This is a genomic window from Nocardiopsis sp. NPDC058789, assembly GCF_042745575.1.
GTDB lineage: Bacteria > Actinomycetota > Actinomycetes > Streptosporangiales > Streptosporangiaceae > Nocardiopsis > Nocardiopsis eucommiae.
The window spans coordinates 284371-399713 of the sequence record NZ_JBHYOW010000006.1 but is presented as its reverse complement, the minus strand read 5'-3'; the positions used below and the strand labels follow the sequence as shown (position 1 = coordinate 399713).

At 71.9% G+C, this 115343-nt stretch carries 101 protein-coding genes, 1 tRNA gene and 1 riboswitch (2 of these 103 only partly in view); of the genes, 55 read left to right on the top strand and 47 right to left on the bottom strand.

Translation table 11 applies throughout. The features are described 5' to 3' along the window. Positions 1–196, top strand: partial view of an AAA family ATPase gene (locus ACFW3L_RS11510; RefSeq protein WP_378739032.1) — the final stretch only. Its footprint begins 347 nt before the window's first position; only the last 196 of its 543 coding nucleotides appear in the window; the start codon falls outside the window, past its left edge; its stop codon occupies positions 194–196. Positions 197–372: 176 nt separating this feature from the next. Here ACFW3L_RS11510 and ACFW3L_RS11505 read toward each other — a convergent pair whose 3' ends face one another. Next, positions 373–570 (bottom strand): hypothetical protein, encoded by a 198-nt coding sequence (locus ACFW3L_RS11505; RefSeq protein ID WP_378739030.1) that lies wholly within the window; start codon positions 568–570, stop codon positions 373–375. A gap of 210 nt (positions 571–780) precedes the next feature. On the opposite strand from ACFW3L_RS11505, the gene ACFW3L_RS11500 reads away from it, so the two are divergent. The 8 genes from ACFW3L_RS11500 (at position 781) to ACFW3L_RS11465 (ending at position 10775) form a co-directional block, all read left to right on the top strand. Beyond that, complete coding sequence (locus ACFW3L_RS11500; RefSeq protein WP_378739028.1) at positions 781–2034, top strand: hypothetical protein; 1254 nt, start codon at positions 781–783, stop codon at positions 2032–2034. After that, positions 2035–4512 carry a tetratricopeptide repeat protein gene (locus ACFW3L_RS11495; protein WP_378739026.1) on the top strand — a complete coding sequence of 826 codons (2478 nt, stop codon included), beginning with the start codon at positions 2035–2037 and terminating at the stop codon, positions 4510–4512. 17 nt (positions 4513–4529) lie between these two features. After that, positions 4530–5843 (top strand): PP2C family protein-serine/threonine phosphatase, encoded by a 1314-nt coding sequence (locus ACFW3L_RS11490; protein ID WP_378739024.1) that lies wholly within the window; start codon positions 4530–4532, stop codon positions 5841–5843. Beyond that, a complete protein-coding gene (locus ACFW3L_RS11485) occupies positions 5827–7179 on the top strand; it encodes a VWA domain-containing protein (RefSeq protein ID WP_378739022.1) in 1353 nt (450 codons plus the stop codon). The genes ACFW3L_RS11490 and ACFW3L_RS11485 overlap by 17 nt, the downstream gene beginning before the upstream one ends. An 8-nt stretch (positions 7180–7187) precedes the next feature. Continuing rightward, on the top strand, positions 7188–7877 hold the full coding sequence (locus ACFW3L_RS11480; RefSeq protein ID WP_378739020.1) for an FHA domain-containing protein: 690 nt from the start codon (positions 7188–7190) through the stop codon (positions 7875–7877). A gap of 9 nt (positions 7878–7886) precedes the next feature. Beyond that, positions 7887–9449, top strand: coding sequence for a hypothetical protein (locus ACFW3L_RS11475; RefSeq protein WP_378739019.1), 1563 nt, complete (start codon positions 7887–7889; stop codon positions 9447–9449). A gap of 59 nt (positions 9450–9508) precedes the next feature. Next, entirely contained in the window at positions 9509–10378 is an 870-nt protein-coding gene (locus ACFW3L_RS11470) for a glutamate ABC transporter substrate-binding protein (RefSeq protein WP_378739016.1), read from the top strand. Between the two features lie 97 nt (positions 10379–10475). Further along, a complete protein-coding gene (locus tag ACFW3L_RS11465; protein ID WP_378739013.1) occupies positions 10476–10775 on the top strand; it encodes a DUF6221 family protein in 300 nt (99 codons plus the stop codon). A gap of 4 nt (positions 10776–10779) precedes the next feature. Here ACFW3L_RS11465 and ACFW3L_RS11460 read toward each other — a convergent pair whose 3' ends face one another. From ACFW3L_RS11460 to idi, 3 genes are all read right to left on the bottom strand, one after another. Then, entirely contained in the window at positions 10780–11469 is a 690-nt protein-coding gene (locus ACFW3L_RS11460; RefSeq protein WP_378739011.1) for an HAD family hydrolase, read from the bottom strand. Between the two features lie 56 nt (positions 11470–11525). After that, positions 11526–12365: a type II secretion system protein GspK gene (locus ACFW3L_RS11455; RefSeq protein ID WP_378739009.1), complete on the bottom strand. Its 840-nt coding sequence runs from the start codon at positions 12363–12365 to the stop codon at positions 11526–11528. Positions 12366–12444: 79 nt separating this feature from the next. Continuing rightward, the gene (gene idi / locus ACFW3L_RS11450; protein ID WP_352388374.1) at positions 12445–12996 is read right to left on the bottom strand and encodes an isopentenyl-diphosphate Delta-isomerase; all 552 of its coding nucleotides are present in this window, start codon (positions 12994–12996) and stop codon (positions 12445–12447) included. A 176-nt stretch (positions 12997–13172) separates the two neighbouring features. Here idi and ACFW3L_RS11445 point away from each other — a divergent pair, with 176 nt between their 5' ends. After that, entirely contained in the window at positions 13173–14672 is a 1500-nt protein-coding gene (locus ACFW3L_RS11445) for an SDR family NAD(P)-dependent oxidoreductase (protein WP_378739006.1), read from the top strand. 18 nt (positions 14673–14690) lie between these two features. On the opposite strand, the gene ACFW3L_RS11440 is transcribed toward ACFW3L_RS11445, so the two are convergent. The 3 genes from ACFW3L_RS11440 to ACFW3L_RS11430 all read right to left on the bottom strand — a co-directional run bounded on the left by ACFW3L_RS11440 (position 14691) and on the right by ACFW3L_RS11430 (position 17735). Then, positions 14691–15704 (bottom strand): zinc-binding dehydrogenase, encoded by a 1014-nt coding sequence (locus tag ACFW3L_RS11440; RefSeq protein WP_378739004.1) that lies wholly within the window; start codon positions 15702–15704, stop codon positions 14691–14693. A 136-nt stretch (positions 15705–15840) separates the two neighbouring features. Continuing rightward, positions 15841–16515, bottom strand: a complete 675-nt coding sequence (locus tag ACFW3L_RS11435) for a response regulator (protein ID WP_378739001.1) — start codon at positions 16513–16515, stop codon at positions 15841–15843. Continuing rightward, positions 16512–17735: a sensor histidine kinase gene (locus ACFW3L_RS11430; RefSeq protein WP_378738998.1), complete on the bottom strand. Its 1224-nt coding sequence runs from the start codon at positions 17733–17735 to the stop codon at positions 16512–16514. Before ACFW3L_RS11430 ends, ACFW3L_RS11435 begins: the two co-directional genes overlap by 4 nt. A gap of 182 nt (positions 17736–17917) precedes the next feature. Between ACFW3L_RS11430 and ACFW3L_RS11425 the strand changes: the two genes are divergently transcribed. Next, positions 17918–19315, top strand: a complete 1398-nt coding sequence (locus ACFW3L_RS11425) for a DUF418 domain-containing protein (protein ID WP_378738996.1) — start codon at positions 17918–17920, stop codon at positions 19313–19315. A 106-nt stretch (positions 19316–19421) separates the two neighbouring features. Here the strand turns inward: ACFW3L_RS11425 and ACFW3L_RS11420 are convergent, their stop codons facing one another. Continuing rightward, positions 19422–19706 carry a MoaD/ThiS family protein gene (locus tag ACFW3L_RS11420; RefSeq protein WP_378738994.1) on the bottom strand — a complete coding sequence of 95 codons (285 nt, stop codon included), beginning with the start codon at positions 19704–19706 and terminating at the stop codon, positions 19422–19424. 1 nt (position 19707) lies between these two features. After that, positions 19708–20811 carry a WD40/YVTN/BNR-like repeat-containing protein gene (locus tag ACFW3L_RS11415; RefSeq protein ID WP_378738992.1) on the bottom strand — a complete coding sequence of 368 codons (1104 nt, stop codon included), beginning with the start codon at positions 20809–20811 and terminating at the stop codon, positions 19708–19710. Positions 20812–21289: 478 nt separating this feature from the next. On the opposite strand from ACFW3L_RS11415, the gene ACFW3L_RS11410 reads away from it, so the two are divergent. Then, a complete protein-coding gene (locus ACFW3L_RS11410) occupies positions 21290–21889 on the top strand; it encodes a TetR family transcriptional regulator (RefSeq protein WP_378738989.1) in 600 nt (199 codons plus the stop codon). Between the two features lie 38 nt (positions 21890–21927). Here the strand turns inward: ACFW3L_RS11410 and ACFW3L_RS11405 are convergent, their stop codons facing one another. After that, positions 21928–23208 carry an MFS transporter gene (locus ACFW3L_RS11405; RefSeq protein WP_378738987.1) on the bottom strand — a complete coding sequence of 427 codons (1281 nt, stop codon included), beginning with the start codon at positions 23206–23208 and terminating at the stop codon, positions 21928–21930. Between the two features lie 175 nt (positions 23209–23383). Further along, a riboswitch (adenosylcobalamin (AdoCbl) riboswitch) is annotated at positions 23384–23529 on the top strand. On the opposite strand from ACFW3L_RS11405, the gene ACFW3L_RS11400 reads away from it, so the two are divergent. The 5 genes from ACFW3L_RS11400 to ACFW3L_RS11380 all read left to right on the top strand — a co-directional run bounded on the left by ACFW3L_RS11400 (position 23528) and on the right by ACFW3L_RS11380 (position 28778). Continuing rightward, positions 23528–25027 (top strand): CoA-acylating methylmalonate-semialdehyde dehydrogenase, encoded by a 1500-nt coding sequence (locus ACFW3L_RS11400; RefSeq protein WP_378738984.1) that lies wholly within the window; start codon positions 23528–23530, stop codon positions 25025–25027. (Overlaps the previous riboswitch by 2 nt.) Next, positions 25024–26166 carry an acyl-CoA dehydrogenase family protein gene (locus ACFW3L_RS11395; RefSeq protein WP_378738982.1) on the top strand — a complete coding sequence of 381 codons (1143 nt, stop codon included), beginning with the start codon at positions 25024–25026 and terminating at the stop codon, positions 26164–26166. The genes ACFW3L_RS11400 and ACFW3L_RS11395 overlap by 4 nt, the downstream gene beginning before the upstream one ends. Next, the gene (locus ACFW3L_RS11390; RefSeq protein WP_378738980.1) at positions 26166–27272 is read left to right on the top strand and encodes an enoyl-CoA hydratase/isomerase family protein; all 1107 of its coding nucleotides are present in this window, start codon (positions 26166–26168) and stop codon (positions 27270–27272) included. Before ACFW3L_RS11395 ends, ACFW3L_RS11390 begins: the two co-directional genes overlap by 1 nt. After that, entirely contained in the window at positions 27269–28195 is a 927-nt protein-coding gene (gene mmsB, locus ACFW3L_RS11385; protein WP_378738978.1) for a 3-hydroxyisobutyrate dehydrogenase, read from the top strand. The genes ACFW3L_RS11390 and mmsB overlap by 4 nt, the downstream gene beginning before the upstream one ends. Positions 28196–28367: 172 nt before the next feature. Further along, positions 28368–28778 carry a hypothetical protein gene (locus ACFW3L_RS11380; RefSeq protein ID WP_378738976.1) on the top strand — a complete coding sequence of 137 codons (411 nt, stop codon included), beginning with the start codon at positions 28368–28370 and terminating at the stop codon, positions 28776–28778. A gap of 165 nt (positions 28779–28943) precedes the next feature. Here ACFW3L_RS11380 and ACFW3L_RS11375 read toward each other — a convergent pair whose 3' ends face one another. The 4 genes from ACFW3L_RS11375 to ACFW3L_RS11360 all read right to left on the bottom strand — a co-directional run bounded on the left by ACFW3L_RS11375 (position 28944) and on the right by ACFW3L_RS11360 (position 34228). Further along, positions 28944–30119, bottom strand: coding sequence for a beta-1,3-glucanase family protein (locus tag ACFW3L_RS11375; RefSeq protein ID WP_378738974.1), 1176 nt, complete (start codon positions 30117–30119; stop codon positions 28944–28946). Positions 30120–30257: 138 nt separating this feature from the next. After that, positions 30258–31292 carry a methyltransferase gene (locus tag ACFW3L_RS11370; protein WP_378738971.1) on the bottom strand — a complete coding sequence of 345 codons (1035 nt, stop codon included), beginning with the start codon at positions 31290–31292 and terminating at the stop codon, positions 30258–30260. 217 nt (positions 31293–31509) lie between these two features. After that, positions 31510–32646: a bifunctional 2-methylcitrate synthase/citrate synthase gene (locus tag ACFW3L_RS11365; RefSeq protein ID WP_378738969.1), complete on the bottom strand. Its 1137-nt coding sequence runs from the start codon at positions 32644–32646 to the stop codon at positions 31510–31512. Between the two features lie 73 nt (positions 32647–32719). Further along, positions 32720–34228, bottom strand: coding sequence for an MmgE/PrpD family protein (locus tag ACFW3L_RS11360; protein ID WP_378738967.1), 1509 nt, complete (start codon positions 34226–34228; stop codon positions 32720–32722). A gap of 172 nt (positions 34229–34400) precedes the next feature. Between ACFW3L_RS11360 and ACFW3L_RS11355 the strand changes: the two genes are divergently transcribed. Beyond that, entirely contained in the window at positions 34401–35822 is a 1422-nt protein-coding gene (locus ACFW3L_RS11355; RefSeq protein ID WP_378738965.1) for a short-chain fatty acyl-CoA regulator family protein, read from the top strand. A 78-nt stretch (positions 35823–35900) separates the two neighbouring features. On the opposite strand, the gene ACFW3L_RS11350 is transcribed toward ACFW3L_RS11355, so the two are convergent. Beyond that, positions 35901–37016 (bottom strand): hypothetical protein, encoded by a 1116-nt coding sequence (locus ACFW3L_RS11350; RefSeq protein ID WP_378738963.1) that lies wholly within the window; start codon positions 37014–37016, stop codon positions 35901–35903. Between the two features lie 496 nt (positions 37017–37512). Between ACFW3L_RS11350 and ACFW3L_RS11345 the strand changes: the two genes are divergently transcribed. The 3 genes from ACFW3L_RS11345 to ACFW3L_RS11335 all read left to right on the top strand — a co-directional run bounded on the left by ACFW3L_RS11345 (position 37513) and on the right by ACFW3L_RS11335 (position 40812). Further along, a complete protein-coding gene (locus ACFW3L_RS11345) occupies positions 37513–38778 on the top strand; it encodes a GAF domain-containing protein (RefSeq protein WP_378738961.1) in 1266 nt (421 codons plus the stop codon). A 109-nt stretch (positions 38779–38887) separates the two neighbouring features. Continuing rightward, complete coding sequence (locus tag ACFW3L_RS11340; RefSeq protein ID WP_378738959.1) at positions 38888–40411, top strand: aldehyde dehydrogenase family protein; 1524 nt, start codon at positions 38888–38890, stop codon at positions 40409–40411. Further along, positions 40411–40812 carry a DUF779 domain-containing protein gene (locus ACFW3L_RS11335; protein ID WP_378738957.1) on the top strand — a complete coding sequence of 134 codons (402 nt, stop codon included), beginning with the start codon at positions 40411–40413 and terminating at the stop codon, positions 40810–40812. Before ACFW3L_RS11340 ends, ACFW3L_RS11335 begins: the two co-directional genes overlap by 1 nt. A 78-nt stretch (positions 40813–40890) precedes the next feature. Here ACFW3L_RS11335 and mnhG read toward each other — a convergent pair whose 3' ends face one another. The 6 genes from mnhG to ACFW3L_RS11305 are packed head-to-tail and all read right to left on the bottom strand — an operon-like array spanning position 40891 to position 47682. Next, positions 40891–41301: a monovalent cation/H(+) antiporter subunit G gene (gene mnhG / locus ACFW3L_RS11330; protein WP_378738955.1), complete on the bottom strand. Its 411-nt coding sequence runs from the start codon at positions 41299–41301 to the stop codon at positions 40891–40893. Next, the gene (locus ACFW3L_RS11325; RefSeq protein ID WP_378738953.1) at positions 41294–41617 is read right to left on the bottom strand and encodes a monovalent cation/H+ antiporter complex subunit F; all 324 of its coding nucleotides are present in this window, start codon (positions 41615–41617) and stop codon (positions 41294–41296) included. The genes mnhG and ACFW3L_RS11325 overlap by 8 nt, the downstream gene beginning before the upstream one ends. Beyond that, the gene (locus ACFW3L_RS11320; RefSeq protein WP_378738951.1) at positions 41614–42225 is read right to left on the bottom strand and encodes a Na+/H+ antiporter subunit E; all 612 of its coding nucleotides are present in this window, start codon (positions 42223–42225) and stop codon (positions 41614–41616) included. The genes ACFW3L_RS11325 and ACFW3L_RS11320 overlap by 4 nt, the downstream gene beginning before the upstream one ends. Next, positions 42222–43889, bottom strand: coding sequence for a Na+/H+ antiporter subunit D (locus ACFW3L_RS11315; protein WP_378738949.1), 1668 nt, complete (start codon positions 43887–43889; stop codon positions 42222–42224). The genes ACFW3L_RS11320 and ACFW3L_RS11315 overlap by 4 nt, the downstream gene beginning before the upstream one ends. A gap of 2 nt (positions 43890–43891) precedes the next feature. Then, positions 43892–44725 carry a Na(+)/H(+) antiporter subunit C gene (locus ACFW3L_RS11310; protein WP_378738946.1) on the bottom strand — a complete coding sequence of 278 codons (834 nt, stop codon included), beginning with the start codon at positions 44723–44725 and terminating at the stop codon, positions 43892–43894. Beyond that, entirely contained in the window at positions 44722–47682 is a 2961-nt protein-coding gene (locus ACFW3L_RS11305) for a Na+/H+ antiporter subunit A (protein WP_378739066.1), read from the bottom strand. Before ACFW3L_RS11305 ends, ACFW3L_RS11310 begins: the two co-directional genes overlap by 4 nt. Before the next feature lie 245 nt (positions 47683–47927). Here ACFW3L_RS11305 and ACFW3L_RS11300 point away from each other — a divergent pair, with 245 nt between their 5' ends. The 3 genes from ACFW3L_RS11300 (at position 47928) to ACFW3L_RS11290 (ending at position 49827) form a co-directional block, all read left to right on the top strand. Continuing rightward, the gene (locus tag ACFW3L_RS11300) at positions 47928–48422 is read left to right on the top strand and encodes a MarR family winged helix-turn-helix transcriptional regulator (protein WP_378738943.1); all 495 of its coding nucleotides are present in this window, start codon (positions 47928–47930) and stop codon (positions 48420–48422) included. A gap of 140 nt (positions 48423–48562) precedes the next feature. After that, positions 48563–49219: a ClpP family protease gene (locus ACFW3L_RS11295; RefSeq protein ID WP_378738941.1), complete on the top strand. Its 657-nt coding sequence runs from the start codon at positions 48563–48565 to the stop codon at positions 49217–49219. Next, on the top strand, positions 49216–49827 hold the full coding sequence (locus ACFW3L_RS11290; protein ID WP_378738939.1) for an ATP-dependent Clp protease proteolytic subunit: 612 nt from the start codon (positions 49216–49218) through the stop codon (positions 49825–49827). Before ACFW3L_RS11295 ends, ACFW3L_RS11290 begins: the two co-directional genes overlap by 4 nt. Before the next feature lie 39 nt (positions 49828–49866). Here ACFW3L_RS11290 and ACFW3L_RS11285 read toward each other — a convergent pair whose 3' ends face one another. Then, positions 49867–50313: a helix-turn-helix domain-containing protein gene (locus ACFW3L_RS11285; protein ID WP_378738937.1), complete on the bottom strand. Its 447-nt coding sequence runs from the start codon at positions 50311–50313 to the stop codon at positions 49867–49869. A 342-nt stretch (positions 50314–50655) separates the two neighbouring features. Here ACFW3L_RS11285 and ACFW3L_RS11280 point away from each other — a divergent pair, with 342 nt between their 5' ends. Next, entirely contained in the window at positions 50656–50919 is a 264-nt protein-coding gene (locus ACFW3L_RS11280; protein WP_378738935.1) for a GlsB/YeaQ/YmgE family stress response membrane protein, read from the top strand. 16 nt (positions 50920–50935) lie between these two features. Here the strand turns inward: ACFW3L_RS11280 and ACFW3L_RS11275 are convergent, their stop codons facing one another. Continuing rightward, positions 50936–51871: a Gfo/Idh/MocA family protein gene (locus ACFW3L_RS11275; protein WP_378738933.1), complete on the bottom strand. Its 936-nt coding sequence runs from the start codon at positions 51869–51871 to the stop codon at positions 50936–50938. A gap of 358 nt (positions 51872–52229) precedes the next feature. Between ACFW3L_RS11275 and ACFW3L_RS11270 the strand changes: the two genes are divergently transcribed. Next, entirely contained in the window at positions 52230–53063 is an 834-nt protein-coding gene (locus tag ACFW3L_RS11270; RefSeq protein WP_378738931.1) for a hypothetical protein, read from the top strand. Here ACFW3L_RS11270 and galK read toward each other — a convergent pair. From galK to ACFW3L_RS11245, 5 genes are all read right to left on the bottom strand, one after another. Beyond that, a complete protein-coding gene (gene galK / locus ACFW3L_RS11265) occupies positions 53060–54199 on the bottom strand; it encodes a galactokinase (protein WP_378738929.1) in 1140 nt (379 codons plus the stop codon). The two genes, ACFW3L_RS11270 and galK, sit on opposite strands and share 4 nt — an antisense overlap. Further along, positions 54196–55158, bottom strand: coding sequence for a UDP-glucose 4-epimerase GalE (gene galE / locus ACFW3L_RS11260; RefSeq protein WP_378738927.1), 963 nt, complete (start codon positions 55156–55158; stop codon positions 54196–54198). Before galE ends, galK begins: the two co-directional genes overlap by 4 nt. A gap of 3 nt (positions 55159–55161) precedes the next feature. Beyond that, complete coding sequence (gene galT / locus ACFW3L_RS11255; RefSeq protein WP_378738924.1) at positions 55162–56187, bottom strand: galactose-1-phosphate uridylyltransferase; 1026 nt, start codon at positions 56185–56187, stop codon at positions 55162–55164. Continuing rightward, complete coding sequence (locus ACFW3L_RS11250) at positions 56184–56972, bottom strand: DeoR/GlpR family DNA-binding transcription regulator (protein ID WP_378738922.1); 789 nt, start codon at positions 56970–56972, stop codon at positions 56184–56186. The genes galT and ACFW3L_RS11250 overlap by 4 nt, the downstream gene beginning before the upstream one ends. 240 nt (positions 56973–57212) lie before the next feature. Then, entirely contained in the window at positions 57213–58175 is a 963-nt protein-coding gene (locus ACFW3L_RS11245; protein WP_378738920.1) for an EamA family transporter, read from the bottom strand. A gap of 90 nt (positions 58176–58265) precedes the next feature. Between ACFW3L_RS11245 and ACFW3L_RS11240 the strand changes: the two genes are divergently transcribed. Next, complete coding sequence (locus tag ACFW3L_RS11240; protein ID WP_378738917.1) at positions 58266–58772, top strand: MarR family winged helix-turn-helix transcriptional regulator; 507 nt, start codon at positions 58266–58268, stop codon at positions 58770–58772. A gap of 72 nt (positions 58773–58844) precedes the next feature. On the opposite strand, the gene ACFW3L_RS11235 is transcribed toward ACFW3L_RS11240, so the two are convergent. The 3 genes from ACFW3L_RS11235 to ACFW3L_RS11225 form a co-directional block, all read right to left on the bottom strand. Continuing rightward, positions 58845–59039, bottom strand: a complete 195-nt coding sequence (locus tag ACFW3L_RS11235) for a CsbD family protein (RefSeq protein ID WP_378738915.1) — start codon at positions 59037–59039, stop codon at positions 58845–58847. A gap of 109 nt (positions 59040–59148) precedes the next feature. Then, positions 59149–59952 (bottom strand): bifunctional hydroxymethylpyrimidine kinase/phosphomethylpyrimidine kinase, encoded by an 804-nt coding sequence (gene thiD / locus ACFW3L_RS11230; protein ID WP_378738913.1) that lies wholly within the window; start codon positions 59950–59952, stop codon positions 59149–59151. Between the two features lie 155 nt (positions 59953–60107). Further along, the gene (locus ACFW3L_RS11225; protein WP_378738910.1) at positions 60108–61361 is read right to left on the bottom strand and encodes a flavin monoamine oxidase family protein; all 1254 of its coding nucleotides are present in this window, start codon (positions 61359–61361) and stop codon (positions 60108–60110) included. Between the two features lie 204 nt (positions 61362–61565). On the opposite strand from ACFW3L_RS11225, the gene ACFW3L_RS11220 reads away from it, so the two are divergent. Beyond that, on the top strand, positions 61566–62174 hold the full coding sequence (locus ACFW3L_RS11220) for a TetR/AcrR family transcriptional regulator (RefSeq protein WP_378738908.1): 609 nt from the start codon (positions 61566–61568) through the stop codon (positions 62172–62174). 1 nt (position 62175) lies between these two features. Next, the gene (locus tag ACFW3L_RS11215; protein ID WP_378738906.1) at positions 62176–63378 is read left to right on the top strand and encodes a DUF418 domain-containing protein; all 1203 of its coding nucleotides are present in this window, start codon (positions 62176–62178) and stop codon (positions 63376–63378) included. Between the two features lie 280 nt (positions 63379–63658). Here ACFW3L_RS11215 and ACFW3L_RS11210 read toward each other — a convergent pair whose 3' ends face one another. Then, a complete protein-coding gene (locus tag ACFW3L_RS11210) occupies positions 63659–64456 on the bottom strand; it encodes a TIGR03084 family metal-binding protein (RefSeq protein ID WP_378738904.1) in 798 nt (265 codons plus the stop codon). A gap of 144 nt (positions 64457–64600) precedes the next feature. On the opposite strand from ACFW3L_RS11210, the gene ACFW3L_RS11205 reads away from it, so the two are divergent. Genes ACFW3L_RS11205 through ACFW3L_RS11195 form a run of 3 tightly spaced genes read left to right on the top strand, consistent with a single transcriptional unit; the run spans position 64601 to position 66907 of the window. Next, positions 64601–65764, top strand: coding sequence for an acyl-CoA dehydrogenase family protein (locus ACFW3L_RS11205; protein WP_378738902.1), 1164 nt, complete (start codon positions 64601–64603; stop codon positions 65762–65764). Positions 65765–65793: 29 nt separating this feature from the next. Beyond that, entirely contained in the window at positions 65794–66429 is a 636-nt protein-coding gene (locus ACFW3L_RS11200; RefSeq protein WP_378738899.1) for a TetR/AcrR family transcriptional regulator, read from the top strand. 46 nt (positions 66430–66475) lie between these two features. After that, positions 66476–66907 (top strand): DUF2000 family protein, encoded by a 432-nt coding sequence (locus ACFW3L_RS11195; protein ID WP_378738897.1) that lies wholly within the window; start codon positions 66476–66478, stop codon positions 66905–66907. Here the strand turns inward: ACFW3L_RS11195 and ACFW3L_RS11190 are convergent. After that, positions 66882–67721: a helix-turn-helix domain-containing protein gene (locus ACFW3L_RS11190; RefSeq protein WP_378738895.1), complete on the bottom strand. Its 840-nt coding sequence runs from the start codon at positions 67719–67721 to the stop codon at positions 66882–66884. The two genes, ACFW3L_RS11195 and ACFW3L_RS11190, sit on opposite strands and share 26 nt — an antisense overlap. A 157-nt stretch (positions 67722–67878) precedes the next feature. Here ACFW3L_RS11190 and ACFW3L_RS11185 point away from each other — a divergent pair, with 157 nt between their 5' ends. Further along, positions 67879–69279 (top strand): CoA transferase, encoded by a 1401-nt coding sequence (locus ACFW3L_RS11185; RefSeq protein WP_378738893.1) that lies wholly within the window; start codon positions 67879–67881, stop codon positions 69277–69279. A gap of 307 nt (positions 69280–69586) precedes the next feature. Here the strand turns inward: ACFW3L_RS11185 and ACFW3L_RS11180 are convergent, their stop codons facing one another. Continuing rightward, the gene (locus ACFW3L_RS11180; RefSeq protein WP_378738891.1) at positions 69587–70585 is read right to left on the bottom strand and encodes a small ribosomal subunit Rsm22 family protein; all 999 of its coding nucleotides are present in this window, start codon (positions 70583–70585) and stop codon (positions 69587–69589) included. A gap of 95 nt (positions 70586–70680) precedes the next feature. After that, positions 70681–71487: a hypothetical protein gene (locus tag ACFW3L_RS11175; protein WP_378738889.1), complete on the bottom strand. Its 807-nt coding sequence runs from the start codon at positions 71485–71487 to the stop codon at positions 70681–70683. A gap of 151 nt (positions 71488–71638) precedes the next feature. Here ACFW3L_RS11175 and ACFW3L_RS11170 point away from each other — a divergent pair, with 151 nt between their 5' ends. The 8 genes from ACFW3L_RS11170 (at position 71639) to ACFW3L_RS11135 (ending at position 80993) form a co-directional block, all read left to right on the top strand. Further along, complete coding sequence (locus tag ACFW3L_RS11170; RefSeq protein ID WP_378738887.1) at positions 71639–73402, top strand: carbon starvation protein A; 1764 nt, start codon at positions 71639–71641, stop codon at positions 73400–73402. Positions 73403–73406: 4 nt separating this feature from the next. After that, positions 73407–73679 (top strand): cory-CC-star protein, encoded by a 273-nt coding sequence (locus ACFW3L_RS11165; protein ID WP_378738885.1) that lies wholly within the window; start codon positions 73407–73409, stop codon positions 73677–73679. Then, complete coding sequence (locus tag ACFW3L_RS11160) at positions 73670–74620, top strand: ArsA family ATPase (RefSeq protein WP_378738883.1); 951 nt, start codon at positions 73670–73672, stop codon at positions 74618–74620. Before ACFW3L_RS11165 ends, ACFW3L_RS11160 begins: the two co-directional genes overlap by 10 nt. 241 nt (positions 74621–74861) lie before the next feature. Then, a complete protein-coding gene (locus tag ACFW3L_RS11155) occupies positions 74862–75935 on the top strand; it encodes a substrate-binding domain-containing protein (RefSeq protein WP_378738881.1) in 1074 nt (357 codons plus the stop codon). A 59-nt stretch (positions 75936–75994) separates the two neighbouring features. Beyond that, positions 75995–77644 (top strand): sugar ABC transporter ATP-binding protein, encoded by a 1650-nt coding sequence (locus tag ACFW3L_RS11150; protein ID WP_378738879.1) that lies wholly within the window; start codon positions 75995–75997, stop codon positions 77642–77644. After that, positions 77641–78657, top strand: coding sequence for an ABC transporter permease (locus ACFW3L_RS11145; RefSeq protein ID WP_378738877.1), 1017 nt, complete (start codon positions 77641–77643; stop codon positions 78655–78657). Before ACFW3L_RS11150 ends, ACFW3L_RS11145 begins: the two co-directional genes overlap by 4 nt. After that, entirely contained in the window at positions 78654–79634 is a 981-nt protein-coding gene (locus tag ACFW3L_RS11140) for an ABC transporter permease (protein WP_378738875.1), read from the top strand. Before ACFW3L_RS11145 ends, ACFW3L_RS11140 begins: the two co-directional genes overlap by 4 nt. Before the next feature lie 87 nt (positions 79635–79721). Continuing rightward, on the top strand, positions 79722–80993 hold the full coding sequence (locus tag ACFW3L_RS11135; protein ID WP_378738872.1) for a Gfo/Idh/MocA family protein: 1272 nt from the start codon (positions 79722–79724) through the stop codon (positions 80991–80993). Between the two features lie 77 nt (positions 80994–81070). On the opposite strand, the gene ACFW3L_RS11130 is transcribed toward ACFW3L_RS11135, so the two are convergent. The 4 genes from ACFW3L_RS11130 to ACFW3L_RS11115 are packed head-to-tail and all read right to left on the bottom strand — an operon-like array spanning position 81071 to position 84318. Then, on the bottom strand, positions 81071–81541 hold the full coding sequence (locus tag ACFW3L_RS11130) for an SRPBCC family protein (RefSeq protein WP_378738869.1): 471 nt from the start codon (positions 81539–81541) through the stop codon (positions 81071–81073). A 5-nt stretch (positions 81542–81546) separates the two neighbouring features. Continuing rightward, on the bottom strand, positions 81547–81807 hold the full coding sequence (locus ACFW3L_RS11125) for an acyl carrier protein (protein ID WP_378738867.1): 261 nt from the start codon (positions 81805–81807) through the stop codon (positions 81547–81549). 34 nt (positions 81808–81841) lie between these two features. Then, a complete protein-coding gene (locus tag ACFW3L_RS11120) occupies positions 81842–83053 on the bottom strand; it encodes a beta-ketoacyl synthase N-terminal-like domain-containing protein (protein ID WP_378738865.1) in 1212 nt (403 codons plus the stop codon). Continuing rightward, positions 83050–84318, bottom strand: coding sequence for a beta-ketoacyl-[acyl-carrier-protein] synthase family protein (locus ACFW3L_RS11115; protein WP_378738863.1), 1269 nt, complete (start codon positions 84316–84318; stop codon positions 83050–83052). The genes ACFW3L_RS11120 and ACFW3L_RS11115 overlap by 4 nt, the downstream gene beginning before the upstream one ends. Before the next feature lie 671 nt (positions 84319–84989). Between ACFW3L_RS11115 and ACFW3L_RS11110 the strand changes: the two genes are divergently transcribed. From ACFW3L_RS11110 to ACFW3L_RS11100, 3 genes are read left to right on the top strand one after another with little or no spacing between them, the layout of a single operon-like run. Then, positions 84990–85655, top strand: coding sequence for a LysE family translocator (locus ACFW3L_RS11110; RefSeq protein ID WP_378738860.1), 666 nt, complete (start codon positions 84990–84992; stop codon positions 85653–85655). Positions 85656–85706: 51 nt separating this feature from the next. After that, positions 85707–86756, top strand: coding sequence for a 2-ketoarginine methyltransferase (locus ACFW3L_RS11105; RefSeq protein WP_378738856.1), 1050 nt, complete (start codon positions 85707–85709; stop codon positions 86754–86756). After that, positions 86753–87799, top strand: coding sequence for a pyridoxal phosphate-dependent aminotransferase (locus tag ACFW3L_RS11100; RefSeq protein WP_378738854.1), 1047 nt, complete (start codon positions 86753–86755; stop codon positions 87797–87799). The genes ACFW3L_RS11105 and ACFW3L_RS11100 overlap by 4 nt, the downstream gene beginning before the upstream one ends. A 66-nt stretch (positions 87800–87865) precedes the next feature. Here the strand turns inward: ACFW3L_RS11100 and gltS are convergent, their stop codons facing one another. From gltS to ACFW3L_RS11080, 4 genes are all read right to left on the bottom strand, one after another. After that, on the bottom strand, positions 87866–89065 hold the full coding sequence (gltS, locus tag ACFW3L_RS11095; RefSeq protein ID WP_378738852.1) for a sodium/glutamate symporter: 1200 nt from the start codon (positions 89063–89065) through the stop codon (positions 87866–87868). Further along, entirely contained in the window at positions 89062–90009 is a 948-nt protein-coding gene (gene hutG / locus ACFW3L_RS11090; RefSeq protein WP_378738850.1) for a formimidoylglutamase, read from the bottom strand. Before hutG ends, gltS begins: the two co-directional genes overlap by 4 nt. Beyond that, positions 90006–90746: an IclR family transcriptional regulator gene (locus tag ACFW3L_RS11085; protein WP_378738848.1), complete on the bottom strand. Its 741-nt coding sequence runs from the start codon at positions 90744–90746 to the stop codon at positions 90006–90008. The genes hutG and ACFW3L_RS11085 overlap by 4 nt, the downstream gene beginning before the upstream one ends. 253 nt (positions 90747–90999) lie before the next feature. Then, positions 91000–91737, bottom strand: coding sequence for a hypothetical protein (locus ACFW3L_RS11080; protein WP_378738846.1), 738 nt, complete (start codon positions 91735–91737; stop codon positions 91000–91002). A gap of 565 nt (positions 91738–92302) precedes the next feature. Here ACFW3L_RS11080 and ACFW3L_RS11075 point away from each other — a divergent pair. The 3 genes from ACFW3L_RS11075 (at position 92303) to ACFW3L_RS11065 (ending at position 96494) form a co-directional block, all read left to right on the top strand. Next, positions 92303–94567, top strand: a complete 2265-nt coding sequence (locus tag ACFW3L_RS11075) for an APC family permease (RefSeq protein WP_378738844.1) — start codon at positions 92303–92305, stop codon at positions 94565–94567. A gap of 167 nt (positions 94568–94734) precedes the next feature. After that, positions 94735–96105 (top strand): VTT domain-containing protein, encoded by a 1371-nt coding sequence (locus tag ACFW3L_RS11070; RefSeq protein WP_378738842.1) that lies wholly within the window; start codon positions 94735–94737, stop codon positions 96103–96105. A 149-nt stretch (positions 96106–96254) separates the two neighbouring features. Next, entirely contained in the window at positions 96255–96494 is a 240-nt protein-coding gene (locus ACFW3L_RS11065) for a DUF2637 domain-containing protein (protein ID WP_378738840.1), read from the top strand. Between the two features lie 320 nt (positions 96495–96814). On the opposite strand, the gene ACFW3L_RS11060 is transcribed toward ACFW3L_RS11065, so the two are convergent. The 3 genes from ACFW3L_RS11060 to ACFW3L_RS11050 all read right to left on the bottom strand — a co-directional run bounded on the left by ACFW3L_RS11060 (position 96815) and on the right by ACFW3L_RS11050 (position 99548). Next, positions 96815–97492 carry a CPBP family intramembrane glutamic endopeptidase gene (locus ACFW3L_RS11060; RefSeq protein WP_378738838.1) on the bottom strand — a complete coding sequence of 226 codons (678 nt, stop codon included), beginning with the start codon at positions 97490–97492 and terminating at the stop codon, positions 96815–96817. Positions 97493–97815: 323 nt separating this feature from the next. Then, positions 97816–98790, bottom strand: coding sequence for a CPBP family intramembrane glutamic endopeptidase (locus tag ACFW3L_RS11055; protein ID WP_378738836.1), 975 nt, complete (start codon positions 98788–98790; stop codon positions 97816–97818). Between the two features lie 83 nt (positions 98791–98873). Continuing rightward, the gene (locus tag ACFW3L_RS11050) at positions 98874–99548 is read right to left on the bottom strand and encodes a hemerythrin domain-containing protein (RefSeq protein ID WP_378738834.1); all 675 of its coding nucleotides are present in this window, start codon (positions 99546–99548) and stop codon (positions 98874–98876) included. A gap of 188 nt (positions 99549–99736) precedes the next feature. On the opposite strand from ACFW3L_RS11050, the gene ACFW3L_RS11045 reads away from it, so the two are divergent. Continuing rightward, positions 99737–102337: a BTAD domain-containing putative transcriptional regulator gene (locus ACFW3L_RS11045; RefSeq protein WP_378738832.1), complete on the top strand. Its 2601-nt coding sequence runs from the start codon at positions 99737–99739 to the stop codon at positions 102335–102337. 102 nt (positions 102338–102439) lie between these two features. After that, positions 102440–103291, top strand: a complete 852-nt coding sequence (locus tag ACFW3L_RS11040; protein WP_378738830.1) for an LLM class flavin-dependent oxidoreductase — start codon at positions 102440–102442, stop codon at positions 103289–103291. A gap of 917 nt (positions 103292–104208) precedes the next feature. On the opposite strand, the gene ACFW3L_RS11035 is transcribed toward ACFW3L_RS11040, so the two are convergent. Then, positions 104209–104293: transfer RNA gene (locus ACFW3L_RS11035), tRNA-Leu, on the bottom strand. 136 nt (positions 104294–104429) lie between these two features. On the opposite strand from ACFW3L_RS11035, the gene ACFW3L_RS11030 reads away from it, so the two are divergent. The 6 genes from ACFW3L_RS11030 to tmk form a co-directional block, all read left to right on the top strand. Then, on the top strand, positions 104430–105752 hold the full coding sequence (locus ACFW3L_RS11030; protein WP_378738828.1) for a M20/M25/M40 family metallo-hydrolase: 1323 nt from the start codon (positions 104430–104432) through the stop codon (positions 105750–105752). A 207-nt stretch (positions 105753–105959) separates the two neighbouring features. Then, positions 105960–106970, top strand: a complete 1011-nt coding sequence (locus ACFW3L_RS11025) for a hypothetical protein (protein ID WP_378738826.1) — start codon at positions 105960–105962, stop codon at positions 106968–106970. Between the two features lie 160 nt (positions 106971–107130). After that, positions 107131–107808, top strand: coding sequence for a chaplin family protein (locus tag ACFW3L_RS11020; protein ID WP_378738824.1), 678 nt, complete (start codon positions 107131–107133; stop codon positions 107806–107808). 320 nt (positions 107809–108128) lie between these two features. After that, entirely contained in the window at positions 108129–109466 is a 1338-nt protein-coding gene (locus ACFW3L_RS11015; protein WP_378738821.1) for a hypothetical protein, read from the top strand. 712 nt (positions 109467–110178) lie between these two features. Continuing rightward, positions 110179–113019, top strand: coding sequence for a type I DNA topoisomerase (topA, locus tag ACFW3L_RS11010; RefSeq protein WP_378738819.1), 2841 nt, complete (start codon positions 110179–110181; stop codon positions 113017–113019). Positions 113020–113295: 276 nt separating this feature from the next. Beyond that, positions 113296–115343, top strand: partial view of a dTMP kinase gene (tmk, locus tag ACFW3L_RS11005; RefSeq protein WP_378738816.1) — the 5' portion only. The gene runs 61 nt beyond the window's last position; only the first 2048 of its 2109 coding nucleotides appear in the window; the start codon lies at positions 113296–113298; its stop codon lies off the right edge, out of view.

Genomic DNA, 115343 nt, shown 5'->3' with positions numbered 1-115343 from the left:
GTTCGTCGCGCCGCCCTGGCCGGAGATCTTCTCCGGTGACGCCGAGCGGCACCAGTCCTCCGAGGAGGCCGAACGGACCTTCGAGGCGATGTGCGCCGCCTACCCGGACTGCGGATACGAACTGGTCACCCTCCCCCGCGTCCCCGTCGTCGACCGGGCCCGGTTCCTCCTCGACCACCTGGATCCACACGCCTAGGCCGTGTTTTGTGGATGCTTTCGCCGGTGGCGGCGGAGCCGCCATCGATGCGAGCGGCCGCCAGGCCATCTCTCGCAAGACGAGGAGCGAAGGCCAGCCCGGGGTTGGCTGTCCGAGCTTCATCGGCGCGGCGAGAGGCAGCCTGGCAACGCGAGCGCGGATCCACAAAACTCGGCCTAGGGCTCCAGGGACATGCCCCGGGCGTTCAGGAGATCGCTCAGGATGTCGGTCCCGGTGGGGCCCATGCCGTGCAGCCGCAGCAGGTCGGTCTCGCTCACGCCGTCCAACTGCTCCAGACGCGTGTACCCGGCCCGGTTCAGGGCCCTGCGGGCCGGGGCACCGATACCGGGGAACTCTTCCTCTGTTCTGTCCATGCCCCTGTCGTACCCACGGCACGGGATGCCTGAGATGACATGTCTGTTGCTTTTGTGGCCGCTCGTGGCCGTAAACCCCGGAGTCCCTTGTGGTTCCGGGTGGGCGCGGCCACACTCTTGTCCTAGACCAGAGGAGAAGACGGGGCGGCTCACGGACCGCTGGAGGTGAATCGACGGGTGGGGTGGGACGCGGAGCCGGGTGCGACGCCGATGAGTTGGGAGGTGCTCGACCACGCTCTCAACGGCGTGCGGGGTGACGCGGACCGCATCAGGATCCGTCTCGCCGACCTGGAGCAGCACGTGGGGTACCAGCTGCTCAGGGACGCCGACCTCGTGGGTGGGACCCGTGAGCGGTGGGAGCGCGCCGACGTCCGCCTCCGTCGGCTGTGGACGGTGCACGACGCGTTCGCGCTCGTGGTGGAGCGCGCGATCCACGTCCGCGAGCGCGGTGGCGAGGATCCGCAGAACGAGCTGGCCTTCCTGCTCCGGGGCGCGTCCGTCACCCTGCCGCTGGAGGCGGGCTCCCCGGGCGACCGCGGTCTGCTCGACCCCGACGTCGAACGGTTCACCACGGCCGACGCCGTCGCGCGGATGGCCTCCGACTACGAGGCCGCCACGGAGGTCGTCTCGGCGGTGGAGACCGCCTGGGACGTCCTGCACCCCCGGCTCGCGGAGCTCGAGACCATGTGGCAGGAGGTCTGTACCCTCTCCGACCAGGTGGAGCTGGACGAGGACGAGCACGAGGAGCTGCGCGAACAGCTCGTCCGGGTGGGGGAGACCGTCCGCCGGGACCCGCTGTCCCTGGTCGTCGGCACGCGCGTGGACACCTCGTCGCTGGGCCGCCTGCGGGGTCTCCTGGTCCGCACCCGGGGCGAGCTCCGCGACGCGCTGAGGATGCGCGACTCCTACACCCAGAGCGTCGCCCACCTGGTCTCGGCCATCGACGACGTCGAACAGGTCCTGCGCCACGCCCGTGGACTGCGCGCGAGGGTCGTCGCCAAGATCTCCGCTCCCGCGGCCCCCGACGTCCCCGACCCGGTCCCGGGGCTGCGCGCCGACCTCACGGAGATGGACGTCCTGCGTTCCCTGGGCGACTGGCGGGAACTCGGCACCCGGCTGGGGCGGGTCCAGCACGCGGTGCACCAGGCCAGCGACGCCGCCCACGCGTGCGAGGAGGACCTGTCGGAGCTCTTCGCGCGCCGGGCCGAGCTCCGCGGCCTCCTGGACTCGTACCGCGCCCGCGCGGTCCGCCTCGGCCTGGCCGAGCACGAACGTCTCGCCGGGCTCCACGGCCGCGCGCACGAAGAGCTGTGGAAGGCCCCCTGTGACCTGGGGGAGGCCGCCAGGGCCCTCAACGCCTACCAGCGGTCGCTCGGCGAACTCGCGGGAAGCGAACCCCCGGAGGGCGGAACCACACCCGGCGTCGGAGCGTCTGACGCCGAGACCGATGGTGGTGTGACCTAGATGACGATGTGCACTTCCCCCGACTGCGAGGGCCGGATCGAGGACGGCTTCTGCGTGGTGTGCGGCCTGGCTCCCGTGGACGTACGTGCGTCCTCCTCGCCCGACCCGTCGGCGCCGCGCCAGCCGGTGGGCGTCGCGCGGGGCCCCGCCGTCCGGACCCCGGACCCCCGGGACGAGCGGACCCAGCCCTCCTTCGGGGCGCCCCACCGCGCGCCCGGCCCGCGGCGGCGCTCGGGTGGCTCCCGCGCGTCGTCCGGTCCCACCTCCGGACCCACGTCCGGGGCCTCCTCCTCAGGAGGTTCCTCACGGGGCTCCGGCAGCGACACCGTGCACTCCCACCCGATCGGCTCGGGTGACATCCGCCTGTCCGGGCGGTCCGGGCCGTCCGGCTCCGGAACCCTCGGCACGTCCGCCGCCGAGGCCGACGGCTCCGGCCGTGGTGCCCGGCGCGGCATGCTCGGCGCCGGTCTGATCCGGGTCCCCCTGGTCCCGACGCACGACCCCTCCGAGGCGATCATGACCAACCCGGTCGTGTCGGAGAAGAACCGGTTCTGCGGCAACTGCTCCGAGAGGGTCGGCCGGTCGCGCGGCGAGCAGCCGGGCCGCACCGAGGGGTTCTGCCGCCAGTGCGGCACCCACTTCTCCTTCACTCCCAAGCTGGTCGCGGGTGACGTGGTGGGCGGCCAGTACCGGGTGGTCGGCTGTCTGGCCCACGGCGGCCTCGGCTGGATCTACCTGGCCCGGGACCTCAACGTCAACAACCGCTGGGTGGTCCTCAAGGGCCTGCTCAACGCCGGTGACGCCGAGGCGCACAAGGCGGCCGCGGCGGAGCGCGCGTTCCTCTCCGAGGTCGAGCACCCCAACATCGTCAAGATCATCAACTTCTCGCAGCATCCGGACCCGCGCACCGGCATCCCCGGCGGCCACATCGTCATGGAGTACGTGGGCGGCAAGTCCCTGCGGCAGCTGCTCGTCGAACGCCGGGAGAACGGATCCGCCGACGAGGTCCTCCCCCTGGGGCAGGTGATCGCCTACGGCCTGGAGTGTCTGCGCGCCCTCGGCTACCTGCACTCCAGAGGCCTGCTCTACTGCGACTTCAAGCCGGACAACGTCATCCAGAGCGAGGAGCTGATCAAGCTCATCGACCTCGGCGGCGTCCGGCGCATGGACGACACACTCAGCCCCGTCTACACGACCCCCGGCTACCGGGTGCCCGAGGACGAGCTGCGCGGACCGGGCCCCACGGTGAGCGCCGACCTCTACTCGGTCGGCCGGGCCCTGGCCGTGCTCAGCTTCCAGTTCGGATTCATGCGGCAGCACCCGCACAGCATCCCGGCGCGGCACGAGGTGCCCCTCCTCCAGCGGTACGAGTCCTACGACCGCTTCCTGCGCCGGGCCACCAGCATCGACCCGGAGGCACGCTTCCACGACGCCGGGGACATGGCCGAACAGCTCACCGGTGTGCTCCGCGAGGTCCTGTCCGACGTCGAGGGCGCCCCGCACCCGGCGGCCTCGGTGCTCTTCGGCGGCGAGAGCTTCACCCTCGTCTCGGGTGTGGGGAGGCACGACGCCGACCGCATGCTGAGCCCGCCGCCGCCCGGCGAGTCCGCCAGGCTGCTGCCCGCTCCGCTCATCGACCAGGCCGACCCGGCCGCACAGCTCCTGGGCAGCCTCGAGGGCATGTCCCCGGCCGAACTCATCCCGACCCTGCGGGCCGCCCGAGCCCCGAGCCCCGAGACACTGCTGAGGCTGGTCCGGGCCCTGATCACGGTCGGCCAGTACCACGAGGCCCTGGACACGCTCCAGCAGTTCGGCACGGCGGCCCCCGGCGACTGGCGGACCATGTGGTACCTCGCCGTCACCGAGCTGAGCATGGGCGGTTTCGAGGGGGCCCGTGGCCACTTCGACGAGCTCTACGACCACCTCCCCGGGGAGGTGGCGCCCAAACTCGGCCTGGCGCTGGCCTGTGAGCAGACCGGGGACCTGGAGACCGCCGCCCGTCAGTACTCCACGGTGTGGTCCACCGACCACTCGTACGTGAGCGCCGCCTTCGGGCTGGCCAGGGTCAGGCTGGCCCAGGGCGACCGGGCCGCCGCCATCCGGGTCCTGGACGCCGTGCCCGAGCTGTCCAGTCTGTACGTGCACGCGCAGACCGCGCTGATCGCCACCCTCGCGACCGGGGCCACCGACGGCGCCGACCACGTGCGCGCCGGGGAACGGCTCGACCGGATCGGGCTGGACAGCGAGTCCGCCGACCGGCTCGCCGCCCGGGTCCTCGAAGCCGCGCTGGGCTGGCTGCGCGCGGGCGGCGGGGACACGGGCGACCGACGGCTCCTCGGCGGGGACTTCACCGAGGAGGGCGTCCGCGCCAACCTGGAGCGGCGGTACCGGGCCCTGGCCCACCGCTCCGGTCGGCTGGCGGAACGCTACGAGCTGATCGACAGGGCGAACTCCCTCCGCCCCGTGACACTGCTGTGAGAAGTGAAGGAACGGCGATGACCGAGGTACGGACCTGCCCTGCCTGCGCCGAGACGGTGTCGGAGGGCGACCTCTACTGCGAGGGCTGCGGGCGTACCCTCCCGGCCGACGTGCGCTCCGGAGCGGGGGCGGGCCGCACACCCGACCGCGTCCCCACGGCGCCCCAGGCGAGCATGTCCGGGACCTTTCGTAGGGAGGTCTCCCCGGAGGACGAGACGGTGACGCTCGAGCGCCCCGGGCTGGTCCCGTCGGAGGGCGCGCCGACGGCACCCCAGGTGAGCCTGCACGGCTCCGTCCCCGAACCCCCCGACTCCCGGACCACCCAGCCGGTGGTGCGGGCCTCGGTGCCCGCCGCACCGACGCCACCGCCGAGCGCGGTCCCCGCCTGGCCGCCGCCCACGGAGGGGACCCGACCGGTCGCCGTGGACGACCCCGGCCTGTGCGTGTGGTGCCCCGGACACGTGGTGGACGGGTACTGCGGGAGGTGCGGCTTCCTCCAGCCCACCGGCCGGGACCACGTCGAGGTGCGTGCCCGGCGGGCCTTCGGGGTCAGTGACCGGGGCCTGCGGCACAGACGCAACGAGGACGCGATGGCGATCCGGGTCGTCGAGGACGACGCTCCGCACGCCGCGGGGACCGTCGTGGCCGTGGTCTGTGACGGGGTCTCCAGCTCACCCCGCTCCGACGAGGCCTCCCGGGTCACCGCGGAGACGGGCGCGACCGTGCTCGTCGAACGCGTACGCCGGGGAGCCGACCCGCGCGAGGCCACCGCCACGGCGATGACCCGCGCCGCCGAGGCGGTGGCCGCGATCGCCGAATCGCCCAGCTCCGCGCCGGCCTGCACCTTCGTGTCGGCCGTGCTGGACCCGCGCACCGGAGCGGTCACGCTCGGCTGGGTCGGTGACAGCCGCGCCTACTGGATCTCCGGCGGGCCCGCCTCCAGTGCCTCCGCCCTGCTCACCCGGGACGACTCGTGGAGCGAGGCGATGGTGCAGATGGGTGCCCTCTCCCGCGAGGAGGCGATGCGCTCGGCCAACGCCCACGCGCTCATCGCCTGGATGGGAGCGGACTCCGGGGAGATCGACGCGCACGTCTCGACGGTCACCCCGACCGGCCCCGGCGCGATCCTGCTGTGCAGCGACGGCCTGTGGAACTACTACCCGGAGGCCCGGGACCTGGCCGAGGCGGTGCCGGGGGCGTCGAGCGCGCCCGGGGAGGCGGCCCGCTCCTACGTCGGCCTCGCGCTGGAGGCCGGAGGCAAGGACAACATCACCGTCGTCGTCATCCCCGTGCCCGCCGACCAGGGGGGTCCCCGTGCCGAACGCGTCTGAACGCTCCGCCGGGCCCGGGTTCCGCGTCGAGGTCGACCAGAACCCGTACCTGCCGCTGGGCGGCACCGAGGTGCACGCCGTCGTGAGCGTGACTTCGGACGGCCCGGTGGGGGCGGGGTCGTCCGTGCCGGCCTCGGAGGTGATCATCGTCGACACCTCCGGCTCGATGTACGGCGAGAAGATCCACGCGGCCAAGCGGGCGGCGCGCGCGGCCGTCGAGACCCTGCGCGACGGGGTCCGCTTCGCCGTGGTCGCCGGGCACCGCGAGGCCGAGATGATCTACCCCGACGGCGTCCACCTGGCGGAGGCGGACGCCTCGACCAGGGCGGAGGCCCTGGCGGCCGTGGGACGGCTGCGCGCGGACGGCGGAACGCGGATGGGCGCGTGGCTGCTCAGGGCCGCGGAGCTCTTCGACACCGCGGGCGGGGGCATCAGGCACGCCATCCTGCTCACCGACGGCCAGAACAACGAGGTGCCCGACGTCTTCGACCGGGTCCTCCAGCGGGTCGCGGGCAGCTTCGTCTGCGACTGCCGTGGTGTCGGCACCGACTGGAAGGTGGAGGAGCTGCGCCGCATCGACGCCGCCCTCCTAGGTGGCGGCCCCGGCATCGTGGCCGACCCCGCCGACCTGGAGGCCGACTTCCGGGCGATGGCCCAGGCCTCCATGGGCAAGGCGGTGGCCGACGTGGCGCTGCGCCTGTGGACCCCGCCGAACGCCGTGGTGCGCTACGTGAAACAGGTCGCGCCCACCGTCCAGGACCTCACACACCGCGCGGTGGAGCGGGTCACCCGTGCCGGGGGGGACTACCCCACCGGCTCCTGGGGGACGGAGAGCCGCGACTACCACGTGTGCGTGGAGGTGCCGCCTGGCGACCCCGGCCGCCAGCTGCGCGCGGGCTGGGTCCGGGTGGTGCTGCCCGGTGAGGGCGGCGCCCAGGAGCAGGTCCTCGCCTCCGGGAACATCCTCGCCGAGTGGACGTCGGACGAGGCCAGGGTCACCGGGATCAACCCCCGGGTGGCCCACTACACCGGCCAGGTCGAACTGGCCCAGGCGATCCAGGACGGGCTGGACGCCCGTCGCGAGGGGGACGACGCGACCGCCACCACCAGGCTGGGCCGTGCTGTCGCTCTCGCACACGAGTCGGGGAACGAGGAGACCGCGAGGCTCCTCGACCGCGTGGTCGACGTCGTCGACGCGGCCACCGGGACGGTCCGGCTCAGGACCAGTGTCGACAAGGTCGACGAGATGACCCTCGACACCAACTCGACCCGGACCGTTCGGACCCGACCCGACCCGGGCGGACCGGGACCCGGCGGCGCCCCCGGACCCGGGTAGGAGGGACCATGCCGCGTTGCCCATCGGGGCACCACACCACGGCCGACGACTTCTGCGACACCTGCGGACTACGCTTCCGGACACCGTCCGTACCGACCCCCGCCCACCCCCCGACCCCGCCCGTACCCCTCCGGACACCCCCCAGGCCCCGACCGGCGACCAGGGGAGGCCCCTGCCCGCAGTGCGGTACCTCCCGGGCGGGCCGCTTCTGTGAGGAGTGCGGCTACGACTTCGCCTCCCAGTCCGGGAGCCACCACCGGCGCGGCTCCACACGCGACGGCGCGGCCCCGGGCTCGCGCTGGCGTGCCGTGGTCGCGGCCGATCCCGCCTACTACCAGTACATGGTCAACCAGGGCCTGCTCGACCCGAACCGGATCGTCTTCCCCGCGGGGGGAAGACCGCGCCGGGTGAGTCTCCAGGGCGACCGCGTGCACGTCGGACGGCACAGCAGGTCGAGGGGGTTCACCCCGGAGATCGACCTCGGCGGGCCCGGGGGAGACCCCGCGATCTCGCACATCCACGCGATCCTGCTGGCCCGCCCCGGTGACACCTGGTCGCTCCTCGACCCCGGGTCGACCAACGGGACCACCATCAACGGGACGGCCAACCCCATCCCCCACCACGTGGAGGTCCCCCTGAATGACAGCGACCGGATCTACGTCGGCGCATGGACCGTCATCATCATCCAGAAGGGGTGAACCCCGTTGATGCCCCCCGAATCCGAGCACGACCCCAAGCCCGCACCGGCCCCCGGACGACGGACCCGGGCCTGGTGGCCGCGCGTGCGCGTGTCGGCGCGGACCACCCCAGCCCGGGTGTGGGCCCTGACGTTGCTGTGCGTGGTCACCGTCGCCGGTCTGTTCGGCTCCGCGTCGGTGACCCTCAACCAGGCCCGTGAGGGCCTGGCCGTCCTGGGCGACGGTGCCGGACAACAGGCCCTGAACACCACGGGCCTCTACCTGAACCTGGCCGCCATGGACGCCAGCGTGGCGGACATGCTGCTCATGGGCACGGACCGCGACCTCGGTTCCGGGCGCGAGGCCGCACAGCGTCGTTACGACCTCAACCGGGAGAGGGCCGACGAGGTCCTCCTGGAGGTGGTCTCCCTGACAGGGGGCGAGGACCCGCGTGAGGGGGCCGTCGAGGAGCACACGGGCGACGACGCGGGCGAGGGAGCCGCTGACAACGGGCAGAGGAACGTCCACGCGCTCCTCAGCAACCTCGGCGCCTACCACCAGGAGGCCGAGCGGGCGCTCCAGGCCAACGACGCCGCGGGGGCCCCGCCGGGCGAGGTGGATCCCGAAGCGCTCGCGGCGTACCGGGACGCCACCCGGCTGATGCACACCGAACTGTTGCCCAAGGCCTTCAACCTGGGGCTGGAGTCGTCGGCGATCGTGCGCGAGAGCCACGAGGAGGGTCGGCTGACGGTGACGTCCGGGCGCGCGTGGGTCGGCGCCGCCGGTGCGGTGACGGTGGGGTCGCTCCTGGCCCTCCAGCTCTACCTGCGGGTGCGCTTCCGTCGCCGGTTCAACGTCGCCCTGCTGGTGGCGACGGCCGGTGCGGCGATGCTGACCACCGGGGTCGTTCTGGCACTGGGGGGCAGCGAGGGGCATGAGGTGGCCGCCAAGGAGGACGGGTTGGACCCGGCCATGGCGCTCTCCCGGGCCGGGGCGATCGCCACCGACATGCAGGCCGACCAGAGCCGGTACCTGATCGACGACGAGAGGGCCGACACCTACCAACAGGTGTACCTGGAACGGGCCCAGCAGGTGCTGTTCCGCAACGTCCGCACGTTGCCGAACTACTACGAGGCGGTCGGGGAGATCCCGGGCGCCTATCCGGCGCTGCCCGGGCCTCGCGGGTCCGACAAGGACGATCCGGAGGGAGACCCCGGCACCCTCGGTTATCTGGGGAGGAACGCCCAGGAGGCGCTGTTGGAGGGCGAGGAGGACTCCCTCGGGAGGGTGCTCACCACCTTCGTCGCGGTCCAGGAGGCGGACGAGCGCATGCGCGCCGCCGCGGCCGAAGGCGACGCGGCGGGGGCCATCGGTATCCGCATGGAGGTGGCGGACACCGAGGACGGCCTGTTCCGCCAGCACGAGGACGCCCTGGACACCCTGGCCGAGACGCACAGGAACGAGTACGAGGAGGGCATTCGCAAGGGCCAGGCGCTCCTGTCCCCGTGGACCTGGGGGCTGCCCCTCGGCACTCTGGCGCTGTTCGCCCTGGTCGTGGCGGGGGTCCGACCCCGATTGGCGGAGTACCGGTGACCCCGGCGGGCGCGGGACCGTCCGTGCGCGAGGAAGCCCCCCGAGAGAGGAACGGGACCATGTGGTTGCGAGGAGGCCGGGGCAGGGCCGTGGCGGCTCTGTCCGGCGTGGCGATCCTGGCGCTGACCGCCTGCTCGGCGGCGGGGGGAGGGGAGCCGACCGTGGAGTCCCTGCTCGACAAGGAGTCGGTCACGATCGGGGTCAAGGCCGACCAGCCCGGGGTGGGGTTGGAGGGCGAGAGCGGGGAGTTCCAGGGGTTCGACGTGGACGTGGCGAACCACATCGCCGAGGAACTGGGGATCAGCGACGTCGACTTCGTGCCCATCACCTCCGACGTGCGTGAGAAGAGACTGAGGGAGGGGCAGGTGGACATGGTCGTGGCGACCTACTCCATCACCCCGGCGCGCGGTACCCAGGTGACCTTCGCGGGCCCCTACTACGTGGCCAAACAGGACATCCTTGTGCGGAAGGGGGACCAGAGCGTGCGGGGGGTGGCCGATCTGGAGGGAAAGGTGATCTGTCAGGGAGACGGTTCCAACTCCGCGATCCGGGTCCAGGAGGAGTTCGACGTCGCTGTGGAGAAGGTCAAGAAGCCGAGGACCTACAGCGACTGCGTCGACCAGCTCAGGGACGGCGAGATCGACGCGGTGTCCACGGACGACCTGATCCTCGCCGGGTTCCTGGACGAGGACCCCGACGCGTTCCAGTTCGTGAACAGCCCGTTCACCGAGGAGAGGTACGGGGTGGGCCTGCCCAAGGGGGACGTGGCGGGCTGCGAGGCCGTGAACAGGGCGATCGACGGGATGTTCCAGAGCGGAGCGGCCGAGGCGAGCCTGGACAAGTGGTTCGGCGACACCGACCTGGACCTGGTCATGTCCGTGCCCCAGTTCGAGGGCTGCGACAAGGAGGGCGGCCGCCCGGAGGAGTGACGGGTGGGGAGGATCGTGCCGAGTGGCCCGAAGGGGGACGTTTGCCGGATACTGAACCCCGTACGGGACTTTGGGGGCAGAGAAGAGGAGTGGTCCGTTGACCATCGTCGAGTTCCTGAACGCGCGCCTGGACGAGGACGAACGCGCGTCCAGGGCCGTTCCCGTGGGCTCACGCGGCCGCGAACGGGCGCTGGCCGAGGTCGCGGCCAAACGCGGGATCGTCCGGGGCTACACCGAGGCGCACGACGCGAGCATGCGCATCGTCGACCCCTCCGCCCCGGTGCCGAACGTCGGCGGTGACCCCTGGTCCGAGCTGCTGGCCTGGCGGCTCGCGGTGAAGTACCTGGCCTCCGTGTACCGGGGCCACCCCGCGTACGACCGGAGCTGGGAGGAGTGACCGCCTAGGCGGGCTCGGGGAGGTCGAGGAGCCGTTCCACGGTCTGGAGCAGGTCCCGTCCCTCGACGTCGGGGCGGGGGAAGACGGACGGGAAGCGTCCCTCCAGGTGGGCCGACCACCCCGTCACGAGTCCGGCCCGGCGGCCCCCCGCCGCGTCCCAGCCGTGCGCCGTGACCAGTCCCAGCCGCTCCGGGGGCACCTCCAGTTCCCGGGCGGCCGCGAGGTAGGGCTCGCGGGCCGGTTTCCACGCCGACGTGCCCCCGACCCCGGCGAGTGGTTCCAGCGCGAGCCCGGAGCGTTCGAGCAGCGGGCGGAGCCGTCCGTCGTCGCCGTGGCCGAGCACCGCCGTCCGGACGCCCCGTTCGTGGGCGGCCGAGAGCGCCGTCGCCGCCTCGGGCCGGGGGTCGAGGCGGCCGAGCCCGTCGATGATCACGTCCTCGGCGGCCGGGGCGATCTGGTGTCCGGTGATGTCCCTCAGGGAGCCCCGCGCCACGTCCTCGAAGGTCCGCTCGCCACCCAGCAGGGACAGCGCGAACGCGTCCCTCAGAAGGTGGTCGCACCAGCGGGTCATGAGCACCCGGGGGATGCCCGCCTCGCGGAAGCGCCACTCCAGCGGTCCGAGGGGGAAGAGGGTGTCGAGGGCGTCGAGGACGAGGGCGGCGGGGCGGACGGGGGCGTGCGCGTGAGGGGGCATGCGGTGCGCTCCATCTCGGAGGGGGCTGGCGATGCGTACCTACCCCGCCGCCGGGCTCAGAAGACGGCGTAACCGGAGATCTCGTCCTCCAGGTGGGGTGGCAGCTGGGCGCGGATCAGCGCGTCCGGCAACGAGACGAACGGGGCGGATTCCCGCGCGGCCACCAGGGCGTCGGCGTGCTCGGAAGTGAGGCCCGGCAGTCCGGCGATCGCCTCGGCGGGCGCGCGGTTGAGGTCGACGAGCCCCCCGTCGTCGTAGCCGGTGCGCAGGTCGGGTCGGCCGATCCCCAGTTCACGCGCCAGGGCGGGGTCGTCCACGAGCAGGGCGCGGGCCTCCTCGCGGCGCAGCGCGCGGTCGGCGGCCATCGCCCGGAGTTCCGCGTTGCCCTGGTGCGCGCGGCTCCCGGACGCGGAGGCGGGGGCCGGGCCGTTGGACGCGGGCCCGTCCGGTTCGCCGCGCAGTCTCCGGTTGCGCTTGGAGTTCAGGTTGTAGACGTCGTGGAACAGGTAGGCCGTGGCGGAGAGGGTGTAGACGACGAGGACGCCCAGGCTGACGTTCTCCAGGAGGCTGTCCTCCGCGCTGCCGCCGAAGACGAACAGGAGGGGCAGGCAGACCACCGCGAGGATTCCCGCCACGGCGGACCTGTGGCGGATCGCGACGTAGCCGAAGGCGAACACGCTGAGTCCGCCGCAGGAGAGCAGGTTCGTGAGGAGGAAGCCGATCCCGCCGGGCCTGATGTCGCTCGCGGGCTTCGCGGGCGGCTGCGGCGGAGGCGGTCCGGGCGGTGCGTGGTGCGGCGGATACGGAGGCAGGCGTCGCTCTCCGTGATCGCCGTGGTTCTGTCGGGGGTCGTAGCCACCAGGGGACCACCCGGGGCCAGGGGATGTGTTCGACATCGTCCCAGCTTATGTCGTTCCTCCCCCGCCGCGATGTGCAGGGGTTTCGTGAAGGAACGCGGAGTACCTCCGCCGAGGGTCAGTGGGCGGCGTTGAGCTGCGGAATCTGCTCCGCCGCCCACGGGCTGATCACCCAGGGTGTGCGGTCGGCCAGCGTGACCACGTCCGGCCAGGCCGCCCAGGTGAACTCCGCGACCTCGTTCGCGTCGGGGGCGGGAGTGTCCTCGGTCCGGGCCCAGAAGACCGGACAGAACTCGTTCTCCACGATCCCCTCGGCCGACACCGCGCGGTACCGGAAGTCCGGGAGCGCCTCGGTGACCTCCGTCAGCTCGATCCCCAGTTCCTGGCGGACCCTGCGGCGCACCGCCTCCTCCATGGACTCCCCGGGGGCGGGATGGCCGCAGCACGCGTTGGTCCACACGCCGGGCCAGGTGGTCTTGCCGAGGGCGCGGCGAGTGAGCAGCACCCGACCCTCCGGGTCCCGTACGTAGCAGGAGAAGGCCAGGTGGAGCGGGGTGTCCTCGGTGTGGACGACGGCCTTGTCGGCCACACCCACCGGCTCGTGGGCCTCGTCCAGCAGGACCACGAACTCGCGCTCCGCGCCGTCCTCGGCGGGCGTCTGCTGGCTCACGGATCTCCCCCTGCCCGTGGAGCCGCCGGCTCCACGCGTCGATTCCCAGTGCTGACTCACCTCCCATGGTCGCCGCTCCCCGGACCCCTTCGCACCCGACCGTCCGGTCCCGGAGTGCGCATAGGGTTCCTGATGGCCCGGCAGGAGGCCACCAGGATCAGCGGCGGGATGCAGTGGTGACGGAAACGGTGACGCGGACCACGGTCGACGGGATCGACCCGGACAGGCTTCGGGTGTGCCTGGAGGTGTTGGCGGAGGCGGAGGGCCTGCCCGCCGACCACGACGACTCCATGGCCCTCCAACGGGGCACCGCACGACTGTTCAAGGCGCTGAAGGAGCGGCGGCGCAGGGAGCGCAACGCCGCCCGCAGGGCCCACGACGAGGCCGTCTTCGCCGCCACCGCCACGGCCGCCCCCGACCGGATCGACGACGAGACCAACGGGCGCGCGCTGACCAGCCGCGCCCTGGCCGCCGGTGAGGACGGCGCGGCGGAGCCCGGGCGACAGCTCGCCGGGGTGCTGCGCAAGGCCCGCCCCTGTTACGTGTGCAAGCAGAAGTACGAGGAGGTCGACGCCTTCTACCACCAGCTCTGTCCGGAGTGCGCCGTCTTCAACAGGCAGCGCCGCGAGGCCCGCACCGACCTGACCGGGCGGCGGGCCCTGCTCACCGGGGGCCGCGCCAAGATCGGCATGTACATCGCGCTGCGGCTCCTGCGCGACGGCGCCCACACCACCGTCACCACGCGCTTCCCCAACGACGCCGTGCGCCGCTTCGCCGCGATGCCCGACAGCGACCAGTGGCTGCACCGGCTGCGGGTGGTCGGCATCGACCTGCGCGACCCCGGCCAGGTGGTGCGGCTGGCCGACTCGGTGGCCGAACAGGGGCCGCTGGACATCCTCATCAACAACGCCGCGCAGACCGTGCGCCGCTCACCGGGCTCCTACGCCCCGCTGATCGCCGCCGAGGCCCAGCCGCTGACCGGGGAGGGCCTGCCGGAACCCCTGGTGCTCGGCGGGGTCCGCCCCCGTGAGCTGGAGGGCGCCACCGAGTCCGAGGTGGCCGAGGTTCCGCCGCACACGCTGACCCCGGAGATGCTCACGTCCCTGGCGCTGACCACCGGAGCGGCGCACCCGGACCGGGCGCACCAGGCCGGGGCGATCGACGCGGGCGGCCTCGTGCCGGACCTGGCACCGGTCAACAGCTGGACCCAGCGGATCGGCGGGGTCGACCCCGTGGAGATGCTGGAGGTGCAGCTGTGCAACGTGAGCGCGCCCTTCCTGCTGGTGGACCGGCTGCGCCCGGCGATGGCCGCCTCCTCCGCGCGGCGCGCGTACATCGTCAACGTGTCCGCGATGGAGGGCGTGTTCGGTCGCGGGTACAAGGGCCCCGGCCACCCGCACACCAACATGGCCAAGGCCTCGCTGAACATGCTCACCCGGACCAGCGCCAAGGAGATGCTGGAGACCGACGGCATCCTCATGACCAGTGTGGACACCGGGTGGATCACCGACGAGCGGCCGCACCCGGACCGCGTGCGGATCGCCGCCGAAGGGTTCCACGCGCCCCTCGACCTGGAGGACGGCGCGGCCCGCGTGTACGACCCCATCGTGCGGGGGGAGCTCGGGGAGGACCTGCACGGCTGCTTCCTCAAGGACTACCGGCCCTCGAACTGGTAGCCGCCCGCCCCGGGGGCCTCAGGGTGTGAGGACCAGGCGGACCGGTGCGCCGGTCCGCCTCTCCAACCGGTCGACCGCCTGGGGCGCCTCCTCCAGGGGGAACGTCCCGCTGACGGAGCGGCTGAACTCCAGGCGGCCCGCCCGGACCAGGTCCACCAACTGCACCACGTGTTCCGGTTCCGACCCGTAGTGGCCGAGGACCTGCTGACGCAGGTAGCTGAACCGGGTGCCGTCGCGCACCTCCAACGGCTTGTCGGTCAGCCCGACCAGCACCAGGCGCCCGTGCTCACCGAGGACCTGGACGGCCTGCTCGCGCACGATCGGCACGCCCGCGAAGTCGAAGGCGACGTCCAGTCCCCGACCGTGGGTGAGCTGGCCGATCCGGGTGAGGAAGTCCGGCGTCGTGGAGTCCAGGGCCACGTCCGCCCCGTAGTCCAGCGCGCGGGCACGCGCCCGCTCGTCGGGGTCGGCGGCGATGATCGGGGCGGCGCCCACCATGCGCAGGAGCTGGACGGCGTGCGCGCCCAGCCCGCCCACCCCCCACACGGCCACGGCCTCCGCCGGGCGCACGTCGCCGGTGGCGGTCACGGCGGCCCAGGGCGTGGAGACGGCGTCGGGGATGATCGCGGCCTGCTCGAAGGGCAGTCCGTCCGGGATGGGCACCAGGGTGGACTCGCTGGCCAGCGCGTACTCGGCCCACCCACCGTCGTAGTCCACGCCCCGGGTGAGCAACCGGCCGTGCCGGTCGTGCTCTCCGGCCTGGAGCGCCACCCGGTCCCCGACCCCGACGTCGAACACCTCCGGGCCCAGCTCCTCGACCACCCCGGCCACCTCGTGTCCCAGGGTGACGGTGTCGCCCCGAAGGTGGAGGGGGGTCAGGGAGCCGTCGACGAGGTGGGCGTCGGACAGGCACACACCCGCCGCCCGGACCCGGACGAGGACCTGGCCGGGGCCCGGGGCGGGGCGGGGGACGTCGGTGACCGTGAGGGTCCGGTCGGTGATGTTCAGCCGGGCCGCGCGCATGGTGGCCATAGGTCGTTCCTCGCAGTCGTGTCGCAGGTGCCCATTTCCTCACCGATCATCACGGTTGGTGTGGGTGTGCCCGCGGGGGCGACACGGACCTCACGGGTCAGAACCCGCTCACTTTTTCGTCAAGCGGGCGGGGCCCTCAGTCCATCAGCCCGCTGCGGTACGCCCAGGCGGCGACCTCCACCCGGTTGCGGGCGCCGAGCTTCTCCTGGACGCGGGCCAGGTGCGTCTTGACCGTGCTCACCGTGACGTGCAGCTCCGCCGCGACCTCGGTGTTGGTGAGGCCCCGCGCGACGGTGCGCACGATGTCCAGCTCGCGCGCGGTCAACCCGCCCTCGGTGTGGTCCCTCCGGGGCGCCCGGGCCGTCGAGAAGTGCTGGAGCAGGCGCACGGTGATCTGCGGTGAGACCATGGCGTCGCCCCGCGCAGCGGCCCGCACGGCCTCGATCAGGAGCGCCGGGCCCGCGTCCTTGAGCAGGAACCCCACCGCGCCTCCGGTCAGCGCGGCGTGCACGTACTCGTCGAGGTCGAAGGTGGTCACCACGACCACCCGGAGCGGGTCGGCCACGCCCGGACCGGCCAGCCGACGGGTGGCCTCCAGCCCGTCGATCCCCGGCATCCGGATGTCCATGAGCACCACGTCCGGGCGCAGCTCCTCAGCGAGCCGGACCGCCGTCAGCCCGTCACCGGCCTCCCCGACCACCGTGATCCCGTCCTCGGCGTCGAGCATGTAGCGGAAACCCGTCCGGACCATCTGCTGGTCGTCGGCGAGCAGCACCCGAATCGTCGTCCCCGTCGTCGTCCCTGTCGTCAACCCCGGTCTTCCCCTCCGCGCTGGGCGGGGATGGTTCCCCGCACCGTCCAACCCTGCCCCACGCCGTCGGGTCCCGCGGTCAGGTCACCGCCGAGGAGGCGGGCGCGCTCGGCCATGCCCACCAGCCCGTGCCCGCCGCCCACGGGGATGCCCGCGCCCCGGCCGTCGTCCTGGACGCGCAGCTCCACCTCGCGCTCCTGGGCCGTCACGACCACGCTCACCCGGGTGGCGCCCCGGGCGTAGCGCAGCGCGTTGGTCACCGACTCCTGGGCGATCCGCAGCACCGCCGTGCCCACCTCCGGAGGCAGCTCCGCGACCGGCCCCGACACGTGCACGGCCACCTCGGGCCGCCCGGGCGCGGCCGGGGCGGCGAGCGCGTCCAGGCCCTCGGCGGGGCCGGGAGCCAGCGGGGCCTCGCCCGGGTCCCGCAGGCGGGTGACCATCCCCCGCATCGACTCCAGGGCCCGGGTGCCCGCCGCCTCGATCTCCGGCAGGGCCGCCCGCACCGCCCCCGGGTCGCGTTCCGCGATGTGCCGCAGGGCCTGGGTCTGCACCACGATCCCGGTGACCTCGTGGGCCACCACGTCGTGCAGGTCGCGGGCGATGGCCAGCCGCTCCGCCGCGCGGACCCGCTCCACGTCGGCGGTGCGCTCGGCCCGGCGCCAGCGCAGGTACAGGCCGGGGGCCAGCCCGGCCACGACCGCGAGCAGCGGGGTGGACGGACCGAGGTCGAAGGGCTCACGCAGGTAGTCGGAGTAGGTGGCGCCGAAGGTCATGAGCACGGCCACGGCGATCTGCCAGCCCCGGCAGCGGTACGCGGCCAGGCCCAGGAGCACGAGCATCCCCACGCCCTCGGACATGGTGATCGGGTAGCCGAAGATTCCCTTGGGCAGCGGCCAGAGCAGCACCGACACGACCGTCACGGCCGTGGGCCCGGCCACTGCGGCGGCCAGGGTCGCGAGGGGGCCGGCCGAGGGCCGCGCGACCAGGGCGACGAGGAGCACGCACAGCGCCCCGGAGACGCAGCCCGCGAAGTCCATCGCGGAGGAGGGCGGGCCGGGCCAGTCCGGGTGGGTGGAGATATCCGCCGCCATCCGCACGTCGATGGCCCACAGCAGGAGCGTCCCCGCCGTCAGGGCGAACGCCACAAGATGGGGAAGCGCCCGCGACCGACCGTCAACGGTGGCGACGAGCCTGGTCAGAGCCGAGATGTGGAGCATGCCGACCAGGTTAGGCCGTGGTCCGGCGGCCGTGCATCGGTCAAAGGAACGACGCTCGGCGGGGGTGGGAGAGGGGAGGGGCCGAAAGGCTGACCCCGGGCCCGTCGGGGTTCGGCTCTTCGGTCGATGTGCGGCGACGGACCGCCGGGCGACGCTGGTTCCGTGACCCAGAGGAGGAACCAGTGACCATCGCATCGACCCCGGCCGGAGTCCCGGCCACCGCACCGCCGCCAGGGGGGACGCCCACGGGCGTTCCCGGACGCCGGATGCCGCTCCTGGACGTGACCCGCGCGCTGGCGATGATCGGCGTGGTGGCGATGAACGTGACCGTCGTCGTCTTCCCCGCCGAGCGCGCCGGGGTGATCGAGCAGAGCACGCTCGCCTCGGTCGTCGACGGGGCGTTGGGCCTGTTGATGTCCGGCAAGGCCCGCGCGCTGCTCATGGTGCTGCTGGGCGTCGGCGCCGTCCTGGCGTGGCGGGCTGCGACCCGGCGCGGGGGACGCCCGATGAGCGTCATGGTGCGGCGCTACGTGTTCCTGGGACTGCTCTTCGGGGTGCCCCACCTGCTGGTGTTCTCCGGCGACATCCTCGTCCACTACTCGCTGGCCGCGCTGTTGCTCGCTCCGCTGATGCCGTTCCTGCTGGCGGGGCGGGGGACTCGGCCGCTGTGGTTCGCGGTGGCGCTGTTCGTCACCGCCCCGGTCATCGAGTACGCCCTCGGCACGGTGATCCCGGGCCACGAGATGAGCATCCTGGTCACCCTCGTCCCGCAGACCCTCGGGTTCTTCTGCGTGGGCGTGTGGCTGGCCCGCAGGCCCGAGCTGGCCCCGGAGCACGAGGGCCAGCCCACCCGGCTCCCGGTGCGCATGGTGGGGGCGGGGCTGGTGGGGGAGCTGCTCGGTCTGCTGTTCCTGTTCGGCTCGGACCTGTTCTTCCCCATGGAGTTCGACGCCGACGGCGTCCCCGTGATGAACGCGGACGGCATGCCGGTGATCCACCCCGGCTCCGACATGATGACCTCCTTCGGGGCGGCCCTCAGTGGCCTGGGCGGCGCCCTGATCTACCTGGGCCTGGTGTGGTGGCTGGTCGCGCGTGGTCGGACGGCGGGGCGCGCCCTGGGCGCCCTGGCCCCGCTGGGGCGGATGACGCTCACCGTCTACCTGGGCAGCACCACTGTGTTCCTGCTGACCATGAAGCCGTTCGAGGGCGAGATCCCGCTCCTGGCGCAGTACGGGGTCGCCGCCGTCTACTTCGTGGTGATGGCCCTGTTCGCCCGCTGGTGGCTGGGGCGCTTCAGGCTGGGGCCGGTGGAGTGGATCTGGCGCAGCCTGACCTACCTGCGTCCCATGCCGATGCGCCGTGCTCCGGAGGCGGTCACCGCCTCCTCCCCGGTCGCCGACCCGCAGGACGCGCGCCACGGCGGGACCGTGCCCGAGTCACCCGGCCCCACGGAGACCGTTCCGGGCGCCACCCGGCCCACGGACTCCCGCTCCGGAGCCCCTGACGCCACCGGAGTCCGCGACGCCGCCGGAATCGGAGCCCGCGACGCCACGGACCCGGGCGGGGCCTCCTCCCCCTGACCGGGAGCCGGGAGGCGGCCCGGGGCGGGGCGTCCGTTCGCGGGGGCGGTGCCCTCACTTCGACGGGCCCGGGCCGGAGCAGGTGCTCCGGCCCGGGCCCGGCCGTTCAGCCCCCGGCGACGGAGGGCAGCAGTCGGACGTCCGCTCCGTCGCGGACCGGGGCGTCCAGGCCGCCCACGGTGCGGCACTCGTCCTGGTCCACGAACACGTTCACGAAGCGGCGCAGAGCGCCCTGCTCGTCCCTGATCCGACGGTCCAGGCCGGGGTGGAGGGCGGCCAGCGCGTCCAGCACCCCGCGCAGCGCGGTTCCGTCCTCGACCTCGACCCGAACGTGGGTGGCGCCCTCGGCGTCGGCACGCAGCACGCTGGTCAGGTGCACGGTCACCCGCATCTCACACCTCCGTGGCCCGCACGCTCAGGACGTCGGGCAGATGGGCGGCGACGAGGCGCCAGCGGTCGTCGTCGTCCGTCGTCGCGTACACGTCCCCCGAACGGGTGCCGAAGTAGAAGCCGGGCACCTCCGCCCCGTCCGTGCAGGCGGCGTCGCGCAGGACGATCCCGAAGTACGGCTCCTCGGGCAGGCCCTCGTTGATCGCCCGCCACGTCCGGCCGCCGTCGTCGGTCCGGTAGGCGCCCAGGCGGTGCTTCGCCGGGAGGTGGACCTCCTGGCTGATCACCGGGAAGTTCAGCGCGGTGTCCGGGGTGTGCGGGTGCGCGACCATGGCGAAGCCGAAGTCGGTGGGCAGACCCTCCTCGATCCGGCTCCACCCGTCCGCCGCCGGGTCCGCGCTGCGGTAGACGCCGTGGTGGTTCTGCGCGTAGAACGAGCCGTCCGGGGCGGCGGCGACCTTGTGCACGCACTGGCCGTACTCGGGCTCCTCGTCGGGGAGGAACCCCGCGGAGATGCCCCGGTTGGTCGGATTCCAGCTCGCCCCGTCGTCCGCGGTCTGGTAGACACCCCCCGTGGACATGGCCACGGTGATCGCCTCGGGCGACCGGTGGCCCACACCGAGAGTGCCGGGCAGGATCGTGTGGATGGCGGCCCCTCCGGCACCGGGCATCCAGTTGACCCGGTGCGGGTGGTCCCACAGCGCGCGGACCAGCTCGAAGCTGTCGCCTCCGTCGGAGGACCTGAACAGGGCGTGCGGCTCCACCCCGGCGAACACGGTGTCGGGGTCGGCGCCGAAGGCGAACTGCCAGGCACGGGTCAGTGAGCCGTCCGTGTCCTGGGGGAAGGCGATCGGCGGGGCCGGGGGCTCGGTCCACGTGGCGCCGAGGTCGTCGCTGTGCCAGACGCTCGGGCCGAAGTGCCAGCTCTCCGTGCCGACGAGCAGACGCCCGGTGTGCGGGTTGATCCCGACCGCGTAGACGGGACTCACCCCGGCGTCGTTGGCCTCGTCGAGCCGGTGCGGGCCGGTCACGTCCCATGTGCGCCGATCCTCGCTCCGGGCCGTGAAGAGCCCCTTGCGCGTGCCGATGACCAGGAGATATGCCATGACGAACTCCAAGATGTGAGCCAGGTCTCCACTCTGGCACAGGGGTGCGACGAACGTCGGGAGCCACGAGGACGAGCGCGCGGGGAGGGTCGAGGAGGCGCCGGGAGCGGGTTCCGGACGTCTCGGCAAGTGAATAGTTAGGAACCCGAACGATTTACCGTGGGTGGCGAATTCGGCCCTCGGGGAAATGGTGGCCCTGTTGAGGGATAACTTCCGTGTGGAGGGAACCCTTTCCGGGCAAGGGTTCTGCGGCGAGTGGAAGGCGGTTGTCGGTACCAGATCACTTTGCAATAAACTCCCGGGCTACCGGTGTTCGCTCCGAGGCTGCCCCCAGGCCCCGGAACGCCGGTCACATCCCGTCATCCAGCCCGGAAGACATCCCGCTCCTTCGGTCTCTCGGTCCGTTTCGGGACCACCGTCCCAATGGCCGGTCCCGCGTACCATCGAGAACCGAGTTCCCACTCGATAGGGTCGCCTCATGCAACACCCCCCGGACACGCTCCACGCTCGCAAACGTCGTAAGGCGAGGGCCACGATCGTGTCAGCAGCCTTCCAACTCTTCGCCGAACACGGATTCGACAACGTGACGGTCGCGGCCATCGCGGAACGCGCCGAGGTCGGCCGCACGACCTTCTTCCGGTACTTCGGTGACAAACAGCAGGTGCTGTTCGCCGACGACAGCGCCGAGGTGGACCGCATGTGCTCCTACGTGCGCGAACGTGCGGACCTGAAGCCGGGGACCGACCTCGGGGACGCGCTCGCCCTGCTCCGTGAGGCCGCGACCGCCAGCGGACCCACCGCCCTCTCCCCGGCGCACTCGGCCGTGCTCGTGCGGCTCCTCAGGGAGAGCATCGACCTCAGATCCCGCTACCTGCTCACCCGCCAACAGAGGGCGCTCCGCCTGGCCGGTGCCCTGACCGAGGCCGGGACGGCGGAGAACGTCGCCGTCCTGGCGGCCCACACCGCCATGGCCTGCGACCTCACGGCGATGCGGCTCGCGGAGGGCCCCGAGGCCTACCCCGCCCGGGTGGACGAGGCCCACGGGCTCCTCCGCACCCTCGGGGCGTCCGGGGGATGACCGGATCGGGGCGCGACCCTCCTGCCCCGATCCCGTGCTCACCGGTCGTGCTCGCGCACCAGACCGACCAGCCTGCGGCCGAAGAACACCACCACCGCCAGACTGACCGCGCTCACCAGTGCGTAGGGGACACGGAGCGCGTCAGCCTGGCCCAGGGTGGGTGCCAGGACGGCCACCAAGACGCCTCCAGCCGCCATGCCCACGGCGCTCATGCCCCAGCTGACCGTGCGCATGGCGGCGTTCACGCGCCCGAGCAGGTGGTCCGGGGTGACGCGCTGGCGGATGGAGGTCATCGCGACCGCGTAGCCCAGCACCAGGCCGCCGCTGAGGAGATACACCCCGGCCACCACGGGGGTGAGCGGGAACAGCGCCACCAGCAGGTACAGCAGCCCGCTCGCGGCCAGGCAGAACGTCGGCAGGGTTCCGTGGGGCAGCGCGGAGCGCAGACGGGAGACCACCTGCCCGCCGATCACCCCGCCGATCGCGGCGAAGGCCATGAGCAGGCCGAACCCGGTCGACCCCAGCCCCAGGACGTCGCGGACGAACAGCACCTGGGTGGAGAGCAGGGTGGCGTAGGCGGTGTTCACGAACACCGCGATGACGGCCACCGAGCGCAGCAGCGGCTGGTCCCACAGGGCCCGCACGCCCTCGACCACGTCGCTCCACACACCGCGCGGCGTCCGCCCGGCGGAAGTTGGGCAGGGCGTTGCGGTCGTCGCGGGGGTGGTCGCGCGGACCCGCAGGAGCGCCACCACCGACACCAGCAGCGCGGCGACGTTGAACAGGAACGGCGCGAACAGGCCGAGGGCCAGCACGAACCCGCCCAAGGGGCGTCCGGCGAACTCCTGCGCGACGACCGCCCCGGACCGGACGTGTCCGTTGGCGCTCTCCAGTCGTTCCCTGGGGACCAGCGCCGTCACCGTGGTCTCGGCGGCGGTGTCGTGGCAGACCTCCAGGGCACCGAAGCAGAACGCGAAGGCGGCGAGCAGGGGGATCGAGGCCCAGCCGGAGAACACCACCAGGGCCAGCAGCGCCCAGAGCAGCATCCGCAGCGCGTTGGCGGAGACCATCAGCGTGAACCGGGGCAGGCGGTCCACCAGCACCCCCGCGGGGAGCGCCAGGAGGAGCCAGGGGAGTCGGCCCGCGGTGGCGACGGCGGCCACGAGCGCGGCGTTCTCGGGGGCCAGGGAGGACGCCAGCCACGGGACGGCGATCATCGCCACGCCGTCGCTCAGGTTCGAGGCCAGGGACGCGGACCAGAAGGCCCAGAAACGTCCGCCGAGCGGCGCTGACGACGGGCGGGGGGTGGGGTCGGACACGGGGGGACCACCGACTTTCCGCGCCGGTGTCTCGGGTGGCTCCGGAGAGGGGGCACCGGCACACAGCTCCACGCTAACCGCGACCCACTCGGGGCACGCGGGCCGCGTGGGCGACCGGCGCGGGCCGGAGTCCCACAACGCGTCGCCTCGGGGTCTGGATTTAGTAGGACGTCCAACTATATGGTGAGGGGGCCGAGGAGCGGGGAAGCTGGTGCGAATCCAGCACGGTCCCGCCACTGTGACCGGGGGAGACTCCGGAAGTCAGGCCACCGCTCGCGGCCCGAGATTCGTGTGGTCCACGAGGATGGAGCGAACACGCATGGTCAGCGAGCTGACGCATTTCGTGCATGGCAGGAACGTCCCGGGCCGGAGCGGCCGCTTCGGTGACGTCTACGAGCCCAGCACCGGTCGGATCAGGGCGAGGGTCCCCCTGGCGGACCGGGCGGAGACCGAGGCGGTCATCGCCGACGCCGAGGAGGCACAGGTCGCCTGGGGTTCCTGGAGCCCCCAGCGCAGGGCGCGGGTCCTGCTCAGGTTCCTCCAGCTGGTCGAACCCGAGCGTGAGTCGATCGCCCGGGCCCTGTCCGCCGAACACGGCAAGACCGTGGCCGACGCCCACGGCGACCTCCAGCGCGGACTGGAGGTGGTCGAGTTCGCGGCCGGGATCCCGCACCTGCTCAAGGGCGAGTTCACCGACAACGCCGGGGCCGGGATCGACGTCCACTCCCTGCGCCAGCCCCTGGGCGTGGTCGCGGGCATCACCCCGTTCAACTTCCCGGCGATGATCCCGCTCTGGAAGGCCGCACCCGCTCTGGCCTGCGGGAACGCTTTCATCCTCAAGCCCTCGGAACGCGACCCCTCGGTCCCGCTCCGGCTGGCCGAGCTCTTCCTGGAGGCCGGACTCCCGCCCGGCGTGCTCAACGTGGTCAACGGCGGCAAGGAGACGGTGGACACCCTGCTCACCGACCCCCGCGTGGCCGCGGTGGGCTTCGTGGGCTCCACCCCGATCGCGGAGTACGTCTACTCCACGGCCACCGCGCACGGCAAGCGGGCCCAGTGCTTCGGCGGGGCCAAGAACCACATGGTCGTCATGCCCGACGCCGACCTGGACCAGGTCGCGGACGCCCTGATCGGCGCCGGGTACGGGTCCGCCGGTGAGCGCTGCATGGCGATCTCCGTGGCGGTCCCCGTGGGCGAGGAGACCGCCGACGCCCTCGTCTCCAAACTGACCGAACGCATCGCCGGGCTGACCGTGGGCGCCTCGGACGACCCCGACGCCGACTTCGGACCCCTGGTGTCCAGGGACGCCCTCGACCGGGTGGACGCCTACGTCGCCCTGGGCGTGGAGGAGGGCGCCGAACTGGTGGTCGACGGGCGCGGCCTCAAGGTGAAGGGTCACGAGGAGGGCTTCTTCACCGGGGCCTCCCTGTTCGACCGCGTCACCCCCGACATGCGCGTCTACCGGGAGGAGATCTTCGGCCCCGTGCTGTCCGTGGTGCGCGCGGCCGACTACGAGGAGGCCCTGCGACTGCCCAGCGAGCACGAGTACGGCAACGGCGTCTCCGTCTTCACCCGGGACGGCGACACCGCGCGCGACTTCTCGCAGCGCGTCAACACCGGCATGGTCGGCGTCAACGTGCCCATCCCGGTGCCGGTCGCCTACCACACGTTCGGCGGCTGGAAGAGGTCCGGCTTCGGAGACCTCAACCAGCACGGTCCCGACTCGATCCGCTTCTACACCCGCACCAAGACCGTCACCTCGCGCTGGCCCTCCGGGGTCAAGGAGGGCGCGGAGTTCACGATCCCGGTCGTCCGGTGACCGCCGCGATCACCGACGAACAGCGCGCGCTGGCCGAGACCGCGCGCGGGTTCGCGGACGAACACCTCGCACCGTTCGCCGTCGGCTGGGACCAGACCAAGCACTTCCCGGTCGACGTGCTCCGCAGGGCCGCCGACCTCGGCATGGGCGGCCTCTACGTCTCCGAGGACTCCGGCGGCACCGGGCTGACCAGGCTCGACGGCGCCCTGGTCTTCGAGGCCCTGGCCACCGGATGCCCGTCCGTCGCCGGGTACCTGTCCATCCACAACATGGTCGCCTGGATGGTCGACCGCTACGGCGACGCCGACCAGCGCGCCCGCTGGCTGCCGGGTCTGTGCTCCATGGAGACCCTGGGCAGCTACTGCCTCACCGAACCCGGCGCCGGTTCCGACGCCGCCGCGCTCAGCACCCGGGCGGTCCGCGACGGGGACGCCTACGTGCTCACCGGGTCCAAGCAGTTCATCTCCGGCGCGGGCGTCTCCGAGGTGTACGTGGTGATGGCGCGCACCGGTGGCGTCGGCGCGGCCGGGATCTCCGCGTTCGTCGTGCACCGCGACGACCCGGGGGTGTCGTTCGGTGCCGACGAGGCCAAGATGGGCTGGAACGCCCAACCCACCCGTCAGGTGCTCATGGACGGGGTCCGGCTGCCCGCCGACCGCCTCCTGGGAGGCGAGGGCGACGGCTTCCGGATCGCGATGAACGGGCTCAACGGCGGGCGCCTCGGCATCGCCGCCTGCTCGCTCGGCGGCGCCCTGGCCGCCCTGGAGCGCAGCACCGCCTACCTGGGGAGCCGCGAGGCCTTCGGCGCCCCGCTGATCAACGCCCAGGCGCTGCGGTTCCGGCTCGCGGAGATGGCCACCGAACTGGAGGCCGCCCGCTCCCTGCTGTGGCGGGCGGCGGGCGCCCTGGACGACGGGGACCCCGAGGCCGCGCACCTGTGCGCGATGGCCAAGCGGTTCGCCACCGAGGCCGGGTACACCGTCGCGGACCAGGCCCTCCAGCTCCACGGGGGGTACGGCTACCTCACGGAGTACGGCATTGAGAAGATCGTGCGCGACCTGCGGGTGCACCGAATCCTGGAAGGAACCAACGAGATCATGAGCCTCATCATCGCTCGACGACTCACCGGGGCCGCCTGATGACCAGCGACAGGAACACCGGCGAGGACGACGCCTCCGTGCTGCTGCGCGTGGAGGGCACGCTCGCCCGAGCCACGCTCAACCGGCCGCGCGCCATCAACGCCCTCGACCACGCCATGGTCCGCGCGTTCGCGGACGCCCTCACCTCCTGGGAGAAGGACGAGGGCGTGTCGGTGGTGCTGCTCGACGGCGCGGGGGAGCGCGGCCTGTGCGCGGGCGGCGACATCCGCGCCATCCGGGCCAGCGCGGTGAACGGCGACCGCCAGGCCGCCGACTTCTGGCGGGACGAGTACCACCTCAACGCGCAGATCGCCCGCTATCCCAAGCCCTACGTCGCCCTCATGGACGGCGTGGTCATGGGCGGGGGCGTGGGGGTCTCCGCGCACGGCGGGGTCCGCGTGGTCACCGAACGCTCCAAGGTGGGCATGCCGGAGACCACCATCGGGTTCGTGCCCGACGTCGGCGGCACGTTCCTGCTCTCGCGGGCGCCCGGTGAGACCGGTACCCACCTGGCGCTCACCGGCACGCCGATCGGCGCGGCGGACGCGGTGTACACCGGCATGGCCGACCACTACGTGCCCTCCGAGCGCCTGCCCGACCTCGTCGCCGCGCTCACGGAGGCGGCCACGGAGGCCGACGTCACCGAGGCCGTGGGCCGTTTCGCGGAGGGCGTCCCGGCCGCGCCCCTGGAGTCCCGGCGCGGGTGGATCGACGCCTGCTACTCCGCCGACACCGCCGAGGAGATCGTGGCGCGACTGCGCGAGCACGGTGATCCGGAGGCGGCGAAGGCGGCCGACACCATCGGTGCCAAGTCCCCGACCGCCGTGAAGACCACCCTGGCCGCGCTGCGCCGGGCCCGTCGCCTGGCCGGACTGGAGGAGGTCCTCGAACAGGAGTACCGGGTGTCCACGGCCGCGCTGACCTGGCCCGACCTGGCGGAGGGCATCCGCGCGCAGGTGATCGACAAGGACCGCGACCCCCGGTGGTCCCCGGCCACGCTGGCGGGGGTCACCGACGCCGACGTCGAGCGCGCCTTCGCGCCCGCCCCGGACGGGCCGGTCGGCCTCGCCGAACCGCCAGCCACGGCCGACGGGGGTGCGCGATGACCGCGATCGCCTTCGTCGGACTCGGCAACATGGGCGGGCCGATGGCCGCCAACCTGGTCGCCGCCGGGCACGACGTCACCGGTTACGACCTGGTCCCCGAGGCGCTGGAGCGGGCGGCCGGTGCCGGGGTCCGGGTGGCCGGGTCCGCAGCCGAGGCCGTGGCCGGGGCCGACGTCGTCATCACCATGCTGCCGAGCGGTCGCCATCTGCTCGCCGCCTACCGGGGCGACGGGGGCTCGGAGGGCCTGCTGGCGGACGCCCTCCCCGGAACGCTCTTCCTGGACTGCTCCACCGTGGACGTGGCCGACGCGCGCGCGGCCAACGCCGCCGCCGTGGAGGCCGGGCACCGGGCCATGGACGCCCCGGTCTCCGGAGGGGTGGCGGGGGCCGAGGGCGGGACGCTCACCTTCATGGTCGGCGCGGAGGAGGCCGACCTCGCCACGGCGCGGCCTCTGTTGGACGTGATGGGCGGCAGGGCCGTGCACTGTGGTGGCCCGGGTGGCGGGCAGGCCGCGAAGATCTGCAACAACATGGTGCTGGGCGCGTCGATGCTCGCCGTGAGCGAGGCGTTCGTGCTGGGCGAGCGGCTGGGCCTGACCCACCAGGCGCTGTACGACGTGATGTCCACGGCCTCGGGGCAGTGCTGGTCGCTCACCTCGTACTGTCCGGTCCCGGGTCCGGTGCCGACCAGTCCGGCCAACAACGGCTACCGGCCGGGGTTCGCGGCGGCGCTGATGGCCAAGGACCTCGGTCTGGCGGCCAACGCGCTGGAGGAGACCGGGGTGGAGGCGCTGGTCGGGAGCCGGGCCGCCGAGGTCTACCGGGCCTTCGTGGAGGGCCTGGACGGTGAGCCCCGGGACTTCTCCGCGATCGTGGAGTCGGTGCGCGAGCGCTCCGGCGGGGCGGAGCCCGCCACGGAGTGAGTCCGGCGGACGCGGCCCGGGTGACCCGAGGGGACCCGGGCCGCGCGTCGTCCGGGTGATCGGGACCGGCACGGAGGGCGGAACCAGGGTCCTCCGCGAGGCGTCTCACGGAGGGTCAGGCCCGGGACGAGGTCCCGGACGATCGTCACCCCAGCACGGAGCTGCATCCCCCATGAATCCCAAACCCGGCGCGCTCACGGCCGTCCAGGTCATCCTCTTCGTCATGTCCGGCATCGCCGGCCTCGCCCTCCTGCTGGCCCTGGTGGGTGTGAGCGCGGTGAGTTCGGGGCAGCTGGAGAGCGCCACCGGAGTGAGCCCCGGCGCCTTCTGGCTGTTGATGCTCGTGGCCCTCGCGACGACCGTCTTCTACGTCTACGTGGCCGCCACCGTCGGTCGGGGCGGACACCGCACCCGGACCCTGGTGCGCGTGGTGGTGGGGGTCGGCGTCACCTCCGCGCTGATCAACATGCTGACCGGGGAGAGCGGCATCGTCGGCCTCGTGCTCATGGTCGTCGTCCTCATCCTCAACGAGGGCGAGTCCGCCAGGCGCTGGTACGAGGAGACCGAGCACCCGACCCGCTGAGCCGGCCGGGGACGGAGACCGGGAAGCCTGACGGAGCCGTCCCCGCCCCGACCGGCTGACAGGGAGGTGCGCGCCCCGGCCGCCCGGCCTCCCATCAGACCGGTCGTCCGGGGCGCGCGTTCGTGGGGCCGCGCCGTGGCGGCTTCCTGGAGCGCCGTCAGGTCCCTAGAACGGCGTCAGGGTGATCTCCAGTCCCGACGGGCCGTGGTCCTGGATGTAGGACGCGAAGTCCTCGACGTCGTCGAAGGCGAACCCGTACGCCTTGCCGTCCTCGGTGTGCTCGTGGAAGGTCCCGGCGTAGCGGTTGGCGATGTCGGCCAGGTAGAACTCGGCCGGGTCGTTGGTGGGCTGGGCCGCGTGGTCCAGCAGGGTGGCGCGGTTGAGCGCCGCCCCCACGATCGCCGCCACGGGGCCGGTGATCCCGTCGTTGGGCGCGGCCAGGGCGCCGTCGCAGAAGAACACGTCCCGGGTGCTGGGCCGGGCGATGGGGGAGACCCCGCCGTCGAACAGCAGCTCGTCGCCCTGCACCCGGCCGGTGAAGGTCCCGGCGTTGGTCGTGACGCTGAGGTCGGTGCCCGCGTAGTGCGACCACACCTGGTCCACGTACGGGTCGAAGTAGTCGGTGGGGAAGATCCCCGCGTCGAGCCCGTGGCCGGGGGCGATGATCCGGTGGCTGTCGTAGACCAGCGGTGAGAAGTCCGGGTCGGCGGCGAGGGTCTCGAAGATCGCGTCGCGTCCGCCGGGCAGCAGGAAACCGGTGCTCTGGTCCTCGTTCCCGGTCAGCCGGATACCGATCGGCACGCTGAACTGGTCCACCATCGAGGTGTTGCAGAACATGCCGTCCTCGTTGTGGGTGAACTCCACCGAGTCGTGCAGGACGTCGAAGCCGTGGTCGTCCTCGACCCAGCCGGCGGGGAGCTGGAGGGCGGGGTTCCCGTCACCGTCCTCCACGATCCGGATGCCGAGCTTCCCGCCCATGGCGAAGTAGATCCGGCCGGACATGTACGGGAGCGTCATGCCGGAGAGGGCGCCCAGGGGGATCGAGTAGTCCGTGTAGCCGTCGTCGGTGTTGTCGTCCACGCTGACGGGGTGGGGCGTGCCCTCGGCGTCGACCCGGCAGTGGACGTCGTCGACGAGGTCGGTGCCGACGACGTAGACGAGGACCTCGTCGTCCCCGAAGCGGCCGCTGTTGTTGGTCACGCTAACCGGGAGCGCTCCCAGGTTGGCCGTGTTCGAGACGGGGGTGATGCTCTGGGGGCTGGTGGCGCAACCGGTCGCGCCGAGCAGGGGAGCTCCGGCGGCGATCGTGGCGCCGCCCAGGAAGAGCCTGCGGTTGATCATGTACGAACTCCTCAGTAGCGGGTGTGAAGAGGTGCGCACCATGGAGCCAGCCCGGGGGCATCCGCGTCAACGGGGTCAGCGGCGGGAATTACGTGGTGATCACGTTACCCGTGGTGACGGAGGTGTATGTGGCGTAGATCACATCGGGTGGCCGGGGGTCAGCTCCACCAGGGCGACCCCCTTGTGCCGGTGGCTCCCGGCGACACACAACCCCGCCCGTTCGGCCAGGGCCGCCAGTTCGTCGGTGCTCCGCTCCCGGCCCTGGAAGAAGGCCAGCATCCGCAGGTCCAGCTCGCTCACCACGTCCTCGGCGGCGTGCTCGGCCACCAGCACCGTCCCGGTCGGACCGGCCGCCTCCGCGCACCGCCGCAGGATCGTCACGGCCGACGCGTCGTCCCAGTCGTGCAGGATCCACCCCAGCACGAAGGCGTCGCCGGTCACCGGAAGCGGATCGAAGAAGCTCCCCGCGACGGCGTCGGCGCGGTCGGCCAGACCCGCCTCCCGGAAGTTCGCGCGCGCCGCAGCCACCGGACCGGGCAGGTCCACCACGGTCCCGCGCGGCCGGGGGAAGCGCTCCAGCAGGGTGAGCAGCAGCGCGCCGTTGCCGCCGCCCACGTCCACGACGTGGTCCAGCGCCTGCCACTCGTACATCTCCGCGATGGTCTCGGAGTGGTTGACCATCCGGCCGCTCATGAGCTCGTCGAAGGACCGGGACAGCTCCGGATCGGCGGACAGGTCCTCCCAGAAACCGGAGCCGCCGAAACGCAGGGAGTAGGCGCTCCGGCCGGTGCGCAGCGCCTCGGCCAGCTCGGACAGACACAGGTCGGCGCGCCCGTGTGCGCCGTCCCCGGCGAACCAGGGGAGCCGGGAGTACGGGTGGTCCGTCCGCAGGCAGTCCCCGACCGTCGTGAGCGCGAACCGGTCCCCCTCCAGGGTGAACAGGCCCTCCCCGGCCAGGTACCGCAGCACCCGTGCCAGGCCGTCCGGGTCCGCCCCGACCGCCGCGCCGAGCTCGGCGGCCGTGCGCGGCCCCTCGGCCAGGTGGTCCGCGACCCTCAGCGTGGCCACCGCCCGGATCGCCATCGGGGTGACCGGGCTGGCCAGCGACCACAGCCGCGCGGACGCCTCCCTGGCCTCGTCGGTGCTCACGTGTTCCCCACGCTCTGCGCTCATCCGGCACGCTCCCGTCCTCGGCCCGCGGTCTCCCCCGGACACTACCCAGCGGGGGGCGTCCCATGGGAGGAATCTCCCCACACGCGGCGAACCGGGGCCCGCACCACGGGCGGCCCCTCCGCGTCACGGTGCCCTCGCGCGGACGTGTCACGGGGCGGTGACACCGTCGGCCCGGCCCCGAGGGAGACCGGGCCGGGCCGGGGTGTCCCGGCGGCGGTCAGCCCGCCAGGCGCTGGGCGGGCAGCGGCACCGGACGGCGCTCGCGCCCCGTGTAGCTGCTCAGAGGACGGATGAGCGCGTTGGCCTCCTGCTGCTCCAGGATGTGCGCGGTCCACCCGGTGATCCGGGCCATCACGAACAGCGGCGTGAAGGTCGGGACCTCGAACCCCATCAGGTGGTAGGCGGGGCCCGCCGGGTAGTCCAGGTTCGGGTGGATGCCCTTGCGGGCCACCATCTCCGCCTCCAGGGCTCCGTACAGCTCCATGAGCTCCTCGGCACCCCTGAGCGCGGCCATCCGGTCCAGCGCCGCGCGCATGGTCGGCACCCGGGAGTCCCCGTGCTTGTACACGCGGTGCCCGAAGCCCATGATCTTCCGCTTCTCGGCCAGGGCGGTGTCCAGCCAGTCGGAGGCGCGCTCCGCCGAACCGATCTCCTGGAGCATGTGCATGACGGCCTCGTTGGCGCCGCCGTGCAGCGAACCCTTCAGGGCGCCGATCGCCGCCGTCACGGAGCTGTAGATGTCCGACAGGGTGGAGGTCACCACCCGGGCGGTGAAGGTGGAGGCGTTGAAGCTGTGCTCGGCGTAGAGGATCATCGACACCTCGAAGCAGCGCACCACCTCGGGCTCGGGGACCCTTCCGAAGCACATGTGGAAGAAGTTCTCGGCGTGCCCCAGGCCCGGGTCCGGCTGGATCGGGTCCAGCCCCCGGCGCCGCCGGTGGTCGGCGGCGACCACCGTGGGCAGCTTGGCCAGCATGGCCTCGGCCTTGGCCCGGTTGGCCGCCACCGAGGCGTCGTCCTCGGCGGGGTCGTCCGCGCCCAGGTAGCTGATGGCGGTACGCAGCACGTCCATGGGGTGCGCGGTCTCCGGGAGGCGGCGCAGCAGGTCCAGGGTGTGCCGGTCCAGGGCGCGGTTGGCCCGCTCCCGTGCGGTGAACTCGCGCAGCTGGCCCGCCGTCGGCAGCTCCCCGTACCAGAGCAGGTACGCGACCTCCTCGAACGTGCACGAGGCGGCCAGGTCCTGCACCGGGTAGCCGCGGTAGGTCAGCGAGTTGGAGGCCTCGTCGACCATGGAGATCTCGGTGGTGTCGACCACCACCCCGGCCAGGCCCTTGCGGATCGCCGTGTCGGTCATGCTCACCACATCCGTTCGGATCGTGAAGTCGGGGACGCCTTCGGCGAAGGCGTCGTCGGAGGCGTGTGCGGCATCAGAAGATCCCCTTGGAGGTCGGCAGGTCGCCCGGCGCGGTGTCGGGGTCCTCCATGAAGGACAGCTGGCGGACCTCGTCGGTGGTGAGCTCGGGCAGGCGTTCGACCAGGTCCAGGAAGCGGTCCTGCTCGGCGCGGGCGACGATCCCCTCGGAGAGGGCACGGAACTTGGCGACGTAGTCAGGGCGGGTGAAGGGACGGTCACCGAGCGGGTGGGCGTCGGCCATCGCGATCTCGTCCTCGATCACGGAGCCGTCCGCCATCTCCACCACCACACGGCCGCCGAAGGCCTTCTCCTTCGGGTCCGTCGCGTGGTAGCGGCGGGTCCACTCCGGGTCCTCGACCGTGCTGATCCGGTGCCACAGCTCCACGGTGTCCGGACGCTGGGCGCGCTCGGGGGCGTAGGAGCGCTCGTGGTGCCACTCGCCGTCCTGGAGGGCGACGGCGAAGATGTAGGGGATGGAGTGGTCCAGGGTCTCCCGGCTGGCCCGGGGGTCCATCTTCTGCGGGTCGCCCGAACCGGTGCCGATCACGTGGTGCGTGTGGTGGCTGGTGTGGATCGTCACGGAACGGACCCGCGCGGTGTCCCCGATCCTCGGGCCCAGACGTCGGGCCAGGTCGATGAGGGCCTGGCTCTGGTACTCGGCCGAGTGCTCCTTGGTGTAGGTGTCCAGGATGCCGCGCTTGGCCTCACCCGGGCCCGGCAGCTCCACGAGGTAGTCGACGCCCGGCCCGCTCAGCAGGCGGGCGATGAAGCCGTCCTCGCCCTCGTAGGCGGGGGAGGGGGCGCCCTCGCCGCGCATGGCGCGGTCGACGGACTCCACGGCCATCTTCCCGGCGAACGCGGGCGCGTACGCCTTCCAGCTGGAGATCTCGCCCTTGCGCGACTGCCGCGTGGTGGTGGTCACGTGCAGGGCCTGCTGGACCGCCTGGTAGACGGTCTCGGTGTCGAGCTCCAGGAGGGTGCCGATCCCGGCCGCCGCCGACGGGCCCAGGTGGGCGATGTGGTCGATCCTGTGCTCGTGCAGGCAGATGCCCTTCACCAGGGCGACCTGGATCTCGTACCCGGTGGCGATGCCCCGCACCAGGGCGCGGCCGTCCCGGCCCAGGTGCTGGGCGACGGCGAGGATCGGCGGGATGTTGTCGCCGGGGTGCGAGTAGTCGGCGGCCAGGAAGGTGTCGTGGAAGTCCAGTTCCCGGACGGCCACGCCGTTGGCCCAGGCCGCCCACTCGGGGGAGACGCGTGTGGACGGCGGGGTGCCCATGATCGCCGCGCCGGGGTTCAGCGGGTGCCGGGTGGCCTGTGCCCGCGCGCTGCGGACGGGGCGGCGGCGCAGGGAGGCGGCGGCCACGGCGGCGTTGTCGATGACCCGGTTGCCGATCATCTCCACCACGGCGGGCTCGACCCTGACCGGGTCGGCCGCCACGGACGCGATCCGGTGGGCCAGCTGCTCCTCCTTGGCGGGCCCCTCGGAGCTCCGGTGGACCCGGACGCGGTGCTGCTCCATGTTCATCCCCTCGACGTGGTCTCTGTGCAGCCGAGGTTCGCATGGGCGAATCACCTGGTGGAAGGGGCGAAACCTGCTGAGTTCTGCCAACCCGCAGGCGTGATTCAGCCAAGTCTGCTAACGCCTGGCGAGACACCTTCGGGTTAGCCTGGCGGGGACGGAAGGGGCCATCGTGCGCAAGGTCTTCGCGGGGCCGCGGCTGCGCAGGCTGCGGCAGGAGCACTCGCTCAAGCAGTCCGAGCTCGCTCGCGAGCTGGGCATCTCCGCCGGCTACCTCAACCAGATGGAGCACAACCAGCGCCCGCTCAGCGTCCCCGTCCTGCTACGGATCACCGAGGCGTTCGGGGTCGATCCCGGCTTCTTCGCGACCAGCGACACCTCACGGCTGATCGCGGAGCTCCGGGAGGCGCTCACCGACGTCCCCACCGGCGACCAGGTGAGCCCGGACGAACTCGACGAGCTGGCCTCCGGCATGCCCTCCGTGGCCCGGGTCCTGGTGGACCTGCACCGCAGGTACCGGGACGTCTCCGGGCAGGCCGCCGCCCTGGCCGAGGGCCGGGACGACGGAGGGGCGTCCGTGGCTCCCATGGCCTACGAGCAGGTCCGCGACTTCTTCTACGAGCGCCAGAACTACGTGGGGGAGCTCGACGAACGCGCGGAGGACCTCGCCGGGCGGCAGGGCGTCGAACCGGGCCGCGCCCACGTCGTCCTCACGCGTCTGCTGGAGGAACGCCACGGCGTCAGGGTGGAGAGTCAGCCCCCCGGAGCCGAGGGCGCTCGCAACCGGGTGTACGACGCCGAGCGCCGGGTCCTCACCCTGGCCGCGCACCTGCGCCCCGGCCAACGCGCCTTCCAGCTCGCCACCCAGCTGGCCTTCCTCGAACACGGGCCCCTCCTGGACGAACTCGCCCGGGGGGAGGAGCTCACCACCGAGCAGGCGGTCCGGCTGGCGCGGATCGGCCTGGCCAACTACTTCGCGGGCGCGTTCATCCTTCCCTACCGCGAGTTCCAGGCGGCGGCGGAGGCCGAGCGCCACGACATCGAACTGCTCGCGGACCGCTTCGGGGTGGGCTTCGAGACCGTCTGCCACCGCCTCTCGACCCTCCAGCGCCCCCGGCGGCGGGGGGTGCCCTTCTCGTTCGTGCGCGTGGACCGGGCGGGCAACATGTCCAAGCGCCAGTCCGCCACCGGCTTCCACTTCTCGCGCTCGGGCGGCACCTGCCCGCTGTGGAACGTCTACGCGGCCTTCTCCGCCCCGGACGTCATCCAACGGCAGATCGCGCAGATGCCCGACGGCCGCTCCTACTTCTGGGTCGCGCGCACGGTGACCAGGGGATACGGGGGCTACGGAGCGGCCCGCAAGACCTTCGCGATCGGGCTGGGCTGCGAGCTCCGCCACGCGAACCGGCTCGTGTACTCCACCGGACTGGACCTGGCGGACCCGGGCTCGGCCACGCCGATCGGCCTGGGCTGCAAGGTCTGCGAGCGCCCCGCCTGCCCGCAGCGGGCGTTCCCCCCGGCCGGTCGCTCCCTGCTGGTCAACGAGAACTCCAGCACGGTCTCGCCCTACCCCGTCGCGGACCACCCGGCCTGAACCCGTCCGGCCGTGCCCGGGGAGGACACCGGTGCGGCGCCCACCCCGGGGCAAGGTCCGGGGCGCCCTCCGGGGGTGTCAGTGCCGGGGCGGGCCCGGCTGCCGGGCTTGAACCCAGGCCTGCTGGGCGCGGACCTGGTGCTCGCGGACGAGTCGGCTCCGGTGCTCGCCGCGCTTCACGCTGAGCGTGATCACGAGGATCAGCGAGACGAAGAAACCGAGCACGACGGAGAGCATCAGGGTCCCGAACCCGGCCATCATCCGCTTGTCGTAGGCGACGGCGACGTCGGTGTCCGCGACCACGTACTCCAGGCCGGGCCGTCCCGTGCAGGTCAGGTCGTACTCGCCCGGGGCGCTCAACTCGACCGACCGGACCAGGCGCCACTCCTCGTGGCTGTACCCGACCACCTTCTCGGTGAGCCTCGGGGCGCCCGCGCCGTCCAGGACGCAGGAGATCCCGTCCTCGTCCTCGTGGGGCACGTTCGAGTACAGGCCCAGGGACCCGGTCTGCTCCTCGGTGACCTCGAAGGTGACCGTGCCGCCGGTCCGGATGACCTCGCTGGCGTGCTCCGGGGGCAGGTCGTAGGAGAACCCCGTCACGATGGCGGTCACCCCCACGGCGACGCCGACGGGCAGCACGAGGGCGCTGGCCAGGATCGAACGGCGGCGCGGGCGGAGGTCCCCCGCGGGGATCTCGATCCGGGGCGGGGGCGGGGCGTACCCCGGGTGGAACACCGGCGGTCCCACGGGCGCGCCCGTGAACGCCATGTGCTCGCGCCGGGCCCGCTCCCCGCGTCGACGGGCGATCCGGCTGGACCGGATGACGAGCACGGTCACGCAGGTGATCAGTGAGACGAGGAAGGCCAGCATCGGTGTCAGGACACCGCCGACCACGAGACCCGGTGCGGCGCCGGGGTTGCCGCTCAGCAGGAGGATGCTGACCAGCAGGCTCACCGGGAAGAGCGTGCCGGTCCAGTACCAGTGCCGGGAGGGCCGCACCCGCGTCGGCTCCTCCTGTGGCGGCTCGGGGACGGGCGGCCGGGGCGGGAGGTGGTGCGGGGGCGGCGGCGGAGGTGCGCCCTGCGGGGGCCCGGGCAGCCCGAGGTCGGGGGCGGCCGGGGGTCCGCCCGCCGGTGGAGTCGCCTCGGGGGTCGAACCGGCCTCTGGAGCGGGGCCGGTCTCTGGGGTCGACATGGGGGCCTGCTTTCGCGGGTCAGTTTCGGTGCGGGGACTGCTCGGAGGTCGTCGCCGACCCGCGGCGCGGGGCCGTGACCAAGCCGAACACGATCGCCGCGGAGGTATCCGGTGCACGAAGGGAGGGGACGGGGGAGGGGCGCGGATGCTGAGGGGGACGCCTCATGCACGCAGTGTCCCAGAATCCCGTGACAGAGGTGGATGCGTGGGATTCCTCCGTCGCGGGCGGGACACGGGGCCGTCCTCCCCCCCGGGACGGGGCACCCGGCGCGGCCCCCGGGGTCCGGGGAGCGTCGAATCGGTGACGGTACCAGCCAGGCCCATCACCGGCGCGGTCCCCGGGCCCGGGGCGCGTTCGGGCACGGACGTGACGTGCGCGGGGCAACTCGCCGGTGGTTCCGCCCGGAACCCCTTGTCAGGACCGGGCGGCGAGGATTGACTCAGGGGCCCGGCCCGGACACCCGCCGGGTCCAGCCGTCGCGACGAAGGGATGCCGATGTCCGGGGTATGGAACGCGTGGTCATGGGAGACCGACCCCGAGGCCCTGCGACGGGACGTGGCCGTCGCGCACGAACGCTTCACCTGCTCCGGTCGGCTCAGCGGACGGGTCCGGCCGGTGGTGGGGGAGTCCTGGCGGCGCAGTGTCCTGCACGGGGTGGACCCCGACCGTACGCTGCCCCGCCTCGAACTCACCGGCCCCGCCCTGCACGGCCACCGCAGCGCCCACCCCCTCGCCGCGGCCATGCCGCTGCTGCGCCGCCTCCTCCTGGACACCGCGCCCGGGCCGCAGATCGTGGCGGTCGGGGACGCGTCCGGCCGCCTGCTGTGGGTGGAGGGCGACCACCACCTGCGCGGCCGCGCCGAGGCCATGCACTTCGTCGAGGGCGCCGACTGGCGTGAGAGCTCGGTCGGCACCAGCGCGCCCGGCATGGCGCTCACCCTCGACCACGAGGTGCAGGTCTTCGCCAGCGAACACTTCAGCCGGGGCGTTCAGCACTGGAGCTGTTCGGCGGCCCCGCTGCACGACCCCGACACCGGCGCGCTGATCGGTGTCCTCGACCTCACCGGAGCGGACCCCCTCGCCTCCCCGCAGGCGCTGGCCCTGGTCAGGGCGGCCGCCACGGCCGCCGAGATGGAGATCCGGGCGCAGCGGGCCAGCGGGTTCCTTCCGGCTCCCCGCACGGAGGGAGAACCGGCCCGCCTACGGGTCCTCGGCCGCGACCACGGACTGTTCGAGGCGGACGGCCGGACCGTCGAGCTCAGCACCCGCCACTCCGAGATCCTGCTGCTCCTCGCCCGCCACCCGCGCGGCCTGACCGGTGACGCCCTCGGCGCCCTGCTGCACGAACGGGACGCCGCCCCGGTCACCGTCCGGGCCGAGATGTCCCGGCTGCGCCGCCTGCTGGGGTCGGGGCTGCTGGCCTCACGCCCGTACCGGTTGTGCCGACCGCTCACCACCGATCTCGACGAGGTCCGACGTCTCCTGGCCGACGGCGGCTGCCGCGAGGCCGTCGCCCTCTACGAGGGGCCGGTGCTGCCCCGGTCGGAGGCGCCCGGGGTCGCCGAGGCCCGGGAGGAACTCCAGGCCGAGGTGTGCGAGGTGCTCGCCGCCGGAGCCGACCCCCAGGCGCTCCTGGCCTGGTCGGAGCGGCCCGAGTGGCGTGAGGACCCCCGGGTCCTTACGGCCGCCCTGCGCGCCCTTGACCCGGGCTCACCCCGCCACGCGGCCCTCCGGGGACGGCTCCGCAGGCTCGGATCCTGACCGCGCAACGTGGTCGCAACCTGCCGGTCACTAGCGTCACGGTTCCACGTTCCTGGAGGAGCCGGGCGCCCCGCGCGCCCGCGCAGTGAACACGAGGAGGCAACGCGCCATGGTGATCTACGCGCCCCCCGGTGAGTCCGGCGCCGTCGTCGAGTACGCGCCCCGCTACGAGAACTGGATCGGCGGCGAATGGGTCCGGCCGGTCCGGGGCCGCTACTTCGAGAACCCCAGCCCGGTCACCGGCCGGACCTTCACCGAGGTCGCGCGGAGCGGGGCCGAGGACGTCGAACTCGCCCTCGACGCCGCGCACGGGGCCGCCCCTGCCTGGGGCCGCACCTCGGCGGCGGAACGGGCGCTGGTCCTCAACCGCGTCGCGGACCGGATGGAGGAGAACCTGGAGCGGCTCGCGGTGGCCGAGAGCTGGGAGAACGGCAAACCGGTCCGTGAGTGCCTGGCCGCCGACATCCCCCTCGCGATCGACCACTTCCGGTACTTCGCCGGGGCCGTCCGCGCCCAGGAGGGCCACAGCTCCCAGATCGACGCGGACACCGTCGCCTACCACTTCCAGGAGCCGCTGGGCGTGGTCGCCCAGATCATCCCGTGGAACTTCCCGATCCTCATGGCGGTCTGGAAACTCGCCCCGGCCCTGGCGGCGGGCAACGCCGTCGTCCTCAAGCCCGCCGAGCAGACTCCGGCGTCCATCCTCGTGCTCGTCGACCTGATCGCGGACCTCCTCCCGCCCGGGGTGGTGAACATCGTCAACGGGTTCGGGGTCGAGGCGGGCAAGCCGCTGGCCTCCCACCAGCGGGTCCGCAAGGTGGCCTTCACCGGTGAGACCACCACCGGCCGCCTGATCATGCAGTACGCCTCGGAGAACCTCATCCCGGTCACCCTGGAACTGGGCGGCAAGAGCCCGAACGTCTTCTTCGCGGACGTGGCCGCCGAGCGCGACGCCTTCTACGACAAGGCGTTGGAGGGCTTCACCATGTTCGCCCTCAACCAGGGGGAGGTCTGCACCTGTCCGTCGCGTGCCCTCGTGCAGGGCTCGGTCTACGACGACTTCATGGCCGACGCCCTGGAGAGGGTCGGCCGGATCAGACAGGGCGACCCCCTGGACACCGAGACCATGCTCGGCGCCCAGGCCAGCAACGACCAGCTGGAGAAGATCCTGTCCTACGTCGACATCGGTCGTCAGGAGGGTGCCCGGGTGCTCGCCGGGGGCGGCCGGGCCGAGATGGAGGGCGACCTCGCGGGCGGCTACTACGTCAGCCCGACCGTCTTCGAGGGCCGGAACGACATGCGGATCTTCCAGGAGGAGATCTTCGGCCCCGTGGTCGCGGTGACGCGCTTCGACGACTACGCCGACGCGGTGAAGACCGCCAACGACACCCTGTACGGGCTCGGCGCGGGCGTGTGGACCCGTGACGGCAACACCGCCTACCGGGCCGGCCGGGACATCCAGGCCGGGCGCGTGTGGGTGAACAACTACCACGCCTACCCCGCGCACGCCGCGTTCGGGGGGTACAAGCAGTCCGGGATCGGCCGCGAGAACCACAAGATGATGCTCGACCACTACCAGCAGACCAAGAACCTGCTGGTCAGCTACTCGGAACAGGCGCAGGGGTTCTTCTGATGGACGACTCCCCACAGAGGGCGGGCGCCGAGCCTGTGGAGCGGGTCGCCCTCACCGAGAGCGCGGCGGCCCTGCTCCGGGAGCTCACCGCCGAACACGGGCCGCTGATGTTCCACCAGTCCGGCGGCTGCTGCGACGGCAGCTCCCCGATGTGCTACCCGGTGGGGGAGTTCCGGACCGGCGGCTCCGACGTGCGTCTGGGCGACCTCGACGCCGGACTGCCGGACCCCGTTCCGGTGTGGATGTCGCGGTCCCAGTTCGAGCTGTGGCGCCACACGCACCTGACCATCGACGTCGTCCCCGGTCGGGGCTCCGGCTTCTCCGTGGAGGCCCCGACCGGCCACCGGTTCCTGGTCAGGTCGCGGCTGATGACCGACGAGGAGGCGGAGCGCGCGGAGTGAGGGCACGCCCGCCGTGGGAACGGCCGGGGCCGGAGGAACACCGTTCCTCCGGCCCCGACCCGCGTTCTCCGCTTCCCGCTACGAGGTGCTACCGCCGCTCTCCTGGGCCTTCTCGGCCCGGCGCTTGGCGTCCAGGCGGTCGGCCAGTTCGTCGGTGACCACGAGGTCCTCGCGGATGCGGCCGGTCCGGTAGCCCACACGGGCGGCGATGTGACCGGCGACCGGGACGGTGACCACCTGGAAGAGGCCCACCAGGATCAGCGTGCCGATGCTGAAGGTGCCGGTCTCCTCCTGCGGGACCAGACGCAGGGCGATCCCCACCAGCACCAGCAGCAGGCCCAGGACCTGCGGCTTGGCGGCGGCGTGCATACGGGAGAGCAGGTCGGGGAACCGGATCAGACCCACGGCCGCGACCAGGGACAGCAGGGCCCCCGCCAGGATGCACAGGATCGCGATCCAGTCCAGGACGTTGACGAGCTGGTCACTCACTGCTCTCCCCTTCCCCCTTGGTCCCCGGGTGGATGGTGTCCTCCGGGCGGACGTGCTCCTCGGGACGCCGGGCCACGAACTTGGAGATGCTGATCGAACCGACGAAGCCCAGCAGGGACAGCACCAGCAGGATCGGCAGGATCGTGGGGTCCCGGAAGTACGCGGCGTAGGCGCCCAGCCCGGTCAGGGCCGAGGCGAGCAGGACGTCCACGGACAGCGCCCTGTCGAGGATGCTCGGCCCCAGCAGGAGCCGGGCGGTGCACAGCAGCGCGGCCACCCCGAGCAGGACGGCGACGATGACCCACAGCGCGCTCACGTGTTCCCCTTCCCGGCGGCCAGGGCGGCCTCCAGATCGGCGATGTTCTCCCGGGTGCCGAGCGCGCGCACGATGCGCTCCTCCAGGTCCAGGATGTCCGCCTTGGCCTTCTCCGCCTCGGCCTCGCTCTCCGCGCCCAGGACGTGCACGTACAGGACGTGCTCCGGTTGGGCGACCTCGACGATCACACTGCCGGGGATCACCGAGACGGTGATGGAGGTGCACACCAGCATCAGGTCGGAGTCGGTGCGCAGGCGTACGGAGACCACCGAGCTGCGCACCGGAGGCCCCGGACGGAACACCTGGGTCGTCACCTGGAAGCTGGCGACGGCCATCTTCCCCAGGACGTAGAAGAACATCCGCACGCCCTGCACCGGCCAGAACCGGAACCCCGGGACGATCGGCGGCAGCGGGAAGACCAGCATGACCGCCACGGACACCGTGAAGCCGAGGAGGGCGATCCCCAGCGACTCCGTGCGGAGCTGGAACCCGTCGAAGAGCAGCATCCAGACCACGGTCATGCCGAGGGCGACCGGGACCTGCACCTTCCCCAGGCGGTGCCGGATCGCCCGGGCTCCCTGCTTCTTCCTGGTCTTCAGATCGTTCACTGTGAACCTCCGGATCCGAGGACCGCCTCGATGTAGGGCGTCTGCGCGATCAGCTCGACCGCGGCCTCCGAGGAGTACGCGATCAGCGGACCGGCGAACACGGTCATGGCCAGCCCGAACGCGACCAGCGCGATGGTGGCGCCGACCATGCTCTTGGGCAGGACCACCGAGGTCACCACGGGGGCGGTCGCGGTGGTGGTGTCACCGAGCCGGGACGACGGGCCGACCGCCTCGCCGGACGGGCCGAGCGCCGCCGTCGAGGTGTCGTCGGCCTCGGAGTCGTCCAGCACGGTGCCGGGCTCGGCCACCATGCCCTCGGACGGGGTCCGCCAGAACGCGTAGTTCCAGACCCGGGCGATGACGTACAGGGTGAGCAGGCTCGTCAGGACCGACGCGCCGACCAGCGTGTAGGCCAGCGGGGTGCCGGACTCCACACCGGCCTGGATCAGGCCGATCTTGCCGAGGAAGCCGGACAGCGGCGGGATGCCGCCCAGGTTCATCGCGGGGATGAAGAAGAGGATCGCGAGCATCGGCGCGATCTTGGCCAGACCGCCGAGGTGGTCCAGGGAGGTGGACCCTCCCCTGCGTTCGATCAGCCCCGTCACCAGGAACAGCGTGGTCTGCACGGTGATGTGGTGCGCGATGTAGAACACCGCGCCCGCCATGCCGAGTTCGCTCCCCAACGCCACACCGAACACCATGTACCCGATGTGGCTGATCAGGGTGAACGACAGCAGACGCTTGATGTCCGTCTGCGCCACGGCTCCCAGGATGCCCATGATCATCGTGGCCAGCGCCACCCACATGAGCATCTCGTTCAGCTGCGTGCCGGGGAACATCAGGGTCTCGGCCCGGATGATCGCGTACACGCCGACCTTGGTCAGCAGGCCCGCGAACACGGCCGTGACCGGCGCGGGCGCGGTCGGGTAGGAGTCGGGCAGCCAGGCCGCCAGCGGGAACACCGCCGCCTTGATGCCGAAGGCCATCACGAGGATGACCTCCAGGACCAGGGCCAGCTCCGTGGAGATCTCCGGGAGGCGCTCGCCCAGCTGGGCCATGTTCACCGTGCCCGTCGCGCCGAAGATCAGCGCGATGGCGATGAGGAACAGCACCGAGGAGACCAGCGAGACCACCACGTAGATGGCGCCCGCCCGCATCCGTGACTGCGTGCCCCCGAGGGTCAGCAGCACGTAGCTGGCGGTCAGCAGGATCTCGAACCCGACGTACAGGTTGAAGAGGTCACCGGCGAGGAAGGCGTTGGAGACACCGGCCACCAGGATCAGGTAGGTCGGCTGGTACACCGACAGCGGCGCCACCTCGGCCTTGCCCGCCATCCCTTGGCCGATGGAGTAGACGAGCACGGCGAGCGTGATCGCCGCCGACACCGTCACCATCAGCGCGGACAGCCGGTCGGCCACCAGCGTGATGCCGATCGGCGTCTCCCAGCCGCCCACCTGGACGGCCTGCGGGCCGAACATGTCGGCGCCCACCATCAGCGCCGCGCCGATCACCAGCACCAGCGTCAGGGTGATGACGCTCAGCCACTGCTGGACGCGGGGCCAGCGGATACCGAGGGCCAGCTTGACCCCGGCCGCGAAGAGCGGCAGTACCACCGGCAGGGGAATGAGGTAGTGGAGGATTCCGGCGAAGTAGTCCCATCCCATGGTCAGTCGTTCCCTTGCAGATCGCTGTCCTCCGCGCGAGCCAGGCGTTCCCGCTCGGCGCGCATGGTCTGGCTGGCCTGGCGCCGCTGCGAACGGATGCGGCGGCGCAGCTCGCGCCACAGCTCGCGTTCGGCGGCGCGGTCGGCGCGCCGGTGCTCACGCAGGCGCCTGCGGCCCAGCCGGATACGGCCGCGCAGCTCCGTGACCTGGTTGACCATGCTCTGCTGACGGTCGGTCAGGCGGCGCACGGTCTCCTCGGAGCGTTCGTCGCCCTGGCCGTCCTCGGCCTCGACCTCGAACCGGGCCAGCTCGGCCTGGGCCGCCGCGATCTCCGCCTTGATACGGGCCTGTTCGGCCAGCTCCTGGGCGTCGGCCGCGGCGATGGTCGCCTGGAGTTCGGCGCGCTGGCGGCGGATGTCCGCCCGCAGTCGGCGGCGCTCCTGGAGGAAGCGCTGCCGCACGGCGCGGCGGCCCTCGCCCTGCACGATCCGGAGGTCCTCGGCGTCGTCCTGGACCTCGTCGTTGCCCTCCAGCTGCCAGCTTCGGTAGGCCAGCGCCAGCAGGAACGCCGTGATGCCGAGGGTGATGACGATCGCCGTCAGGATCATCGCCTGCGGCAGCGGGTCCGTCATCTCGTCGTTGGTCGGCGTGAACCACAGGACCGGCGGGCCGCCGGCCTGCCCGGCCATGGCCAGGATCATCAGGTTGACGCCGTTGCTCATCACGATGAAGCCCAGCAGCACACGGGTGAGGCTGCGCTCCAGCAGGAGCACGACGCCGACCGCGACGAGGACGCCGATGACGAGGACGAGGGTCAGGCTGGGTGACTCGCTCACGAGGTGACCTCCTCTGCGCGGGCGGCGGTTCCGGGCGCGGAGCCCTCTTCCTCGGCGTGCGCGGCGTCCCGTTCGATCTGTTCGTCGATACGGGCTCCGAGGCTGCGCAGGATGTCCAGGATCAGGCCGATCACCAGCAGGTACACGCCGATGTCGAAGAACAGCGAGACCGTGATGTGCGGGCTGCCCAGGATCCCGAGGTTGATGTACCAGTCGTTCCCGGCGAGCACGTCGCCGCCGAAGATCGCGCCGCCGATCGCCACGCCGGTGGCCAGGGCCAGTCCGGCGCCGATCAGGGCGCCCGGCTGCACCCACGCGGTGGCGTACAGCTCGAACCTGCCGCCCGCGAGGTAGCGGACGATGAACGCCAGCCCCGCCACGATGCCACCGGCGAAACCGCCGCCGATGTCGGTGTGGCCGGTGAGCATCAGGTACAGCGAGATGATCATGATCACCGGGAAGAGGAAGCGCGAGACCACCTCGAAGATCAGTGACCGGCGTTCGGTCGGCAGGCTGTCGGCACCCGGCAGCCAGGTCCGGTTCCACTGCGGCTTCACGTGCATGTTCTGCGGGGCGACCCGGAGGTCGCCCAGGTCCACGCTCCCGTGGCCGTTGGTGGGCTCGGGGGGCTGGGTGACGGACAGTGCCATCACGCCGCCCGGGGCCTTGCGGGGCTGGGCCCGGCGCCGGACGAACATCAGGCTGGCCACACCGGCGGCCGCGGCGGCGAGCACCGAGATCTCACCCATGGTGTCCCAGGCTCGGACGTCCACCAGCAGCACCGAGATGATGTTGTAGCCGCCCGCCTCCTTCGCCGCGGCCGGGTAGCCCTCGGAGATCGAGGGCTCCAACCGACCGGCCAGTGCGAACCAGGTCATGGTGGCCACCATCAGACCCGTCGCCAGGCCGATGATCATGTTCCAGATCCGGCGGCCCTTGAGGGCCGGTGCCGAGAAGTGGGACGGGAAGCGGCGCAGTACGAGGACGAAGACCACCAGGCTGACGGTCTCCACCAGGAACTGGGTGAGCGCGATGTCCGGAGCTCCCTGGAGGAAGTACAGCGCGGCCACGCCGTACCCGCCGATGCCGACGAGGATCACCGCGAACAGGCGGCGCCGCACGAACAGGATCAGCAGGCAGGTGATCACGATGATCAGGGCCGGGATGATCTGGACCGGCGTGTCCCAGAGCCGGAGCTCCGGTTGCGGTCCGGCCCAGATCCGGCCGGAGACCATCGGGATCCCGGCCGCCACGACCAGGACGATCAGGATCGTGCCGAGGTAGACGGGGAGCGAACCGCGCTGGGTGCTGCCGGTGACCTGGAGGGCCAGGTTCTCCAGACCGGCGAGCATCCGCCGGTAGTTGCGCTCGGGGTTGACGAAGGCCAGGCGGGTGCCCAGCCACACCACCCGGTTGCGGAAGGAGAAGAGGACCAGACCGCCGACCACGCAGATCGCGGACAGCAGGAGCGGGAGCTCCCAGCCGTGCCACAGGGCCAGGTAGGACTGGTACGTCTCGTGCTCACCCTGCGGGACCGTGTCGGCGTAGACCGCGAAGAGGGGGTCGGCCCAGTAGGAGAGGAGACCGCCGACCAGGCTCAGCGCCGCCAGGACCACGGCCGGTGCGAGGAAGAGCGCGCCGGGGGCGTGGACCGGGGTGGGCTGGACGCCCTCCTTGTCGAAGAAGGCGCCCCACAGGAAGCGGAGGCTGTAGGCGACGGTGAGGGTCGATCCCAGGACCAGCCCGACCAGGACCACGGTGTCCAGGGTGCCGCCGTGGGTGTAGGCGCCGAAGGCCAGTTCCTTGGCGGCGAAGCCCGCGGTGGGCGGCAGACCGGCCATGGAGGCCAGGGCCACGATCGAGACCCAGTAGGTGGTGGGCATGGACTGGCGCAGGCCGGACAGTTCGCGCAGGTCCCGTGTTCCGGTGCTGTGGTCGATGATGCCGACCACGAGGAACAGCGGGGCCTTGAACAGCGAGTGCGCGACCAGCATCGCGACGCCGGCGAGGGCGGCGGCGCGGGTGCCCGTGCCCAGCAGGGCGATGAGGAAGCCCAGCTGGCTGATGGTGCCGTAGGCCAGGACGAGCTTGAGGTCGTACTGGCGCAGCGCCTTCCAGCCGCCGAAGACCATGGTGGCCACGCCGAAGAACAGGGCCATGCCCTGCCAGACGGCGACGTCCCCGAAGGCCGGGGTGAGGCGGGCGACCAGGTAGACGCCGGCCTTGACCATCGCCGCGGCGTGCAGGTAGCCGGAGACCGGCGTGGGCGCCTGCATGGCGGCGGGCAGCCACAGGCTGAAGGGGAACAGCGCCGACTTGGACATGGCGCCGATCATGATCAGCACCAGGGCCGAGGTGACTACGGGGCCCGTGGCGGGCGGGTCGGCGACGATCTCGGAGATCACGTAGGTCCCGGCGGTCTCACCGAGCATGATCATGCCGACGAGCATGGCCAGTCCGCCGAAGGTGGTGACGGTCAGGGCCGTCATCGCCGCCCGGCGGCTCTCCTTCACCTCGGCGTTGTGACCGACGAGGAGGTAGGAGAAGACCGTGGTCAGCTCCCAGTAGATGAAGAGCTGGATGAGGTCGTCGGCCAGCACGAGGCCGAGCATGGCCCCGGCGAAGGCGACGAACACACCGGCGAAGCGTCCGAGGCCGGGCTCGGAGTCGTTGAAGTAACGCGCGCAGTAGATCAGGATCAGCGTGCCCACGCCCGCGGCGATGAGCGTCATGACCAGGCCGAGGGCGTCCATGTGGAGGCCGAGCCGGAGCGAGAACTGGGGTGCCCACGCGACGGACTCGGAGAGGCTCTCGCCGTTCAGGACGGCGGGAAGCTGGAAGAGGGCCCACACGGTGGCCAGACCCGGGACGATCGCGAGCGCGTAGAAGCCGTTACGGCCCCAGAGGCGCACCAGTAACGGTGCGACCGCAGCTGTGATGAAATGCGCGACCAGCACTGTTGTCAATGCGCCCCTCCCGGACCGGTCCGGGCCCACCCGGGTGTTCGGGCGGACGTCCACGCCCCGCAGCAGACAACTCCGCCACAACCGGATCGGTGTACGGGGTGTCGTTACCGTTTTGAGGGGGCATGGATTAACTTGAACTTGCGTGCGCAAGCTATTTAATAGCTAGACTACACAAACGTCAAACCTCCGCGCGGGTCGAGGACCCGCGTCACTGCCCAGCCTGCGAGGACCGTTTCGTGCCCGACGAGACCCCCGAGCCCTGTTCTGATCAGCAGGAATCACCCGAGCCCAACGCCGCTGAACTCGAGGAGTTCCAGCGTGTGTGGACCGAACTGATCAACGCGGCGCTCCATGCGCGCTCACGCGGCGGGCACGGGCATCGCGGTGCCGAGGAACTCACCCTGACACAGTCGTTGCTGATGGAAGCGGTACGCGGCATGGACAGTCCGAGTGTCGGTGCGGTTGCTCACATCGTCGGCGTGTCGTCCCCGTCGGCCACGCGGATGATCCAGCAGCTGGAACGCAAGGGAATGATGGTCCGGCGCCGTTCGGAACGTGACGAACGCAGCACCGTGGTGGCCATCACGGAGGAGGGCGAGCGGGTGCTCGCCGAACGGCGCAAGTACATGGAACGAAAACAGCGCCAGGTCTTCGACGCGATAAGGCCCTCGCTGCGTCCCGTGGTCCTCGATGTCCTGCGCGACCTGCGTGAGGCCATAGACGACACCTGAGTCGTCCCCGGTGCTCTGCCCGTGGCAGATCTGCCCCGGGCCGAAACGGTGGAGGTCGGAGCCCGCACCGGCCCAGGCTGGGAGGACCGGCGGGAACGGACGTGTGGTCCGTTCCGCGAACGCCGGACCGAGGAGGGCCCATGCCGATCCACCAACAACTCGTCGCGGAGCACGCGCCGGGTGGGAGCTTCGACGACCAGCTCGCGGCACGGCTGCTGCGCAACCGCGTCGTACTCCTGGGAACGCAGGTCGACGAGGACAGCGCCAACCGTGTCTGCGCCCAGCTGCTCCTGCTCGCTGACGAGGACCCGCACCGGGACGTCACCCTGGCGATCAACAGCCCCGGCGGCGTGGTCTCCGCGGGTCTCGCCATCTACGACACGATGAACTTCGTCCCCAACGACGTGTCCACCCTCGTCATGGGGTTCGCCGCGAGCATGGGCCAGTTCCTCGCCTGCACCGGCGCGCCCGGCAAGCGGTACAGCCTGCCGCACGCGCGGATCATGATGCACCAGCCGTCCGGGGGCCTGGGCGGTACGGCGGCGGACATCGCCATCCAGGCGGAGAACCTCGCGCACACCAAGCGGACGATGATCGAGCTGATCGCGCGGCACAGCGGTCAGAGTGCGGAGACCATCACCGCCGACCAGCACCGGGACGCCTGGTTCACCGCCGAGGAGGCGCGGAACTACGGCTTCGTCGACCACGTGGTGGAGTCGATCGACCAGATGGAGGGCGTGATGCGCCTGGGGCGGGGCTCGACCGGCTTCGGAGCACGGACGGGGGACCCCCGATGAGCGGGCGCTACACGGTACCGATGGTCATCGAGCGGACCCCCAACGGCGAGCGCTCGTTCGACGTGTTCAGCAGGCTGTTGTCCGAACGCATCATCTTCCTGGGCACGCCGCTCGACGACGACGTGGCCAACGTCGTCATGGCGCAGATGCTGCACCTGGACTACGAGAGCCCGGACCTGGACATCCAGCTGTACATCAACTCGCCGGGCGGCTCGAACACCGCCCTGACCGCCGTCTACGACACGATGAGCTTCGTCCGCGCGGACGTCGCCACGGTCTGCATGGGACAGGCCGCCTCCGCCGCGGCGGTGCTGCTCGCCGCCGGGGCCCCGGGCAAACGGGCCGCGCTGGAGCACGCCCGGGTGCTGCTGCACCAGCCGTCCACGGAGGGCCGGGGGGAGGCCGCCGACCTGGAGATCCAGGCCGCCGAGATCCTGCGGGTCCGGTCCCAGGTGGAGGAGATCCTGTCGCGGCACACCGGCCAGACCCAGGAGCGGTTGCGGGCCGACACCGACCGGGACATGATCCTCACCGCGTGGCAGGCCCGGGACTACGGCCTGGTGGACGAGGTCATCACCACCCGCGACCTGACGCGGGTCACCGCCTGAGCGGGCGCGGCCCCGGGGCGGACCCGGGGCCGTCGTGGGTCAGGCCGCGAGCGACACCACTCCGGTCCGGCGGTACGGCGCGGGCGTGCCGTGGACCGACCGGCTCCTGAGGAGCACGCTCGGAACCCCCGTGCCCGGTTCGTCGACGACGCGGGAGGACCTGGGCTGGGTGACGGCCCCGTACCGGGCGACGAGGGTGCGCCGGTGGAGTTCCCCGAGGACGTCGATGATGCTCAGACCCAGGGAGCGGTAGATCGCGGCGAGGACCTCGGAGGAGGCCTCCTTGCGGCCGCGCTCGACCTCCGACAGGTAGGGGAGGGACACCTGGGCGTCCTCGGCCACCTCGCGCAGGGTGCGCCCCTGCTCCACCCGGGTGCGGCGCAGCAGGTCACCGATGAGGTCGCGCATCAGGGGCTCACCGGGACGCGCCCGGGAGCGGTCGCCCTCGCGGGCCTCGTCCAGCGCGCGCAGGACGCCTTCGGACATCGGTGCCTCCCGTGTTGCCGTGTCCCGACCCTTCGAGCCTACGCCGCGCCGGTGCCGTACCGGGAGGGGTTCCGGGAGCCTTCTGCGGACGGCAGAACCCCGAGGGAGCGGACCCGCCCCGAGACGCGTGGCTCCCGCGTCCCGGCGTGGCTCCCCCGCCGCATTGCGAGGTGTGAACGGCTTCCGGGTGTCGGAGAGGGTCCTTGGTCCCGGCGCGGGGTCCATCGGGGTCCGCGGAGATGCCCCCAAAGTGCACAATGCGGGGCAAAGGATGTGTCTGGTCCGGTGTCCACGGCTTCCGGAGCGGGAACGGGAGGAACGCGTCTACCTGGGGAGGGACTCGTGGAGATCTCTGGAATCATCACCGCGATCATCGTTGGACTGATCATCGGTGCGCTCGGACGTCTCATAGTTCCCGGAAAGCAGCACCTGCCCATCTGGCTGACGCTGCTCCTGGGCATCGTGGCCGCCTTCGTCGGTGGCTGGATCGCGAGCCTCTTCACCGGGTTCTGGTTGTTCGTGCTGATCGTTCAGGTCCTGGTCGCCGCAGGCATCGTGTACCTCGCCGACGGCATGTACTCCAAGAACAACACCAGCACGGCCTGATCCGCCGCACCGCGACTCAGTCCGAGGCCACCGGATATGTTCCGGTGGCCTCGGCCACGCGTACCGTCCCACCGCCGCTCGCGGAGGCCTGCGCGGCGGCGAGGACGGCCACGACGTCCCGGCCGAAACGTACGTCACACGGGTCACCGGGGCCGTCGCGGAGCTGGGCCAACAGACGGTCGACGGCCGATCCGAAGGCCTCGACCGCGCTCCGGCCCCCGCCCGGAACCGCCCGCCACCCGTGCGCGCCGTAGAGGTCGACGGAGAAGGCGCCCGCCTCCGGTGCCGCGTCCAGCGACACCGAGAGGGAACCCACCGCCCCGCCCCGGTGCCGGGTGAGCACGTGCACGCTGTCCCGGGGGCCCGCGACCGCCGTGACCTCCTCGACCGGTCCCAGCACGGGCAGCACCGCTGAGAGCACGTGCGGTCCCACGTCCCACAACCCGCCCCGCTCCCGGCGCCAGGGAGAGGCTCCGTACGGGTTGCCCGGCTGGAAGATCGACGCGAACAGGGTCGCCCGCACCCCGTCCCAGCCGCCGTCGTCGGCGGCCCGGACCAGGAAGTCGTTCACCGTGTCGGAGAAGCGGCTGGTGAAGAAGACCACGGAGGCCAGACCGCGCGCCCGCGTCTCGGCCACGATCGCGTCGGCCGCCTCGACGGACAGGGCGAGTGGCTTGTCCAGCAGCAGGTGCTTCCCGGCCCGGGCCGCGCGCAGCGCCAGGTCGCCCTGGACGTCCGGGGGGAGGGCGATCGCGACGGCGTCGACGTCGGCGAGGAGCGCGTCCACGTCCTCGTAGGGCCGCGTGCCCAGTCCCTCGGCCAACCCCGCCGCCTTCGCGGGGTCGCGACCCCAGACCCCCACCAGGGTCACCTCCGGGTGCGCCGCCAGCGCGGCGCCGTGGGTCTCGCTGGCCCAGAAGCCCGTGCCCAACAGTCCGAACCGCACTCCCATGGGACCCTCCGGTGTCAGTGGTCTTGCCGTGCACCAGCCACCCTCGCCCACGGACACGCTCTCAGCAAGACCGGGCGGTGCGAAGCCCGATCCTCCACAGCCCCTCGGGCACCTTCGACGTGGCCAGGTCCGGACGCGCGGGCCGCGGTCCCGTTCCGGCGTCGTCGCAGGTGGGTCGGGCTTTCTCCCGGAAGGGGCCGCTGGGCGGGGCCGGGAGCGGCCTGTGAAACTCCTGGTGGATTACTCCGGTCTCGACCATCATGGGCAATCGTGAGCACCGGGCGCGGTTCGGCCAGCGGAGACGTCGGCGGCGTGGTCACCGCCCGGTGCGCGTGTTCGCCACGAAGGGGGCCGACCCGTGGACACCGACCAGAAGAAGGACACCCCTCGGACCACCGTCCTGCTCGACGTGGAGGGGCCGGAGGAGACCAGCGCCTGGATGCGCACCAACATGGACTCCCTGCGGGCCTGCGCGCGCTGGGCCGAGCACGGGTCCGGAGTCTCCGCCGACCTGCTCGAGGCGAGCCTGCACACGGCCCGGAGGCTCGGTGACACCGGGCTGGAGGCCTGGGTCCGCCACCTCCTGGGCCTCGTGCTGCTCGACGCGGGGGACCTGGCGGGGGCGGACCGTGAGTTCGTCGCCTCCCTCGCGCTGGCCGAGGCCGAGGGTGACGACCGGGCGCGCGCCGCCTCCCTGGAGGCCCGGGGCGTCGTCGCCCAGCGGGATCGGCGCGACCAGGAGGCGCTGGACCTGTTCGACCTGGTCGAACCGCTCCGGAACCCGGACGGGCGACCCGGGGGGACGGCGGTGCTGGACCTGCTGCGCGGACGGTCGCTGGTGACCCTGGGCCGCTTCGACCACGCCCTGGAGCGGTTGGACACGGCTCTGATGGTCTTCGCCGCTCCTCCGGTGGACGAGGTCAACCTCGCCAGGGTGCGCCTGGAACGCGGCCGCGCGCTCAACGGCAAGCGCCGTGGCGGGGAGGCCCGGGGCGAACTGGAGCTCTCCCTGGCCGGGTTCGAGGCCCGGGGCCACACCGTGCAGATGGCCCGGGTGCGTGAGGCGCTGGCCGGTGTGACCCAGCTGGCCGGGGAGAGGAACTGGCGGGACCACCTCGTGGAGGCGGAACGGCTCTACCGCGAGATCGGCAGTGAGACCGAGGCGCGGCGCATCCGTTCCTTCCTTCCCTAGCTCAGGCGGCGGGCCCCGGCGGAGGGCAGGGCGGTGAACACCACCGGTTCGGTGTGGCCGCGTTCGGCGAAGGCCACGCGTACCGCCTTGCCGCAGTCCATGACGGCCCCGGACTCCACCAGGGCGATGACACAGCCGCCGAAACCACCGCCGGTGATCCGGGCCCCCAGCGCACCGGCGGAGAGGGCGGCGGAGACCGCGGTGTCCACCTCCGGAACGCTCACCTCGAAGTCGTCCCGGAGGGAGACGTGGGAGGCGGTGAACAGCGGGCCCGCCGCACGGGGGCGCCCGGCGCGGAAGAGCGCCGCCGTCTCCAGCACCCGCGCGTTCTCGGTGACCACGTGCCGCACCCTGCGGCGGACCACGGGATCGGGCAGTGCGGCCAGCGCCCGCGGAAGCCCCCCGACGGAGACGTCGCGCAGCGCCCGCACCCCCAGGATCCGGGCCGCCTCCTCACAGGAGCGCCGTCGCTCGCCGTAGGCGCCCTCGACCAGACGGCGCGGCGCCCGGGTGTCCACCACCAGCAGGGACAGCCCGTGGGCGGCCGGGTCGAACGGTACCTGCTCGGTCTCCAGGGAGCGGCAGTCCAGGAAGAGCGCCCGGCCCTCGTCCGCCAGCATGACCGCGGACTGGTCCATGATCCCGCAGGGCATCCCGACGAAGTCGTTCTCCGCCCGCTGGGCCAGCCGGGCCACCTCGGCCGGAGGGGGCTCCGACCCGTACAGACCGGTGGCGGCCAGGACCGTCGCGCAGCACACCGCCGCGGAGGTGGACAGCCCCGTCCCGGTGGGGATGCCGCTCTCCACCAGCAGGTCCAGTCCGCCGATCCGGTGCCCCTCGTCGACCAGCGCCCACAGCGCGCCCGCCTGGTACGCGGCCCAGCCGGGCACCGTACCGGGGGAGAGGTCGGCCAGCCGCGCCTCGAAGACGTCGGGGAACTCCCGTGAACGCAGGCGCACCCGGGCGTCCGGACGGCGCGCGGCGGACACGGTCAGCGCGTGGGGCAGGGCGATCGGGAGCGCGAAGCCGTCGTTGTAGTCGGTGTGCTCACCGATGAGGTTGATCCGCCCCGGCGCGGTCCACACCCCCTCGGGCTCCGTGCCGAACGCCGCCCGGAACTCCGTCGCGGCGCTCACCGGGAGACCTCCCCGGCACGCGTGAAGTCCCACGCGTCCGCCACGATCTCGTCGAGTCCACGGGTGGGCTCCCAGCCCAGCTCCCGGCGGGCCCGGTCGACGGCGGCGACCAGAACCGCCGGGTCACCGGCTCTCCGGGGCTCCTCCACCACCGGGACCGGGTGTCCCGTGACCCGCCGCACGGCGGCCAGGACCTCGCGCACCGAGGAACCGGTGCCGCCGCCCAGGTTGAACACCCGGTGGGTACCGGGGGCCGCGTGCTCCAGCGCCGCCAGGTGGGCCCCGGCGAGGTCGGCCACGTGCAGGTAGTCGCGGACGGCGGTGCCGTCCGGGGTCGGGTAGTCGGTACCGAGGACCGAGGCGTGCGGGATCTCCCCGGAGGCCACCCGGAGGAGGTTCGGGATGAGGTGGGTCTCGGGCTCGTGCCGTTCGCCGAACCCCAGGTGGGCCCCGGCGACGTTGAAGTAGCGCAGGCTCACCGCGCCCAGCCCGTGCGACCGTGCCCACCCGTCGAGCAGATGGTCCACGGCGAGCTTGCTCGCACCGTAGGGGTTGGTGGGCAGGGCCGGGTCGGTCTCGCGCAGCGGCGCGTCCGTGGGCGGGTCGCCGTAGGTGGCGGCGGTGGAGGAGAACACGAGGCGGCGCACCCCGTGGGTGCGCGCGGCCTCCAGCAGGGCCAGGGTGCCGCCCACGTTGGTCTCCCAGTACGGTCCCGGGTCCCGGACGGACTCGCTGACCAGGGACCTCGCGGCCAGGTGCACGACCCCGTCGAAGGACGGGTCGAGCACGTCGGTGGCGGCGCGCAGGTCCCCCTCGACCAGGATCGCCCCGGGGGCGACCGCGTCCCGGTGCCCCGTGGAGAGGTCGTCGAGCACGGTGACCTCGTGCCCGGCCCCGGTCAGCAGCGCGGTGACGACACCGCCGACGTAGCCGGCGCCGCCGGTGACGAGGAGTTTCACGGATCAGACCTCTCGGAGTCGTCGGGCCGTGGCCTCGGGGGCCACGTCGTTGCTGAACACACCCGCGCCGGACTCGGTCCCGGCCAGGTACTTGAGTCTGCCGGGGGCGCGGCGTACGGAGAACAGTTCGAGGCGCAGCCGGGCCAGTCCGCGCGCCTCCGGGTCGTGGGCGGGCGCCTGGTGCCAGGCGGAGACGTAGGGGAGCGGGGTGTCGTACAGCCGGTCCGCGCGGCCCAGGAGGTCGGCGTAGAGCTCCGCGAGGGCGGTGCGCTCGCCGTCGTCCAGGGCGGGCAGGTCGGGCACGGCCCGGTGGGGGTAGACGTGGACCTCCACGGGCCAACGGGCCGCCTCGGGGACGAAGGCCGTCCAGTGTTCGTTGCGCAGCACCACGCGGGGCCCGGCGCTCTCGGCGGCCAGGATGTCGGAGAACAGGTCGCCGCCCGTGGCCGTGCGGTGCCGCCGGGCCGAGTCGAGGTCGCGTTCGGTCCGGGGGGTGACGAAGGGCAGTGCGTAGATCTGCCCGTGGGGGTGGTGCAGGGTCACGCCGATCTCCCGGCCCCGGTTCTCGAAGACGTACACCTGGGCCACCTCGGGCTGGGCGGACAGCTCCTCGGTCCGGTCGGCCCACGCGTCCACGAGGGTGCGCACGCGCCGGGGCCCGAGCGCGGCGAGCGAGGTGTCGTGGTCCGAGGAGAAGCAGACCACCTCACAGCGTCCCTCGGGTCCGCTCAGCGCGGGGAAGCGGTTCTCGAAGACCGCGACGTCGTAGGAGGACGAGGGCACCTCGGAGTGGTGACCGTCCCGGGAGGGGCACAGCGGGCACTCGTCGCTCGGCGGCAGGTGGACGCGGTCCTGGCGGTGCGCGGCGATGATCACCCACTCGCGCCGGAGCGGGTCCCAGCGCAGCTCGGATCCGGAGACGGTGGGCGGCAGGTCGCGCCGGTCCGGGACCTCCTCGCGGACGCTGCCCTCCTCGTCGTAGTAGATGATCTCGCGGCCGTCGGCCAGCCGCGCGGCGGTCTTCCTCATCCGTCCTCCCGGGGGACGTCGGTGACCACGAGGCGGCCCACGCGGTCCTGGAGGGTCTCACGTGCGGCGGGGGTGATCCGGTCGTCGGTGACGAGCACGTCGCAGCGGTCCAGCGGGGCGATGGTGCTGAGCCCGACCGTGCCCCACTTGGTGTGGTCGGCGGCGACCACCAGGGTCCCGGCCGCCTCCACGAGGGCCCGGTTGGTCTCGGCCTCCGTCAGGTTGGGCGTGGTGAACCCGGCCTGGTCGTGGATGCCGTGCACGCCCAGGACCAGGGTGTCCAGGTTGATCCCGCGGACGGAGGCCAGGGCGATCGGGCCCACGAGCGCGTCCGAGGGGGTGCGGAACCCGCCGGTGAGCGCCACGGTCTGGTCGGTGCGCGCGGAGCGGTAGAGGACCTCGGCCACGTGGATCGAGTTGGTGACGACGGTCAGTCCGGGGGTGTCCCGCAGGTGCTCCGCGACCAGGGCCGTGGTGGTCCCGGCGGAGAGCCCCACGGCGCTGTGCGGCTCGACCAGTGCCGCGACGGCGCGGGCGATCGCGCTCTTCTCGTCGGACTGGAGCGTGGACTTCGCCTCGAACCCGGGCTCCGTGGTGCGGGCGCCCTCGGCGGCGACGGCGCCACCGTGCACCTTCACCAGCGAGCCCCGGTGTTCCAGGGCGTCGAGGTCACGCCGGATGGTCATGTCGGACACGTCGAAGGCCTCGACCAGCTCGGTGACGCGGACACCGCCGTCTCGTCGGACCTGTTCCAGGATGAGCTCCCGCCGTTGCGCGGCCAGCATCCGAGCCCTCCGATGATTGAAAATGTGCGAACTTGTTTGATTAAGGTGCCCTGTCGCCGGGTTCGCTGTCAACGGGGTGGGTCGAACTGAAGGATTCTGTTGGTTTCCGGCTGGAGTCGGTTCTGGCTCGGTGCGACCGCGCGAACTCAGGGCCGGTCCGGACCGGACCGCCTGCGCCGAGGACGCCCCGGCACGGCCCCGCCCGCCGGTACCTGGCCCGATCCATGGATCAGGGACCCGTCAGGACACCGGTTCCTCGTGGGTCTCCGCCGGTCTGGACCTGGGCGGGTGGAGGGTGTCGCGCGCGGGTCCGGCGGAGCGGTGCGAGGTGAGCTGGACCAGCAGCACGGCGCCGATCGCGGCGAGGGCGCCCAGGCCCTGGACGGGGGAGAGGGTCTCGCCGAGCACGAGGTAGCCCAGGAGGGTCGCGGTGAGTGGGCTGGCGAAGGACAGGAAGGACACCGCCAGCGCCGGCAACCGCTCCAGCCCCCGGAACCACAGCACGTAGGAGAGCAGGGCGCCGACCAGGCCCAGGTAGCCGTACCCGGCGAGGTGGGCCGCGCCGAGGCTCGCGGGCAGGCCCTCGACGGCCAGGGTGGGCGGCAGCAGGACGAGCCCTCCGGCGGTGAGCTGCCAGCCGGTGGCGCCCAGCAGGCTCACCCCCTCGGGGCGCCCCCAGCGTTTGGTGAGGACGAGGCCGGTGCCCATCGAGACGGCGGCGGCCAGCCCGGCCAGGATCCCCACGGGGTTCAGGGCGGCCTCCGGGCCCGCCACGAGCAGGCCCACGCCGGACGCGCCGAGCAGGCAGGCGAGGAGGTGCGTCAGTCGGAGCCGGTCGCCCAGCAACAGGGCGGCCAGGAGCATGACGATCACCGGTTGGACCGCCATGACCAGGGCCGCGACGCCGCCCGGCAGCAGGTAGGCGGCCACGTGGAGGAGGTAGAGGAAGGCGCCGATGTTCAGGGAGCCCAGGACCAGTGAACGCCACCACCACACCCCCGAGGGCAGGGCCCGGGCGAACAGCACCAGGAGGAGCCCGGCGGGAAGGGCGCGCAGGAGGGCCGCCAGCAGGGGGCGGTCGGGTGGCAGGAGTTCGGTGGTGACCAGGTAGGTGCTGCCCCACACCATGGGTGCCAGGGCGGTGACCAGTGAGTCACCGAGAACGCGCACGCGCCCGTTGGTCGCCGTGACGGGGGGAGTCATCAGCCAACCCTTCGATGTCGAAGTGTTCGATGCTGAAAGGTTAGGTGAACGGAGCGGAGGAGGTCAAGGCCACGGCGCTATGATCGCCGGATGAACGACGCCGTCGACCTCTTCCTCGCCCAGTGGGCCCGAGAGCGGCCCGACCTCGACGCCTCCCCGATGGGGGTGATCGGTCGGATGGACCGCTTGCAGCAGCTGCTGGGGAGGAGGGTCTCCGACCTCCTGGCCGAGTACGACCTGGAGCGCTGGGAGTTCGACGTGCTGGCCACGCTGCGGCGGTCCGGGGAGCCGTACCAGCTGACCGCGAAGGACCTGGTCCGGATGATGATGGTGGGTTCGGCCGCCATGACGAACCGGGTCGACCGCCTCGTGCGCAAGGAGCTGGTCCACCGACAGGTCGATCCGGCGAGCCGACGCCGTGTCCTGGTCACCCTCACCGGCAAGGGTCTGGCGCTGGTGGACGGCGCGGTGGCCGCGCACGTGGAGAACGAGGCGCGCCTGCTCGACGGCCTGAGCGGGGAGGAGCAGGAGCAGCTCGCCGACCTGATGCGGACGCTGCTGCTCTCCCTGGGCGACACCGCCCCCGAGACGCCGTGAGCCCCTGGACGTGACGAGGGGGAGGCCCCGTGCGGGACCTCCCCCTGGTGTCCTGGGTGCGACCTGGGAGTCCTAGTCGCGTCCGGGCCTGTCGTCCGGCGTCAGGGCGTCCTTGACCTTCTCGCCCGCCTGCTTGAGCTTGGACTTGGTCTGTTCGGCCTTGCCCTCGGCCTGCCACTGCTCGTTGCCGGTGGCCTTGCCGACGCCCTCCTTGGCCTTGCCCTTGAACTCGTCGAACTTGTTCTCGGCCTTGTCGCTCTCGGACATGCGAGCCTCCTTCGATCGGATTCACCCACAGGCTTGTCCGATTCAGCCGGAATCAATCATGATCCGGGCGACGTATGTGGCGAGAGTGACCGAGGACACCCCGTGGGGATCAGGGCTGGGAGGGCGAGACCGGCACGACGGAGGCGAAGGGCGCGTGGGTCGTCAGCCGCTGGGAGATGCCCTCGCGGACCATCGCCTTGGCGGTGCGCACGGCGTCGCCCACCTCGGCGCCCTTGGCCAGCTCAGCGGTGATCGCGGCGGCGAAGGTGCAGCCCGCCCCGCTCACCCGCTCCTCACCGATCTTCGGGGCGCTCAGGACGGTGACCTCCTCGCCGTCGAAGTAGACGTCGACGGCGTCGGGGCCGGGGAGCTCCGTGCCGCCCTTGACGACCACGTGCCGGGGGCCGAGCTCGCGGATGCGGCGGGCCGCCTCGACGAGGTCGTCGACGGTCTCGATCGACTCCATCCCCGCGAGGGTGCGGGCCTCGAAGTGGTTCGGGGTGATCACGGTGGCCAGCGGCAGGATCTGCGCGGTCAGGGCCTTGTCGGTGTCCAGGGCGGCGCCGGGCTCCTGTCCCTTGCAGATCAGGACCGGGTCGAGGACCACGTGCCGCCACGTCTGGCGCTGGAGGGCCTTGGAGACGACGTCGATGGTGTCGGGGGTGCCGAGCATGCCGATCTTGACGACGTCGAGGTCGTGGCAGGCGGTGGCGGCCTCGATCTGGTCGGCGATGACACCGGGGTCGACCGGCACGAAGCGGTGGCCCCATCCGTTCCCGGGGTCGAAGGAGACGATGCAGGTGATCGTCCCCATGCCGTAGACGCCCAGTTCCTGGAAGGCCTTGAGGTCAGCCTGGATCCCGGCGCCGCCGGTGGCCTCCGACCCTGCGATCACGTACGCGCGGTTGGTCATCGCCAACCTCCCTCTAACTTGCTGTGCAGATGCGCGGTGTCGGGGCCCTCACGGGTCACGAACCCACTGGTTATTGCATCACAAGTGCCCATTTCCGGCATAACGTTCAGGGTGTGGTTCTGGGGACACCCGGAGATCCGTCGGGGTGTGCGCCCTCACCCCCGGGCCAGCAGGGCGTCCGTGGTGTCGTAGCCGCTGGCGTAGGCGCCGTCCACGGTGTTCTCACCGGTGGTCGGTTCACCCGCGAAGTACAGCACTCCCTCCAACGGTCGGGCGAGGGCGTCCGGTGCGTCGTGCGCGCCCGGCGGGACGACCAGGTAGGCGCCCCGGCTGAACTCGTCGGCCGCCCAGTCGTGTGTGGTCCGCGCGACGGGTGTCGGCAGCCGTTCCCCGAGCGCTTCGGACAGCGCCGTCAGTCCGGCGGCGAACCGCTGGTCCGGCGGCAGCGCCAGGAGCTCCCGGGCGCGCTCTCCCGCGGCCCAGGCCACCACCACCTCGGGGGAGACCCGGGACAGGCACCAGAACACGAAGCCGGTGTCCTCGTCCCATCCGAGGGCGTCCTCGTCGGCGGGGAAGACCGCGCGGTCGAACTCGTACACGAGCTTGAGGGCGTCGGTGCGGTCCAGGGCGTCGACCGCCTCCTGATGGCTCGACGGCAGCTCCGGTTCGAACGCGACGTCGCCCGCCTTGAGGACCCCGATCGGCAGCGTGACCACGCACCGGTCCGCCCGTACCGTGAGGTCCCCGTCGGGCGCCGCCGTGTCCAGCTCCACGCCGCGCCCGGACCACCGCACGCGGCGCACCGTGTGCTCCAGGCGCACGTCCAGCCCGTGGGAGAGCGGCGGGAGGAGGCCGTCGTAGCCGCCGACCACCCGGAAGTTGTCCCGGGGCACGGACCACCAGTCGAAGATCCCGTACTCGCGCATCCACACGGCGCTCCACCGCTCCAGTGACTCGTTGTCGATGGCCACCGGGGGCCACCGGTCCTCGGGCACGCCCATCCGGCGCAGGTACGCGGCGGCGTCCTCGTCGTCGCGGGGGGCCTCCGGGGTCGGGACGGGGTCGGACACCCCCTCCCCGGCGCGCACCGGGACGGTCTCGACCCCGGCCTCCGCCACCAGTTCCCAGGTGTGGGCCTCCCGGCCGTGGATCAGTCCGGCGCCCAGCTCGACGGGGACGGAGCTGAAGGTGTGGTCGGTGTACAGCTGGCCGCCGATCCGGTCGCGGGCCTCCAGGACGACCACGGAGAGGCCGTGGTCGGCGAGGTTGCGGGCGGCGGAGAGCCCGGTGACCCCGGCCCCCACGACCGCCACGTCCCAGCGTTCCCGGGCGGCGTGGACCGAGGCGCCCAGCAGGGCGGCGCCGCCCAGGAGAACACCCCCGCCGACCAGCAGGGACCTGCGGCTCACCGCTGGTCGCGGCGCGTCCTTCGCGCCCCGCCCGTCCGCTCCCACGTCGCCTCCCGTTCGCCCGTCCCGGCCCCCGTGCGCGGGCAAGCCGTCACCGCATTATCGGGGCGACCCCGGACACGGAAACCACGGGAGGCCCGGACCAGGGGCGGCCGGGAGGGGTCAGCGTTTGCGGTAATAAAAATATGTCCCTAATATTTTTATATGCCACGCACCGCTGACCACGACGAGAGAAGGCGCCAGGTCGCCGAGGCCCTGCTGCGCACCATCGCCCGGAAGGGCCTGGCCGCGACCACCTTCGCGGACGTCGCCGACGAGCTCGGCGGGTCCGTGGGGCTGGTCCAGCGCTACTTCCGCAGCAAGTCCGACCTCCTGCGCTTCGGCGTCGAGCACCTCTACCGGCGCGGTGAGGAGAGGATCGAGGCGGTGGAGCGGGTCGCGCCCGTCCGCGACCTCATGTTCCGGATCGCGCACACCCTCCTGCCCATGGACGAGGAGCGGCGCATGGAGCTGACCGTCTGGCTGGAGTTCCTCCCCAACGCCGTCCGCGACCCCGGGATGGCCGAGCTGCACCGGACCACCACCCGCCAGCTGGTCGACGGGCTGGCGGAGGGGCTGGACGCCGCGCGGCGCCTGGGCGAGCTCCCCGCCGACCTCGACCCCCACGCCGAGGCCGCGGCCCTGGTGGCCCTGGCGGACGGGCTCACCCTGCACCAGCTGGCCACCCCGGACCTGTTCGACGACGCCACCGCCGAGCGCCTGCTCCGGCTGCACTTCGACCGCCTCTTCTCCGCGCGGGCGGAGGAAGCCTGACGTGACCAGCGACGACACAGCGCTCCGAGGCGCAACCCCCGGCGGTGCCGTCGGCGGACGGCTGCCCCTGCTGGACGTCCTGCGGGGCGTCGCCATCCTCGGCACCCTCGCCACCAACGTGTGGCTGTTCGCCGGGCCCGGCGGGGACGCCGCGATCCTGTACGGCTCCGACGAGCTGAGTCCGTTCACGTCGTTCCACGCCGACCCCTCCGCCGCCACCCTGGCCGAGGGCGTCTTCCGGACCGCCGCCAACGGCACGTTCCTCGCCCTGCTCACGCTGTTGTTCGGCGCGGGCCTGGCCGTCCAGTTCCGGTCGGCCGCCCGACGGGGCGCGCGCTGGCCCGGACCCTACCGGTGGCGGGCGCTGTTCCTGTTCGTCGAGGGGACGGTGCACTTCACACTGGTCTTCGCGGGTGACGTGCTCATGGGGTACGCGGCGGTCGCCCTGCTGGTCGCCTGGCTTCTCACTCGTTCGGAGCGCGCCCGGAACAGGGTCATGTGGGTGTCGGTGTCCCTGCACGTGGCCCTCATGGGCCTGGTGACGGCGGCGCTCGTGACGGATCCCGCGAGGACCTCGACCGTGCCACCCGAGGCGGTCGAGCTCTACGCGCACGGTTCCTACGCGGACCAGGTCGCCTTCCGCCTGGACCACTTCCTGGGGTTGCGCCTCGAACCCGTCCTCACCTTCGGTCTGATGGTGTTCATGTTCCTGCTGGGGGTGCGGCTCCTGCGGGCCGGTGCCTTCGCGGGCGACCCCGTCGGGCGGGCCCTCCGCGTCCGCCTGCTCGGGTGGGGTCTCGGCCTCGGCGTCCCGCTCACCGTGGTCACCGCCGTCGCCGGGCCGGACTGGCTCCTCATGGACCGCTACGTGGTGGCTCCGCTGGTCGCCGTGGGTCTGATCGGGCTGGTCGGCCGCCTGCTGGACCGTACGAACGGCACCGGGCCCGTGGTCACGGGGGTCTCCGCCCTCGGCCGGATGGCGATGACCGGGTACGTGGCCCAGAACGTCCTCCTCATGTTCGTCTGTTACGGCTTCGGCCTCGGACTGGCCGAACGGATGGCGGACACGGGACGGTGGTGGGTGCTGGTCCTGTGGGCCGTGGTGTCGCTGGTGCTGGTGGTGTCCTCCCTGCTGTGGCTGCGTGCCTTCCATCAGGGTCCGCTGGAGGCCCTGCAGAAGAAGGTCCTCTCCCGAGCCCGGTAGTTCCGGGACCCCCGCCCCGAAGCCCGGAAGGACCGCGCCCGCGTCCCGACACCGCACCCCTCGTTCCCTCACCGAACATCGGCCGCCCGCGCTCGTGGAGTTCGACGAGCGGAACCAACGCATCAGGGTTCAGGGCACCCTGACCCCGGACTCGTCCTGACAGTTCGGTCAACTTCCCGAACGGTCTGGTCGCCCGCCCCGGTGTCCGCCTCCCAGGCTCTCGGACTGCCAGGCTCTCGGACTCTCGGACTCCCGGGCCCGCGTGTCGGCGGTCGGGACCTCAACGGCGCGGAAACTGGCCGGGACGGCGGCCCTGGCCGGGACCGCCCGCGTAGGTCTGGCCCACCTCCAGCCACTCCCGGGCGGCGGGACCTTCGGCGGTCAGCGACGTGTCGGCGGGGTGGCGGCGGCGGGTCAGGACCAGGCAGAACTCCTCGGCGTCGCCGCGCACGACCTCTTCGGCCCCGTCCGGGCCCATCCTCCACAGGCCGCCGTCCGGGGCGGTGAGCTCCACCCGGACCTCCGTGACGGGCGCGGGCAGGCCACGGGCCAGGTAGCTGTAGGACCGGGTGCGCAGGGCCAGGTGGACGACGTGGCGCAGGCGGTCGGTGGGGCGTCGGGGTGTGCCCAGCGCGTCCACCACGTCCTGGCCGTGCGCCCAGGTCTCCATCAGCCGCGCGGTCGCCTTGGAGGGCACGCTCATCGGCGGCCCGAACCAGGGCACCCGCGTCCCTGCGGGCGCGTCGAGGAGGGCGCTCCGGAGCGCCGCCGAGGCCTCGCACCAGCGACCGAGCAGGGCGCCCGGAGGCAGGGCCGCCAGCGGGGCGGCGGCCGTGTCCACGTACCCCTCCGGGTCGGCCAGCGCCGCCTCCACCATCGTCGCGAACCCCTGCGGGTCGGTGACGGCGGTCAGCGCGGACTCGTCGAAGAAGGCCAGGTGGGCGACCTGGTCAGTGATGCTCCACCCGGGGGAGGGGGTCGGTCGGGACCAGACGGCGGGGTCGGTGCCCCGGAGCAGGGCGGCCAGTTCCTCCTGCTCGGCTCGCAGGTCCTCGACGAGTACGGCGGTGTCGACCACGGGGGGCTCCTCCCGGGGCCGCCGGTCCTGCGGCTCCCAGATGTTGACTGTTTTGTCATGTTCCGCGCACCATAACAAAGTGTGAGCTGGATCTCCCAGGGGTCCGGCCGAACCCCTCCGCGACACGGATGCGAGTGTGCGTACATGACCGGGACCGACACCCCGCGGACCGACCGATGGAACACCCCCGAACGCGCCGCGCTCCGGGAGACCGTGCGGACCTTCGCGGCCAGGGAGATCCTTCCCCACGTCGAACGGTGGGAGGACGAGGGCGAACTGCCCCGGGACCTGCACCGCGCGGCCGGACGGCTCGGGCTGCTCGGGCTCGGCCAGCCCGCGTCCGTGGGCGGCGAGGGGGAGATGATCGACCAGCTGGTCGTCTCCGAGGAGGCGGTCCTCGCCGGAGTGCCCACCGGGGTCCTCGCCTCGCTGTTCACCCACACCATCGCCCTGCCCGCACTGGTCGAGGACGGGCGTGAGCACCTGGTGCGGGACTACGTCCGCCCGGCGCTGGCCGGGGAGCTGGTCTGCTCGCTGGGGATCACGGAACCCGAGGCCGGTTCGGACGTCGCCCACCTGCGCACGAGGGCGGTCCGTGACGGCGACACGTGGGTGCTCGACGGGGCGAAGACCTTCATCACCTCCGGGTACCGGGCCGACTTCGTCACCGTGGCCGCCCGGACCTCCGGCACCGGCCACGACGGCATCTCGCTGTTCGTCGTGGACCGCGGCACCCCCGGGTTCACCGCCGCCCGCAAGCTGGACAAGATGGGCTGGCGCTCCTCGGACACCGCGGAGCTCTCCCTGACCGACGTGCGGGTGCCCGCCGACCACCTCGTCGGCGGCGTGGACCAGGGCTTCCACCAGATCATGCGCCAGTTCGCCAGCGAGAGGATCGGCCTGTCCGTGCAGGCCTGCGCCATGGCACGCCGCTGCGTCGACCTGTCCGTCGCGTGGGTGCGGGAGCGCGAGGCCTTCGGCGGGCCGCTGTCCCGGCGCCAGGTCCTGCGGCACCGGCTGGTGGAGATGCACCGCCGGACCGAGGTCGCCACCGCCTACGTGCGGGGGATCGCGGAGCGGCTCCAGGACGGCGAGCCGCTCATCTCCGAGGTGGCGATGGCCAAGAACACCGCGACCGAGGCCATGGACTACGTGGTGGACAACGCCGTCCAGCTGCACGGCGGCACGGGCTTCATGCGCGGCACCGAGGTGGAACGCCACTACCGGGACGCCCGGGTGTTCAGCATCGGCGGCGGCACCTACGAGATCATGAACGAGGTCATCGCGAAGTTCCTCCCCCTGCGGTGACCGAGGGGAGCGAGGGTCGAGGGATGCCAGTGGGACAGCAGACGGCCACCGGGCGACCGCCCACGGAACGCGGGCGGCGCAAGCGGGGTGCCCTGGTCCAGGCGGCCCGCGAGGAGTTCGAGGAACGCGGGTTCGAGGAGACCAGGATCGCCCAGATCACCGGCCGTGCCGGGATCGCCTACGGGAGCTTCTACACGTACTTCGACTCCAAGGACGAGGTCTTCCACGAGGTCGCCAAGGGGGTGGCCGGGGAGATGTTCGACGCGGCCCGCTCCGCCGCGCCCCGGGGCACCGCCCCCGTGGACCGGATCCGGCACGCCACCGTCCGCTTCCTGGCCGCCTACCGGGACAACGCGCGGATCATGCAGGTCATCGAGCAGATATCGCCGCGCCACCCGGTCTTCCGGACCCTCTTCCTGGAGATCCGGGGCCTCTTCGTCGAACGCATCAGTTCGGGGACGCGCCGCCTCCAGGAGGAGGGGCTGGCCTCGGCTGACATCGACGTCGAGGCCACGGCGAGCATGCTCGGCGGCATGGTGGAGCACACCGCCCGGATGCTCTTCCTGTACGGCGAGGAGCACGACCCGGACGTGGTGGTGGAGACCGCCACCCGACTGTGGGCGCGCGGCGTCGGCCTGGAGTACGAGCAGCCGGGCGATCGGTGAGGAACGTACAAGACCCCGGCCGGTGCCACTGGTGAGGATGTGACGCATGGAGACCACAGACGCACCCGTGCGCTTCGACACCAAGATCGCCGTCCTGCTCCGTGACGACCTGGCCGTCTGGCAGCGGCTCAACGTCACGTCGTTCCTGGTCAGTGGGCTGGGGAGTCGTGTCCCGGAGCTGGTCGGCCACCCCTATGAGGACGCCGACGGCACCGCCTACCTGCCGATGTTCCGCCAGCCCGTCATGGTGTTCGAGGCCGACAGGGAGACCCTGACCAGGGCGCACGGCCGGGCGGTCTCGCGGAAGGCCGACCTGGCGGTGTTCACCTCCGACCTGTTCGCCACCGGCAACGACCGGGACAACAGGGCCGCCGTCCGCGCGGTCCGCCGCGACTCCCTGGACCTGGTGGGACTGGCCGTGCACGGAGCCAAGAACGGGGTGGACCGGATCGTCAAGGGCGCTCGGATGCACCGCTGAGCCGCGACGGGGCGCCCGTTCGGCGCGCGCGGGCGTAGTGGCCGGGAGGCAGCCCGAGGATCCGGGTGAAGTGCCGGTTCAGGTGGGCCTGGTCGTAGAAGCCCGAGACGGCCGCCGCGTGCGCGGGAGCCCGCCCCTCCAGGATCAGCCGCCGCGCCAGGTCCACGCGCCGACCCACCAGGTACTGGTGCGGGGGCATCCCGAACCGCCTGGTGAACACGCGGGTCAGGTGGGCGGGGTGGGCGTGCAGGGTCCGGGCGGCCTCGGCCAGCGGCACCCCCTCGACGGTGCGCGCGTCCAGGAGGTCGCGCAACCGCTCGGCCAGGCCGGGGTCGTCGGGGTGCGCGGCGGGACCCACCGTGCCGCGCAGGTGCTGGCGGAGCCGCTCGGAGACCAGTTCGAGCCGGCTCTCCGCCTCCAGGCGGTCCCCCTGCCGGAACAGGGCGCCGTGCAGCTGGTGGACGCGGTGGCGCAGGAGGGGGTCGTCGAACATCGGGTGGTCCACCGCCCGGCCGACCAGCCCCGTGTCGATCTGTTCCGGTTCCAGGTACAGCACCCGCTTGCGCAGCCCCTGCGCGGTGGTGGGGGTGCCGTTGTGCGGGACGCCCGGCGGCAGCAGGGTGACCGTGCGGTCGAGGGCGCCGTGCTCGTGGCGGCCCAGGTCGTAGCGGACGGTTCCGGAGTCGATGATGAGCAGCGTCCACGACCGGTGCGTGTGCATCGGGTAGGCGTGTTGGCGCAGGTGGGTGTGGAACACCTCGGCGATGCCGTCGATCCCCGGTCTGAGGACCACCGTGTCCGCGTGGCCGTCCATCCCCGCAGCCTACGCGGCGCGCACCGGGTGACGGTCCGACCGGTGAACCACCGACCCGGCCCGCCGACCCGAGCCGGTGGCCCCGGGCGTGACCCGGGGCCACCCCGACCGGGGGCTGATCGGAGGCGCCCGGGAGCCGGAGGGGCACAATGGCGCCATGACGAACCCCGGCGGAGCACAGGACACGGCGACGACCCAGGCGTGGCAGTCGATCGGTGGCGCACCGGAGCTGACGGAACGGGTGGCCTACCGGGGAGCGGGGGCGGTGCTGCCAGCCGCCCTGCCCGTCCGGGAGCTGGCCCGGGCCACCGTGGGCGCGTGTTCCCTCGCCGCCGCCGAACTGCTCTCTGCGCGCGGCGGCCAGCCGGTCCCGGAGGTGAACGTCGAGGAGGGAGCGGTGGCCACCTCCTTCGTCAGCGAGCGCCACCTCCTGGTGGACGGTCGTGCGCCGACCCCCTTCGCACCGCTCTCCGGATTCTGGCGGGCCGCCGACGGCTGGGTGCGCACCCACGCCAACTACCCCCACCACCGGGCCCGACTGCTGGCCGCACTGGAGCTGGACGAGGGCACCGGCCCGGAGGGGCTGGCCGCGAGGGTGGCCTCGACCCCCGCGCGCGAGGTCCAGGACGCGGTGTACGCCGAGGGAGGCCTGGCGGTCGCCGTGGCGCCCGCGCCCAGAGGGAACGGGGAGCCGGGTGCGCCCGGCGGCTTCCGGGCGGCCGGGCTCCCGCTGGCGGAGGCCGCCGCGCTGGGGCCCGACGGCGGGCGCCGCCTGGCCGAGGGCGACATCGGGCTCCCCGCCAGCGGGGCGCGGGTGCTCGACCTGACCCGCGTCATCGCCGGTCCGGTCGCCACCCGGACCCTCGCGCTGCTCGGCGCGGACGTCCTGCGCGTGGACTCCCCGTGGCTGGAGGAGGACCCGGACAGCCACACCGACACCGGCATGGGCAAGCGCTCCACCCTGCTGGACCTGGGCACGGCCGAGGGGCGGAGCACCTTCGAGGCGCTGCTGGACTCCGCCGACGTGGTGGTGGCCGGCTACCGGCCCGGCGGACTCGACGCCCACGGGCTGGCCGCCGAGGAACTGGTCGCCCGCCGTCCCGGGCTGGTCGTCGCCCAGCTGTGTGCCTGGGGCTGGTCGGGGCCGTGGGCCGGTCGGCGGGGGTTCGACAGCCTGGTGCAGGCGGCGAGCGGGATCGCGGCGATCGAGGCCGGTCCCGAGGGGCGTCCGGGGGCGCTCCCCGCCCAGGCCCTGGACCACGGCACCGGCTACCTGCTGGCCGCCGGGGTGCTGCGGGCCCTCACCGACCGCCAGCGGGACGGCCGGGGGCGGCGCCTGCGCTTCTCCCTCGCGGGCACCGCCGGTTGGCTGATGAACGACGTCGTCCGCGTCCCGGCCGAGGGCGGGGGGTACGACCCCGCCGACTGGCTGACGGAGTCCCCATCCGCCTACGGCGGGCTGCGCCACGCGCTCCCGCCGGTCTCCTACGCGGGCGGTCCCGAGGGGTGGGCCCACTCCTCCACCCGGTGGGGCGGGGACCCGGCCGCCTGGCGCTGACCACTGGATAGCGGCGGCCGTCACCGCGATCGAGGCGCCCGGGCGGTCCGACCGGAAGGGGACGCGGGTCACCGGGTGGGGACGGTGAAGTCCTCCACGGGCTCCAGTTCCCCGTCCAGGAGGGTGACGCGGTCTCCCGAACCGTCCAGCGGGAATGGCTACGAGGACGCCGTCGTCGTTCGGGAGGGCCGGGACGGAGACGTACTCCCGGTCCGGGGCCACGCCACGCCCTCGTCGTCGGGGCGCGGCGGTTCCCAGCGGGCTTCGCTTCCGTACTCGGGGGATGACGCCGGGGTGGCGGACGCGGTCAGTCGCCGACCGTCTCCGGGGGCGGCCAGGCGTCGCCCCAGTCGGCCTTGCGGGCCGCGCGGTAGGTCTGGCCCTGACGCTTGGAGACCACCCGCTCCTCGATCCCGGGGCCCGTGGTGCACAGGCTCAGCGAGACCAGGCCCTTGCGCTTCTGGGGGTGGCGCAGGACGCGGTCGGCGGGGCGGTCGACGGGGTCGGTGGTGGCGGCCACGAAGGAGTACTTCTCGTCCTCGAAGCCCAGCGTGCCGAACTTGAGCCTGCGCTGGACGCCCGAACGGTTGAGGCGTTCGGAGAAGTGGCACCAGTCCTCACCCGGGGCGATGGGGCAGGCCTCGCCGTGCGGGCAGGGCGCCGCCACGGTCATCCCCTCCGCCAGGAGGTGCCTCCGGGCGCTGATCACGCGCGCGTACCCCTCGGGGGTGCCGGGCTCGATCAGCACGACGGTCCGGGCCCGTCGGGCCAGGGAGCGCACGACCTCCTCCTGGACCTCCGGGGTGAGTTCGTTGAGCACGTACGACATGGTGGCCAGGTCCACACGGGGACCGTCCGGGACGGCTCCGGTGAGCCGGAAGCGTTCCCACTCCGATCCGCTGACCGCCGGTGCCGTGGACCGGCGGGCGATGCGTTTGCCCAGCCTGATGGCGGGGGCGGACTGCTCCAGCACGGTGGTCGAGCGCAGGGACGGCCAGGCGGAGGAGGCGGCCCACACGGCGGCGCCCATGCCGCCGCCGACGTCCAGGTGGGTGGCGGGGGCGAACCCGGGGATCGAGGCCGCGGCGGTCTCGAAGGCGGCCTCGGCGGCGGTGAAGGTGGCGGGGAGCCGGTAGGCGGCGTAGGCGGCGACGTCGGTGTCCGAGGCCAGGACCAGGTCCTGCGGGTCCACCCTGCTCCGGTACTTCCTCATGAGTTCCTGGACCGACGCGGCCAGCGCGTGTTCGTTGGCCCCGCTGGCGACACCGTCGATCGCCGCGAAGAGTTCGGTGTTCAGATTCCCCATGCGCGTTTCTTCTCGATCGCCGTTACCAGCGCATCCTATCCGCCGCCCCCGCCCGGACCGGAGCGTCCGGCGGGGACCCCCGGGGCTCCACCCGGTCAGGTGTTCCGTCGGGACTCGGCCCGGGCGATGGCCGTGCGGCAGGCGCGGGCGAGGGAGCGGTGGTTGCCGAGGCGTTCCAGCAGGCCGTAGGGGGCCAGCGGGCCGGACGGGGAGTCGCCGGTGGGGCCGCCCTCGGACCCGGTCACCAGAAGGGTGTCCCCGGAGAGCGAGCCCCGGCGGGACCACCGTTCCCAGCGTTCGAAGTCCGGGCTGTACTGGTGCGCGAACACGAAGGCCGGTTCGCCCTCTCCTTCGAGCGGGGTGCCGCCGCGCGACCACAGGGTGACGTCGCCCCGGTCGGACCAGGCCTCGGCCGTGACCACCTCGACCTCCGGGCGGCCCGCACGGTCCCGCACCAGCAGGGCGTCCCGCGCGCGGGTCCGGGGGCGCAGGGCGTGCTGCTCCTCGATCCCGGTGAGGGAGACCAGCAGGCGGGGCACCCACCACCAGTTCTCACGGCGGGCGATCAGGCTGTCCGCGCGCAGCCGTGTGGGCGGGTGCTTGATCGCCTCCTGCTCCACCAGGTGTTCCACGAACGCGGAGCCGTCGAGGTCCTCGACCACCTCGACCGGACCGGTCCCGACCACCGCCGAGCGGCCCCCCGCGTCCTCGGCGCTCACGCTGAACGCCACGGTCCGCCCCCGGAGCTCCCCGGCGGTCCCGGCCATGGAGTAGGGCAGCGCGACGCACGGGGAGTCACGCCACATGAGTGGAACCACGGGAATACCCGAAGGGCCGGAAGGAGTGGTCCAGGAGAGTTCGGCGACGGTGGATCGCTGCCAAACCGTGATCAGGTCCGTCAAGGTCAGGCCTTATATGTGAGGAATGCCGCATGTTAATTTCTGGTGACTTTAACCCATACTCCGAATCGGCCGCGACCCCCCAGGTGACGAGCACGGACAGAGGGGACGCGGTGACGACTTGGACCCGGAGCGTGAAAGGTAGGCCTCGGCCATGCCCGCAGCCCTAGTCCTACTCGCGTCGGTGGCGGTGTTCGCCGTTGGCTACCGTTACTATTCGCGATATTTGGCAGAGAAGGTGTACGCGCTCGACCCCGGGTACATCACCCCGGCGCACACCTACAAGGACGGCGTCGATTTCGTTCCGACCAATCGGCACATCGTTTTCAGCCACCACTTCATCTCGGTGGCGGGTGCCGCGCCCATCGTCGGCCCGGCCGTCGCGGTCTTCTGGGGTTGGGGACCCGCCCTCGCGTGGATCCTGCTCGGCACCGTCTTCGCCGCCGGTGTGCACGACTTCGGCGCCCTCGTGGTGTCGGTCCGGCACAAGGCCCGCAGCATCGGCACCCTCGCGGGCGAGGTCATCAGCAAGCGTTCCCGCACGCTCTTCCTGGTGATCATCTTCTTCCTGCTGACCATGGTCAACGCCGTGTTCGCGGTGGTCATCTCGAACCTGTTCGTGAGCTACCCGGCGGCCGTCCTGCCGGTGCTCATCGAGATCCCGCTGGCGATCGCGGTCGGCCAGATCGTCTACAAGAGGCGCACCGCGGCCCTGGTCCCCTCGATCATCGCGCTGGCCCTGGTCTACGTGTGCATCCCGCTCGGCGTGATGTTCCCGATCGACATCACGGGTGTCTCCGAGGCGATGGGGATGACCCCCAACACGGTGTGGATCATCCTGCTGTTCGTGTACGCGTTCGTGGCCTCCCGCATCCCGGTGTGGATGCTGCTCCAGCCCCGGGACTACATCAACCTGCACCAGATGATGCTGGCCTTCGTCGTCATCGGCCTCGGTGTGATCGTCGGCTGGGACACGATCGTCGCCCCGGTGATCAACAGCGACGTCCCTGCGGGTTCCCCGCCCTGGTTCCCCCTGCTGTTCGTCACCATCGCCTGCGGCGCCATCTCCGGCTTCCACAGCCTCGTGGCGTCGGGGACCACGGCCAAGCAGATCGACAAGGAGACCGACTCCCGGATGGTCGGTTACCTGGGCGCGGCCGGTGAGGGCACGCTCGCGGTCTGCTCGATCCTGGCCTGCACCGCCGGTGTCGTCGCCGCCTCGGCCTCGCCGCTGGCGGACTGGCGGGGGCTGTACAGCGACTTCGGTTCCGCGTCCGCCGGGGCCACCGGCAACTTCGTCGAGGGTGTCGGCCAGTTCGCCAACAACATCGGCGTCCCGTTGGAGATCGGCGTCATCTTCGCGGTGGTCGTGGTGGTCAGTTTCGCCGCCACCACCATGGACACCGGCGTGCGCCTCCAGCGCTACATCGTCCAGGAGATCGCCGAGATCGTCCGCTTCAGGCCGCTGGCGCGCAACCTCACCGCCGCGACCCTGGTCGCCTCGATCGTCCCCCTGGGCCTGGCGCTCATCCCGGGCGACTTCGCCTTCGGCACCCTCTGGCAGCTGTTCGGCACCACCAACCAGCTCACCGCCGGGCTCGCGCTGGCCGTGATCGCGGTGTGGGTGACCAAGCGGGGCCGCAACCCGCTGGCCATCCTCATCCCGTTGCTGTTCCTGCTGGTGATGACCTCGTGGGCGCTGATCGTCAACCTGGTCTCGTTCCTGAGGTCGGACTCCCTGATCGACCTCTTCCTGCTGGCCCCGCTGGACTTCGTCATCTTCGCGCTGGCGGTCTGGCTGGTCGTGGAGGCCGGTCTGGCGCTGCGCAAGGCCTTCGCCGCCCGACGGGCCGGGGAGCTCCCCGAGGCCGAGGAGACCCCGTCCGAGGAGACCCCGGCCGACCCGAAGGAGAGGTAACACCATGGGTGCGCTCTCCCGCGCGCGTGACGCCTGGAAACGGGTGGAGGCCTTCCACGAGGAGGTCTTCGCCTCGCGCTGGCGCCAGGAACTGCGCAGGGAGGCGCGCACCCAGGAGGACACCCTGCGGGCCCTGCTGCTCCTGGAGACCCTGGGAGTGGAGGGGCCCGTCTCCTATGAGACCCTCGACCTCATTCCCCACATGGTGGCCGACCTGCACGAGTGGCACCTGCGCATGGGGCGGGACGATCTCGGTGGACCGGGGGTGTGCTGTTGAGGTTCGGCGGACGGCGTCGTGAGCGCCCGGTGGCCCCCGTGCCCGCCCTGGCGGAGGCCCCCATCGTCTTCTTCGGCGGCAAGGGCGGGGTCGGCAAGACCACCATGGCCGCCGCGCACGCGCTGGGTCTGGCCGACGCGGGCCTGCGCACCCTTCTCGTGTCCACCGATCCCGCGCACTCGCTCGGTGACGCGCTGGGCCTCTCCCTGGGCGACCGCCCGGTGCGGGTCAGCGACCACCTGTGGGCACGCGAGCCCGACGCGGACGCCGCCCTGCGACGCAGGGTCCGGCAGATCGGTGACGACGCCAGCGCCGCTCTGCCCCGGGAGATCCTGCCCGCCGTCACCCGCCACCTGGACCACGCGGCGGCCGGTCCGGGCATGGCCGAGTCGGCCCTGGCCGACCTGCTCATGGACGCCATGGAGGAGGTCCCCGGCACGTGGGACCGGCTCGTGGTGGACAGCGCCCCCACGGGTCACCTGCTACGCCTGCTGGACCTGCCCGAACTGCTGACCCCGTGGGTTCGGGGACTGGTGCGCCAGCGCGAACGGGCTGTGGACGCCGACCGCTTCGCCGTGGGTGTCGTCGGTGGCGCGGGCGACGGCGCTCCCGACGATCCGCTGCTGGAGAAGCTGCACGCCCGCCGCCGCAAGCTGGAGCGGGCCGCCGCGCGCCTGCGGGAGGACGCCGAGGTCAGGCTCGTGCTGGTGCCGCGTCGGATGGTGCTGGCCGAGACCGACCGTGCCGCCGCCCAGTTGGTGGCGACCGGATTCCGGCTCGGCCGGGTGATCGTCAACCAGGTCCCGGAGGACGTGGACCCCGAGGTCCTGGACGCCGTCCGCGCCCGCTTCGCCGACCACGGCACGGTGGAGCTGCCGCTGAGCGCGTCGGAACCCCTCGGCCCGGAGGCCCTGCGCGCGCTCGCCGCCCGGCTCGGCTGACCGCGCCCTTGCCGTTCCCGAACGCCCCCGGCCTCGCCGGGGGCGTTCTCCGTTCCCCGGGAAACCCTCCTTGGCCCCCTGGCCACGCTCTGTTCTTTTGCGCTAACGGAGATCGGATCATCGCTGACTTTTGTCGATTGTCATCAAAAAGGTTATTGACGGTCGCCACAAGGATGCGTAGATTCGTGTCTCAGCTCACAGGATGGAGGTCCCCCCGATGGGTTCGACGAGGCACCGGAACATGCTTGGGCGACGTTGGCGCGGGTCGCTGGCGCTGGGCGCCGCGGCCGTGGCCGGGACACTGATGGCCACGGCGTGCAGCACACCCGAGGGCGGCGGTGGAACGGGCGAGACCGAGGGCCCGTTCACGATCGGCGTCAGCAACGGCTTCATCGGCAGCGAGTGGCGCGAGCAGATGCTGTCCGAACTGGAGACCGCCTTCGGTGAGTACGAGGCGGAGGGGATCGTCGACCAGCTGGTCGTGGAGAGCGCCGACGTCGACATCAACGGCCAGATCCAGCAGATCCGCAACCTCATCCGCTCGGACGTGGACGCGATCATCGTCAACCCGAACTCGCCCACGGCCCTGGACCAGGTGTTCGCGGAGGCCGCCGAACAGGGCATCGAGATCGTCGCCATCGACCAGGCCGTGGCCTCCGAGGACGTCGTCAACGTGGTCATCGACCAGGCCGAGTGGGCCTCCCTCTCGGCCCAGTGGCTGGCCGACGAGGTCGGTGAGGGCGGCCGGATCATCGCGGTCAACGGCATCGACGGCCACCCCGCCAACGAGGACCGCTGGTCCGGGGCGAGCGAGGTCTTCGACGCCGCCGGTGTCGAGGTCGTCGCCAACGACTACGCCGAGTGGGACCAGAACCAGGGCCAGACCGTCACCCGCGACCTGCTGGCCAGCAACCCCGACGTCGACGGCGTGTTCGTCCAGGACGGCATGGCGCTCGGCGCCTTCCGGGCCCTCCAGGCCGAGGGCCTCGTGGACGACGTCGTCATGACCGGCGAGGCGCGCGTGGGCTACATGCGCGAGTGGGACGCCCAGCGCGCGGAGGGCGACTACACCAGCATCGGCGTCCCCAACCCGCCGTCGGTCTCGGTGTCCGCGCTCCACGTGGTGATCCGCATGCTCCAGGGCGAGGAGTTCACCGCGGACGGGCTCGACGGCAACAACGCCTGGCTGCCCATCCCGGAGACCATCACCGACGACACCTTCGACGAGCGCTTCGCGGAGGTCTCCGACGAGAACGACGCCTACGCCGTGGACCACGCGCTCACCCCCGAGGAGGCCGACGCCTACTTCGAGTAGGCCGGGCGGGACCCACCCGTGGCGGAGGCCGCGAACGGACAGGAGCAGGGAGAGAACTCGTGGACTCACCGCCGTTTCTGCGCATGAGCGGAGTGCGCAAACGCTACGGAGGGGTCACCGCGCTGGACGGTGCCGACTTCGAGGCCCACGCCGGGACGGTGCACGCCGTCCTCGGCCCCAACGGCTCCGGCAAGTCGACCCTGTTGAAGGTGCTCACCGGGGTGGTCGGACCGGACGCCGGGCAGGTCCGGCTGGACGGCGCTCCGCTGCGGCCGCGCGGCCCCCGCGACACCCTGGCGGCCGGGATCAGCTCCGTGTACCAGGAACTGTCGCTGGTCGAGGACTTCACCGTCCTGGACAACCTCGTGCTGGGCGTGGAGCCCTCCCGGTTCGGGCTCCGCGACCGCCGCGCCGCCCTGGCGCGGTCCCTGCCGTGGCTGGAGCGGTTCGCCCCGGCCTTCGGCGGCAGGGTGCCGGTCCGCGAACGCGTGAGCGACCTCGACCCCGGCGAACGCCAGGTGGTCGAAGTGTGCAAGGCCCTGGTCCGCGACCCCCGCGTGCTCGTGCTGGACGAGGCCACCGCCTCGCTGCGGCGCGGCCAGGTGGAGGTGCTCTTCGAGGTGGTCGACGAACTCCGGGCGCGCGGCGTGCTGGTCCTGTTCATCACCCACCGGCTGGCCGAGATCTACGCGGTGTGCGACCGGGCCACGGTCATGCGCAACGGGACCGACGTGGCCACGGTGACCGTGGCCGGGACCCCGGAGGCCGAACTCCTGGAACTGATGTCGGGCCGCCCGAGCGCGGGGACGTCGGGCTCTCGGAGGACGGCCCCCGTGGCGGAGACCGACACCGCCCCCACGGCCCCGGCGCGGACGGACCCGGGCGCCGACCCCGCCGCGCCGCCGCGCCTGGAGGTGCGGGACCTGACCGGGGACCGGCTCCACGGGGTCTCCCTGCACGTCCGTGCGGGCGAGGTGCTCGGGCTGGGCGGTCTCCAGGGGCAGGGTCAGTCCGAACTCATGGCGGCGCTGTTCGGCGCCGGTCGCCGGACCGGCGGCACCGTGCTGCTGGACGGAGCCCCCGTTCGCCCCCGCTCGCCCAAGCAGGCGGTCCGGGCCGGGTTCTGTTACGTACCCGGAAACCGGGGCGTGCAGGGCCTGGCGCTGGGCCGCCCGATCCTGGAGAACCTCGCCCTGCCCTCGGTGGGCCGCCGCGCCCTCCTGGGAGTGGGGCTGTCCCGGCGCCGTGAGGTCGCGGCCGCCCGCGCCGTGGCCGAACGCGTCAACACCCGCTACGGCTCCCTGGACGACCCGGTCTCCACGCTCTCCGGCGGCAACCAGCAGAAGATCGTCGTCGGCAAGTGGTTCCCCACCGAGCCCGCCGTGGTGCTCATGGACGACCCGGCCAAGGGCATCGACGTCGGCGCCAAGGCCGAGATGTTCGACGTGGTGGCCGAGCTGGCCGCGTCCGGGGCCGCCGTGCTGGTCGGCTCCAGCGACGACCGCGAACTGGTCGAGGTCTGCGACCGCGTCCTCGTGATGTTCGAGGGCCGGGTGGTGGACGAGGTGTCCGGGGACCGACTCACGGAGGACACCCTGATCGCCAGCGCCATGCACGTCACCGGCGCCGACGTCGCCGCCGCCCACGAGGGCCACCCGACCCGGCTCCCCGACCCCGAACCACGCCACGCCGAGGAGGGCGGAGCATGAACCTCCTGAGGGGCACCGGAACGCGGGACCTGCCCGGTCCGGTGCGATCCCTGCTGTCCGTGCACATGCCGGCCCTGGCCGTGGGACTCCTCCTGCTGGTCACGGTCACGGCCTCCGCGATCCTCCAACCGGGGTTCTTCTCGCCCTACGGTCTCAGCGCCAGCTTCGCCACCTTCCTGCCCCTGGCCACCATCGCGGCCGCGCAGACCATCATCGTGCTCGGCGGCGGGATCGACCTGTCCATCGGCACCATCGTCACGCTGTCCTCGGCGGTGTCGGTGGTGCTCATGCAGGGGGACGACGCCCGCCTGCCGCTGGCCCTGGCCGCCGGGCTCGCCACGGGCGCCGCCTGCGGGCTCTTCAACGGCCTCGTGGTGGCGGTCCTGCGGCTGCAACCCATCGTGGCGACCTTCGCCACGAGCTCGGTGTTCGGCGGGGTCGCCCTGCTGGTGCTGCCGACACCCGGCGGCGAGGTGTCGCCGGTCCTCACCGGGACCTACCGGATGGTCCTGGCGATGTACGTGCCCATCCCCGCCGTGCTGCTCGTGGTCCTCTTCCTCAGCTGGCGGCTGCTGCGGGGGAGCCGCTACGGCCAGCACCTGTACGCGGTGGGCGGTAACGCCGAGGCCGCCTACACCTCCTCCGTCCCGGTGTCGAGGGTGCGCGTGCTGTCCTACACCCTCGGCGGGGCGGTGGCCTCCCTCGCGGGGGTGGCGCTGCTGGCCGACGCCGGGGCCGGTGACCCCACCCTCGGCACCGAGCTCACCCTGGGGTCGATCGCCGCGCTCGTGATCGGCGGCACCCGGCTGCGCGGCGGCTCCGGCGGGGTCGGCGGAGCGCTGGTGGGCGCAGTGGTGCTCTCCCTCATCCAGGGACTCGTCTTCTTCGCCGGAGTTCCCACCAACGCCCGCGAGTTCGTCTATGGCTGCGTCATCATCGCCGCGATCGCGCTCGCCGGGCTCCTCACCGCCCGCGACGGTTCGGCGTCCGGAGCATCAGGAGGCACACGATGACCACCACCCTCACCGCGCGCCGCCTGACCCGGGACCCGGTGGTCATCTCCGGTGTCGTCACCCTGCTGCTCTGGGTCGTGGCCAGCCTCTACTCGCCCGCCTTCGCCACATGGGGCCACATCGTCACCACCCTGACCGTCGCCTCGTTCCTCGGTGTGATCGCCATCGGCCAGACCCTGGTGATCATCGCCGGAGGAGAGGGCATCGACCTGTCGGTCGGGTCGGCGGCGACCCTGTCCGCCATCGTCGCCTCACGCTTCATGAACGGCAGTGACGACGGTTTCCTCTTCGCGGTGCTGGTGGCCCTGGGCTCGGCCTGTGTGATCGGGGTGGTCAACGGGATCGGCGTTCTGCTGTTCCGGGTGCCACCCCTGGTGATGACCCTCGGCATGATCGCGGTGGTGGCCGGGTTCATCCGCCTCTACACCGGCGGACGCCCCGAGGGGTCGGCCGCGCCCCTGCTCAACCAGCTGGTCACCGGCGACACGGTGTTCGGCGTCCCCGGGGTCCTGTGGCTGTGGCTCGCGCTGTCGGTCGTGGTGATCTGGCTGCTCCGGCGCACGTCGTTCGGGTGGCGGCTCTACGCGGTGGGCGCCAACCGGACCACCGCCCACCTGTCCGGCGTCAACCCCTCGGCGGTCCGGTTCAGCGCGTACGTGCTGTCCTCGCTGTTCGCCGGCGTGGGCGGTCTGCTGCTCCTCGGCTACTCCCAGAACGTCTACACGAACCTGGGCGCCGACTACATGCTCAACAGCGTCGCGGCCGTCGTGATCGGCGGGACGGCGCTGATCGGAGGGGTCGGCGGCTACCTCGGCACCATCGTCGGCGCCGTCCTGCTCACCGTGCTGAGCGCCCTGCTGCGCACCATGCAGATCGGCGGCGGCGAGTGGGGGGACGCACCGCGCCAGATCCTCTTCGGCCTGGTCCTGATCGTCGTGCTCACCGCCTACGGCCGCCAGAGACACCTGCGCGCCTGACCCCCCACGACCGTGACGCGGACACCCCCCGTGCCGTCACGGTCCCACCACCACAAGTACCGCCAATTCGATGGGGAGAACTCCAACGTGACTTCACAGGTGAACGGTCGGCTCGGTGTCGGCGTCGTCGGCAGCGGGTTCATCGCCGACTTCCACACCCGCTCCTTCCGGGGCGTGCGCGACGCCGACGTCGTGGCGGTGTGCGGCCGGACGGCGGAGACGGTGCGCCAGGTGGCCGACCTCGCCAGGGAGCTGCGCGTGGGCGACCCCACCGCCTACGACGACGTGCGCGCGATGGTGCGCGACCCCGCCGTCCAGGCGGTGTGGGTGACCACCCCGAACCACGTGCGCCTGGAGACCGTCCGGGCGATCTGCGAGGAGGTCACCTCGGGCCGGGCCGACCTGCGGGGGATCGCCATCGAGAAGCCGCTGGGCCGCACGCTGGCCGAGGCGGAGGAGGTCCTGAGCCTGGTGGAGGGGGCCGGTCTGCTCCACGGCTACCTGGAGAACCAGGTCTTCGCGCCCGGGGTGACGCGCGCCCACGAACTGGTCTGGGCCCGTGGCGCCGCCGCGTCCGGCTCCCCGTACCTGGCGCGGTGCGCGGAGGAGCACAGCGGCCCGCACCGGGCCTGGTTCTGGCAGGGGGAGCACCAGGGCGGCGGGGTCCTCAACGACATGATGTGCCACAGCGTGGAGGCCTCCCGGTACCTCCTCACCCCGCCCGGCACCCAGGCCAGGGACTGGCTGCGCCCGGTGAGCGTGGAGGCGACCATCGCGTGCCTGAAGTGGGCGCGCCCGCACTACGCGGACGAGCTGGTCAACCGGTACGGACCCGAGGTGGACTACCGCAGGAGCCCCGCCGAGGACTACGCGAGGGCCACCGTGGTCTACGTCAACGGCGACGGCCACCAGGTGGTCGCGGAGGCCACCACGTCGTGGAGCTACGTGGGCGCGGGGCTGCGGCTCAGCTACGAACTCCTCGGCCCGGAGTACTCCATGTCCTCCAACACGCTGGACACGGAGTCGAGGGTGTTCCTCAGCCGTGAGATCGCCGGCGGGGTCGGCGAGGACCTGGTGGAGAAGCAGAACGCCGAGGGCGGACTCATGCCGGTGGTCCCCGACGAGGCGGCGACCTACGGCTACACCGAGGAGAACCGCCACATGGTCGAGCGGTTCCTGGACGGGAAGCCGCCCCGGGAGGACCTGCGGGACGGCAGGGACGTGACCCGGCTGCTGATGGCGGCCTACCTGTCCGCGCAGGAGGGCCGCAGGGTCGACCTCACCGACCCCGCCACCCTGGAGCGGCTGACCGCCTTCGTGCCCGACGTCGCCCAGGGCACCTGGCGCTCCGGGGTCTGAGGGGTCGGGTACGCGGAGGGGCCCCGCCCCCGGCACGGTGACGCTGCCGGGAGCGGGGCCCCGATGCGGGGCGACGGTCAGACCGTCTCGGCGAGCTCGCGGGCCCGCGCCTCGATCCTCTCCCTGACCTTCGACATCTCCTCCGGCACGCTCTCGTCGAAGTGCTGCTCCATCCGGTCCTCGGACCAGGGGCACTCCGGCTTCACCGCGAACTCGTAGTTCCAGGTCAGGCGCACACCCTCCGGCTCCTGTTCGTAGTCCCAGACGATGTGCATGAACTCGAACGGCCCGGTCTCCACCCGCGCCGCCCGGGTCTGGCCCGCCTCACGGTCCATCGTGCGGTCGGAGACCCAGGTCATGACCCGGCCCTCCTCGTCGGGGACCTTCGTGATCCGGAAGCGGATCGTGTCGCCCTCCTGGTGGATGACGTCGACCGACTCGTAGCTCGGGGCGAACAGGTCGGCCCACGAGGCCACGTCGTTGGTCACCTCCCAGACCAGGTCGTAGGGGGCGTCGATGAGGATGTCGTACTCGACCTTGACTGCCATCGGGGTCACACACCTTCCACGAGGGTGGGGGCGTCCTCGTTGACGAACGCGATCAGGGCGGTGGGGGAGGGCGACAGCTCGGCCTCGCTGCCCAGCTTGCGGCCGACCCGGCGCTCGATCTCCGCGACGATACCGAGCACGCCGAGCGAGTCGACGCCCAGCTCCTCGAACGACTGTGTCGCGGCGGTTCCGGTGTCCGTCCGTACGCCGGCGCTGGCGGAGATCAGCTCCACCAGCTCCTCCAACGTGATGTGTTCCTGTGCCATGCCTCTCCTCGAATCTCGGGTTCGGTTCTCGTGTTCAGACGTGGTGTGGGCTGGTGAGGACGACCGCCGAGGTCCCGCCGCCCATGCCCCGGGACAGGACCAGCGCGGTGCGCAGCGGTGCGGGCCGGGCCACCCGGACGACCAGGTCGAGCCCGGCGGGCGGGTCGGGGACGCGGGGAGTGGGCGGGATGACCTGGTGTTCCAGGCTGAGGACCGCGGCGGCCACGTCGAGCGCTCCGGCCCCGGCGTGGGCCCGGCCGAACCCCGTCTTCGGAGCCGTGACGGCCACGCCGTCGGGGAAGAGCCGTCGCAGCGCCGCGGCCTCGTCGGCGTCGGCCTTCGGCATGCCGAGGGCGTCCGCGAAGACCACGTCCACCTGGTCCGGGGTGACACCGGCGCGGTGCATCGCGCCCCGGGCCGCGTGCAGGAGGCCCTCGCCCCCGGGGTCGTAGCCCCCGACCGACCCGAAGGTGCTCGCGTGGCCCGCGACGACGGCCCGCACCCGGGCTCCGCGCGCCCTGGCCAGGTCGTGGTCCTCCACGAGCGCGACGGCCGCGCCCTCGGCGGGGACGTAGCCGACCGTCCGTTCGGTGAACGGCAGGTACGCGGAGTCGGGGTCGTCCCCCTCCGCGAGCGTGCCGGAGACCGCCTGGCAGGCCAGGGAGTAGGGCGCCCCGAGCGCCGACTCGCTGGCGCCGACCAGCATCGCGGAGCCTCCCCGGCGCAGGGCCTGGCCCGCCTGGCCCAGGGCGTCGAGCATCCCCGGTTCGTCGGTGACCAGGACACCGCACATGCCCTTGAGGTCGTTGCGGATCGACACCTGGCCGGTGCTGGCCGCGTAGAACCACGCGATGGACTGGTAGGGGCCCACGTGGCTGGGGCCCTTGCCGTACAGCTCGGTCAGCTCGCGCTGCCCGAACTCGGCCCCGCCCGCGCCGGAGCAGATCAGCACCCCGGTGGCGTAGGGGTCCGCCGTGACGTCGAAGCCCGAGTCCTCCAGTGCCTCCTCGGCCGCGACCATCGCGAACCAGGTGAACGCGTCGGTCTGGACGACGTACCGCCCGTCCAGGTGCGCGCGGGGGTCGAACCCCCGGACCCGCCCGGCCAGACGGACCGGGAACCCGCTGGTGTCGAAGTCGGTGAGCGGGGCGATGAGCGAGCGGCCCTCCATGAGCGCCGCCCAGTAGTCGTGGGTTCCGGTCCCTGCGGGGGAGACCGTTCCCAGTCCCGTGATCACCGGGTTCATGACCGCACCTCGCTTCCTCGGTCCAGGACGACCGCCGACTGGAACCCGCCGAAGCCGCTGCCCACGGACAGGACCACGTCGACGTTCCGCTCGCGCGCCGTCACGGGCACGTAGTCCAGGTCGCACTCGGGGTCCGGGGTGGTGAGGTTCGCCGTGGGCGGGACCACTCCGGTGTCCATGGCCAGGACGCACGCGGCGAGCTCGATGGAGCCGATCGCGCCGAGCGAGTGCCCCACCATCGACTTGATCGACGTCATGGGGGTGCGGCGGGCGTGCTCACCCAGGGCCCGCTTCACCGCGTCGGTCTCGTGCCGGTCGTTCTGCACGGTCCCCGAACCGTGGGCGTTGACGTAGTCCACGTCGGTGGCGGGACGGCGCGCCTGGTCCAGCGCGGTCGTGATGGCCCGGGCCATCTCCGTGCCCTCGCGGCGCAGCCCGGTCATGTGGAAGGCGTTGCCGTGGTTGGCGAACCCCGCGACCCGGCAGCGCGTACGCGCCCCCCGGCGGCGCGCCGCCGACGCCTCCTCCAGGATGAGCACGGCCGCCCCCTCGCCCATGACGAAGCCGTTCCGGTGCCGGTCGAAGGGCCGGGACGCGTGTTCGGGGTCGTCGTTGGTGTCCGACGTGGCCCTGATGGCGTCGAAGCAGGCCATGGCGATGGGGGAGATCGGGGACTCGGCCGCCCCCGCGACCACCACGTCCGCGAGGTCGTCCTCGATGGCCTGCGCCGCGTAGCCGACGGCGTCGAGCCCCGACGTGCAGCCGGTGGAGACGGTGCGCACCGGGCCGCGCGCGCCGACCCGCTCGGCGATCTCCCCGGACAGGGAGCTCGGGGACAGGGCCAGGTCCAGGTGCGGCCCGGCGGCACCGGGGTCCACCACCCAGTCCGCGCCGCCCCGGCTCATCACCGCGTACTCGCGGTCGAGCTGGGAGGTGGCGCCGACGGCCGTCCCCATGCTCACTCCGACGCGCCAGGGGGACACCTCGGCCAGTGAGACGGCGCTGTCGGCCAGCGCCTCGGCGGTGGCGACGGCGGCGAACTGGGCGTATCTGTCCATACGTTCGGCCTGCTCGGGAGCCAGACCGAGCGCGACGGGGTCGAAGTCGACCTCGGCGGCGATCCGGGACCGGAAGCCCGTCGGGTCGAACAGGGTGATGCCCCGGGTCGCGGTCCTGCCCGCGGTGAGCATCTCCCAGAAGGCGGTCGCGTTGGTCGCGCCGGGAGCGACCACCCCGACACCGGTGATGACGGCCTCACGCCTCATGGTGCCTCCCCGGGGCCGGGGCGGCGGGGCGCGGCACGGAGGCGAGGGAGTCGGTGGTCCCGGTGGGAGCCTGTCGAGAGGATTCGGATGGGAGGGCTCGGTGCCCTGGAATCACGGAAGGACGGCGGGTCAGGGTCAAGGGTGTCTTCTCCACGGGTTCGGGCATGCAGAGGCCGACAGCCGAGTGGGCTGAGTGTGCCGCGCCGCGCCTCGGGCGGGGTCGGGCGTCGGTCGGCGGTCGAGGTCGGACACGGGGACGTCGGGGACGGCACGGTTCAGTACGGGAAGACCGACTGCGGTCCGCATGATTACTTTCGGTACATGTGATATCACGCTAAGGATCCGCGTCCCACTTGTCGGCGCGTCGGCGTGCCACCTGGCTGGCCAGCTTTGTCGGCGGGGGAATCGCCCGAGCGGACGGCGGCCCCGGGTGTCGGCTGGATCCCGCGCGGAGGGGTGGTGGCCGAAAATCTCGAAAGCGTCGACCGAGGCACGTTGCACAAGGGTTAAATGGGCTGGCACGATCCATTAAACAGTGCCAAACATTGAAATTCGAAACATACTGCCCGGATCGGTCAGTTGGAAAACCGTGCCTTGGCCTCTTGTTCGGCATCACGGTGCGTTATAGCTTGTATTCGTATCCGAATGAGCATCCTCGCGAAACGGGTTGTATGGACGCTCAGCAGGCGTTGGCATCTTTTGTCGTGTTCTCGCTCATTGTCACCGTCACTCCGGGTCCCGCCACCGTGATCGTTCTGAGGAACGGCATCGTGCACGGGGTCCGACCCGCTCTCTCGGCGGCCATGGGCGCGGCCCTGGGATCCCTCGCCTGGGGTTTCGCGGCAGCGGTCGGGGTCGCCGCGTTCGTGGCCCGTTCGGACGCCGCCTTCGAGGCCCTGCGCTACGCGGGTGCGGCCTACCTCGCCTACCTGGGGGTGCGCACCGCCGTCGAACGCCCTCCCGCCCGGACCCCCGAACCCGAACCGGCGCCCGCCACGGTCCCCTCGGGCCACACCCGGGTGCGGCCCATGCTCGGGCGCAGGTGGTTCCGGCAGGGACTCCTCGCCGACCTCCTGAGTCCCAAGGCCGGACTCTTCTTCCTGGCGGTCCTCCCCCAGTTCGTGCCGCAGGGGTGGGCGCCGATGCCCGCCATGATGCTGCTCAGCCTCGTCGACTGCCTCCTGGTGGCGGCCTGGCTCGGATTCCTCTCGTACTTCTCCCACCACGCACTCCGACGCCTCCACCAACCCGTGTGGTACCGGACGGTCCAGATCGTCTGCGGGCTGACCCTCGTCCTGCTCGCACTGCACGTCGTCACGGCCGACCCGGGCCGTTAACCGCACCGGGGTCCAGGGAAATCACGCGCAATTGTCGTGAAGGGATTCGTCATGCCTGAAACCATGAAATCCGGTCTGGAGATCAGGCTGGTGGAGGCTTTGCAGCCAGTCAGGTACTTCGTATTGGCGCAGGTGCTCCACCAGTTCATGGAAACCGGGCTCCACAAGGAGCTCGACGCGGGTCCCCGCACCGTGGAGGAGTTGTCGGAAAGCCTTTCCCTCCAGCCCCGGCGCCTGGTCGGGGTCCTCCACTACCTCGCCAACGAGGGCTACCTCAGTGAGAACGACGGCGCCTTCTCCCTGGAGGAGAGGGCGAGGGAGACCGCCGTGTTCTCCTCCTGGTACAAACTCCTCGTCGGAGGCTACTCCCAGACCTTCGAACAGCTCGGCCGGACCCTTCAGGAGGGGGCGGGCTTCGCCTCCCGTTCCGGACTGGACGTCGGCGTCGGCAGCTGCGGCATCAGCCAGTACGACGCCTATCCCGTGATCGTCGACCTGCTCGGGGCGGTGCGCGACGAGATCGAGTCCGTGGTCGACCTCGGGTGCGGCGACGGCGGATCCCTGGCCGACCTCATGGAGCTCCTGCCCGGTCTGTCGGCCATCGGGGTCGATCCGGAGCCCGCGAGTGTCCGCGCGGGGGAGGAGCTCATGCGTCGGCGCGGACTCGACCAGCGCGTCCGACTGCGGGTGGCCGGTGCGGAGAACGCGCCCGAACTGGACCTCGGCCCCGGCCCCGTCTGCTTCATCTCCGCCTTCGTGCTCCAGGAACTCCTGGAACAGCAGGGGAGGGAGGCGGTGGTCGGCCTCGTGCGCGAGGTGTTCACCCACCACCCGGACGCGCACTGGGTCGTGATCGAGGTCGACAACCGCATCGCCGACCGCGCCGCGATGGCCCATCGGCTGGCCCTCTCCTACTACAACCCGTACTTCCTCGTGCACTACCTCACCGAGCAGCGTCTGGAGCGGGACGCGTTCTGGCACGAGCTCTTCACCGAGGCGGGTGCCGAGGTCGCCCAACAGCTGACGGCCGACCCCCGCGTCGACTCCACGGGCTTCCTGCTCGGCTACCGCCTGCGCCTGAGCCCCGGGGGCGCACGTTGATCGAGACGCGCGCGAAGTCGGAGAGGGAACCGGAGCCGGGGAAAACGGCGGAACTGAGCTCCAACGAGTCCCCCGCCGGGCCGCCGCCGTCCGCCGTGGACCGCCTGCTCGCCCTCCAGAACTCCCTGCACCGCTACCCCCGTGGTGCCAGCGCACTGCTGCGCGAGGAGATCGCCGCCCACTGGCGGGTACGGCCGGAGTCCCTGGTCCTGACCAACGGTGTCGACGAGGCCATCGACCTGCTCACCTCGCTCACCGACCGGGTCTGGTGCACCGTTCCCGGGTTCGACGCCTTCTGGACGCGCCCCGAGATCCACGGGCTGCCGACCACCCGACTGCCGCTGCGGGAGGACGGGCAGCCCACGGTCGGCCCCGAACGGGTGGGACCGCACGGGGTCGCCTTCGTCGCCCGCCCCAACAACCCGACCGGAACCGTCGTCGCCAGCGAGTGGCTGGACGCGCTGCCCTCCCGGGTCGACCTCGTCTGCGTGGACGAGACCTACGTCGACTTCTCCGAAGAACCCGGATACGTCCCGAGGCTGGGGGAGTGGGAGAACCTCTGCGTCTTCCGCAGCCTGTCGAAGGCCCTCGGGCTCGCGGGCCTGCGGCTCGGGGTCCTGGCCGCGCCACCGCTGCTCGCCGCCCGCCTGCGGGAACGACAGCGGTTCTACTCGGCGGACGCGGTCAGCCTGCACGTGGCCGCCGCCGCCATCACCGACGACGCCTACCTGGCGGGACACCGCGCCCAGGTGGTCCGGGGGCGTGAACGCCTGGTGGAGATCCTCGGCGCCTCGGGGTTGTTCGTCGAGGTCCGGCGCACCCAGACCAACTTCGTCATCGCGCGGTGCCAGGACCCCGCCGAGGCCGTGCGCGTCGAGGAGTGGCTGTCCGCACGCGGTGTCCACGTGCACGAGTGCTCGCTGCTCGGCTATCCGGGGCGTCTACGGGTCTCGGTCGGCACGGACGAGGAGATCGCGCTCCTGAGCGGCCTCCTGGCGGAGCTGGCCCGGAAGGGAGCCCCCGGACCCCCCGCCCTGGAGTGAACCCCGGGGTGAGAAGGGGAGGGACCCCCGGGTCGGTGATCCGGGGGTCCCTCGGGGCGGCTCCGCTCAGGCCACCGCGTTGATGCACCACACGATCCACGGCAGCGCCACGATGTCGATCAGCACCGCTCCGGCCAACGGGACGATCAGGAAGGCCTTCTCCGAACGGACCCCGAAACGCCGGTTGAAGGCGTCCATGTTCGCCATCGCGTTGGGGGTGCCGCCCAGACCGTGGCCGACCATGCCCGCCGCCATCGTCGCGGCGTCGTAGCCCTTCCCCAGCAGTCGGAACACGACCAGCGCGACGAACAGCAGCAGGACGATCACCTGGACCGCGAGGAGCAGGACCAGCGGCAGGGCCAGCGCGTACAGGTCCCAGATCCGCAGGCCCATCATGGCCATGGTGAGGAACAGGCCGAGCGACAGCGACGACACCAGCGACAGCGCGCCCTGGTGCATGCGCAGCCCGAAGCGGTCGGCGACGTTGCGCGCGACGGCCGCCACCACCATGGCGCCCACGTACGCGGGCAGCACGAACCCGGTGGTCTCGCTGAACCACGTGCCCAGCGCGACCCCGGCCACCATCACCACGCCGATCAGCACTGCGGTGTTCACCAGCGGGCCGTAGCCCAGCGGCTCCTCCTTCTCCTCCGCCTCGACGGTGGTTGCGGCGGCGTTCTCCGAGGCCTCGGGCACCCGCACCTTGTGGCGCCGCATCAGCCAGGAGGCCATCGGCCCGCCCAGCAGGCCACCCGCGACCAGGCCGAACGTGGCCGCGGCGATGGCGATCGCCGTGGCGCCGTCGGTGCCCAGGGCCTCGGCGGTGGGCCCGAACGCGGCCGCGGCCCCGTGGCCGCCCTCCAGGGCGACGGCACCGGCCATCACACCCAGCACCGGGTCGATGCCCAGGACCGTGGCCATCCCGATGCCCACCACGTTCTGGAGGATCGCCAGGGTCCAACAGGCCAGCAGGTAGATGATCAGCAGCTTGCCGCCCTTGCGGAGCAGAGTGACGCTGGCACCCAGTCCGATGGTGGTGAAGAACGCGATCATCGCGGGTTCCTGCAACGTGGTGTCCAGCTCCAGCTGGGCCACGCCGGTCTCCCGCAGGGCCAGGACGGCCAGCGCGAACGCGAAGCCGCCGATCACCGGACCGGGGATGCTGAACCGCTGGAGGAAGGCCACGTGGCGCCGGGCGAACTCGCCCAGGAGCAGGAGGACGACGGCCAGGGTGGTGGTCTGGATCAGGTCCAGGGAGATGTTCACGAGTTCCGTCCTCTGGCCGCGCGTACGCGGTCCACCATGCGAGCGGCGACGCGCGCGGTCCGTCCGTCCACGTCCAGGGACGGGTTGAGTTCGGCCACGTCGAACAGGGCCAGCCGTCCCGAGGCGGCGACCTCCTCGACCACGGCCTGCACCACCTCGGTGGGAACGCCGAGCGGCGCGGGGGCGCTCACCCCGGGAGCCACCCACGCGGGCAGGGCGTCCAGGTCGAGCGTGAGGTGGACGTCGTCCACCGTGTCCAGGAAGGAGCGGACGAAGGCCAGCACCCGTTCCAGGTGCGTGGCGGTGCACTGGTCGTCCGTGAGGTACCCGACGCCGAGCCGGTCGGCGCGGTCGAAGAGCACGGGGGTGTTCGCGGCCTCGTTGATCCCGACGACGGCGTACCGGAAGGCGCGTCCCCGGGCCCGCTCGGCCTCGGAGATCTGGAGGAACGGTGTGCCGGAGGTGGGCCTCGGCTCCTCGCGCAGGTCGAAGTGGGCGTCGATGTTGAGCACACCCAGGGTGCGGGTCCGGTCCGATCCCAGCCCCTCGTCCAGACCCAGGTAGCTGGCGTAGGCGACCTCGTGGCCGCCACCGAGCACGACGGGGAGGTGCCCGGCCCTCATGGCCCCGGCCACCACCGCGCCCAGCGCGCGCTGGCCGGTCTCCAGGTCACCGTCGTCCACGCGGACGTCCCCGGCGTCGTACAGCGCCTCGTCCCGGTGCAGGGCGAGCGGAGCGAGCGCGCGGCGCAGGGCGGTGGGGCCCTCGGCGGCGCCGGTGCGGCCCCCGTTCCTGCGCACACCCTCGTCGGAGGCGAAGCCGACGATCACGGTCCCGGCCCGGTAGGCGCCGTCGAGCGGGCGCACGGTGCCGTGCCAGCGCCGGTGTTCGGCGCCGGGGCCGTCGTCGCGCCCGGTCCAGACGGGGGGATCCACCCTGTTCAAATCGTTCCTCCACTCAGGTCACGCGCCGCCTCCTTGACGAGACGGACGTAGTACGGGCGCCGGCGCTCGGTCAGCGCGGCCGGGGCCATCACGGTGACGACCCCGTTCAGGGCTCCCGAGTCACCGAGCACGGGGGCGCTCGCGCCCCACACGCCCTCGTCGAGGGCGCTCTCACTGACCGCCACGCCCTGTGCCCGGACCAGCGGGTGCGCGGCCTCCAGGGTCCGCACCTGTTCGGCGGGCAGCCGGTAGGCGGCGTACACCTCCCGGCGCCGTGCCTCGGGGAGGTGGGCCAGCAGTGCCTCGGCCGTGGCTCCGCGCAGCAGCGGCCGTACGGCTCCGCGGGTGTAGCAGCAGCGCAGGACCCGGGCTCCCTCGACCGCGTCCACGCACAGGGCCTCGGTGCCGACCGGCACCATGAAGGCAGCCAGTTCCCCGGACTCGTGCGAGAGCCGTTCCAGCCGTGGGCCGATGGCGGTGCGCTCCAGCGCCCCGTTGCGGTACTTCTCCGCGAACCGGACCGCCACGGGACCGGCCCCGTAGGCCGTGCCGACACGTTGGACGAACCCGGTCGCGGACAGCCGGTCCAGCATCCGGTAGACGGTGCTGACCGGGATGCCGGTGGCCTCGGAGACCTCCGAGGCGGTGGCGCGTTCCGCTTCGGCGAAGACCATCAGCACGCCGAGCAGTCGGTCGGTGGTCCGCCCCGAGTTGCCGGACGTCGCGTCGGCTGACATGGCGCCCCCTCTCCCGGACCGAGCCAGCTCCGAGCGGCGCTCGGGACCGGCTCACTCTATGGATCGGACAAAAGGGATGAAAAGGGCAAATTCTCACCCAATGAGAAGGCTACGTTCGGATCCGCGCCCGGCCCGCCGACCGGTTCTGTGAGGTTGCGCTCAGGCGTCACTGCTGGTGGGAACATGAAAGAAGGCCCTGCTGGGCAGGGCCTTCATCGGTGTGTGCGGGAGACGCGAGCCGTCCCCGTGCGGTCTAGAACTCGGTGATCGACTCCGCCATGCCGTCGGCGATCTCGACCTCGGCCATGATCGTGGTCCCGTTCGCGAGGGTGGCGTCGAACCTGTCGAAGTCGCACGCCACGTCGCCGGTGTCCGGGTCCTGGACGCCCCCGGCGCAGGCGTTGACGCCGCCGATGATCACGGTGTCCTCGGAGACGAAGAACGCCGTCCCGTCGATCATGTACTCACCCGGGGCGATGTACTCCAGCTCGCCCACCACGTACTCCTCGCCCCCGCCCGTGGCGCCCTCGTCCACCGGCTCCTCGGGCTGCTGGTGGCTGTCGTTGTCGTACTCCGTGATCGACTCGGCGTTCCCGGTCTCCAGCACCTCGGCCCTCGCGTGGACGTCCGTGCCGCTCTGGGTGGCGGCCTCCAGGGACTCCAGGTCGCACTCCACGATCCCGAAGCCGTCGTCGTCGACGCCGTCCTCGGCGGGGCAGGCGTGGTGGCCGCCCAGGATGCGGGTCTCCTCGCTGACGAAGAAGGCCTCACCGTCGATCATGAACTCACCCGGCGCGACGAACTCCAGCTTGCCGGACCGGGGCTCGGTGACCACCGCGGCCTCGTTCCCCTCGCCGTTCCCCTCGCTCGTCTGGGGGGAATCGCCCGACACCGCGTTGACCACTGCCTCGGAGGAGCACGCCGCGGAGCCGAGGACCACCAGGCCGGAGGTCGCGAGAGCCAGGACGGTGGTACGGAAAGTGCGCTTCATGCGATTCCTTTCTCCCCAAGGAAGGAGATGTCTCATCAAGGGTGCGGGTTTTCGGGTACGACCGGTGCGGGTATTCCGGGAAGGGGAAACACGCGCGGTGGGGGAGGCGCGGTGTCGTACGAACCCGGGAAAAGTGCGCTCAGGTGGACGCTTCCCTTTCGGTCGATCCCGCCGAGAGGTGCTCTGACCTCTGGCTGAGGCTCATCGGCACGGGTTCAGATGTGCCGGGCGAATGACGCCGTCGACGCGTGTCCGTGTTCTCTTGTTTTTCGGTCACTCGGCAATGCGGGACGCCCTTATCTTCTGCCGTGCTGATCGCTCCCGGCGCCGCTCTCTTGTGTCCGTGGTTTCTTTCTGTGCGTTCTGATGGCGGAGAGTGCGGAGGAGTTCGCCCGAATGGCGAGTTTTTTTCGGTCGCCGGACCGGGGCGGCGACGCTCCGGGAGGAGGAGCCTGGTCGGACCGTGGGGGCCCGCACCCCGATCCGCTCGCACACCTCCGGACGCCGACCGACGGTGTCCCCACAAATGCGGGGCCCTGCGGCCTCGATGAACAACACTGGTCGCATGACGGAGGAACGCTCCACTCGACCACCCGCACCGAGTGACCTTCTGCCCGATCTCACCACCGGGCAGCTCAGTGCGCTCCACCAGATCGGACGCGAGTGGGGTCAGGTGACGGGGGAGCCGAGGGAGTGGCGCCGCGCCCTCCCGGTGGACCCGAACGTGGGCAGCTACCCGGCACGCCACCAGGTCCGTCAGCCGCGCTACGAACGCTTCGTCACCGTCTCCGAACTCGGCGGGGACCCCCGGACGACGCTCGCCTCGGAGTCCGCTGGCGAAGCCTCCACACCCGCGGGCCGTGCCGGGTACCGGCTGCGCCGCGTGCTGCTGGGGCCGGCCCTGAAGAGCACCGCCCTGGTCCGCGAACGCATGCGCAAACTCGTCGCCCTGCCCGTGCTGTCCTCCGACGCCCTGTCCTCCGTCGCCTACGGCCCCGAGGCGATGCTCACCATCCTCGTCATCGGCGGCGTGGCGGGCCTCTCCCTGTCCCTGCCGATCGCCCTGGTGATCATGCTGATGATGCTGGCGGTGGGACTCTCCTACCGACAGACCATCCGCGCCTATCCCAACGGCGGGGGTTCCTACATCGTGGCCAGCCACAACCTCGGTCGGACACCGGGTCTCCTGGCGGCGGGCGGCCTCATCGTCGACTACGTCCTCACCGTCGCGGTCTCGATCGCCGCCGGTATCGCCGCGATCACGTCCGCGGTGCCCTCGCTCAGCGCAGCGACCGTGCCCATCGGGCTGGGGGTCATCGCCGTGCTCTTGGCCGGGAATCTGCGCGGCGTGCGCCAGGCGGGCCTCCTCTTCGCGGCACCCACCTACGTCTTCGTCCTCTCCGTCGGCGCCGTGATCGTCGTCGGCCTCGTCGACGCGGCCCTGCGCGGTTTCCCCCCGGCTCCCACACCCCAGGTCAACGCCACCACGGGCGTCACGCTGTTCCTCATCCTGAGGGCCTTCACGTCGGGGGCCACCGCCCTGACCGGCATCGAGGCCATCACCAACGCCGTCCCCGCCTTCAGGCCCGTGGAGTGGCGCAACGCCCGCACCGCCCTGACCTGGATGATCCTCACCCTGCTGGCGCTGTTCGGTGGTCTGATGGCCCTCATCCTGGTCACCGGCACGATCCCGGCGAAGGGCGAGACCGTGCTCTCGCAGCTGGCCCGGCACTCCTTCGGGACCGGGGCGATGTACGTGCTCGTCCAGGCCAGCACCGCGGCCATCCTCCTGCTGGCCGCCAACACCGCCTACAACGACTTCCCACGGGTCCTGTCCCTGCTGGCACGCGACCACCACGCCCCGCGCGGGTTCATGCGCATGGGCGACCGGCTGGCCTACAGCAACGGCATCCTCCTGCTCTCCGTCGCGGCCGCCCTCGTCTTCGCCTCCTTCGGTGGCGACACCACCTCCCTGATCCCGCTGTACGCGGTCGGGGTCTTCCTGGCCTTCACGCTCTCGCAGGCGGGCATGGTGGTGCACTGGTGGCGCTCGCGCGCCCGGCACTGGCGCAAGAGCCTCGCGTTCAACGCCACCGGGGGAGTGATGTGCGCGGGGGTGTTCGTCACCGCCGCCATCGTCAAGTTCAGCGCGGGAGCGTGGGTGGCGCTCCTGGCCGTGGCCGCGTTCGTCGTGCTGGCCCTGCGCATCCGCGTCCACTACGACGCGGTCGGGAACGCGCTGCGGCTGCGGCCCCACACGGCCCCCGCGCCGGGCGTCCCGAGCGGCGCGGTCCGCCGTCCGCCCGAGGCCCCGACCCCCGAAGAGCGGCCGGAAACGGAGGCGACGGCGGAGCAGGCGGCGCCCGACACGAACGCGGCGGGCCGCGCGGAGAGGCCGGGGGACCAGGAGGTGGAGGAGACCCCCGAGGAGATCCACCACCTGTCGGTCGTTCCCGTGGAGACGCTGGACCTGGCCAACATCCGTGCCCTGGCCTACGCGGCCTCACTGCGGCAGCCCGTCCTCGCCGTCCACCTCAGCCCCTCCGAGGAGGAGGCCGAGCGGATGCGGGGGTACTGGCTGCACTGGGGGGACCACCTGCCCCTGGAGGTGGTCGTCACCCCCTACCGGACCATCATCGCGCCGTTGGTGAACTACATCGAGGCGCTGCGCGAACAGCGGTCGGACCTGACGATCACGGTGATCCTGCCCGAGGTGGTGCCCCGGCGCTGGTGGCAACGGGTCCTGCACGACCGGATGGCGTTCCGGCTCAGGCACGCCCTTCGTGAGCGTCCCAGGATCGTCGTCACCACCGTGCCCTTCCACGTCTGAGACCTGCTCCGGCCGCCGACTCCGCGTGTGTGTCGCTCGGACGGGGCGGAGGCGGAGCGGACGAACATGGTCCTGCGGACCGGCCAGACACGGACGCCGGTCGGTCACGGACACGGGCCCGCGTCACGCGGCGGTCCGACCTCGTCGTGGAGGAGGGTGGGGGCAGGGTGGGGAACTGGGAACAATGGCTGCTGACCGTACCGGTCGGTGTGATCTACTCCGTCGCCCTCCTGCTGCCGTTCCTGGAGTCGGCGGTCTTCGTGGGGCTGGTGGTTCCCGGTGAGACCGGACTGCTGGTCGCCGGAGCGGTGGCCGGTCTGGGCCACGCGGACCCCTTCGCCGTCGCGGCCTGCGGGATCGTCGGGGCCGTGGCCGGGGACTCGGTCGGCTTCCTGGTCGGGCGTCGACTGGGACCGCGCCTGACCACGGGGAGAATGGGCCGCCTGATCGGCAGCGCCCGCTGGGAGCGGGCCGAGGGGTTCGTGGGGCGTTACGGCGGTCACGCGGTCTTCCTCGGCCGCTGGGTGGGGTTCGCGCGGGCCCTCGTCCCCGCGCTGGCGGGCGCCGGTGGTCTGGGATACCGGCGCTTCCTCGTCTGGAACGCGCTGGGCGGTGCGGTGTGGGCGACGTCCGTGACCCTGATCGGGTACCTCGCGGGGAACTCCTGGCAGCACGTGGAGCGGATCTTCGGCGCGGCCGTGATCCTGGTGCTGCTCGCGGGCGCGGTGGTCCTGTTCTCGGTGGTCCTCGCCAAGTGGATCGCCCGTCACCCCGACCGCGTGCGCCGTTGGGCCGAGCGCCAGGCGGGGAGGCCGAGCGTCCGCGCCGTCCTCGCGCGCTACGACCGGCAGGTCCGGTGGCTGGGCCGCAGATTCGAACCGCACACGGTGCTGGGCCTGCAACTCACCGCCGGGATCGCGTTCATCGTGGCCGGAGGATGGTTCTTCGGCGCGGTGCTCCAGGACGTCATCGTCGGTGAGGAGGCCGTCCGCGTCGACCGACCGATCCTGGACTGGCTGGTCACGCACCGGGACGCCGCCCTGACCTCGATCGTCGTCCCGCTTCACGGTCTCACGGGCGTGTGGGGGTCCCTGGGCGTCGCGGTCGTCGGGGCCCTCCTGACGCGTGCGCGCCGCCGCGACCTGGTGCTGGCCCTGGCGGCGTGGGGCGGTGCCGCGGGCAGCGCCCTGCTGGTGGCCGCGTTGGTCAGGCGCGTCGGGCCACCATCGGCCAGTGCCCTCGTCGCCCCGACCACCGGCGGGTCCTTCCCCGCGTTGGAGATCGCGACCACGACCGCCGTCGCCGGGGTCCTGGCGTGTCTGGCGAGCGGGCGGGCGCGCAGCTGGGTTCGCGCGGTGACGTGCTGGACCGTGGCCGCGCTCTGGGCGGGAGCGGCCGGGGCCGTGGCCGCCTACCTCGGCGCGGTGTGGGCCACCGACGTGCTGGGCGGTTGGGCCCTGGGCGCGTTGTGGTGCGCGACCCTGGTCACCTCGACCACCCAGTGGGAACACCTGTCCGCCGCCGCGCGGACGAACTGAGCCCCACAACGCGAAGTGCGGGCCGAGATTGCTCTCGACCCGCACCGTGTTCCTGCTGGTGTCCGAGGGGGGCTTCAACCATCCCCCCACAGAACCCGCGCCCGCTGGTCCTGAGCGTGGACCTGTCGCTGGACGGGCGGCGACCTGTGATGCAGTCTTTCCGATGGTCCCGCTGGACAACCGTCGCCGCCGTGCTGCTGCTGGCCGTGATCGCGGCCGTCGTCTCCTACTCACGCACGTACGAGCTCGCCCTGCGCCACCGAGAGCCCGAGTGGCGCGCGGCTCTGTTCCCACTCTCTGTCGACGGCATGATCGTCGCCTCCTCCATGACGCTGCTCAGCGACGCTCGCAGTGGCCGTAGGGCGGTCTCCTGCCCCGGACCCTGTTGATCAACGGTTCGGCCGCCACTCCGGCGGCCAGTCTCTGTGGCCGACCCCACGATGTACCTGGACGGGCACGGTGAAGGCCCACGGGCAAAGAGATCGGGAGTGCCTTCGACCGCAAGGAGCGTTGGAGACTGCTGATCAGGAAGTGGGGCCGCGCTGGCCGGTCGACTTCGGCTGCTCGTCGTGAAGCCGAAGCAGGTTCAATGGCACTGGCCGCCGAAATGGACGTGGAGGGGGTCTCGGTTGGGCTGAGGCCACTCCACCGCCACTTCAGACAGGACGCCGATCGGACGGTGTTCCAGGACGTGGCTCGGTGCCGCTCGTCAGGCCGCCGAAGCAGCCAGGGCCAGAAGTGCGAGCGTGATGGCGTTGTAGAGCGCGTGCATGAGGACCCCGGGCCAGATGGATCCGCTGCGCCGGTAGAGCTCGGCAGCGATCAACCCGACGATCACGGCCGCGGGAAGGACTTCGTTGATGCCATGCATGAGCGCGAACACCACCGCGCTGCCGACAACGCCGACCAGGGCGCCATAGCGCAAAAGCGCGGAGGTCACCACCCCGCGGAACAAGAACTCCTCCCCGATAGGGGTGAGCACTGCCAAGGTCAGCATCATCAGCGCCAGCGACACCAGCCCGGCTCCTGCCCCGGCGGCGTAGCTGGCCTGGGTGTCGGTTTCCACGTCGATGATGAGGGTGACCAGGTACACGGCCACGACCCTGGCCGCGAACGCGACGAGCCCTGCGGCCAGACCGATCAGTAGCCAGCGCACCGTGGTGCGCCGCACCCCGAAGGCCTCCCATGAGCGCCGGCGCACCAGCGCGGCCGCGGCGAAGGCGAGGAGCCCGCCCCCGCCACTGACCACACCGCCGACAATGCCGGTGGTGGGGCCGCTCATGCCCAGACGACTCAGCTGGGGTGCGAGCACGAACGCGATGAGTGCCATGATCGCCAACCCCACGCTCAGCTCGACCCATCCGGGACGCGGCGTGGTGGGGTCCATCCTCTGTGCGGTGGAGGGGGAAGTCATGGGGCGGGATCCTTTCCAGGGGCGGCTTCGTGGTTTGGGCCGTCACCCAGTTGAAGAGGCCAAAGGGGTTGCGCCCTCTTGCCTGTTCGGTCGGTGGATATTCTGTTTCGCACTGATGCTGAGGGAGGTGGCGGTGTCAGTTTCGCGAGTGGGCTTCGCACGCACCCAGCCATGGACCACCGCCACCGGATACGTCCGAGCCGTACTCTCTGACCTGTCCGAACACAACGGGTGGACCACCGCAGACTCGCAACCCGCCATCACACAACAACGCCGGGGCCGTGGGCCCGAAAGGTTCAGACATCGACGGGATGATCGATCCGACCGTTCCCGTTGCTTCGGGAACCGATTCGGCGAGGCTCTCTCCTGAACACCACGTAGGAGATCGTCAGGAACACTGGGATCACCGAAACTGCCGATAGCGCGTAGAGAGTCGAGTGGTACTCGCTGACCGTGAAAAGGGCCGGCGTGGTTATGACTCCTCCGATCGGGTTGACCACAACGAAGTAGACGGCGTTGAAGGCGAAGTGTGCGCCGATGGCGAGCTCAGTGGTCCCGTCCACCAACGAGACGATCGTCCATGCCAGACCCGGGCCCAGGAAATAGAAGAGGACCATCGTGAGCCAACCGCCTGCTTCTGCTTCCGGGTTTCCGAGGTGCAGCAGGGCGAATACCACGGCCGGCACGAGCGCCAAGAAGACGCGGTTGGCCCAGATGAGGCTGGTGGCCTGTACCAGGTAGCCCCGGCAGAACAGTTCTTCGGTGGTGGTCTGAATAGCGATGAGCACCAGTGCCACGGGCGCGAAGAGCGCGAACGTTGCAAGGTCGGAGGTGAAGGCGAAGGTCTCGGGGTAGAGGAGATACTGCCCGAGCACGAGTATCAGGGACCACGGCACGAAAATCGCCACGAAACCGTGGCCGATTCGACGCCAGCTGACTCTCTCCCTCGCTGTGACGAGCGTACGGGGGTGGCGGCGATGAATAAGGGTGACCGTGACGAGAATTCCGGCCAGAAAGAACACATTGCTCAGCATGAGCGCCGCGAATTCGCTCACGGGTCCGAGTGCGGAGAGGTCCCCCTGACCCAAGAAGATCCCCACCTCCTCCCCCCGGCCGCCAATGGCCGACGCGATGAACATGGTGGCGGCCCCAGCGACGACCACATAGAAAGAGATGATGACCGCCAACCCCACCAGGTACCGCCACCACCGATGCCCACCTCCTCGGGCCGCTTCCACGAAATGCGATTCTTTTCCTTCGGCGAAGGCCACGATGTTTCCTTTGCGTCGGTGGTTGGGCCGCTGGCCGGAGCAGGAACCTTGAGCCACGCAGCTCGCGCGTGTGCGGGTGGTTGTCAGAGATCTGACCCCCGGCTCGCGGAGGACAGGCGCTCACGGTGGGCGCGATAGAGACGGGTCCCGATCGGGCGCCCGACGTACCAGACGACGGCGGGGACGGCGGCGCGCAGGAGCTGGGCCTGCTCCTCGCTCGCCTCGTTCAGGGCCATACCCAGCATCAGCAGACGCCGCGCGAAGGTCACCTTGCCGAAGGACGCCTCGACGACCGCTTTCCACTCGCGTTCGGTCAGGTGCTGATCGATCAGCGGTAGGATCCGCTCCTCTTCCAGCGCCAGATGCTCGAACAGCGCCGGCAGCAGACGTTCCGCGACGGCGGCGACGGCCTCCCGATCGGTGGCGTCGGCGGAGGCCCGCCAACGCCGACCGCCCTCGGCGAGCGCATCCAGTTCGCCGTCGATGAAGGCGTGCTGCTGGTCCATTGTCTCGATGAGGGGCTCGACGTCGTCGGGGCAGCGCTCACGCAGGCGGGGCCACACGTGGTCGTCCTCGCTGGTGTGGTGGGCGTGCAGGAAGTCGACCATCATCAGGACGTGGTCGGCGACGACTTCGGTGCTGGCCGCGTCACCGGCCGGGACGCCCGCGATCAGGGCGGGCATAGCGCCGAACTGTCGTCGCATGGCGTCGTGCGCGCCGATCATGTCACGGCTGTCGGCCATCTTCTCGTTGTGCATGGGAGCAGCCTTGAGGCCTTGCCTTTCAAGCCGCCTACAACGCGGATACGGCGGCCGCCGCCCCATTTGCCGCTTTCAGTGACATGGGCTTTCATGGTGTGGTGCTGACGTTCGCGGTGCTGGGTCCGTTCGAGGTCCGTGCAGGAGATCAAGCGGTCCACGTCGGAGGTCGGCTGCCCCGTAGGCTGTTGGCGATCCTGATCGCCGCGGAAGGGCGGCCGGTCTCGGATGACAGCCTGGCCGAAGGACTGTGGGGTGAAAGCCAGCCACGCAATCCGGCTAGCGCCCTACAGGTGTACGTCTCCCGGCTGCGCCGAGTGCTGCCGGGCACGGCGTTGCGGCGCTCCCCCGGCGGCTATCGGCTCCTTGCCGATGACACCGACGTCGAACGCTTCGGCGGCCACCTCGTCCGCGCCCGTGCGTTGGCGGCCGACGACCGCCACGCCGATGCGCACGAGGCCTTCGGCGCGGCGCTGCGGTTGTGGCGGGGGACACCGTACGAGGACCTGGCCGACGACGCGTCCACGACCGCGATCCGTGCCGCACTGTTGGAACAGCGTGCCAGCGCCCAGGAGGAGGAGGCCGCGGCGCTGCTGGCCACCGGGGACCACGCCGGTGCGGTGGCCGAGTTGGAACGGCTTGTGCACGCCGAACCGTACCGCGAACGTCGTTGGCAGTTGCTGGCGCTGTCGCTCTACCGCTCGGGACGCCAGGCTGACGCCCTGAACGCGGTGCGCCGGGTCCGGGCCGTGCTGGCCGAGGAGTTGGGGGTCGAACCCGGACCGGAGTTGCGCCAGCTCGAAGGCCGCATCCTGCTGCAGGACCCGACCCTGGCGTCCGCCGGCGTCACGGCCCCGACGCCCGGAGATCGGCCGCTGTCGTCGTTCATCGGCCGCGACGCCGATCTTGCTCTGCTGGGCCGCCTCGTCGGCATGCATCGGCTCGTCTCCATCGTCGGGCCCGCCGGGTCGGGCAAGACCCGCATCGCCGTGGAATGGGCCGGGCGGGGCGCCGTCGTCCGGCTCGCCGATGTGGCCGACCCCGCCCACCTGGTCTCGGCGATCGCCGCGGCGGTCGACGCCACCGGGGTCGCCGGGGACCCGTACGAGGCGCTCGTCAAGCGGCTGCGTCTACACGGGGAGCCCTTGGTGCTCGACAACTGCGAGCACCTCGCCAGCGACATAGCCCGGCTCGTCGTCGACCTCCTCGACCGGGTTCCCTCCCTCCGGGTGGTGGCCACCAGCCGCAGCCCGCTCGGCGTCGATGCCGAGCACTGTCTGCCGCTCGGTCCGTTGGCCGCCGAAGACGCCGTGGCGCTACTGGCCGATCGCATCCGCGCGCTTCGCCCCGGCTGGGTCGAGCAGGACGCCGACCGCCGGGACCTGTCCCGTCTCGCCGATGCGCTGGACCGTCTGCCGCTGGCCCTGGAACTGGCGGCGGCGCGGGTGCGGACCTTCGGCGTGCGAGGGCTGATCGAGCTGCTGGACGACCGCTTCAGCGTACTGGGCCGAATCCCGCACGGCACGACGAACCCGCACGCGACATTGCAGGAGGCCGTCGCCTGGAGCTTCGATCTTCTCTCCGGCGACGAGCGCGACCTCGCAGTGCGGCTCTGGCCGTACGAGGGTGGCTTTCCCATGGAGGCCGCGTCCTCCACCGCTGCCAGGCTCGACGCGTTCGTCGCGCTGGTCGATCAGTCCGTGGTCACCGCCGATACTGGCGGCAGCACGGCGCGCTACCGGATGCTGGAGACAATTCGGGCGTACTGCCGGTCCGTGGACCCAGATCCGACGGCGACCCGGGCAGCCCATGCCGTCTGGGTCCGCGAACTGGTCGCCCGGGCCGAGGGCGATCTGCAGGGCGTGCGGTCCGCGAGCACAATGGCGGCGCTGCGGTTGGAGTTGCCGAACCTGCGCGCGGGGCTCGCGCACGACCTGGCGCATGCCCCGGTCGAGGCATTGCGCACGTCCGCGCGGCTGATGTGGTTCTGGATCCGCAGCGGCCTGCTCGACGAGGGCAACAGGGTACTGGCCAAGGCCATGGCCGCTGCGCCGTACGCCCCGCTCGGCGACGTCGTGCGGGCCCAGGTCTCGTCGGCCGGATTGTTCTACTTCACCGGCGAAGTCACCACGGCACGGCGCATGCTGTCCGAGGCGTTCCTGGCGGTCCGCTCGGAGCCGGGGCATCGCAGCCTGCTCGCTGAGGTCCGCTACTACCAGGCCCTGGTCCAGCTGCCAGGAGGCGACCCGGAGGTCGCGCTGACCGCGTCAGCAGAGGCGCACGCCATCGCCACCGAGACACAGACCTCCTGGCTGATCGCGGCCACCGCGATGGCGTCGGGCGCCGCTCTGGTCATGGCCGGCCGGATCGCCGACGGTCGGCGCCGACTGCGGGACGCCGTACGGCTCGCCGACGCCTCCGGTTTGGTGTGGACGGCCGCGCTCAGCGAGCTGATGCTTGCCCAGACACTGGTCGACGCGGGAGACGGCGAAGCGCTGCCGCTGCTGCGGACCTCGCTGCGGCGCTTCCTCACCGAGGGCGACCTGAGCAATCAGCTGGCAGTGCTGCACAACGGGGCCCTGGCCCTGGACGTGGCCGGCGATGCCGCCGGCGCCGCGCTGCTCCGCGACGTCGTCCATTTCCACCAGGCGCGCAGCGGCATCCGGCCTGCCGAAACCTACCTCCAGTCGGTGATGCCGCATGGCTGGTACGAAGGCCCCCCTCCCGCACAGCCGCCGACTCTCGACGACGCCGTCGCCGTCCTGACCGCCCCGGCGCGCGCTGTCTGATGGCTGTAACCCGGGTGTAGGGGTGCTTGGCCAGGATCGCGGGGCGCGGGTCGGGCCACGGCCTCGCACCGTTGACACCCGTCTCAGCTAAGGAGCGTCTCGATGCGCATTGGCATCGGACTACCCAACCAGGTCCGCGACGTCCACGCCCCGGTGATTCCGGCCTGGGCCCGCCGGGCGGAAGAAGCGGGCTTCGCCACCTTGGGCACCACCGGCCGGTTCGCCTATCCGGGCGTGATGGACACCGTCGCCTTGGCCGCGGCCGCCGGGGCCACCACCACGATCGGGCTGCTCAGCCAGGTGCTGCTGGCGACCACCTGGCCGGGCGCGCTACTGGCCAAGGAGGCAGCCTCGATCGACGGGGTCTCCGGCGGTCGGCTCACCCTCGGCATCGGGGTGGGCATCCGCGAGGACGACTTCGTCGTGTCCGGGCACGGGCCCCGGGATCGGGGCGCCCGGATGGACCGCGATCTGGCGACCTATCGGTCGACGTGGGCGGGCGAACCCGTTCCGGGAAGCGCGAACCCGGCGGTTCCGGCCGGGGGACGGCAGGTGCCGCTGCTGTTCGGCGCCACTACCCCGGCCGCCTTCCGCCGGATGGCCGAGTCGTCGGACGGCTACATAGCCGGATCAGTGCCGGCGGCTCTGGCATCCGGCGCTTTTGACGCTGCCCGTGCCGCGTGGCAGGCGGCCGGGCGGTCGGGTCGGCCTCGCCTGGTAGGCCTCAACTACTTCTCGCTGGGCGACCCCGGCCGCGGGCGGGCCAACATCGCCGATTACTACGCTGCTACCAGCGAATACCAGGACATAGTTGTCGATAACGTGCACACCGACGCGGGATCCCTGCGCGAGGCCGTCAAGCGGTTCGAGGCCCTGGGCGCTGACGAACTGATTCTGAGTCCCGGAATCGACGACCTCGAGGAGGTCAACCGCCTGGCCGACATAGTCCTCTGATTCGAAGCAACATCAAACAAGCGTCACTATGCGTGCCCACCCTCGTCCTGGAACCGTTGAAAGCAACCATTTCGGGCTGATGTCGGTCGACGAGGGCGAGGCAGCGATGGCAAGTCGGGGCGAAAAAGCAACCTCACCGTGTCTGCCGACGTTGCCTCCGTCGCCGCCGACCATGACCGCCCATCGACGCCCGCAGATGGTGGTCTGCGCCCAACACGGTTCGGTCAGGGCCTCACGGTCGTAGCGCGTCACCGTATCGGCGGTTCGTCGCGGTCGAAGTAGTAACCCACACGGCCTCACGGCCGGTTCCTGGCTCTTGCGCTGTGGCGGTCAGATGGCGGCGACCCCACAACTGGTGGTGGTGAGCAGCATCTCCATCCCGTTGAGGCGACGACTGGGACCGTATCGGTCGGGGGACATGGGCATCACTCTCGCTCGCGGTTGGAGCAGAGTGAATGAACAACCCCCGTTACACCGCTCGCGAGGTCGGGCAAGGGACCTCCGGTGCTCGCTCTGCCCGCACCGCTGGTCCCGGCAACGTGTCCCGGGACGAGCCAGGGCAGGAGTGGGAGGTCTCGAAGAATTTCGCGGATCCGGAGCTGCTCAGTGAGAGGGACTTCGTCGCGGTCCAAGCGGTACGGGCGAGCCGTCCGACCAACGACGGGCGGTCCGCGAGAAATGCACCGGTTTGCTGGTGTGCCCAACCTGCGGGTCGGTGGATGGACACGCACGGGGTCAACGGCCGGTCGGGGTATCGGTGCCGCCACGGCTACGCGCTTACGCAGAGACGATCCCGTGGTCCTGTGTGCCCCAGAGGAGCGGGTGCTTGTCCGATCCGAAGACAACGAAGGCCCGACCCAGAGCAACTTCGCAGAGTCACTTGGATCGGGCCCGCACCCCGCCATGGGGTAATTCTGTGTCCGAGGGGGGACTTGAACCCCCACAGCCTTAACGGCCACTAGCACCTCAAGCTAGCGCGTCTACCTATTCCGCCACCCGGACTGGGCTGTTCGGCGTGTGTCGCTCCGAACAGGTTTAACCATAGCAAAGGTCTGGGGGCACCCGAACCAGTTTTCCGGCGGGGGGTCACCGTGACAGGCTCTAGGCCAAAAGGTGCGTCCTGAGATGGGAGAACCAGATGGTGGAACCAGGCAGGGAAGCGAGCGCGGGCGAGGTCGAGGTCGTCGACCTGTGCCGGGAGCTCATCGAGATCGACACCTCCAACTACGGTGACCACTCCGGGCCGGGCGAGCGCAAGGCGGCGGAGTACGTGGCGGCCAGACTCGACGAGGTCGGGGTGGAGTCACGGATCTACGAGAAGCACCCCGGGCGCAGCAACGTCGTGGCGCGGATCTCGGGAGAGGACTCCTCGCGTCCGCCGCTGCTCATCCACGGCCACCTGGACGTCGTTCCCGCCGCCCCCGAGGACTGGACCCACCACCCCTTCGCCGGTGAGGTCACCGACGGCTGCGTGTGGGGTCGCGGCGCCGTCGACATGAAGAACATGAACGCGATGGTGCTGGCGATGCTGCGCCAGCGGCTGCGCGAGGGGCGTCGGCCCCCGCGCGACATCGTGCTGGCCTTCCTCGCGGACGAGGAGGCGGGCGGCACCTGGGGCGCCCAGTACCTGGTGGACGAGCACCCCGAGCTGTTCGCCGACTGCGACTCCGCGATCAGCGAGGTCGGCGGCTTCTCCTTCACGGTCAACGAGAACCGTCGCCTCTACCTCGTGGAGACGGCGGAGAAGGGCATCGCCTGGATGAAGCTGACCGCGCGCGGCACCGCCGGGCACGGTTCGATGACCAACAGGGACAACGCCGTCACCGAACTGGCGGCCGCCGTCGCCCGGCTGGGGCAGCACGAGTTCCCCGTGCAGCTGACCCCGACCGTGCGGACCTTCCTGGAGGAGATCTGCGAGGAGTTCGGCATCCCCTTCGACGAGAGGGACGTGGACGCCACGGTGGCCCGGCTGGGGCCCATCGCCAAGATGATCGGCGCCACACTGCGCAACACCCTCAACCCCACGGTGCTCGGCGGCGGCTACAAGGCCAACGTCATTCCCGGTGAGGCCACCGCCCAGGTGGACGGGCGCTTCCTGCCGGGCACCGAGGACGCGTACTTCGCGAAGATCGACGAACTGCTGGGCCCGAAGGTCAGCCGCGACTTCATCCACCACCTGCCGGCCGTGGAGACCCCCTTCGACGGCGGCCTGGTGAACGCCATGTCGGAGTCCCTGCTGGCCGAGGACCCGGGCGCCAAGGCCGTGCCCTACTGCCTCTCGGGCGGCACGGACGCCAAGAGCTTCTCCCGGCTGGGCGTGCGCAACTACGGTTTCGCGCCGCTCAGACTCCCCCCGGAGCTGGACTTCGCGGGCATGTTCCACGGGGTGGACGAGCGCGTCCCCGTGGACGGCCTCCAGTTCGGCGTACGGGTGCTGGACCGGTTCGTCGGCATGAGCTGACCTGCCAATCCACCCATAGTGGGACGGGTCGGAAGGCCGCGCCGAGAAGTTCTCGGCGCGGTTCCTTTTTTCGCCCATGGTCACGCACGGTGATGCTAGTGTTGCTTTCAGTTCAGTGAGGCCTCCGTTCTCCGGAGCTTCGCGGTACGACCGTCAGCGGCGTCGCCGCACGGGACCGTCCAGCAGCAATGACACGAAGGGGCATCCATGGTGCTCGCGAGCCGAGGGTGGCTGGTTTCCTCCAGTCGCGCTGCTCGCAACGCCCGTGGTGCCTACGCTCGGTTGCTGCTCCTGTCCGGCATCGTCGCCGTCGCCTGGCTGGCCGGAGGAATGGGTGTCGCGCACAGCGAGACCGCCTCCGAGTCCGGCGGGCTCGGCGGTAGCGTCCTGGGCGTCGGTGAGCTCGCTGACCGCACCGGTCAGGCCGCCGACGAACTCCGGGACTCCAAGCTCTCCGACACCGCTCACCGGGCCGCCTCCTCCACGGAGGCCCTCACCGGCGGCGTCGTCCCCCAGGCCTCCTCGCTTCCGGGGAACGCGCTTCGGGAGACCGGCGCGGCGCTGGAGGAGAGTGCGGTGGGCGCGGTCGTCCACGACACCGGACAGGCCGTCGACGACACCGCTCGCGGGGCCACCGGCCTCGTCGCCGGGGTCGCTCGCACCGGTCAGGGGGTCGTCGACTCCACGGACGGGTCGTTGCGCGAATCCGCGCTGGTCGACAGTGTCGCCACCAGCCTGAACGACACGGTCGGGCGCGGTGGGATCGACTCCGTGACCGAACCCGGTGGTCCCCTGGGACTGCCGATCCTGGGCTCCGACGAGGAGCCCGCCGTCTCCGCCCCCGCCGCCGAGCGTTCCGCCGCCGAGGAGCAGCGGGAGCGTGAGGAGCGGGTGGCCCGCGTCAAGGACGAGGCCGCCGCCCACGTCGCCCAGACCTCGTGGCGTGTGGCCAACGAGGTCGCGGGGAACGCCGGTGACACGGCCTCCGACGACGACTCCGCGGAGCGCGTCCGCCTCATCGGCGGCGGCTCCCAGCACCAGGTCGGGCCGGACACCACCGGTGCCTCCGCCCCGTCCTTCCCGGCACCCGGTGCCGCTGGATTCCTCATGGCCCGCGCCGGTCACATGGCGCTCCGGGCCCAGCGGGTCGCCCTTCCCGGCGACCCCACCCTGGTCGTCCGCGACGCCGCGGACGACCCCTCGTACTCCCCCGACTAGCCGCGCTCCCCGACCGCGGCCGGTCCGTGCGCCCTGCGCACAGCCGCCCTGCCGATTCCCGGTGGGCGTGCTCCCTTCCCACGGCTCCACAGCCAGGGAACTCCGTCCGCGGTCAACACGAGTAGCCAGCAGGACCTCCTCGTCGACCAAAGGACAGCCGATGACCCAGTCAACCCACCTCCGCTTCGCGGCCCTCGTGGCCACCGGATTCTTCGTCGCCGCCAGCGGCATCGCCCACGCCGACACCACGACCAGCGGTAACGGGTCGCTCGGCGGTGGCAACCAGCTCGTCGTCGACGGCGACGTGCCGATCAACCTCTGCGGGAACGCCATCGCGGTCCTGGGCATCGCCGGTGCCAACTGCACCGACGGCGAGGCCAGCGTGACCGAGACCGGTACCCCGAAGAAGCCGGACTCCGGCTACGAGGGCTACGAGCCCGGCAAGCCCGGAGAGCCCGGCAAGCCGGGTGAGCCCGAGGAGCCGGGCACGCCCGAGGAGCCCGGCGCGCCCGGTGAGCCGGAGGAGGACAAGCACGAGCAGCAGAACCCCGACGACGACCCCGTCGTGGGGGAGCCCGAGGAGCCCGAGGGTGAGCAGGACAAGGGACGCGAGGACGGGCAGTCACCGTCCGAGGAGCCCTCGCCCGCCGCCCCGGGAACCCCCGAGCGGCCCGCGGACGCCGCCTCGCCCTCCGCTCCGCCCGCCGACGAGCAGCGGCTCGCCGTGACCGGCACCGACCAGAGCGGCCTCGCCGCACTGCTCGCGGGGGCGGTCCTCACGGTCGCCGCGGGCGTCGGGCTCCTGCTCTTCGGCAAGCGCCGCAGGGCCCGGGCCTGATCAGCTCCCCGGGCCCCAGGGCCCGGGGGTTGACGCGAGTCCCGCAGCACCGGCCGAGGCCATGTGCTCGGGGTTCACGTCAGCCGCCGCTCAACCAGAGCGGAGCTGATCGACGGGGTGTGGACGTCCACGCGCATCCAGCGCAGACGGACGCCGACCACACCCACCAGACCGGCAGACCACGCACCGCCCAGGTGCGGAGCCGACCGGATGATCCCCGGCCTCGGCCGAAGGCCCGCATCCCATCCAGGGGTGTGGAACGGCCTGTGGCCCGCACAGACACCTTCTCATCAACTCGTTATCTCGAAAGGACTTCCCACATGCGTAAGTGGGCTAGCACCTCCGCGAAGTCCGTGCTCCTCGCGGCCGGCTTCGTCGCTCTGGGCACCGGCGTGGCCTTCGCCGACAGCGACGTCGCCACCAGCGGCAACGGTTCGGTTCTCGGCGGCAACCAGGCCGTCCTGAACGCGGACGTTCCCGTCAACGTCACCGGTAACGCCGTCGGCGCCGTCGCCGGCATCGCGGGTGCCTCCAGCACCGGCAGTGACGCGAAGGTGATCGACCACCACCACAACGAGGTCCACACCTCGGGCAACGGCTCGATCCTGGGCGGCAACCAGCTGGTCGTCGACGGTGACATCCCCGTCAACGTCACCGGCAACGCGATCGGCGCCGTCGGCGGCGTCGCGGGTGCCTCCAGCACCGGCAGCGACTCCAAGGTCCTCCAGGGCGGCCACGGCCACGGGCACAAGCACGGCCACAAGCACGGTGAGCCCGACGTCGCCACCTCCGGCAACGGCTCCCTCATCGGCGGCAACCAGCTCGTCGGTGACCTGGACGTCCCCGTGAACATCTCCGGCAACGCGATCGGCGCCGTCGGCGGCGTCGCGGGTGCCGCGGCCACGGACGCGGACGCGATCGTCCGCCAGAGCCACGAGGCCCCCGGCGTCGAGCACCAGTCCGCTCCGCTGACCACGGCCGACCTGCTCAGCGAGGCCGTCAGCAGCGCGCAGATCCTGCCCGACACCTCCGGCATCGACGCCGGCGTCCTCCGCCAGTCCGCCCCGGTCCGCGAGCACCAGGCCGCCCCGGTCCGCGAGCACCAGTCGATCGCGACCTCCGGCAACGGCTCCGTGCTCGGCGGCAACCAGGCCGTCGTGGACCTGGACGTCCCCGTGAACGTCGCGGGCAACGCGATCGGCGCCGTCGGCGGCGTCGCGGGTGCGGCCGCCACCGACAGCGACGCCGTCGTCAAGGAGGCCCAGCGCGACATCGCGACCTCCGGCAACGGCTCCGTGCTCGGCGGCAACCAGCTGGTCGCCGACGCCGACGTCCCGGTGAACGTCGCGGGCAACTCCGTGGCCGCCGTCGCGGGTGTGGCCGGCGCCAGCGCCACCGACGCCGACTCCAAGGTCGTGCACCAGAGCGCCGAGACCGAGCCGCAGTCCTCGGCCCTGAGCAGCCTCCCGGTCGTCGACCAGCTGCCCGAGGTGCCCGTCTCCGAGATGCTGCCCGTCAGCTACGACGTGAGCGAGACCGCCGCGCAGTCGGTCGAGAAGCACGCCCCGGAGCGCGCCGCCGAGCTGCCCGAGGCCTCCGAGATCCCGTCCGTCGACCCGGTCGGTGACCTGCTGGGCGCGGCCGGCATCGGCCTGTAGCTGCCAGAACAGGTTCCAGGGTCCGTACGGCGGACGCCTCCGGGCGTCCGGACACGGTCCGAAGGACCTGCGTGGGGGGTGGGCCCGTTCACGGCCACCCGCCGGACCAGGGGGAGTGCGGCCTCCCGTTCCGTTATGGAACGCGGTGGACTGCGGGAAGCCGAACCTCCCTGGCACGGCGGAGGCGGTGCGGCGGGACGGTGTCCCCGCGACCGGCGCCGAGAGAGGTGCCGTGCACGTCCGAAGTGAAGTGGTGGTGAGTCGCCTCCGCGCTCCCGTTCCGTTATGGAACGCGGTGGACTGCGGGAGGGTGGGGGTGACGACCGCCGAGCTCAGGACGTGAGCCGAGTCCTCCCGGGAATATCCGGGAGGACTCGCCGCATTCTGGAGGCGGGGACACCCTGAAGCCCTCAAGTGTGATGCAAGTCACTTTCGTGGGGTGTTCCAGGTGCTCGCCAGAGCAGGAAAAGGCTCGGGGGAGAGCGGCGCCACGGCCGGTGGTGCAGGTTACGGGCCGGTACCGGTTCGTGTTGCGCTTATTCTGCGGGTGCCGGTGGGAGACGGCCCGACGCCCACGCAGGGTGAGCCCCGAACGAGGGACGAGGCCCGCTCACCGACGGGGGAGAGCCCGTAGTTCGGTTACTGTCGGTTCCCACGGGAACCGAAGGACCGCGGCCGACAGAACACGTAAGGCTAGACGTAGGGGAACAGCGTGCCACCCACGAAGGGCAGCGCCGGCAAGAACGGCTCGAAGGACAAGGCAAGCCAGGGGGCGGGTACCGCCCTCGTCATCGTCGAGTCACCAGCCAAGGCGAAGACCATCGCCGGATACCTGGGGCGCGGCTACGTCGTGGAGTCCAGCATCGGTCACATCCGTGACCTGCCCACCAAGGCCGCGGAGATCCCCACCAAGTACCGGGGACAGCCCTGGGCCCGGCTCGGTGTCGACGTGGACAGCGACTTCGAACCGCTCTATGTCGTCAACTCCGACAAGAAGGCGCACGTCAAGAAGCTCAAGGAGCTCATGGCGGACGCCGACGAACTCCTCCTGGCCACGGATGAGGACCGCGAGGGCGAGGCCATCGCCTGGCACCTGCGCGAGGAACTCAATCCCAGGATCCCCGTCCGACGGATGGTCTTCAACGAGATCACCAAGGACGCCATCCAGCACGCCGCGAACAACACGCGTGAACTGAACACCCGCCTGGTCAGCGCGCAGGAGACCCGCCGCATCCTGGACCGTCTCTACGGCTACGAGGTCTCACCCGTGCTGTGGAAGAAGGTCATGCCGAAGCTCTCGGCGGGCCGCGTGCAGTCCGTGGCCACCCGTCTGGTGGTCGAGCGTGAACGTGAGCGCATGGCGTTCACCTCCGCCGAGTACTGGGACCTCAAGGCGCTCTTCGACGCCACCGAGGCCGGTGTCCCCGACGGCCCCTCCACCTTCCCGGCCACGCTGTCCTCCGTGGACGGCAGGCGCATCGCCTCCGGGCGCGACTTCACCCCCCAGGGCACCGTCCGCTCCGACCGCGACGTGCGCCAGCTGGACGAGGCCACCGCGCGGGGGCTGGCCGAGCGCCTGACCGGTGCCGGGTTCGCGGTGAAGTCGGTGGAGCGCAAGCCCTACCGCCGTTCGCCGTACGCGCCCTTCCGCACCACCACCCTCCAGCAGGAGGCCTCCCGCAAGCTCAACCTGTCCGCGAAGCAGACCATGCAGGTCGCCCAGCGGCTGTACGAGAACGGGTACATCACCTACATGCGTACCGACAGCACCACGCTGTCGGACAGCGCGGTCAAGGCCGCCCGCAACCAGGTGCGGCGCCTGTACGGCGGCGACTACCTGCCGGACAAGCCCCGCGTGTACGCCAAGAAGGTCAAGAACGCGCAGGAGGCCCACGAGGCCATCCGTCCCGCGGGCGACACCTTCCGCACCCCCAACGAGACCCCGCTGTCCGGACCCGAACTGCGCCTGTACGACCTCATCTGGAAGCGCACCGTCGCCTCCCAGATGAAGGACGCGGTCGGTGAGTCCGTGTCCGTGCGCATCGAGGGGACCTCCACCGACGGCGAGGTCGCCGAGTTCGCCGCCAGCGGCAAGGTCATCACCTTCCACGGCTTCCTCAAGGCCTACGTGGAGGGCTCCGACGACCCGGCCGCCGACCTCGACGACCGCGAGCGCCGCCTGCCCGCGATGTCCGAGGAGGACCCGGTCAAGGCGCAGAACCTGGAGGCCGAGGGGCACAGCACCCGGCCGCCCGCGCGCTACACCGAGGCGACCCTGGTCAAGGAGCTGGAGGAGCGGGAGATCGGCCGCCCCTCCACCTACGCCTCGATCATCGGCACTATCCTGGACCGTGGCTACGTCTTCAAGAAGGGCACGGCGCTCGTGCCGTCCTTCCTGGCCTTCGCCGTGGTCCAGCTGCTGGAGCGCCACTTCGGCAACCTGGTGGACTACGAGTTCACCGCGCGCCTGGAGGAGAGCCTCGACGACATCGCGCGGGGCGAGGCCGAGAGCCTGCCCTGGCTGCGCCGGTTCTACTTCGGCGGCGAGGACGCCGAGGGCAACCAGGAGACGGGGCTCAAGGAGCTGGTGGGCGACCACCTCTCCGAGATCGACCCCAAGGAGGTCAGCTCCCTCCCGCTGCCCGGGACCGACATCATGCTGCGGGTGGGGCGCTACGGCCCCTACCTGGACCGCGAGGGCGTCCGGGTGAACGTGCCGGAGGACCTGGCGCCGGACGAGCTGACCGAGGAGAAGGCGGAGGAGCTCTTCGCCCAGCCCAGCGGGGACCGCGAGCTCGGCCCCGACCCGGAGACCGGCCGCATGATCGTGGCCAAGTCCGGGCGGTACGGCCCCTACGTCACCGAGGTCCTCCCTGAGCCGGAGGAGCCCGAGGGCGAGACCAAGCCCAAGGCGAAGAAGGCCGCCAAGGTCAAGCCGCGCACCAGCTCGCTGCTGAAGAACATGGACCTGGACACGGTCACCCTGGAGGACGCGCTGCGTCTGCTGTCCCTGCCCCGCGTGGTGGGTCAGCTCGACGGAGAGGACGTCACCGCCCAGAACGGCCGCTTCGGTCCGTACCTCAAGAAGGGCACCGACAGCCGCTCCCTGGAGACCGAGGAGCAGATGTTCACGGTCACCCTGGAGGAGGCCCAGGCGATCTTCGCCCAGCCCAAGCAGCGCGGCCGCCGGGCGGCGGCCCCGCCCCTGCGCGAGCTCGGCGAGGACCCGGCCTCGGGCGCCAAGATGGTGATCAAGGACGGCCGGTTCGGTCCCTACGTCACCGACGGGGAGGTCAACGCCTCCCTGCGCAAGGGCGACGAGGTCGAGTCGATCACCGACGAGCGCGCCGCCGAACTCCTGGCCGAGCGCCGGGCCAAGGCCCCCGCCAAGAAGAAGGCGCCGGCCAAGAAGCCCGCCGCCAAGAAGGCGCCGGCGAAGAAGCCCGCCGCGAAGAAGACCACGACCACCACGGTCAAGAAGGCGGCGGCGAAGAAGCCCGCCGCCAAGAAGACCGGTGAGCCGAGGACGAGCGCGAAGAAGGCCGACGAGTAGTCGATCCGGACCCCCGACCGCGCACGCCCGGGTGCTCCCTCACGGGAGCACCCGGGCGTGCGGTCCTCCGGTGCGCGTCTCCCCGGCACCCCCGCCCCGGAGACGTGACGGATACGCGACGCGGGACCCTGTTCGGGGATGATCTTCCGTACTACGCTGTGAGTGACGGATGGGGACACGAAAACGTGTGTGAACCCTGAACGTTCCCCCCGAATCACCTGGACAGGCGAGCACGCCTGTCAGTTCCTATCCCCCTCGTAGATAATCTTGAGCGCTATGAGCAGATCTGCACCCCTGGGAGCGCCGGCCGAGGCGCAGAACGTCCTCGCGATCACACCCTTCAGAAGGCTGTGGATCTCGCTTTCCCTCTCCAGCCTGGGTGACTGGCTGAGCCTGCTGGCGTTGGTGTCCCTCGCGGCCATCTTCACCGCCGACGGCTCCCCCCTGGTCCAGTACCTCGCCGTCAGCGGCGTCGTCGCCATCAAACTCGCCCCTGCGGTCCTGCTCAGCCCCCTGGTGGGAGCCGTCGCGGACCGCCTGGACCGGCGGTGGACGATGGTCGGCGGCGACGTCCTGCGCGGCCTCCTCTACGTGTCGATCCCCGTGGTCGGCCTGCTGTCCTCCGGCTTCACCCTCCAGTGGCTGCTGATCGCGAGCCTCCTCGCGGAGATCGTCGCGCTCCTGTGGACCCCCGCGCGGGACGCCACCATCCCCACGCTCGTCCCCAAGCGGATGCTCGGCCAGGCCAACAAGCTGACCCTGCTGGCGACCTACGGCGCCGCGCCGGTCGCGGCCCTGCTGTTCGCGGTGCTGGCCTCGATCAGCAACCTGCTGGGCGCGCTCGTGCCGTCCATGGCCAACCCCGAGGCGGATGTCGCCCTCTACCTGAACGCGCTCACCTTCTTCGTCGCCGCGATCGTCGTCGCCGGGCTGCCGCTGCCCAGGCACGCGGTGTCCAAGGGGTCGCTGAGCCCCAACCGGGACGCGCACGTCCTCCGGGCGGTCGTCTCCGGCCGCGCGGCGGTCGGCGGCGGTTCGCTCGTGCGGGGTGTGGTGGTCGGCCTGGCCGTCACGGCCGCCGCGGGCGGTCTGGTCGTCGGTGTGGGCCGTGCCCACGTGGAGAACCTCGGCGCGGGCAACGCCGGGTTCGGTGTCCTGGTCGCGGCGCTCTTCCTGGGCCTGGGGCTGGGGCTCGTCTCCGGTCCGCGCGTGCTCAAGCAGTTCAGCCGACGCCGTCTGCTCGGCCTGGCCGTCGGTCTGGCCGCCCTGGCTCTGCTCTTCACCGGTGTCACCGGTGACATGGTGCTCTCCGCCGTCCTGGCCCTGGTCCTGGGGACCGGCGCGGGGCTGGCGTGGGTGACCGGGACGTCGCTGGTCAACGTGGAGGTCGAGGAGGAGCAGCGGGGTGCCGCGTTCGCCCTCCTGCACGGCACGGGAAGACTGGCCCTGCTCGCGGGAGCCGTGCTGGCTCCCCTGGCCGCCGGGTTCGCCGGGGACCACGTGATCCCGCTCGGCGGCCCGCTCAGTTACGACCTGCACGGCAGCGGCCTGGTCCTGGCGGTGGGCGGGCTGCTCGCCGTCATCGGGGCTGTCGTCGCCTACCAGCAGGTCAACCGGGACGACCCGGAGGCCGGGCCCGGCCTGGTCCCCGAGCTCTTCGCGGCCCTGCGCGGGATCACGCCCACCGCCGACGAGGAGGAGGACACCCGGATCACGGGCGCCTTCATCGTCCTGGAGGGCGGCGAGGGCGCGGGCAAGTCCACCCAGGTGCGCGAGCTCACAGTGTGGCTGCGTGACCAGGGCTTCGAGGTGGTGGGCACCCGCCAGCCGGGCGCCACCAAGCTCGGGATGCGCCTGCGCGGCATCCTGCTCGACCGCGAGAACTCGCACATCACCAACCGGGCCGAGGTCCTGCTCTACGCGGCGGACAAGGCCGACCACGTCGAACAGGAGATCCTGCCCGCGCTGCGCCGGGGCGCCGTGGTGATCAGCGACCGCTACGTGGACTCCCTGCTCGCCTACCAGGGCGCCGGTCGCGACCTGGAGGTCGAGGACGTCGGTCGGATCAGTGCGTGGGCGACCCAGGACCTGGTCCCGGACCTGACGGTCCTGCTGGACGTGCGCCCCGAGGACGGGCTGTCGCGTCTGGGCGGACCGGCGGACCGTATCGAGTCGGAGTCGGTGGAGTTCCACGCGCGGGTCCGCAAGGGCTTCCGCGAGCTGGCCGAGCGGGACCCGGACCGCTACCTGGTGCTCGACGCCCGTGAGCCGCAGGAGAAGATCACCCGGGAGATCCAGCGCCGGATGCGGCCGCTGCTGCCCGA

Coding starts and splice junctions, on each gene's coding strand:
- ACFW3L_RS11220 (WP_378738908.1), top strand. CDS start 61,566: ATGCCACGCACCGCTGACCACGACGAGAGAAGGCGCCAGGTCGCCGAG.
- ACFW3L_RS11075 (WP_378738844.1), top strand. CDS start 92,303: ATGACGGAGGAACGCTCCACTCGACCACCCGCACCGAGTGACCTTCTG.
- ACFW3L_RS11350 (WP_378738963.1), bottom strand. CDS start 37,016: ATGTCGACCCCAGAGACCGGCCCCGCTCCAGAGGCCGGTTCGACCCCC.
- ACFW3L_RS11490 (WP_378739024.1), top strand. CDS start 4,530: ATGACCGAGGTACGGACCTGCCCTGCCTGCGCCGAGACGGTGTCGGAG.
- ACFW3L_RS11290 (WP_378738939.1), top strand. CDS start 49,216: ATGAGCGGGCGCTACACGGTACCGATGGTCATCGAGCGGACCCCCAAC.
- ACFW3L_RS11065 (WP_378738840.1), top strand. CDS start 96,255: ATGCAGTCTTTCCGATGGTCCCGCTGGACAACCGTCGCCGCCGTGCTG.
- ACFW3L_RS11205 (WP_378738902.1), top strand. CDS start 64,601: ATGACCGGGACCGACACCCCGCGGACCGACCGATGGAACACCCCCGAA.
- ACFW3L_RS11125 (WP_378738867.1), bottom strand. CDS start 81,807: ATGGCACAGGAACACATCACGTTGGAGGAGCTGGTGGAGCTGATCTCC.
- ACFW3L_RS11040 (WP_378738830.1), top strand. CDS start 102,440: ATGCGCATTGGCATCGGACTACCCAACCAGGTCCGCGACGTCCACGCC.
- ACFW3L_RS11110 (WP_378738860.1), top strand. CDS start 84,990: ATGGACGCTCAGCAGGCGTTGGCATCTTTTGTCGTGTTCTCGCTCATT.
- ACFW3L_RS11380 (WP_378738976.1), top strand. CDS start 28,368: ATGAATCCCAAACCCGGCGCGCTCACGGCCGTCCAGGTCATCCTCTTC.
- ACFW3L_RS11285 (WP_378738937.1), bottom strand. CDS start 50,313: ATGTCCGAAGGCGTCCTGCGCGCGCTGGACGAGGCCCGCGAGGGCGAC.
- ACFW3L_RS11370 (WP_378738971.1), bottom strand. CDS start 31,292: ATGAGCGCAGAGCGTGGGGAACACGTGAGCACCGACGAGGCCAGGGAG.
- ACFW3L_RS11495 (WP_378739026.1), top strand. CDS start 2,035: ATGACGATGTGCACTTCCCCCGACTGCGAGGGCCGGATCGAGGACGGC.
- ACFW3L_RS11480 (WP_378739020.1), top strand. CDS start 7,188: ATGCCGCGTTGCCCATCGGGGCACCACACCACGGCCGACGACTTCTGC.
- ACFW3L_RS11345 (WP_378738961.1), top strand. CDS start 37,513: ATGTCCGGGGTATGGAACGCGTGGTCATGGGAGACCGACCCCGAGGCC.
- ACFW3L_RS11295 (WP_378738941.1), top strand. CDS start 48,563: ATGCCGATCCACCAACAACTCGTCGCGGAGCACGCGCCGGGTGGGAGC.
- ACFW3L_RS11165 (WP_378738885.1), top strand. CDS start 73,407: ATGGGTGCGCTCTCCCGCGCGCGTGACGCCTGGAAACGGGTGGAGGCC.
- ACFW3L_RS11245 (WP_378738920.1), bottom strand. CDS start 58,175: ATGACTCCCCCCGTCACGGCGACCAACGGGCGCGTGCGCGTTCTCGGT.
- ACFW3L_RS11430 (WP_378738998.1), bottom strand. CDS start 17,735: ATGCTCCACATCTCGGCTCTGACCAGGCTCGTCGCCACCGTTGACGGT.
- ACFW3L_RS11020 (WP_378738824.1), top strand. CDS start 107,131: ATGACCCAGTCAACCCACCTCCGCTTCGCGGCCCTCGTGGCCACCGGA.
- ACFW3L_RS11240 (WP_378738917.1), top strand. CDS start 58,266: ATGAACGACGCCGTCGACCTCTTCCTCGCCCAGTGGGCCCGAGAGCGG.
- ACFW3L_RS11275 (WP_378738933.1), bottom strand. CDS start 51,871: ATGGGAGTGCGGTTCGGACTGTTGGGCACGGGCTTCTGGGCCAGCGAG.
- galT (WP_378738924.1), bottom strand. CDS start 56,187: ATGAGGAAGACCGCCGCGCGGCTGGCCGACGGCCGCGAGATCATCTAC.
- ACFW3L_RS11015 (WP_378738821.1), top strand. CDS start 108,129: ATGCGTAAGTGGGCTAGCACCTCCGCGAAGTCCGTGCTCCTCGCGGCC.
- ACFW3L_RS11400 (WP_378738984.1), top strand. CDS start 23,528: ATGGTCAGCGAGCTGACGCATTTCGTGCATGGCAGGAACGTCCCGGGC.
- ACFW3L_RS11390 (WP_378738980.1), top strand. CDS start 26,166: ATGACCAGCGACAGGAACACCGGCGAGGACGACGCCTCCGTGCTGCTG.
- ACFW3L_RS11505 (WP_378739030.1), bottom strand. CDS start 570: ATGGACAGAACAGAGGAAGAGTTCCCCGGTATCGGTGCCCCGGCCCGC.
- ACFW3L_RS11105 (WP_378738856.1), top strand. CDS start 85,707: ATGCCTGAAACCATGAAATCCGGTCTGGAGATCAGGCTGGTGGAGGCT.
- ACFW3L_RS11455 (WP_378739009.1), bottom strand. CDS start 12,365: ATGTCGAACACATCCCCTGGCCCCGGGTGGTCCCCTGGTGGCTACGAC.
- ACFW3L_RS11460 (WP_378739011.1), bottom strand. CDS start 11,469: ATGCCCCCTCACGCGCACGCCCCCGTCCGCCCCGCCGCCCTCGTCCTC.
- mmsB (WP_378738978.1), top strand. CDS start 27,269: ATGACCGCGATCGCCTTCGTCGGACTCGGCAACATGGGCGGGCCGATG.
- ACFW3L_RS11025 (WP_378738826.1), top strand. CDS start 105,960: ATGGTGCTCGCGAGCCGAGGGTGGCTGGTTTCCTCCAGTCGCGCTGCT.
- ACFW3L_RS11140 (WP_378738875.1), top strand. CDS start 78,654: ATGACCACCACCCTCACCGCGCGCCGCCTGACCCGGGACCCGGTGGTC.
- ACFW3L_RS11315 (WP_378738949.1), bottom strand. CDS start 43,889: ATGGGATGGGACTACTTCGCCGGAATCCTCCACTACCTCATTCCCCTG.
- ACFW3L_RS11115 (WP_378738863.1), bottom strand. CDS start 84,318: ATGAGGCGTGAGGCCGTCATCACCGGTGTCGGGGTGGTCGCTCCCGGC.
- ACFW3L_RS11365 (WP_378738969.1), bottom strand. CDS start 32,646: ATGACCGACACGGCGATCCGCAAGGGCCTGGCCGGGGTGGTGGTCGAC.
- ACFW3L_RS11030 (WP_378738828.1), top strand. CDS start 104,430: ATGGTGGAACCAGGCAGGGAAGCGAGCGCGGGCGAGGTCGAGGTCGTC.
- ACFW3L_RS11130 (WP_378738869.1), bottom strand. CDS start 81,541: ATGGCAGTCAAGGTCGAGTACGACATCCTCATCGACGCCCCCTACGAC.
- ACFW3L_RS11155 (WP_378738881.1), top strand. CDS start 74,862: ATGCTTGGGCGACGTTGGCGCGGGTCGCTGGCGCTGGGCGCCGCGGCC.
- ACFW3L_RS11375 (WP_378738974.1), bottom strand. CDS start 30,119: ATGATCAACCGCAGGCTCTTCCTGGGCGGCGCCACGATCGCCGCCGGA.
- ACFW3L_RS11085 (WP_378738848.1), bottom strand. CDS start 90,746: ATGTCAGCCGACGCGACGTCCGGCAACTCGGGGCGGACCACCGACCGA.
- ACFW3L_RS11340 (WP_378738959.1), top strand. CDS start 38,888: ATGGTGATCTACGCGCCCCCCGGTGAGTCCGGCGCCGTCGTCGAGTAC.
- ACFW3L_RS11190 (WP_378738895.1), bottom strand. CDS start 67,721: ATGGACGGCCACGCGGACACGGTGGTCCTCAGACCGGGGATCGACGGC.
- ACFW3L_RS11080 (WP_378738846.1), bottom strand. CDS start 91,737: ATGAAGCGCACTTTCCGTACCACCGTCCTGGCTCTCGCGACCTCCGGC.
- ACFW3L_RS11335 (WP_378738957.1), top strand. CDS start 40,411: ATGGACGACTCCCCACAGAGGGCGGGCGCCGAGCCTGTGGAGCGGGTC.
- ACFW3L_RS11475 (WP_378739019.1), top strand. CDS start 7,887: ATGCCCCCCGAATCCGAGCACGACCCCAAGCCCGCACCGGCCCCCGGA.
- ACFW3L_RS11145 (WP_378738877.1), top strand. CDS start 77,641: ATGAACCTCCTGAGGGGCACCGGAACGCGGGACCTGCCCGGTCCGGTG.
- ACFW3L_RS11050 (WP_378738834.1), bottom strand. CDS start 99,548: ATGCACAACGAGAAGATGGCCGACAGCCGTGACATGATCGGCGCGCAC.
- ACFW3L_RS11440 (WP_378739004.1), bottom strand. CDS start 15,704: ATGGCCACCATGCGCGCGGCCCGGCTGAACATCACCGACCGGACCCTC.
- ACFW3L_RS11170 (WP_378738887.1), top strand. CDS start 71,639: ATGCCCGCAGCCCTAGTCCTACTCGCGTCGGTGGCGGTGTTCGCCGTT.
- ACFW3L_RS11180 (WP_378738891.1), bottom strand. CDS start 70,585: ATGGGGAATCTGAACACCGAACTCTTCGCGGCGATCGACGGTGTCGCC.
- ACFW3L_RS11360 (WP_378738967.1), bottom strand. CDS start 34,228: ATGGAGCAGCACCGCGTCCGGGTCCACCGGAGCTCCGAGGGGCCCGCC.
- ACFW3L_RS11415 (WP_378738992.1), bottom strand. CDS start 20,811: ATGGCATATCTCCTGGTCATCGGCACGCGCAAGGGGCTCTTCACGGCC.
- ACFW3L_RS11250 (WP_378738922.1), bottom strand. CDS start 56,972: ATGCTGGCCGCGCAACGGCGGGAGCTCATCCTGGAACAGGTCCGACGA.
- ACFW3L_RS11060 (WP_378738838.1), bottom strand. CDS start 97,492: ATGGACCCCACCACGCCGCGTCCCGGATGGGTCGAGCTGAGCGTGGGG.
- ACFW3L_RS11420 (WP_378738994.1), bottom strand. CDS start 19,706: ATGCGGGTGACCGTGCACCTGACCAGCGTGCTGCGTGCCGACGCCGAG.
- ACFW3L_RS11410 (WP_378738989.1), top strand. CDS start 21,290: ATGCAACACCCCCCGGACACGCTCCACGCTCGCAAACGTCGTAAGGCG.
- ACFW3L_RS11235 (WP_378738915.1), bottom strand. CDS start 59,039: ATGTCCGAGAGCGACAAGGCCGAGAACAAGTTCGACGAGTTCAAGGGC.
- ACFW3L_RS11195 (WP_378738897.1), top strand. CDS start 66,476: ATGGAGACCACAGACGCACCCGTGCGCTTCGACACCAAGATCGCCGTC.
- ACFW3L_RS11120 (WP_378738865.1), bottom strand. CDS start 83,053: ATGAACCCGGTGATCACGGGACTGGGAACGGTCTCCCCCGCAGGGACC.
- ACFW3L_RS11185 (WP_378738893.1), top strand. CDS start 67,879: ATGACGAACCCCGGCGGAGCACAGGACACGGCGACGACCCAGGCGTGG.
- ACFW3L_RS11470 (WP_378739016.1), top strand. CDS start 9,509: ATGTGGTTGCGAGGAGGCCGGGGCAGGGCCGTGGCGGCTCTGTCCGGC.
- thiD (WP_378738913.1), bottom strand. CDS start 59,952: ATGACCAACCGCGCGTACGTGATCGCAGGGTCGGAGGCCACCGGCGGC.
- ACFW3L_RS11500 (WP_378739028.1), top strand. CDS start 781: ATGAGTTGGGAGGTGCTCGACCACGCTCTCAACGGCGTGCGGGGTGAC.